Raw genomic sequence first — 113,021 nt, 5'->3', positions numbered from 1 at the left:
CACGGACGGGCGGGGGGCGGGGCCTGGGCCCTGGCAGCGGCGGCCGCTGCCGCCTCTGCCGCCGCCGCGGCCTCGGCTTCCCGGGCGGCCTGTTCGGCGGCGGCGCGGGCGGCGGCCTCGGCCTCGCGGGCGGCGATCGCCTCCAGGGCCTCGCGGCGCCGGCGTTCCAGCTCGACGGTGGTGTTCCGGGCGGCGGCCAGTTCGACGAGCAGCTGCTCGCGGCGCTGCCCGGCGGCGGCCACCTCGCTCTGCTGGGCGGCCAGCCGCTGTTCGGCCCGGGCCTTGGCCGCGCCGACCTCGGCGGCGGCCTTCCCGGCGGCCCCGGTGGCGGCCCGGGCCTCGGCGGAGGCGCGGCGGGCGGCGGCGGCCGTGGAGGTGGCGGCGTCCAGGATCTGCCGGGTGCGCTCGCTGACCTGGCCGACCGCGGCGGCGCGCTCGCCCGCCTCGCGCGGGCCGTGGGCGCCGAGCAGGGCGTTGAGGGCGGACAGTTCGGCGCCCGCGCCCTGCCGGTAGGTCTCGGCCGCGAGCCGGGCCGCGTCCTCTGCGGCGGCCACCCGCTCGGTCTCGGCGGCCGCGGCGCGCTGTGCGGCGGCGGCCTCCTCGGCGCGGGCCCGGGCGAGGGCGAGCTGGGCGCCGTTGTAGGCCTCGACGGCCTGTTCGGCGGTGCGCCCGGCCCGGTCCAGCTCGGCCCGGGCGGCGGTGAGGGCGGCCTCCAGGGCGGCGGCCGAGGAGGCCTTGCGCTCGGCCTCGGCCCGGGCCCGGTCGATCTCCTCGGTGGTCGGGTACGGCTCCTCGTCCGCGGGCCGGCCGACCGCCGGTACACCGGTGACGGGTTCGCCGAGCGCGGGGGCGGCCTGGGCGGCGGGAAGCAGTCCGAGCAGTGCGGTGAGGGACAACAGGAGGGTCGGCAGGAGCCTGCGAGCCACGCGACATCATCCCTTCTGACGGGTCCGGAGGGGACGGCGTCGGACGGTGCGCGGCATCGGGGCGGGCGGGCGACGGCCCGGCGGCCCGGTGGTGGCGGGGAGTCCGATGAATCATCCCATCACGTGACAGAACGGTCACATGACGCTCATGTTCTCAATTCCGGCAGGCTTCACACCTGGAAAAGTGCTCCGCCGGTCGGGTGACGATCAGATGATCTGACCAAATGTCGGCTCCGAGCAGGCGCCCGAGGCGGGCCGCGAAGGGCGGACGAGAGCGGGCGGCGGCCGGACGGACTACCGGCCGATCCGGCGGGTGTGCGTCCGCAGCCTGGGGTGCCGCGCGGGCCGGCTCTCCAGCCCGGTCGGACCGACGGCGAAGGCCCGGCTGCGCCCCGCCCGGACGGTACGGCGACGCTGCTGCGCCAGGCGGGAGCGGTCCGGACCGGGCCCGACCGCCGGGTCCGCCGCACCCGGGGCCCGCCCCGCCGTCCCGGCGGCTGCCGCCGAGCGGCGGTCGGCCAGTCGGGCCTGACGGCGGGCCAGCGCCCGGGCGGCGTGCGCGTCGAGGTGGGCGCTGGCCCGGGCGGCCATCCGCTCGGCCACCCGGTGCGCGGCCGGGTGGTTGGCGGGCACCTTGTCGGGGGCCCCGGCGATCAGGTCGAAGAGCCAGGTGCGGGCCCGGTCCGCGCGCCGGTGCAGCAGGCGCTCACGCCGCAGCGCACGCGCCCGGCGCCGGGGGCGCGTGGCGTACCGCCAGCGGGCCCAGGGGCTGCTCGGGCGGGCCAGCCGGATCGCCCCGATCCAGGACAGGCCGGGGACCATGATCCCGAGCAGGCCGGTCCACACCTTGCCCTTGAGCAGGGTGACCACCGAGGCCAGCGAGTTCACCGAGATGATCGTGATCAGCCCCCACCTGGTCTCCTCGCCGGGCACCACGCCGAGCGGCACGTACCCGACCAGCAGCAGGGAGGTGAACAGGATGCCGAAGATCACCGCGTCCACCGACTTGCGGCCCTGTTCGCTCCAGTACACGTCGTCCAGGTGCAGGATCAGCGCGAACTCGTCCAGCACCAGGCCGCAGCCGATGCCGAAGGCCAGCCCGAACCAGTCGATCCACGGGTGCCCGCCGTAGGTGGCGAACACCCCGATGCCGCCGAGCAGCAGGAAGCCCAGGCCGAACACCATGTGGTGGATGTGCAGGCCGCCCGGGGTCACGTTGCCCGGCCACCAGCGCACCTGGGCGCGGATCATCCGGACGCTGAACCGGATGAAGACGAAGGAGGTGATGAATCCGACCAGCAGCAGGAACAGCGGTTGCTTGTGCGCGGCGACGATGTGCTCGCGGTAGCCGTCCAGCAGTGTCGTCATGGGTCTTACCTTCGTTCCTGGTCCTGCGTCCTGCCTGCCGTGACGTGGCCCGGGGCCCACGTCTCCCCCAACACCGGGTCGCCGTCCGGTCAGAAGCCCCGGGTGCGCTTGGCCGCCCGGCGGGGCATGACCGGGTAGAGCGACGGGCGCTCGGCGCCGACCGGCAGCTTCAGGAACAGCCGGGCGATCTCCCCGCCGAGGTTCACCCCGACCGCCAGCGCCATCGCGATCGCCGCCGCCCGGAAGACCGACACCAGACCGGCGCTGGAGTGCCCCTGGGCGAAGGCGAGCATCCCGAGGTAGAGCGCCGATCCTGGCATCAGCGGGCCGATCGCGGCGGTCACGTACGGCAGCGCCGAACCGTTGCGGTAGCGCGCCATCAGCTGGCCGAACAGGCCGACCAGGCCGGCCGCCACACCGGTCGCCGCGATCGGGTTGACGCCCGCGTTGTACACCAGCGCGCCGTAGCTGGCCCAGCCGATGCCGCTGTTGACGGTGACCAGGGCCAGCGTCCGGCGGTCGGTCTGGAGCAGCGTCGCGAAGGCCAGGGTCAACAGCATCGCGGCGACCATCTGGACCGGCGGGTAGTTGACGCCCACCAGGCTCTCGTCCGGGCGCAGGTTCGCCTCGAAGCCGACCCCCAGGTAGAGGATCACCATCACCCCGATCACGATGCCCGCGACCAGGTAGACCACTTCCAGCAGACGGGCCGCGGCGGTGATGTAGAAGCCGGTCAGGCCGTCCTGCACGGCGGCGACCAGGGCGCGCCCGGGCAGCAGGGCGAACAGGCCGCCGGTGATCACGACCGAGCCGCGCAGGCCCCAGTCGTTGAGCGAGAGGATGATGCCGGAGGCCGCGGCCGGCATCGCGGCCGCCACGAACTGGTAGAACTCCGGCAGCCGGCGCTTGGCCAGGGCGGAGGCCAGCCGGTCGCCGAGGACGGCCGCGACGAAGGCGCTCGCGAAGACCAGCCAGGCCTTGTCGTCGATCTTCCCGCCGACCAGGAAGGTCGCCGCGCCGGCCAGCAGGCCGGTGGTCAGGGCGAGGAACCAGGCCGGGTACGGGTGCCGGTTGCGGCGCATCGCCGCGAGCCGGCGGTAGGCGTCGTTGACCGTCACCTGCTCCGCGGTGATGTCCGCGACCAGCGCGTACACCGCGTCGAGCCGGGTGTAGTCGGAGGTGCGGCGGCGCACCACGCGGTCGGCGGTGACCGGCGGCTCGACCAGCGAGGGCTGGTACGAGATGCCGATCAGGGTGAAGGTGACCTGCGGCTCGCAGCGGTCCAGCCGGTAGGCGTGCGCGATGCCGAGCATCGCCGCCTCGACGTCCTCGGCGGCCTCGCCGCTGGCCAGCAGCAGCTCGCCGATGCGCAGCGTCAGGTCGAGGATGCGCGGGACGTTGCGGGTGACGGCCGCGGAGGGGTGCATCTCGCGGGCGGTGCGCTCGAAGGCGGGGCGCTCGGACATCGGGGTGCGCAGCAGGGTGCGCATCCGGTCCGGCCAGGGCGCCTCGCCGGGGGCGCCGGCGGTCAGGTCCGGGACCGGGATGCCGGTGGGCGGGGTGTAGCCGGCCGCCCGCCACTCCTCGGGGGTGAGGGTGTCCTCGGCGACCGAGCGGCGGCGGACCGGGCGCTCGTCCTCGACCCGCCCGGCCTCGACCCGCCCGGCCACGGACGCGGGCACCGGCTCGGACACCCGCTCGGGCTCCGGGGCCAGCAGGCCCCTGGTCTCCGGGACGGGCGGCACGAGCGGCACGACGGTGGTGGGCTCGACCACCGGGGCGGGGTGGCCGAGCAGGCCCTCGGTGGGCGGGGCGTCGGCGGGGTGCACCGGCTTCGGGGACGCCTGCCGCGGCTGTCGGGCCGCCCGGCCTCCCCTCGCCCGCTTGCCCGCACCCGGTCGGCCCCGCTTAGGCACTTCCACTCCTTGCCGCCCCTGGCGGCCGCCGGCCACCGCTCGATCTCGGGTTACACCTTGCCTGATCGAACAGCCCGACGCACATGTACGCGGCGTCCCGTGGCCGGAGCGGCGGACGCCTACCCGGCGCGGTGCCGATCGGCGGCGGCCGCACCGGAGCGGCGTGCCCGCAGCAGCTCGACCGCCACCGGGATCACCGAGACCAGCACGATGCCGACCAGGATGGCCTCGATGTTGTCCCGGACGAACGGGATCTGCCCCAGGAAGTAGCCGAGCACGGTGACCCCGCCGCCCCACAGCACGCCGCCGACCAGGTTGAACACCACGAAGCCGCGGTAGTTCATCCTGCTCACCCCGGCCACGATCGGGGTGAAGGTGCGCACGATCGGCACGAAGCGGGCCAGCACGATCGCCTTGGGCCCGTGCCGGTCGAAGAAGGCGGCGGCCTTCTCCACGTTCTCCTGCTTGAAGACCCGGGAGTCGGGGCGGCGGAACAGGCTCGGGCCGACCTTGCGGCCGAAGAGGTAGCCGACCTGGTCCCCGGCCACCGCGGCGACCACGATCAGCGCGCAGACCAGCCAGAGCGGCTGGTGCAGGTAGGTGCCGCCGGCCACCAGCAGGCCGGTGGTGAACAGCAGCGAGTCACCCGGCAGGAAGAAGCCGATCAGCAGGCCGGACTCGGCGAAGACGATGGCCAGGATGCCGATCAGGCCGAAGGTGGAGATCAGGGTGGTCGGATCGAGCCAGGACGGGCCGAGGGCGAGGCTGGTCACGGTGCGGGCACTCCGAAGGTCGGGTCTTGGCAATGGAATGGTAAAGCATTGACAAAGACTCGGGGCGGCACCGGATGGTTCCCGTCGGACGGACGGACGCGGCGCGGGCAGGAAGCGGGCAGGGAGCGGGCCGCGCGGTGAGAGCCCGGGAACGCGTACGGCCCCGGCGGGGGCCCGGGAGGGCCGGCCCGCCGGGGCCGTACGGTCGGGGGCGGTCAGAGCCCGTAGCGCTCGACCGTCTCCTCGTGCCGGGCGAGGTCCGCGCCGGCCGCCTTGGCCAGCTCCGGCCAGGCGAGCGGGTGCGCCCAGCCGCCGGTCAGCCGCAGCAGCAGGGCGTCGGCCTCGGCGGCCGAGGCGGTCGGCGGCACGCCGAGGGCCGCGTAGACGCCGGGCAGGGTGTCGCCGCCCTCCGCCGGGTCGGTGATCCGGTACTCGTCGCCGCTGTACACCCAGACCGCGCACCCGGCCTCGTGCAGCTCCTCGCGCAGCGCCGACCACGGCTCGTCGCCGGGCCAGCCGCCGTCGATCCAGTACGTGGTGTACCCGGCCGGGTCGAGCAGGGTGAGCAGCTCGAACACCGGGCGCCAGCGCTGCCGCTCCTCCTCGGGGGCGTCCTCGGCCGGCGGGCGCTCCAGCAGGGCCGGGGCGAAGACCACCACGTCGCCGTGGTTGAGCGTCAGGTCGTCGCCGAGCACCGGCAGGATGCGGGCGGTGGCCGGGCCCGTCCGGAGCGCGGGCAGGTCGGACGTCGCGCCGTTGGTGCGGGTGGCGCGGACGGTGACCAGCTGCCACTCCTCGTCCACCGGGCCCTCGGGCTCGTCGAACTCGATGTCGAGCAGCGCGCCGGTGGAGCGGACCACGGCCCAGTCCCGGTTGGCGGTGGCGGCGGTGATCAGGTGCCAGAGGTCCGGCTCCTGGACCGTCCGGTGGCCGTCCTCCTCCTCGGCGGCGCCGTCGGCCGGCGCCGCGCGCTCCAGCAGCTCCAGGTACATCCGCTGGGCGGTGGCGTGGTCGCCCAGTTCGGTGGCGGCGTGGGCGGCGAGGCGGCGGGTGTTGAGCACCTCGTCGTCCAGCGCCAGGATCTCCTGGCACCGCTCCAGCGCCTCGGCCCAGCGGCCCTCGGCGGCGGCCCAGCGGGCCCGTATCCAGTGCCCGTCGGCCGGGGCGGTGACGGCCACCCGGTCGGCGAGGCGGCGTATGCCCTCGGCGTCCCGGGCGTCGATCAGCATCTCGCCGAGCGCGCCGGTCAGCTCGCGGTCGGCCGGGTCGTCCTCCAGGTGCCGCCACAGCAGGTCGGCCGCGGCGCGGGCGTGGCCGAGGCCGCCCAGAACGGTGGCCAGGAGCACCGCCAGTTCGGTGGCGCCGGCCTGCTCACCCCGGTACCGGTCCAGGGCGACGGAGAGCAGGTCGGCGCCGGTCTCGTAGGGCACCCCGACCTCGGCCAGGTGCGCCGCCAGCTCGCCCGGCGGGACGGGCAGCTCGGGCTCCGGCAGTGCCTCGGCGGCCGCGCGCAGGGCCGCGACCTGCTCCGACACGCCGTCGGTGCGCCGCAGCCGGGTGAGCTTGCGCTCTCCGGTCGCGGCGAGGGTCAGGGCCACCGTGCGGGCGCCGCGGGCGAGCGCGAGCCGGCCCGCCGCCAGCAGCAGGTCCACGCAGGGGCGGTGCGCGCCGACGCCGTCCAGGTAGCCGACCCAGCCGGCCAGGACGGCGCCCAGCTCGGCGTCGTTCTCCCGGGCGCCGGCCGCGACCAGCAGCTCGGCCGTCTCCGCCCAGGTGCCGCGCAGGTCGGCGTGGCGTTCGGCCTCGGCCCGCTCGGGCAGCAGGGCGAGCGACTCCTCGGTGCGGCCGAGCGCGGCGAGCGCGCGGGCCCGCAGCAGGGCGCCCCAGCGCTGGTCCCGCTCGTCCAGGCGGCGCCCCTGCGTCTGCTCGGCCCGCTCGGCCGTCGCCAGCAGCTCCAGCACCTCCTCGTGCCGGCCCAGCAGGTGCAGGGTGCCGGCCCGGGCCTGGTGGAAGCGGAGCGAGACCGGCTGGCCGGCCGCCCGCATCCGGTTGGCCGCGGAGTCCAGGTGGTCCAGCGCCTCGGCCGCCCGGCCGTCGTCCTCCAGGGCGTCGGAGTACTCGCGGGAGAGGCAGTCGTAGCAGGCCCGGTCGGGCTCGATCCGGTCGAGCGTCTCGCCGACCACGGCGAGGCGCTCGGCCACGTACCCCGGCCCGTCGACCCGGGCGTGGCAGATCGCGAAGTCCTGCACCACGCAGACGGACTGCGGGCAGCCCTCGGTGTCCTCCCGGTGGGCGAACTCCAGCAGGTCGACCGCCTCGGGCAGCACCGCCTCGCCCTGCTGGCGCTTGTTCAGCAGGTTCTGCATCCGCCAGTGCCGCAGGTAGACCTCGACCCAGGGCAGGCCGAGCGCCCGGGCGGCGGCCACCGCCTCCGGGTAGAGCGCGTCCAGCTGCTCGTTGCGCCCCTCGGTGGCGTGCTCGGGCAGCTCGACGATGGCGTCGGCCAGCCGGTGGTGGCCGGCCTCGGCCAGCTGCCGGTGGGTGTCCCGCACCCAGGCCCAGATGTCGGTGGTCATGGCTGTTCCCCCTGCGTCGTGCTGATGAGTTGTCTACCGCACCCCACTGACAGTCCGTCCGTCACGGCTCCTCCGTGAGCGCGCCGGGGCTGTCCGGGACCTCCGGCAGCCCGGCCGGGACGGCGGCGGTCAGCGCGGAGACCGCGGTGCCGATGCCGGCCAGCGCGGCGGTGAGGTCGCCCTCGGACGGGCCGGACGAGGCCGCGGCCATGATCACCTTGATCGAGCGGAGCAGCCCGGCCGCGGTCGCGCTGCCGGTGTGCCCGGCGCGGTAGGCGGCGAGCAGGTCCCGGACCGCCGGGCTGGCCAGGTTGAGGTAGAGCCGGGCCCGGACCCCGCCGTCGGTGCGGGCGGTGAAGGCGCGGGCCAGCCGCAGGGCGGCGGACGGTATCCGGGCGTCCGCCTGGTCGTCCTCGATCCGGGCCTTCAGCTCGGCCTCGCGGTCCGGCACCAGCACCAGCGGCAGGCCGGGCGGGTCGAAGCGGGCCGGGACGAGCTGCTCGCCCGGGTCGGCGAGGGCGCCGGCCAGCCAGGCCGCCTCGTGCTCCGGCAGCGGGCGCTCCGGGTCGCGGAACAGCTCGCGGTTGCCGCGTTCGCTGCCCAGCTCGACCACCCGGCAGCCGCGCAGTTCGGCGTAGCGGTGCAGGAACGGCAGGACGGCGTAGCGGTCGCCGCGCGCGATCGGCACCCGCATCGCCCGGTACAGCATCTCCTCGAAGCCGCCGCCGCTGCCGAGCGCGACGTGCACCGCGCCGCCGCCCGCCGCGCGCAGCGCGCCGGCCGTGAGGTCGCCCTGGGAGGTGGGCACCGGGACGTCGTCGGCGAGCAGGGTGAACAGCCGCTCGTCGCAGAGCGCGGCGCCGAGCAGGTCGTTGCCGTGCCGGGTGAGGATGCGGCGCCAGGCGGCGGGCCGCAGCCGGGCGGTCTCGTACAGGCCGTCCACGATGGCGTCGGCGAGGGCCTTCCGGAGCGCGTGGTAGTGCTCGTCGCGCTGGAGGTCCTCGCGGCTGGCGGTGGGGGTGAGCCGGTCGGACTCGACCACGCCGCCGATGAACCCGGCCCAGCGGGGCAGCAGGTCGCGGGCGTCCTCGGCGAGCAGCATGCCGCGCAGGTAGACGGCGAGGTCGCGGTTGTCGCTGCTGCCGTAGCTGCCGCCGTCCTGGACCCAGAGCAGGCCGACCGCGTCGGTGGCGCCCTCGACCGGCTCGACCGGGAAGGCGGTGAGCGGCTCGAAGCGGCGGCCGAAGGCGGCGGCGAAGCGCATCCGGGCGGCGTACGGGTCGCCTTCCGGACGCCCGCGCCAGGGCACCTCGACGGAGTTGACCGGCCGCTCGTCCTCGCCGACGTGCACCGGGACCGACAGCAGCACGCAGTAGCGGCCGAGCACGTCGCGCAGGACGTCCTCGTCGGCGAGGTGGCCGTGCTCGGCCTTGAGCGCCAGCTCGACCACCGTGCCCGGCCGGGGCCGGGCGGGCACCGGCTCGACCTGGTACTGCTCGCCGCCGCGGCTGCGGTAGCGGTGGCCGAGCCCCGGCTCGCGGTGCGAGGTGGTGGTGACGGTGACCTCGTCGGCGACCGAGAAGGCGGAGAGGAAGCCCAGGCCGAAGGCGCCGATCAGCTCCTGGTTGCCGGTCAGTTCGCGCAGCATCCGGGTGTAGCCGGTGCCGACGGTGGCCAGGTAGGAGTGGATCTCGGGTTCGGTGAGGCCGGCGCCGGTGTCCTCGATGGCGACGGTCCGCCGGGCGGCGTCGGCGCGCACCCGGATCAGCGGGCGGTGGTCGCCGTCCGGGTCCTCCAGGAGCCGGCGGGTGTGCGAGTCGTGGGCGTTCTGGACGAGTTCGCGCAGGGCGACCAGCGGGGTGGAGTAGAGGTGGGTGGCGAGGACGTTCACCAGGCCGCCGAGATCGACCTCGGTCGTGCGCAGCTCCTCGGCGGGGGTGAACTCGGGCGGGGCACCATCAGACATGGGTCCTCAGTGTGCCAGTGCGACTATCTGGCGACCATTTCTTTCTTCTTGACGCCTTCCCGATGGAATGACGGAATGCGGTCAACTTCGACAACGTCGAATTGACCACCCCTCCACCATCGGGGGAATTGCCACCCGTTCGGTGGAGTTCGTCCACCCCACTGGTGAATGCTGAAGGCGCGACGCCACGTCCCGGCGCCCCGGGGCGGCCGCTCCGGGCGGCACCACCATTCGCTTCTCGCCAGGGAGACCAGCGTGTCCCGTATTCGCGCAGCCGCCGCCGTCACCGCCCTCGGGGCACTCCTCCTCGTCGGCCTCGGTGCCGCCACCGCGCACGCCGACAGCGGCTCCGGCGCCGGTGCGGGCAACCGTTCCAACGGCAGCGTGGTGAGCGACTCCGGCTCCGGCAACATCATCGGCACCGTCCACGGCAACGTGGTCAACACCCAGCAGACGGCCACCGGTTCGGGTGCGGGCAACCAGAACAACGGCGTCGCGGTGACGGGCAACGGCGGGACGGTCAGCGCCGACCAGGGCAACACCGTCCAGCACAAGTCCCTCCGGAGCGACGCTCCCCGGCGCGACCGCGGCGTCGACGCGCAGGTCTACTACCCGCACGTCCTCTACTAGGCCCCGCCGCCGACTCGCCCCGGGGGAGCCTCGGTCAGGAGAGCCCCAGCACCGCCCGGCCGAGCCGCAGCAGGCAGTCCCCGAGGTCCGGCCGGGCGTTGTGCGGACGGTTCCGCACCCCGTCGTTGACCAGCGCGAACAGCGCGTGCACCCGGATCCGGGCGGCCGCCGCGTCGTACCCGGGACGCACCTGCCGCAGCAGTCCGACCCAGGTGCGCAGGAAGTCCCGCCGGAAGTCCACCGCGGCCCGGCGGTCGGGCGGGGCCAGCCGCTCCGTCTCGCTGAGCATCGCGCCCAGGTAGTCCCCGTTGCGCAGCGCGAAGTCGACGTACGCGCCCAGCCCGGCGTCGAGCGCCGCCCCGGGCCCGGCGGCGGCCGCGATCGCGCCGTCCACCTCGTGCCAGAGCCGCTCGCGGCTGCGCACCAGCGAGGCGGCGAGCAGCTCGGCCTTGCTGTCGAAGTGCCGGTACACACTGGGGCCGGAGATGCCGACGGCGGCGCCGAGCTGGTCGGTGCTGACGTTGTCGAAGCCGCGCTGGTGGAACAGCCGTACGGCCGCCGCGAGCAGTTCCTCCCGGCGCGCCCGCGCCCCGGGCTCCGGCGTCGGCCGCGGCCCGGCCACGGCGGCGGGCCCCGCGGCCGTACCGCCCGGGGAGACCGCGAGGACGGCCGCGACCACCTCGCGCAGCAGCGCCTCGGCCCGTCGGGGCTGCGGCGCCGCCGACTGGTAGGAGAGCCCGGCGCAGGCCGAGAGCGCCGACCAGCAGAGCAACTCGGCGTCGCCGACGGCGAGTTCCGGCCGTTCCGCGCGCAACACGGCGACCATCAGGGCGACGTCCGCGCGCAGCTCGCGGCGCAGCGCCGCCCGCCGGGCCGGCGGCAGCAGCCGGGCGTCGCGCTGCACCAGGGTGCCGAGCGCACGGTGGCCGACCGCGACGGCGGCCAGCGCGGCTCCGAAGTCGGCGGTGGTGCGGGCCGGGCGCAGGCCCTCGGCGAGCGCGTCCAGGCCCAACCGGACGGCGCGGTCGAGCAGTTCGGGCTTGCCGCGGAAGTGTCGGTAGAGCGCGGGCGCGGTGATGCCGACACCGGCGGCGACCTCGGTCATCGAGACCTGGTGGTAGCCGCTGCGGTGGAAGCGGTCGGCGGCCACGGCCAGGATCTGGGCGCGCCGCCCGGGCGGCCGTCGGACCACCATGACACGCCTCCCCGCCGTCTCCCCGGACACTCCCAGCAGGCTAGCAAGGATTCACTTGCCGCCCCCGCCGCCCGTGCTCCAATAGCCTTCGGACGCTGGACAGTCGAAGCTACCCCGGATTAACTTGTGGGGCCATCACCAGGCACGTTCCGCCCCGGCCGGCAGCCCCGGCCGGTGCCGTCGAAGGGAGCGCCGCCGTGCGCCGCACCGTGTTCAACGAGGACCACGAGGCCTTCCGGGAGACCATCCGGGACTTCATCGCCAACGAGGTCGTCCCGGTCTACGAGAGCTGGGAGGCCGAGGGCCACCCGCCGCGCGACTTCTACCGGCAGCTCGGCGCGCTCGGCGTCTACGGCATCGAGGTGCCGGAGGAGTACGGCGGCGCGGGCGAGAGCGGGTTCAAGTACCAGGCGGTGGTCGCCGAGGAGACCGCCCGGGCGGGCGTCAGCTTCGGCTCCTCGGGCGTGCACACCGGCCTGGTGCTGCCGTACCTGCTGGAGTACGCCACCGAGGAGCAGAAGCGGCGCTGGCTGCCCGGCTTCGTCTCCGGCGACATCATGACCGCGATCGCGATGACCGAGCCGGGCGCCGGCTCCGACCTCGCGGGCATCACCACCACCGCGCGGCTCTCCGAGGACGGCACCCACTACGTCCTGAACGGCGCCAAGACCTTCATCACCGGCGGCGTGCTGGCCGACCTCGTCCTGGTGGTCTGCCGCACCGCCCCGTACGACCCGGAGAACCGCCGGGCCGGGCTGTCCATCCTCTGCGTGGACACCTCCTCCGCGGGCTACACCGTCGGCCGCAAGCTCCAGAAGATCGGCCTGCGCACCTCGGACACCGCCGAGCTGGCGTTCAGCGACGTCCGGGTGCCGGTGGAGAACCTGCTCGGCGAGGAGGGCCGGGCGTTCTCCTACCTGACCCACAACCTGGTGCAGGAGCGGCTGGCGATCGCCGTCGGCGCCTACGCGGCGTCCGCGGCGGCGGTGCGGTTCGCGGTGCAGTACGTCAAGGACCGCAAGGTGTTCGGCAAGGCGGTGGCCGAGTTCCAGAACACCAAGTTCACCCTGGCCGACTGCGAGGCCCAGGTGGTGGCGCAGCAGTCGATGGTGGACCGGGCGCTGGAGCTGTACCAGGACGGCGAGCTGACCGTCGCGGACGCGGCCGCGGCGAAGCTGTTCTGCACCGAGTCGGCCTCCACCGTGATCGACAAGTGCCTCCAGCTGCACGGCGGTTACGGCTACATCCTGGAGTACCCGATCGCCCGGCTCTACACCGACAACCGGGTGTTCCGGATCTACGGCGGCACCAGCGAGGTCATGCGCAGCATCATCGCCAAGTCGCTCGGGCTGTAGGGCCGTTCGGGCCGTTCGGGCCGTTCGGGCCGTTCGGGCCGTTCGGGCCGTTCGGGCCGGGTGCGGTGGGCCGCCCGGAGGCGTGACCCGCCGCACCCGGACCGACGACCGCACCGGCTCAGTTGGGCGAGCCGTGCTGGGCGCGCCAGGCGTCCCAGCCGGCCGAGGACGCCACCTTCGCGTCGTGCAGGGCCCGCTGGGCGAGCGCGGTCGGAGCGGTCTCCAGGCTCCGCAGCCAGCCGCGGCCGGCGGTGAACAGCGCGGCGCACACCATCGCCGCGCCGGCCGCGCCGAGCAGCGATCCGACGCCGGTGAGCACCACGCCGCCGGCCAGCAGCGAGCGGTTGACCTGAAGCCCGTTGAAGATCTGGTTGGTCGCCATGCCTCCACGATGCGGGCAGTCGGCGGGGGCTGCACCTCGGGCCGCTCCGGGGCGCGGGGCCCTTCCGGGGTGCGGGGCCCCCGGGCGTCCGCGACCCTGGGCACACGGAGTGCGCCCGGAGCGAGGAGGAGGCGCGATGCCCGATCTCGAACAGCTCGCCGTGGAGCACGCCGCCCGGGCGGCCGAGAGCCCGCACGGGCGCAGCGCCCACCTGGTCCTGCACGACGGGATCCTGCGGCAGACCGTGATCGCGCTGACCGCGGGCACCGCGCTGGACGAGCACAACCCGCCCACCGCGGGCAGCGTCCAGGTGCTGCGCGGCCGGGTCTCGCTGACCATCGCCGGCCGGCGGCTGGAACTGGCGGCCGGCCGCCTGGAGCCCGTCCCGCAGGAGCGGCACGGGCTGCTGGCGCACGTCGACTCGGTGGTGCTGCTGACCGCCGTCACCGCGTAGCGGGCGGCGGAACACCCGCTACGGGCGCGCGGGGCGCACCCCACGGGCGGGACGTTCCCTACGGCCGCACGGGGTTGAACACACTGTCGCTGACCAGCCGCAGCCCGCGCAGGAAGTCCTGCCCGCTGGGCGCGAGTTCGGGCGCGGCCAGCCACTGGGCGCAGTAACCGGCCAGCAGGGTCTGGTAGAAGCTCCCGAGGGCGACCTCCTCCTCGGTGTCCGGCACCTCGGGCAGCCCCCGGAACACCGCGGCGAGGCCGAGCCGGCCCTCCTTCTGCGCCGCCGCGAAGGCCTGCGCCAGCTCGGGGGCGTGCCCGGCCTGGGCGAGCGCCTCGAACTGGGCCGCCCAGAGCCCGCGGTGCTCGACGAAGACGTCCCGCAGCCCGTCCCAGACGGCCGCGAAGCGCACCTCCGGGTCGTCCGACACCTGGTTGGCGGCGATCACCACCGCGCCGAGCGCCTCCCCCATCTCCCCGATCGCCTCGATCATCGCCGCGTTGAGCAGCGTCTCCTTCGAGCCGAAGTGGTAGCCGATCGCGGCCAGGCTGACGCCGGAGGCGGTCGCGATGTCACGGGCGGTGGTGCGCCCGTAGCCCTTCTCGTACAGGCAGCGCTTGGCGCCGGCCATCAGGTCTTCGCGGTTTCCCATGCCCCGATCCTACGGAAGAACTGAACAGATGTCTTGCACATATGTACTAGACAAGCGTCTGACACATCCGTACCGTCTTCCCCATGACCGCAACCACCGGCCGAGCAGGCCGTCGCGAATGGATCGGCCTGGCCGTCCTCCTGCTCCCGACCCTCGTCCTCACCATGGACATGGGCGTGCTCTTCTTCGCCGTCCCGTACATCTCCACCACGCTGGCGCCGAGCGGCACCCAGCAGCTGTGGATCATGGACATGTACTCGTTCCTGCTGGCCGGGCTGCTGATCACGATGGGCGCGCTGGGCGACCGGATCGGCCGCCGTCGGCTGCTGATGATCGGCGCCGCCGGCTTCGCGGGCGCCTCGCTGCTGGCCGCCTGGTCGCACGACGCCGGCCAGCTCATCGCGGCCCGCGCCGTGCTCGGCGCCGCCGGGGCCACCGTGATGCCCTCGACCCTCGCGCTGATCCGCACGATGTTCCACGACCCCAGGCAGCGGCAGGTCGCGCTCGGCGCCTGGGGCGGCATCCTCACCGCCGGGGCCACCCTCGGCCCGGTCGCCGGCGGCCTGCTGCTGGAGCACTTCTGGTGGGGCTCGGCCTTCCTGCTCGCCGTCCCGGTCATGGCCCTGGTGCTGCTGACCGCGCCCGTCCTGCTCCCCGAGTACCGTTCCACCCGCCGCACCGGCCGTTTCGACCTGCTCGGCGCCGCGCTGTCGCTGGCCGCGATCCTGCCGCTGGTCTACGGCGTCAAGACGATCGCCGTCGAGGGCTGGAGCCTCCTGCCCGGGCTCGCCGTCGTCGCCGGACTCCTGCTGGCCGGCGCCTTCGTCCAGCGCCAGCGCACCGCCGCGAACCCGCTGCTCGACCTCGGCCTGTTCCGGATCCGCACCTTCAGCGGCGCGATCAGCGTCAACAGCATCGCGATGTTCGCGATGATGGGCTTCGCCCTCTTCACCTCCCAGTACCTCCAGCTGGTCAAGGGCATGAGCCCGCTGACCGCCTCGCTCTGGTCGCTGGTGCCGAGCCTGGGCGTCGGCGCGGCGGTCGGCGTCAGCTCGGCGCTGGCCGGCCGGGTCCGCCCGGCGGTGCTGATGGGCGGCGGCTTCCTGGTCGGCTCGGCGGGCTTCGCGTTGATGACCCAGGTCGGCCCGCACTCCCCGCTGGCACTCGTCCTCACCGCGGCCGGCGTACTGGCCGCCGGGACGGTCGGCACCATGACGATGACCGCCGAGATGGTCGTCTCCGCCGCCCCGGTCGAGCAGGCCGGCGCCGCCTCCGCCACCTCCGAGACCGCCGTCGAACTCGGCAGCTCCCTCGGCATCGCCCTGCTCGGCGCGGCCGGCGCCGCCGTCTACCACCATCGGCTGGACGGCGCCCTCCCGGCCGGCGTCGACGGCGAGGCCGCCCGGACCGCCCAGGACACCCTCGGCGGCGCGGCCACCGTCGCCGCCCACCTGCCCGACCGGCTCGGCGCCGACCTGCTGGAGACCGCCCGCACCGCCTTCACCGACGGCCTGCACGTCGCCGCCGTGGTCGGCCTGCTCTTCGCCCTGGGCGCCGCGGCCCTGGCCTACCGCCTGATGCGCCACCTCCCGGCCGCCGCCCCCGCCCCCGCCCCGGAGCCCGTCACCGCCTGACCCGGCCGGCCCGATCCACGCGAGTCATCGAGAGCCCCCGCCCACCCGGGCGGGGGCTCTCCGCCGTTCCGCGCCCCGAACCCCGCCCGACCGCCGCGCGACGCCCGCGCCCGGCCTCCACCCGGGGGTGGACCGCGGTGGGTCCACCCCCGGGTGCGTGCCCCGGCCGCCCACCGGGGAGGACCGTGGAAGCACACCTCGGACCCGACCGCCGGGAGCCCCTCATGTCCCTGCCCGCCCTCCTCTCCCTCCTCGGCCTCCTCTGCTGGATCGCCTACGAGCTGCTGCTGCGCCGGCGCGAGGACGCCTCCGCCGGCAGCTGGCACGGCGACCGCGGGTCGACCCGGCTGCTGCTCGGCTGCTACGCCCTCTCCGTCCTGGCCGTGGTGCTGTTCGACCGCGCCGCGGTCGGCGAACTGCCCACCTGGGCCCGCTGGTTCGGGGTGGCCGCGGTGGCCGCCGGGCTGGCGCTGCGGGCCTGGGGCATGCGCACCCTGGGCCGCTACTACACCCGCACCCTGCGCACCGTGGACACCCAGCGCGTGGTCCGCACCGGCCCGTACCGGCTGATCCGGCACCCCGGCTACGCCGGCAGCCTGCTGGTCTGGGTCGGCTACGCGGTCGGCACCGGCAGCTGGGCCGCCGCCCTGGTGGTCGCGGCCCTGCTGCTCGCCGCGTACGGCTGGCGGATCTCCGCCGAGGAGCGCCTGCTGCTGGACGCCCTCGGGAGCGAGTACGCGGAGTACCGCCGGGTGTCGAAGCGTCTGGTGCCGTTCATCTACTGATCGGATACCGATCGGAGCGGAGCGGTCGGCGGGTGTGAGCTTCGGCACCCGCATTCGGCCAGGTGGACGGCGCGGCGCTCGCGATCCGCTCGAACGGCACCTGGTTTTTGGCCAGCGTTTCCCAGCTGGTGTATCCGTTCTCCGTCATGGCCAGGCATACTGGCCAACACGGGCGCTGGCGCCCGCCACGACTCTAGACAAGAAGGGACCGGTGGCCAGGGATGCTGCGGAACGGTCTTGAGCCCTGGCACATTCTCGTGGTGCTGGCGGTCGTCATCCTGCTGTTCGGATCGAAGAAGCTGCCCGAGATGGCCCGCGGTCTGGGCAAGTCCATGCGCATCCTGAAGGCCGAGACGAAGGCCATGCGCGAGGACGACACCCCGGCGGACGCCGCTGCCGCCGGTACCGCGCAGAGCACCGCCGCTCCCCAGCAGAGCGCCGACCGCCCGGCCGTCACGCCGACCAACGTGACCAAAGCCACCGAGACCAAGCGGCCCGAGACGACCGCCTGATCCTCCTTTCTCCTCCGGAAAGCCCCTGGTGACCCCACCAGGGGCTTTCCGCCGTTCCGGGCCGTTCGCGGGGCCGCTCAGCGGCTGGTCGCGGGCCCGCACAGGGGCTGGTCGCGGGCCCGCACAGGGGCTGGTCGCGGGGCCGTTCCCGCCACCGCGCCTCCCGACTGGCCGTCCGATCTGATCCGTTGTCTCCTGGATTGCACCCCGGAGGAACGGAGTCCCGGCATGCCGACCGACCGGCCCGGCGACGAGCTGGCCGAGCTGCGGGCCCGGCTGAGCGCCGTCGAGGCCCAGGAGGCACGGCTCGCCCGACAGTTGGCGACCGGCCCGGCGCGGCAGCCGACGGACCGTCCGCCGCCCCGGCACCGGGTGCGCTCCTTCTTCGCCGCCCTGCTGATCGTGCTGGCCTGCGTGCTCACCCCGCTCAGCGCCCTCGCCTTCTGGGCGAGGTCCCAGATCAGCGACACCGACCGCTACCTCGCGACGATGGCCCCGCTGGCCAGGGACCCCCGGATCAAGACGGCCGTCACCGACCGGGTGACCGCCGAGATCGTGAAGCAGCTCCCGCTCGACTCGCTGCTCGACGGCCTCGCCCCGGCCGACCGGCCCCAGCTCGGCGCCCTGCTGGGCGGCATCGGCCAGGCCCTGACCGACGGACTCAGCGGCCTCGTCCACACCCAGGTCGCCCGGCTCGTGGACAGCGACGCCTTCGTCGCCCTCTGGACGGAGGTCAACCGCAACGCGCACGCCGCCCTGGAGAAGATGGTGACCGGACAGGGCGGCGGCGCCGTCGAGGTCCGCAACGACACCGTGGTGCTGGACCTCGCCCCGGTGATCGCCCGGGTGAAGTCCGCGCTGGTCGACCAGGGCGTCCCGCTGGCCTCCCGGATCCCGGAGATCCACACCTCGTACCCGCTGGTGCAGTCCGACGCCATCCCCAAGGTCCGCACCGCCCTGCGGGTCCTGGACCTGGCCGGCTTCTGGGTCCCGGTGCTGGCCGGCGCCTGCGCGCTCGGCGGGGTGCTGCTCGCGACCCGGCGGCGCCAGGCGGTGGTGACGACGGCCCTCGGCATGGCGGGCGGTGCGCTGCTGCTGGGCATCGGGCTGAGCGTGTTCCGGGCCGTCTACCTGGACCGGCTCCCCGCCGACGTCGACCAGGCCGTCGCCCAGGCGGTGTACGACACCCTGGTGCGGTACCTGCGCTCGGCCGTCCGGGTGGTGGTCACCCTCGGGCTGCTGGTCGCGCTCGGCGCCTGGGTCATCGGCCCCGGGCGCTGGGCACGCGCCGTCCGGGGCGGCTGGCGCGCCGGACTGGGCGCGGTACGGCGGGTGGCCGGACGGTCCGGGCTGCGGCTCGGGCCGGTCGGCCGGTTCGTCCACCGCTGGAAGGCCCCGCTCGGCTGGCTGGCGGTGGCGCTCGCGGCGCTGGCCTTCGTCCTGTGGAGCTACCCGACGGTGCTGGTGACGCTCTGTCTGGCGCTCGGGCTGGTCGCCGTCCTGGCGGTGCTGGAGCTGCTGGACGAGCCGGGGCGGCCCGGGGAAGGAACCCGGGCCCCGGCCTGAGCGGGCCGGCCCGCCCGGGCACCGGGCTTGGCCTGAGCGGAGCAGTCCGACGGGCGCCGGAGGGTGCGGTGGCCGAGGCTGAGCGGGATGTCCGAGAACCCGCTGCCGCCGCCCGCCGACCTGCGGGCCTGGTCCTGGCTGCTCGGCGCGTCCACGCTGCTGATGCTCGGGTACTTCCTGCTGCCGCTGCAGTTGCTGGGCGAGCGCCGGCCGCTGCTGAGCTGGCTGGTGTTCGCGGGGGCGCTGGTCGGGCTGACCTGGCTGATGCTCGCCAAGATCGTCGGGGTGATGCGGGGGACGGCCAGGCAGCCGGTGCTCTGGCTGGCCTTCCTGATCTTCCTGGCGCTGACCATCTTCGCCGCCACGTACTACGTCCTGGGCGCCCACAAGGCGGAGTTCGCCGGACTGGAGACCCGGCTGGACGCCCTCTACTTCACCGTCGTGACGATGGCGACGGTGGGCTACGGCGACATCACCCCGGCCGGGCAGACCGCACGGCTCGTGGTGGTGCTCCAGATCGGGTACAACTTCGTCTTCCTCGCGGCGGCCGCCGGAACGGCCTCCCGGGCGATCCGCGGCAACGTCGAACGCAGGATCCGCGAGCGGGGCTGAACCGGCCCGACGTACGGCCCGGTCACCGCACAGTGTTGTCCACAGGCTGTGGACAACACTGTGGGCTCAGCAGCGGCCGGTGTCGATCACGCGGAAGCGATTGCCCTCGGTGTCGGCCGGGACCACGAAGTCCGGGTCCTCGGGGTAGCGCTTCCAGTCGACGCGCTCGGCGCCGAGGGCGGCGGTACCGAGCGTCGGCACACCGCCATCGTGGCGGCCCGTCAGTCGTCCTGGAAGTCGGCGGTGGTGTGGAGGGTGGCGTACAGGGCGGAGAGGCGGGCGTTCCAGTTGGCGTAGGTGGGGACGTCGACGGCGTGCTTCTTGCCCATGTCCCGGATCACCTTCTGGGCGTCCTTGAGCTCCTGCGCGGCGTCGTCCGGGTTGCCCTCGTTGAGGCGGGCGGCGGTGGTGTCGAGGATCCTGAGCAGCTCCGCCTGCTTGTCCCGCTCCTTGCCGACCTGGGCCTGGGCGACGGCCTGGCGGAAGGCCTGGATCTGCAGCGCGGCGGGCTGGTTGCGCGGGACGGCCTGGGTGGGGGCCGGGGGTGCGGACGGGGGCGCCGAGGGGGTGGTGGGGGCCGCCGAGGTCGCGGTCGGGGAGGCCTTCTGGGTGGGCGTCGCGGCCGAACCGGCGGGGGTGGTGGGGGCGGTGGCCGCGGCCGGTTTGGCGGCGGCCGCGTTGCCGGCCGGCTCGTCGAAGGCGGTCAGGGCCAGCGCCGTGACGCCGGCCAGGCCCGCCACGCCCAACGCCCCGAGCACCAGCGGCTTTCGGCGGCCTCGGGCGGGCGCGGGCCTGGCGGCGGGGGCGGGCGCCGGGGCGCGCATCGGGGCGGGGACCGGGCCGGGAATGGGCGCCATCACCGAGGTGGCGGCCGGGGGTTGGGGCGGCAGCAGGGTGGTGTGCTGCTGGTCCGGCTGGCCCAGCTGGTTCGGCTGGCTCAGCTGGTTCGGCTGGCTCAGCTGGTTCGGCTGGTTCGACGGCGGGGAGAAGGGCACGGGCGGCAGCAGCTGGGTGGCGGCGCCGGCGGTGTTCGCGAGCAGTTCCGCCGTCGGGTCCCCGACCATCAGTCCCGGTACCGTGCCAAGGAGTTCGGCCCGGGCGGCGGCCGCGTCGGCCGGGCGGTCCGCCGGGTTCTTGGCCAGCAGCCGCAGCACCGCCGCGTCCAGCGCGGGCGGCAGGCCGGGGCGCCGGACGGAGGGCGGCAGCGGCTGCTCGCTGACGTGCTTGAAGGCGATCGCCACCGGGGTCTCGGCGGTGAACGGGGTCGCGCCGGTGAGCATCTCGGTGAGCACGCAGCCGACCGCGTACAGGTCGGTCCGGCCGTCCAGCGCCGAGGCGGTGGCCTGCTCGGGCGAGAGGTAGGCGGCCGTGCCGAGCACGCTCGCGGTCTGGGTCAGGTTGCTGGAGGAGCCGGCCCGGGCGATGCCGAAGTCGACGACCTTCACCCCGCCGTCGTCGGTGATCATGATGTTTCCGGGCTTGATGTCCCGGTGCACCAGCCCGGCCGCGTGCGCGACCGACAGCGCCTCGCAGACCGCCGCCGCGATGCCGACCGCGCGCTCCACCGGCAGGACCTGCTGCTCCGCCAGCAGGGCGGCCAGCGAACGGCCGGTGACCAGCTCCATGACGATGAACGGGGTGCCCTGGTCCACGCCCGAGTCGAAGACCATGACGATCCTCGGGTGCACCAGCATGGCCGCGTGCTGGGCCTCGCGGCTGAAGCGCTCGGCGAAGCGGGGGTCGTCGGCGAGGCCGCCGTTGAGGACCTTGACGGCCACCTGACGGCCCAGCACCCGGTCCACCCCGCGCCAGACGGTCGCCATGCCGCCGACGCCGAGTATCCCGACGAGTTCGTAACGCCCGTTCAGCGCCCGTCCGATCACCTGGAGCTCCCCTCACGTGCCCTGGCCCCGGGGTCCCGGGCCGCCTCGTGCACCCGTGCACGATAGCCGCACCGCCGAGCGGGTCCGCCGGGGGCGGAGGGTGGCGGTCGGGGGACCGGGCAGCGGTCCCCCGGCCGCCGGCACGGGGGTGCGGCCCGCCCTGACTGCGGGAGGGCGGGCCGCACGTTTCCGGGCCGGCCGGGCCGGAGGCGCGTCCGGGGTGCGCCTACCGGTCCGGCCGGAGCCGGCCGGGTGGCCGGTTGGCACGGGGGAGCCGACCGGCCACCCGGGGGTCTTCGGGTGGTACTGCTTCCTGCGGGTGGTGCGGTACTTCGGGTGGTGCTGTTCCGGGTGGGCGGCGAGCCCGGGGGGAGTCGCTCGCCGCCCACCCGGAGTCCTGGGGGGGTGCCTCCCGGCCTACTGCTCGTTCCCGGGCCGGGCGGACCTGCTCGGGCGGACGTCCGACGGGGGGACGGCGCCCGGTGGCGGGGGCACGGTCACGCCGGGCTTGCCCGGTCTGGTCCCGTTGCCGCCGCCGTCCTCGCCGTTGCCGCCGCTGGTGGCGTTGCCACGGCCTCCGTTGGCGTTGCCGTTGGCGTTGCCGTCGGCATTGCCTCCGTTGCCACCGCTGTTGGCGTTGCCGTTGCCGCCGCTGTTGGCGCTGCCGTTCCCCTTGCCGGTGCCGCCGCGGCCGGGGTCGCCCGTCGGGGTGCCGGCGCCCTGGTGGTCGCCGTCCTCGTCGTCGAGCGCGGCCTCGCAGTAGTCCGCCACCCGGTCCGCGCCGCCGGCCGCCGTGACCAGCGGGCCGTACAGCGGATCGCCGACCAGCCGGGCCGGGCGGTCGCCCTTGGCCGTACGGTCGGTGAAGCCGGTGCAGAGGCCGAGCAGTGCGGGCGGGACGGCCGAACGGCCGCCGCGCCTCTCGGCGGAGGGGGTGCCGGGCGTCGCGGGGTCGGACGGGACGACCGCCTGCGGTCCGGCGGAGGCACTGCCGGACGGACGGGCGGAGCCGGACGCCACGGCACCGTACGGGGCCGCACCCGCGGACGGTCCGGCAGCGGGCGAGCCCGCCGCGGGACCGGTGGCCGCGTCCTGGCCGGCGAGCGTGTGCTCCGGCGCGGACGGGCCACCGCCCAGGGCGGACGGCAGGTTGCCGGTGCCGGCGGCGACGGCGACACCGCACAGCGCGGTGGCGCCGAGCACGACGGCGGTGGCCTTCGTGCTGAAGGCCCTGGCCAGCGCGGCGGTTGCCATCGATCGTCTCCGGACGGGGGTCACTGTCGGGTCGGGCGTGAGACTCGCCTCCCGGAACGCGGCCAGGGCGGCCTCCTCCCCGGCCAGTTCGCCGGCCGTCGCGGGGGCGGCGGCCGCGGCGAGCACCCGGGCGAGCTGCCCGGGACCGCCGTCCGGTCCGGTGAGCGAGGCGTCCTGCCCGGCCGACGGGCCGCCCACGGCACCACCGAGCAGCTGCTCGGCGGCATCACGGTCGATCCGACGGGATCGGTTGGTGCTCATCTCATGTCCTTCAGCGTCGCGGCCCGGCGTTCTGTCACACCCTGCGGAGAACTTTTTTTCGCGGGTTTCCCCGCGGGTCGCCCGGCGGCCTCGCCCGCGCCCACTCCGGCCGCCGCCGTGTCCGCCGTTCCGTCCACCGTTCCCTCGGCCGTTCCGGCTCCGGCGCCGCCCGTTACCCCGCTGCCCCGGGCCGCCACCTCGCCGCTCCGGGCCGCCGGGATGCCGCCCCCGGACGCGAGCGGCTCGACCAGCTTGGCCAGCCGCCGCAGCCCCCGGTGGGCGGCCATCCGGACGCTGCCGGCCCGCTTGCCGAGCACCCGGGCGGCGCTCTCCGCGTCCAGCTCCATGACCACCCGCAGCAGCACGGCCTCGGCCTGGTCGCGCGGCAGCCGGGAGATCAGGGCCAGCGCGTCGGCGGTGCCGACCGTGGCCAGCGCCGCCCGCGCCGTGTCGTCCCCCGCCGCCAGCTCGACCAGCTGCTCGAAGGGCAGGTCGGCGACCGGACGGCGGCGCCGGGCGCGCAGGTGGTCGAGGGCGCGGTGGCGGGCGATGGTGGCGGCCCAGCCGCGGAAGCCGTCCCCGTCGCCGGAGAAGCCGCGCAGGTCGCGGGCGATCTGCAGCCAGGCCTCGGAGGCGATGTCCTCGGCGTCCTGGGCACCCTCCGGCCGACCGCCGACCAGCACCCGCAGGTAGCGCAGCAGGCCCGGCTGGACGGTCCGGAACAGCAGCCGGAACGCCTCCTCGTCCCCTCCCTGCGCGGCCCGCACCGCCTCCGTCAGATCGGGGGGAGCGGCGGCCGCCGGGCCCGGTGGCAGGCCGGCGGGTGGTACTGGTCCGGACCGGCCGACGGGGCCGTCGGTGCCCGCTCCGGGGCGCTCTGCACTCTGCACCCGCCACATGATGCGCCATTCGGGCGAACACTTCGGCTCCGGCCGAAGGACCGGTCCGGCCGGGGCCAAGGTCCCGAGGACTGCTGCCGTTCGCCCACGGCCCGAACGGGCCCGCCCGGCCTACGTTGTCGGTAGGCGAAGCAGTCCGGGCCGCCGACGCCCCGGACGCCGGGTCCGCCGACGCACCCGGCCCGCCACCCGGCCCCGCCGTGCCCGAGGGCGCACGCACGACCCGTGCGGGCCCCGGTCGCGCGCCCCTCCCCGGCGGTACGAGCCGTCGCGCCGGGGACCGCCACCGGCCGGCCCGGCAGGGGCGGGGAGCCGGCACCGCCGACGCCCTCCACCGGCAGCCCGACCAGCAGGGAAAGACCGCGATGACGACCGCCCACGAGCTCCGCGAGCTCCACGCGAAGGGCCTGCGCGAGCACCTCGCCCCCGCCCTGCGCGCCCTGGGCCTCACCGGGTGGCGCCGGACCTTCAGCCTGCCGGACGAGACCCACTGGCTGCTGCTCGGCCTGGTCGAGCGCCCCACCGCCGACCGGATGCCCTTCACCTTCGACCTCAGCGTGGTCCGCCGCACCGACTGGACCGTCGCGGACCTCCCCGGCCACCGGCCCGACCCGCGCACCCGGTACGGCTTCGAGACCTGGCGGGCCAGGATCGGCGAGGTGCTGCCGGTCGGCGAGGACGTCTGGTGGGAGGTGCTGCCCGGGCCGCGCTGGCAGCTCCCGCTGGACGACGCCGTCGCCGCCGTCCGCCACTACGGCCTGCCCGAACTGCGGCGCCGGGCCGAGGCGGACCGCGCTCCCACCGGCGAGACGTACCTCCTCCCCACCGAGCTGGAGACGGTCAACGCCGCGCTGGAGGCCGCCTCGGTGGCCCGGGTGCGGCGCGCCGAGCTGGCCGACAAGGCCCTGCTGCTGACCGGCGCCTGGACCCGGGGCGACGGCGTCGCCCGGACCGTCCTGGCGGGTGTCGCGCGGGGCTTCCTGTCCGCCGGGGACGAGCGCTTCCGTACCGTCCGCTGCCTGGACACCCTGGGCCGCGAGCTGTGGACCTTCCCCGCCGAGGACTAGGGCCGCCCGGGAGCGGAAAGCCGCAGGTCGGAGGCGGTGTCACGGCGCTCACCATGACAACTGTCACGCGGATGACGCAACGGACGGCACTGCTCTGACGGAGGGTCGGACGGAAAGACTGGAGGCACGACGCGGGCAGTGGCCCGCGGCCACCAGCCGGGGAGGAACCCACCGTGAGCCAGACCGTCAGTGCCGCCGCCGTCACCAGCACCGTCGCCTCCCCGGTCGCCGCCCCGATCGCCGCCGTCACCGGAACCGCCGCCACCGGCGCCGCCCACGCCAAGGCCCCCAACCCGCTGGTCTCCGGGCTCCGCCCGCTCGCCCTCGACGTGGTCGCCCCGCTGGCCGGCTACTACCTGCTGCACTCGGCCCTCGGCCTGAGCGAGTTCGCCGCGCTGGCCTGGAGCACCGCCTTCCCGGCCGCCCGGACCGTCCTCGGCCTGCTGTCCGAGCGCAGGCTCAACCTGTGGGCCTCCCTGATGCTGGCCGTCAACCTGGCGGGCCTGGCGCTGACCTTCGTCACCGGCGACGCCCGGATGATGATCGCCAAGGACGGCGGGCTGAGCGGCACCGTGGCGGTGGCGATCCTGGTCTCCGCGCTGATCGGCCGGCCGGTGATGACCCCGATGCTGATGCCCTTCGTCACCAAGGGCCGGCAGGAGCGCGCCGCCGCCTGGCAGCGCCTGGTCGAGGGCCGGGCGGCCGGGTCGCGGGCCTTCCACCGCCACGAGCGCCTGTTCTCGGCCATCTGGGGCACCGCGCTGCTGGCCGAGTGCGCGGCCCGGGTGGTCGGCGCCTTCACCCTGCCGGTGTCGACCATGGCCTGGCTGTCCACCGTCTTCCTGATCGGCGCGATCGTGGGCGGTTCGATGCTCGGTCAGATCGCGGTCGAGCCGATGGAGCGGCTGGTCGGCACCGAGGCCGAGGCCCCGACCGCCGCCTGAGCGGGCGGCCGCTCCTCCCGCCTCCTTCTCTGAACAGCCGGTTCCGAGGACTCGAACAGCGAGGAACCATCCGGATCTCCCGGGAGTCGTTCATAACGAGGGGGTAACGGGACCCCCGACGAGGAAACGGGGAGCCCCATGAACCGGACGACGCACGCGCCGAGCAGTACCGAGGACCGCACGCTCGTCTGGGACGGCTGCCTGAACGTCCGCGACCTGGGCGGACTGCCCACCGCCTCCGGCCGGCCCACCGCCCGGGGCGCGATAGTCCGGGCGGACAACCTGGACCGCCTCACCGCCGAGGGCTGGGACGCCCTCCTCGACCACGGTGTCCGTACCGTGGTCGACCTGCGCAACGCCGAGGAGTACAAGCCGCTCCTCCCGCTCCCCGACGACGTCGAGCTGATCCGCGTCCCGCTGGACGAGCTGGCCGGCCCCGCCTGGTGGGAGGCCCACGGACAGCTGGACGGCACCCCGCTCGCGCTCCGCCCGTACCTGGACCACTGCCCGCACGCCGCCGCCGCGCTGGTCTCCGCGATCGCCGGCGCCCGCCCCGGCGGCGTGGTCGTGCACTGCGGCGCCGGCCGTGACCGCACCGGCCTGGCCGCCCTGCTGCTGCTCGCCCTGGCTGGGGTCGACCGGGACGCGATCGCCGGGGACTACCTGCTGAGCGGCCCCAACATCCGCCCGCTGTACGGGATGCTGGGCCTGCCGGACCCGTTCCGCCGGATCGACGCGGCGCTCGCCGAGGCCGGGACCACCGCCGAGGCCGCGCTGGCGGCGGCGCTCGACGGGTTCGACCCGGACGGCTACCTGCTCGCGGCGGGTGTCGCGCCCGAGCGGATCGCCGCCGTCCGGGAACGACTGCTGCCGGACGCCTGAGGACGCCGGAACACCGCCCGCGAATAGCGTCAACCGATGGTTGACGATCCCCGGATCGACAACCTACGGTTGACGCATGGAGAATCCCGTTGTTCCCAACAGCACTCCGCTGCGCCTCGACGACCTGATCGCCGCGATCAAGAAGGTCCACCCCGACGCGCTCGACCAGCTCTCCGACGCGGTCATCGCCGCCGACCACCTTGGCGACCTCGCCGACCACCTCATCGGCCACTTCGTCGACCAGGCCCGCCGCTCCGGCGCGTCCTGGACCGACATCGGCCGCAGCATGGGCGTCAGCAAGCAGGCCGCCCAGAAGCGCTTCGTCCCCAAGGACCCGGGCACCCCCAACGACCTCGACCCCAGCCAGGGCTTCAGCCGGTTCACCCCCCGGGCCCGCAAGGTCGTGGTGGCCTCACAGGAGGAGGCCCGCAAGGCGGGCAACCCCGAGATCACCACGGAGCACCTGCTGCTCGGCCTGATCACCGAGCCCGAGGGCATCGGCGCGAAGGCGCTCGCCGCCCAGGGCGTCACCCCGGAGGCCCTGCGGGCGGTGGCCGGCGCCGCCCTGCCGGCCGCCGCCGCCGAACTGCCCGCACTGATCCCGTTCGACGCCGAGAGCAAGAAGGCGCTGGAACTGACCTTCCGCGAGGCGCTCAAGCTCGGGCACAACTACGTCGGCACCGAGCACATCCTGCTCGCGCTGCTGGAGCAGGAGAACGGCCAGGGCGTGCTGGCCGGGCTGAAGGTCGACAAGTCGGAGGCGGAGACCTTCGTCGCGGAGGCGATCGCCGCCGTCATCGCCGCCCGGAACACGGAGTCCGATCCTCAGCAGTGAACCGCCGGAGCCCTGCGCCGGACGGAACTCCCGCCCGACGCAGGGCACTTCCGCCCAGAACCCGGCTCGGACCCCGGCGCAGAACCCGGCGCGGAACCCGGGTCGGCAGTCGGATCAGAAGCCGGAGACGTGGGTGGTGACGATACGGACCCGACCGTCCGCCGCCGCCTCCAGCGCCGCCCGCAGCCGGGCCGAACGGGCCGGGCCGAGCAGGTCCAGCGCCTCCTCGACGGCGGCCCAGCGGTAGTCGTCCAGCTCACCGGCCGGGACGGTCACGGGGGTGCCGTCCGGGACGGTGCCGAAGTCGAACATGAAGTGCTGGGCGGGGTGGTCGAGTTCGGCCGAGGCGTGGGTCCAGGAGATGGCCAGCAGGTCGCCCGCCGCCTGGACGATCCCGGTCTCCTCCTCCAGCTCCCGCACGGCGCACTCGACCGGGCCCTCGCCGAGGTCGATCGTGCCGCCCGGGAACTGCCAGTGCTCGCGGTACCCGGCCTTCACGATCAGGATCCGGCCGGACTCGTCCCGCAGCAGGCAGCCCGCCGCCGCGTAGATCCGGGGCAGGGACGCCAGCCATTCCTCACGGGACTTCAAGGGCTCAGCCGTCACGGTGCTTCTCCTGGGGCAGGGCGGTTCGGTCGTCCCACTCTGCCACCGGACGCCGGACCCGAGCGGCGGATTCGCCCCCGGACCGATGAGTCGGCGGCGCCGCGACGGTCCAACCCGCATGAGGACCACACCGTACGACGCCGTACTGACCTGTGACCTGGGCGCGCTGACCGCCCCTGACCTCGCCCTCGTCGACGCCCTCGCCCGGCTCCGGCTGGCCGCCGCCCGGCACCGGGTGGGCGTGGTGCTGCTGAACGCGAGCGGCCCGCTGCGGGAGCTGCTCGTGTTCAGCGGGCTCGCGGCACTGTTCCCGGGGCCGGACGGTCCACTGGCCGCCGACCCGCTGAACGGCACCCCGCTGAACGGCACCCCGCTGGACGACGACCCGCTGGACGACGACCCGCTGGCCGACGACCCGCTGGGCGACGACCCGCTGGACGACGCGGCCCTGGCGGAGCTACTCGGCCGCCAGCCGGGGCGGGAGGCCGAAGAGCGGGAAGAGCGCCTCGGTGTCCAGGAAGTTGGTGACCCCGGTGATCCGGCCCCCTGACACCTCCAGCGTGATCAGCGACCACGGTTCGTACCCGCCCGCCGGGCTCGGCCGGTACTGGCCGAAGGCCCGGGCGCCGTTGGCCGTCACCGGGAGCAGCCGGGAACCGCGGCAGCCGTGCCCGGGGCCCAGCATCCAGTCGCGGATCTCCTCCTGCCCGCGCAGCCACATCGAGAACGGCGGCATGTTGAGCGTGACGTCCTCGTGCAGCAGCGCGGCGAGGCCGTCCATGTCGTACGCCTCGAAGGCGCGGACGTAGCGGTCCAGCAGCGCGCGGTGGTCCTCGTCCAGCGCGGGGGCCGGCCGGACCGCCGGGGCGTCGGTGGCGAGCACCGCCCGGGCGCGCTGGAGCGCGCTGTTGACCGAGGCCACCGTGACGCCGAGCAGTTCGGCCACCTCGGCGGCCTTCCAGCCGAGCACCTCGCGCAGGATCAGCACCGCCCGCTGCCGGGGCGCGAGCCGCTGGAGCACGGCGACGAAGGCCAGCTTCACCGACTCCCGCTGGGCGGCCACCTCGGCCGGATCCCCCGTCTCGGGCAGCACCCGGCCGTCCGGCGCCGGACCGATCCACGTCACCTCGGGCAGCTGGGTGCCGTGCGCGGCGGCCACCGTGACCGGGCCGGCCAGGTCCATCGGCCGGGCCCGGCCGTTGCGGCCGTTCAGCGCGTCCAGGCAGACGTTGGTGGCTATTCGGTACAGCCAGGAGCGCAGCGCGGCCCGCCCCTCGAAGCCCCGGTGCCCGCGCCAGGCGCGGACCATGGTCTCCTGCACCGCGTCCTCGGCCTCGAAGACCGAGCCGAGCATGCGGTAGCAGTAGCCGGTCAGCTCGGTGCGGTACCGCTCCAGTTGGAGCTCGACCGGCTCCTCCGTGATCACGTCGGCCATCGTGCGCCCGCCCCCGTCGTCCTGCCGTGTGCCCTGGTGAACGCGACGAACGTAGCGCACCCCACTGACATTGATGCTGGTACTCAGATTCCGGTGGTCGTGGCTCGGCCACTGACTGACGTCCTGCTGGACTGTCCTCTGGCTGTTCTGTCCGGCTGCCGGGACCTGTTCTCACGGCACCGGCCGGGCGGAACATGACCTGATAGGAGCTTGGTCCAGAAGCCCCTTCAATGTCCTGTCTGCTCCACCCGGCCGGCGCCGACCTCCGGCAAGGGAAGGCATCACCAGCATGACAGCAGCGGTCGTCGGACACACAGCGGGCCAGGACGTGTTCGGCGGGGTCGACTCCCACACCGACACCCTCCACATCGCCGTCATCAGCGACAACGGCGGCCACCTCGCCGACGCCGAGTTCCCCACCACCGCGGCCGGATACACCGCGGGCCTGGCCTTCCTGAACGCCCACGGCCACGTGACCGCGATCGGCGTCGAAGGCACGTCCTCCTACGGGGCCGGCTTCACCCGCGAAGCCCGCGCGTGCGGGCACCGGGTCGTCGAGGTCAACCGCCCGGACCGGGCCGAACGCCGCCGCATCGGCAAGTCCGACCCCATCGACGCCTACGCCGCCGCCCGCGCCGCCCTGTCCGGCCGCGCCTCCAGCGTGCCCAAGGACGACACCGTCGCCGGCATACGCGCCCTGCACAACGCCGCCCGCTCCGCCGTCAAGGCCCGCACCGCCGCCCTCAACCAGATCGGACAGCTCCTCATCACCGCACCCGAGGCGATCCGCACCCGATACGGGCGACTCAAGACGGCCGAGCGCACCGACGCCCTGGCCCGGCAGCGGCCGGCCGGGGACGCCGTCCACACCGCGGTCCTGACCGCGCTCAAGAGCCTCGCCCGGCGCGTCAAGGAGCTCACCGCCGAACACCAGGCCCTCACCAAAGCCCTCGACGCCGAGGTCACCGCCCACAACCCCGGCCTGCGCGCCGCCTACGGCGTCGGCCCCGACACCGCCGCCCAACTGCTGGTCACCGCCGGAGGCAACCCCGAACGCCTGCGCACCGAGGCCGCGTTCGCCGCCCTGTGCGGAGCCGCCCCCGTCCCCGCCTCCAGCGGCAGGACCAACCGCCACCGCCTCTCACGCGGCGGTGACCGCGCCGCCAACGCGGCCCTCTACCGCATCGCCCTGGTCCGCATGTCCGGTGATACCCGCACCCGTGAGTACGTGGTCCGGCAGACCGCCGCCGGCGGGACTAAGAAGGAGATCATCCGGCTCCTGAAACGTGCCGTCGCCCGGGAGATGTTCCGCTGCCTGACCACCACGGTCACCGTCCCCGGCATCGCCGACCTGCGACCCCTGCGACAGTCCAAGAACATCACCCTCACCGCCGTCGCCAACCACTTCGGCGTCTGGCCCGCCACCATCTCCACCCTCGAACGCGGCCTCCGCCGAGACGACGACCTCGCCAACGCCTACCGCGACTGGCTCACCACCGCTTGACAGCCAATAGGAGCATCAGCGGCGCTCGCGACCGGGTTCGGCCGCTCCGGCCGCCCGGGAGCGGCGGGGCTCAGTGCTGCCCGTACGCCTGGCCGGAGCCGAAACCGGTGGTCACCAGCTTCCACAGGGTGGGGAACTCCTCGCCGGTGATGCCGGTCGGATTGAGCCCGATGACCACGCTGCGGGAGAAGTCGCGGGTGGCGAAGACGCCGGTGGTGTAGCCGGGCCGGGAGCCGTTCTTGCCCCAGACCTCGGTGCCGTTCGGCAGGACGGTGCGCAGCAGGCCGGCCGTGCTGTAGCAGGCGTGCCCGGCGGTCGGGCCGATCTCGCAGTTCTTGTTGTGGTCGTTCAACAGCTCCGGGACGGCGAACACCTCGGCCTGCTGGGCGGGCCGCAGCAGCCGGCCGCGGTAGAGCGCCTCGAAGAACCGCTCCAGGTCGGCGGCGGAGGAGATCATGCCGCCCTCGGCCCACGGGTACGGGCTCTGCTCGGTGACGTCCACCCGGGCGGTGCTGCCGTCGGCGTTCCGGACGTCCACGTAGCCGGTGGCGTGCGGGCCGCGGATGGTCAGGTCGTCGGCGGCCGGGACGTAGGTGGCGTGCAGGCCGAGCGGGCCGGTGATGCGCCGCCGCACCTGGTCGGCGTAGTCGTCTCCGGTGACCTTCTCGATCACCAGCGCGGCGACGAAGTAGTTGTTGCCGTTGTACTGCTGGGCGGCGCCGGGCTCGAAGCTCCTCGGCTGGGTGAGCATGTCCGCCACCACCTGCTGCGGGCTGTAGGAGACCGCCTTGTGCGCGGCGAACCACGCCGTGCTGCCGTCCCCGGAGGTCATCCCGCCACCCCCGGGCAGGCCGCTGGTGTGGTTGAGCAACTGCCGTACGGCGACCGGCGGGTAGCCGGCCGGCAGCAGTCCGGGCAGGTACTGCTGGACGGTGCCGTCCAGGTCCACCCTGCCCTCGCCGGCGAGCTGGAGCAGCACCGTCGCGGTGAACACCTTGGTGACGCTGCCGATCCGGAACCGGGCGTTCGCCGGCACGTCCTCCCCCGAGGTGCCGCGCCACCGGGCGTCCTGGCCGCCGACCCGGACCAGCGCGCCGGTGACGCCAGCGGGCAGCGAGTGGAGGGTCTCGGCGAGCGACTCCCGGTCCAGCGGACCGGGGCGGGCCGTGGCGGAGGCGGTGGTGTCGACGGCACTCGGAGAGGTGGCCGGGGAGGTAGTCGGGGAGGCGGCCGCGGCCAGGGCCGGGGTCGCGGCGCCGATCGTGGCGACGCCGACGGTGGCGGCGGCGAGCAGCGCTCCGGTCGCCACGAGGACGGACCAACGACCGGTACGGGCAGGGCTGTTCATGGGGAGTCTCTCCAACGGCGGCTCGCCCGGCGGGAGTCGGACCGCCCTGGTCGGCGGCCCGCCCGGCCGACGGCGGCTCGGGCACTCGGACAGGAGAGAGTCTTCGGGACGGCCTCGGGCCGCGACATCCGGGAACGGCCCCGAACCTTCCCCGAGCGCATCCCTGACAACGCGTCAGGGATCAAGGGACCGCGGGTCGGGGTCGGGCGTCGGGGTCGGGCGTCGGGGAATCACGCGGCGGGGGCGGGCGGCCGCGATCCGGCCACCCGCCCCCGCACGCGTCGCGACTCAGTGGGCGGAGTGCTTCTCCGCGCCACGGTGCCGGTGCCCCTTGAGCTCGGCGTGCATCGCCGGGGCCGCGTGCGCCGTCGCGCCCGCCGCGTCCCGGCCGCCGTGCCGGAAGGCCTCACCGACGCCGTACCCGGCGGCGGCGTAGGACATCGAGCCGGCGCTGGGCTCCGGCGCGAGCCGGGTGGGCGGGCTCGCCATGCCCCGGCGCTCCAGCAGGTCCTGGGTGCCCTGGCGGAGCTTGGCGGTGCTGCCGGGCGTTCGCTTGGTCATCGTCGGCCTCCCTTCGTCGGCCTCCGGGCCGGACGGATGCCGGCCGGAGGGGCCGCACGGGCGTTATGTCCGGATTTTATCCGGCTTGCGGGCCCGTGCCACTGCGGAGAAGCCGATCTGCCGCTACGGGGGCGGGGGTGGGCGCCGTACGCGCGGGGGCAGGTGGAGGCGCCGCACGGGGCCGGCCGCCTCAGCCCATGACCTCGTGGACGAAGCACCAGCGCCAGTCCTCCCCCGGCTCGTACGAGCGGATCACCGGGTGGGAGGAGTTGTGGAAGTGCGCGGTCGCGTGCCGCTGCGGCGAGAAGTCGCAGCAGCCGATGTGACCGCAGTCCAGGCAGATCCGCAGGTGCACCCAGTCCCGCCGGCCCAGCGCCAGGCAGTCGGCGCAACCGTCGGCGGGCGGCCGGGGCTCGATGTCCTGAGGAGCCAGAGCGAGGTCTTCGCAGGCGCTCATGACTGAAAGGCTATGCCGCCCCGGCGCGGATCGCCCGCTCAGGGCGCTTCCGCCCCCTCGGCGGCCGCCCCGTCCGTTCCCGCACCCTCGGTCACCGCTCCCGCGCCCCCGGCCGCCGCTCCCGGAGCCGTCCAACTCGCCAGCAGGGCCAGCTTCTGGGCGGTGGGCGAGTCCGCCGGGGCGGTGTAGACGACCAGCAGCTGCTCCGGCGAGCCGTTGACGCCCAGGGTCTCGTAGCCGAAGTCGAGTCCGCCGACCAGCGGGTGGTTCACCTGCTTGACCCCGTGGGTCTTCTCCCGCACCAGGTGGTCCGCCCAGAGCCGGACGAACTCCGCGCTGCGCAGCGACAGTTCGCCCACCAGGGCGGCCAGCTCCGGGTCCTCCGGGTGCAGTCCGGCGTCCCGGCGCAGGAAGGCGACGGTCTCGGCGGCGACCGCGTCCCACTGCCCGTAGTACTCCCGGGCGGACGGGTCGAGGAAGGCGTGCCGGGCCTGGTTGGGCAGACCGTCCGGGCCGGCGTCGGAACGCGTGGAGAAACCGTTCACCGCGTCGCCCAGCGCGTTCCAGGCCAGCACGTCCATCCGGCGGCCCAGCACGAAGGCCGGCACCCCGGTCATCAGGTCCAGCAGCAGCCGCGTCCCCGGCCGGACCCGCTGCCGCCCCCGCACCCGGGCGGCGGAGGCCGCCGGCGCCTTGGGCGGACGGACCAGCGAGCGCAGGTGCGCGGCCTCCACCCCGTCCAGCCGCAGCACCCGGGCCACCGCGTCCAGCACGGCGTCCGAGGCGCTGCCGCCCCGGCCCTGCTCCAGCCGGACGTAGTAGTCGACGCTGACGCCCGCGAGCTGTGCCACCTCCTCCCGGCGCAGGCCCCGCACCCGGCGGCGGCCGTGCGAGGGCAGGCCCACCTCCTCCGGCAGGATCCGGGCCCGGCGCGAGCGGAGGAAGTCCCCCAGGGTGTTCTCCATGCCGGGCAGGGTAGCCCCGGAGGGGTGCCCCGAGGGTGGCACCGGTTTTCCCAGGCTCCCCGGTCCCGGGATGGCCCGTCCCAGGACGGCGGTGCCCGGGAGGAACGCACCCCTGGGTAGCCGGTCGCGGCCCGCGCAGAGTGGTCGGCGTCAGCCCGGCCGAACCCTCTGGAGCCCCCGATGAGCCACCCGTCCCTCGCCGCCCGCACCGCCGTCGTCACCGGAGCCGCCAGCGGCATGGGCGCCGCCACCGCCCGGCTGCTCGCCGCCTCCGGCGCCCGGGTCGCCCTGCTCGCCCGCCGCACCGAGCGGCTGGACTCCCTCGCCGAGGAGATCGCCGCCGCGGGCGGGCAGGCCCTCGCCGTCACCGCCGACGTCACCGACCAGGCCTCGGTGGACGCCGCCGCGAAGGCCGTCCACGACGCCTACGGCCCGGTCGACCTGGTCGTCAACAACGCCGGGGTGATGCTGCCCAACCCGCTCGCCGACGGCCGGATCGACGAGTGGACCCGCATGGTGGACACCAACCTCACCGGCGCGCTGCGGATCGTCCGCGCCTTCGGCTCCGACCTCACCGCGGCCGCCGCCGAGGGCCGCACCGCCGACCTGGTCAACGTCTCCTCGATCGCCTCGCACGTGGTCTTCCCCGACTACGCGGTGTACGGGGCCACCAAGGCCGCGCTCACCCAGCTGTCCGCCGCCCTGCGCAGCGAGTTCGGCCCGCGCGACGTCCGGGTCAGCGCGATCGAGCCCGGACTGACCGACACCGAACTCGCCGGGCACATCGACAACCCGGTGCTGCGCGAACAGCTCGGCGGCATGTTCGACGCCATCCCGGCACTCGCGGCCGAGGACGTCGCCGACCTCATCGCGTACACCGTCAGCCGCCCCCGGCACGTCAACCTGCGCCACCTGGTCGTCCTGCCGACCCGCCAGGCCTAAGGCCCCGTCGTACCGGCACTGCGCAATCCCCACTCCTCGCCCACGGGTGGCATGGGAGCATGCCATCCGTGGCGATCGTGACGGGGAGAACGGACGGCGACACCGGCGGGGGCGACCCGGGCGGTGCGCCCGCGCGGCGGAAACGCGGCAGCGGTGACAGCGCCCGCGACGACGAACGGACCGGCGCACCGGCCGACGGCGGCGACGAACGGACCGGGGTACCGGCCGACGGCGGCACCGGAACGGCCACCGCCCGGATACCCGAGCAGACCGGCCCCGGACCCGGCCGGTTCCGGGCCCGCCCGCTGCCCGCCACCGACCGGGTCCGGCAGCCCGTCGCCCTGATCCGGCTGATCGGCGGCCTGTTCGCCATCGCCCTCACCCTGCTGCTCGCCGACTACGCCCGAGCCACCACCGGCGGCATCGCCGCCGACGTCGCCGAGGCGGCCGCGCTGGTGCCGCGCCCGCTGGCGAGCCTGGCCGGCGGGCTCACCACCGCCGCCGTCCTGCTGCTCCCGGTGGGCCTCGCCGTCCGCCGGCTGCTGGGCCCCGACCGGCGGCGCGCCGTCCAGCAGGTCTCCGACGGACTGCTCGCCGCCGTCCTCGCGTACGGCGCCACCCTCGGCCTGGACCTGTGGGCCGACGACCTCGCCCCGCTCTCGCTGCTCACCGCGCTCACCCACGCGCTGCCCGACGGCGGACTCGGGCACACCGAGCCCGTCTACGGCTACCTCGCGCCGGTCCTCGCCTTCATGACCGCCTCCGGCAGCCGGGAACGCCGCCTGCCCTGGACCGTCCTCGCCCTCTCCGGCCTCGCCGGACTGACCGGCGGGTACGCCACCCCCACCGCGCTCCTGCTCGGGCTGCTGATCGGCTGGACCGGCGCCCACGGCACCCTGTACGCGGTCGGCACCCCCGACCCCTGCCCCCGGCCCGGCGAGGTCCTGCGCGCCCTGCGCGACAGCGGCCTGCGCCCGGTCGAGGCCCAGCCGGCCGGCCCCGACCGCTACCTGGTCCGGCAGGCCGACGACCGCCCCGACCTCGACGTCCAGCTCCTCGACCGGCAGGCCGTCACCGCCGCCGCCGTCCAGCGCGCCTGGCGCCGGCTGCGGCTGCGCACCGCCCCCGACCCGCGCGTCCTGCGCTCCCCCCGCACCGGGCTGGAGCACGAGGCCCTGGTCGCGTACGCGGCCCTCGCGGCCGGCGTCCGCACCCGCCGCATCGCCGCCACCGCCGGCATCGGCCAGGACACCGCCCTCATCGCGTACGAGCGGCTGGCCGGGCGCACCCTGGACGAGCTCCCCGACGAGGAGATCACCGACGAGCTGCTCACCGACGCCTGGCGGCAGCTCGCCCTGCTCCAGCGCCGCGAGATCGCCCACCGCGCCCTCGTCCCCTCCTCCCTGCTGATCGACGACTCGGGCGCGGTCCACCTGGTCGACTTCGCCGACGGCGACATCGCCGCCACCGAACTCGTCCTCCACTGCGACCTCGCCCAGCTCCTCACCACCCTCGCCCTGCGCGCCGGCGCCGCCCGCTCCGTCCGCACGGCCACCGCCGTCCTCGGCCCCGACCCCGTCGGCGCCGCGCTCCCCCTGCTCCAGCCCATCGCCCTCACCCACACCACCCGCCGCGCCCTCAAACAGCACGCGAAGCACACCGGCGCCCGGGCCGCCGAGCCGTCGGGCGGTCCGGCCGGTGCGGGCGGTGCCGACGTTGCCGGTGGTGCGGCCGGGGGCGGGGACGCGGTCGCGGCCGAGGCCGGCTCCCCCACCGGCGGCGCCGGGCCCGTCGCCACCACCGCTTCCCCGGCGCCCCCGGAGGCCACCACCACCGAGTCGGCCCCCGAGCACCACACCCCCGCCCCCAGCGGCCTGCTCGACGAGATCCGCGCCGAGGTCCTGCGCACCCGCCCACGGGTGGTGGGCCGACCGGTGCGGCTGGAGCGGCTGCGGCCGCGGACCCTGCTGGTCGTCGTGGGCGGGGTGGTGGCCGGCTGGCTGCTGATCCCGCAGCTGTTCGCGGCGGAGGACAACCCGGTCTCCGCGCTGGCGGACGCCGATCCCTGGTGGCTGCTGCTGGCGCTGGCCGCGGCGGCGGCCAGCCACGTCGCGGCGGCGATGGGCTTCGTGGGCTTCGTCCCGGAGCGGCTGGACTTCCGCAACGCGGTACTGGCGCAGGTGGCCGGGTCGTTCGTGAAGCTGGTGTCGCCCGGCGGCGTCGGCGGGATCGCGCTGAACACCCGCCTGTTGCAGCGGGCCGGGATCCCGACCGCGCAGGCGCTGTCCAGCGTCGGCGTCGGGAACCTGATCGGGCTGGTGCTGCACCTGTTGCAGCTCGGCGCCTTCGTCTACCTCCTGGACTTCGTCCCGGGCAGCTCCGAGCTGGACGCGCTGCCCGCGGTGGTCGGCGGGCTGGCGGGGGCGGCGGCGCTGCTCGCGGTGGTGTCGGCGATCCCGGCGGCCCGGCGGTGGCTGGCGACGCGGCTGCGGCCGCTGACGGCCGAGGTGGTACCGCGCCTGCTGGACCTGCTGCGCAGCCCGTCCAAACTGGCGGTGGGGGTGACCGGGCAGCTGCTGGTGTCGATCTGCCTGATCACCTGCCTGTACTGCTGTGTCCGGGCGATCGGCCGGGAGCCGTCCTTCGCCGCGGTCGCGGTGGTGTTCCTGGTGGGCAACGCGGTGGGCAGCGCGGCGCCGACCCCGGGCGGGGCCGGTGCGGTGGACGGGATGCTGCTCACGCTGCTCCAGCAGACCACGTCGATGGAGCCGGGCGGCGAGCTGGCCGCGGTGGCGCTGTTCCGCCTGCTGACGCTGATCCTGCCGGTGCTGCCGGGCTGGGCGGCCCTGGCCTGGCTGCAACGGCGCCGGGCCCTGTAGCCGCTCCGGGGCCCCTCCGCTCCCGCTCCGCTCCCTGGGACCCCGCTACTCCCGGTACTCCTCCTCGTCGTGCCGGACCGGCTGGGTCTGTTCCACGACGTCCGCGACGTTGGTCGCCGGGTCCGCGCCGACGGCCCGGCGTTCGGCCACCTCGTCGTACGTGTCGCCCTCGGGTGCCGGCTCGTCGGGCTCGACGGTCTCGGCGGTCTCGTCGATCAGGTATTCCTCGTGCTGTTCCTGCGGCATGGCATCCGTCCTCACTGTTCGGAGGCCTTCACGGGCGTTCGGAGGCCTTCACGGGCCCGGCTGGCGTACTCGCAGTATCCGCCGCCCGGCGCCGGGACGCGACGCGCCGACGACGCTCCGGCGTTGCCGGGACTCCGGCGGACCCCCGGCCGACCGGCCAGATTGACCCACGAAACAGCATCGTGAATGACCCAGGGGACGGGTGCATTCCGCTCCTAGGGTCGTAGCCATGACGACGAACGAGAGCTCCCGGACCACCGAAGCCACCCGGACCGCCCGGACCACCGAGGCCGCCCGGACCACCGAGGCCCTCGCGGGCACCGCCCGCCTCGACTACGCCCGCACCGCCCCCAAGGTGTTCCGCGCGATGATCGCCCTGGACGCCGCCGCCCGCGAGGGCCTCGACCCGGCCCTGGTCGAGCTCGTCCAGATGCGCACCTCCCAGCTGAACGGCTGCGCGTACTGCCTGGACATGCACGCCAAGGACGCCCGCAAGGCCGGCGAGACCGACGAGCGGATCTACCTGCTGCCGGTCTGGCCGGACGCCCCCGCCGGGGTGTACACCGAGCGCGAGCGGGCCGCCCTGGCCCTGGCCGAGGAGGTCGCCCGGATCGACGGTGGCGTCTCGGACGCGGTGTACGCCCGGGCCGCCGCACACTTCGCGGAGGCCGAGCTGGCGCAGCTGATCTCGGTCTGCTTCACCATCAACGCCTGGAACCGCATCAACGTGGCCACCCGCAAGACCCCCGGCGCCGCCTGACCGCGCCCACCGTCCGCGCCGCACGGCCGTCCGCACCGCCGTCCGCACCGCCGTTCCCGAGCCGCGTCCCGGGCGACGGCGAGTGCACCGGCGGGAGCACCCGTCCCGGGCAGCGGCCGGAACGCCGTCCGGGCCACCGGGGGTACGATCGGTGCCGTACAAAGGGCTAACCCACACCCACCCGGTGGCCCCGAGGCCCATACGAACGACGGGGAAATCATGTCCGGCTCGCACTACTTCACCGGTGCACCCGAGGTCGCCAGCGACCGCCGGCCGATCACGGTCTCCCTGCCGGACCTCACCCTGGAACTGACCACCGACACCGGGGTGTTCTCCCGCACCCGGCTCGACCCGTGCACCCGGATCCTGCTGGAGCACGCCCCGCAGCCGCGGGTGCGCGGCCCGATCCTGGACATCGGCTGCGGCTACGGTCCGATCGCGCTGACCTGGGCGAGCCGCCGCAAGCGCCTCCCGGTCTGGGCGGTGGACGTCAACGAGCGCGCCCTGGAGCTGGTCCGGCTGAACGCCGAGGCGCTGGGGCTCGGCAACGTCCAGGCCTCCCTGCCCGACGACGTCCCCGAGGACGTCCGCTTCGCCACCATCTACTCCAACCCTCCGATCCGGATCGGCAAGGCCGCGCTGCGCCGCCTGCTCACGCACTGGCTCGACCGGCTGACCCCGGACGGCTCGGCGTTCCTGGTGGTGCAGAAGCACCTGGGCTCGGACTCGCTCCAGAAGTGGCTGAACGAGCAGGGCTACCCGACCAGTCGGGTCACGTCGGTCAACGGGTGCCGGATTCTGGAAGCGCGGCCCCGCCCCGAGGTGGGCGAGGGCTCCGAGAGTGGACGAGGTACGACGACGTGAAGCAGCTGCGCGGGACCGAACTGAAGCGTCTGCACCGCTCGTGGCGGCGCAGCAACGAGTTCCGGCTCGCGATGATCCTGGAGAACCTCCAGTCGCCGTTCAACGTCGGCTCGGTGGTCCGCACCGGCGCGGCGATGGGCGCCGAGAAGCTGTACCTGGTCGGGGACACCCCGTCGGTGCGCTCCTCCGGCGCGCAGAAGGCCGCGATGGGCACCGACAAGTACCTGAAGGTGGAGCACTTCCCGACCATCGCCGAGGCGGTCGCGGCGGCCAAGGCGGACGGCTTCAAGGTCGTCGGCCTGGAGCTGGCGGACGAGGCGGTGCCGATGTTCGCCGCCGAGCTGACCCCGGCGGTGGCCTTCATGCTCGGGCACGAGGACCGCGGGATCACCCCCGAGGCGCTGGCGCTCTGCGACCAGGTCGTGTTCGTGCCGCAGCTGGGCCGGGTCGGCTCGCTGAACGTCTCGGCGGCCGCGACGGTGGCCTGCTACGAGGCGCGCCGGCAGGGCTACGCGATCAGCGGCACCCCGGACGGCGACCTCTCGGGTGACCTCGCGGGCGACCTCGGCGACGACGAGTAGTAGACGGCGAGAAGGAGACGACGGGCAGGCGGGCGACACCCCCTGGGTGTGCCCCGAAGCCCGAGGGCAGCCCGGACCGTCCGCCGACGGCCCGGGCGCCCGTCTCCGGTCAGCCCTTGACGTTCCGTCGGGCTGCGCCGACCAGGAACACCACCGCGAGCATGGCCGCGGACAGCGCCCCGACCAGCAGCGGCCCCGGACCGCCCGGGCTGCCGTTCACGCGCACGGCCCCCATGAAGTCGACGGCGGCGACGTGGTTGACGAGGACCCACCAGAGCGGCAGGTAGACCACCTGGAAGAGCCGGTGGCTCCGGCTCACCACCCCGAGCACCATGGCCAGCGAGGGGACGAACAGCGCGCCTCCGAGCCAACTGGCCGTCCCCGCACCGTCGCCCGCCGCCAGCATGCGTATCAGCGGGGCGGCACCCGTCACCGCGGTGAGCACCAGCCCGGACGCCCATTCGGCGAGCAGCCTGCGCCGGGCCGACGGGTAGGCCCCGAGCAGCACCTCCAGACCGTTCTCGACCTGCTGACTGCCGAGCCGGGACCAGATCAGGACCGGCCACAGCCACGCCAGGGGCAGGAGCAGTCCGGTGACGGCGTCCATCGGCAGCACGAACCCGGCCACCGTCAGCCCGGCGGCGACCAGCCACCACCAGCGGGAGACGCCCTGCACCAGGATCCGGGCCTCCCCCGCCAGCAGCCGCCCGAACGCCCCGGCCCGCCGCGCTTCGGCCTGCGGCAGGGCAGTCCGCTGTGGCTCGGCCCGTAGCCGGGTGTCCGGTACGGTCGCCCAGCGCGCCCCCGCCGTCTCCGTCCTGTCGGGCACGGACGGCTCCCCGGCCATCACCTCCGCGACGGCCCCGGCCCCGGCCCCGACGGCAGCCGCGGCCCCGGACGCACCGCCGGAGGCACGCGCGGGATCGAACCTGCCGAACCACAGGGCCGGCAGCAGCGCCAGGCCGATCGCCAGCAGCACCAGGGCCAGCCGCCCGAGGACGAACCCGGCGGACGGGTCGAACCCGCCCCAGAGGAAGGTGCCCAGCGGCTTGTCGACCTTGGTCAGCCCGAGGCTGAACCCGCCGTCGCCGACCGACTCGTGCCGGGCCTCCAGCGCCGCGCCCATCGACCGCGCGACCTGGTGCACGCCGAGGCCGTCCAGCGGCGCGGAGGCCGACTGCCCGCCGAGCGCGAGCACCATGGCCAGCACGAACCAGACGACGTTACCGAAGCCGCCCCGCAGCGGCGGCACCGTCTCGAACAGCAGCGCCGCCGCCGCGGTGAGCGCCATCAGGGGCAGTGCGAGCAGCAGGAACGGCACCACCAGGGCTATCGGGTCGACCGCGCGGTCCTCACCGCGGGCGAGCTGCATCAGCAGCGCGGTGACGGCCAGCACGCCGACCATGGAGGCGAGCACCAGCAGGTTGCTCAGGAACTTGGCCAGGAGGTAGCGGGAGTTGCGCAGCGGGGTGGCGGCGAGGACCTGGCCGACCCCGCTCGCCTCGTCCCGCGCGATGCCGCTGCGCACCACGTAGAAGCCGCCGAAGGTAAGCCAGAGCGCACCGGCCAGCGCCGTGACCGCGCCGACGTAGGCGCTGTTGTAGATGCCCCGGTGGCCGCCCACGTCCATGACCGTCCAGTGGCCGCCGGCGTCCGGTACGGCCAGGTAGCCGAGCCCGACCGCGGCGAGCAGCGTCACCGCGTACACCGGCCGGCGCACCCGGTCCCGGAAGTCGCCGACCGCCAGCCTGGCCAACGCCGACCCGACCCCCGACCCGGACCCCGACCCCGACCCGAACGCCGGACCCGTCACCGTCACCGTCGCGCTCATCGCCGCACCGCCCGCTGCTCGGTCCGGGCCGAGCCGCCCGGCCGGTGGATGACGCCCAGGTAGGCGTCCTCCAGATCGGGCACGACCCGGACCGCGTCGGGCCGCGGCGGCTCGGCGGCGAGCAGCCGCACCCGCACGCCGTTCCCGGTCCGCACCATCCGGCTGACCACGTGGCGGGCCTGGACCTCCAGGAGGTCCGCCGGGGCGACCACCGCCTCCCAGACCTGCCCGTCGATCTCCCGGAGCAGCTCGTCGGGCGCGCCCCGGCGCAGCAGCCGGCCGTGCGCGACCACGGCGATGTCGGAGGCCACCGACTCGACGTCGGAGACGATGTGGGTCGAGAGCATCACGACCCGCTCCGCCGCGAGTTCGCTGAGCAGGTTGCGGAAGCGCACCCGCTCCTCCGGGTCCAGGCCGGCGGTCGGCTCGTCGACCACGATCACCCTGGGGTCGGCCAGCAGGGCCTGCGCGATGCCGACCCGGCGGAGCATGCCGCCCGAGTAGGTGCCGAGCGGGCGCCTGACCGCCTCGGTCAGGTTGACCAGCTGGATCAGCTCGTCGATCCGGGCCCGGGCGGAACGGGCTCCGATCCCCTTGGCGGCCGCCAGGTAGGACAGGAACTCCCGCGAGGTCAGGTTCGGGTAGACCCCGAAGTCCTGTGGCAGGTAGCCGAGTTCCCGGCGCAAGCGGTCCGGCTCGGCCACCACGTCGGCGCCCTGGTACCGGACCTGCCCGCCCGTGGGCCGGGTGACCGTCGCCACGATGCGCATCAGCGACGACTTCCCGGCGCCGTTCGGCCCCAACAGCCCGACCATTCCCGGCCCGAGGCGCATCGTGACGCCGTCGACGGCCCGCTTGCCGCCCTTGTAGACCTTGGTGACATCAACCAGTTCGAGCATGTTCCCCGTCCCTCCGCCAGGAGTCATCGCCTTCACCCCTTGAGCTCCGTCTCGCGCCCGTCCCGCAGGACCGCCACGCCCTTGGGCACCTCGACCCGGTACTTCGTGTCGCAGTTGGCGATCCCCGAGCACCCCGCCCGGAGGTCGAGGACCCCGTCCTTCAGCTCCCAGGAGGCCTTGGCGCTGCCGACCTTGCCGCTGGTCTCGAACCAGCGGGTGACCTTGACGTCCTTCCGGTCGACCGCGACGAGGTCGGCGGGGGCGCCGTGCGACACGACGTTCAGCCTCTGGGCGGCGAACTCGAAGGTCCTGTCCTCGGGCGCGGCGTCCATCGCGTCGGCGCAGCCGGCGAGCGACAGCAGCGCGGCCACCACGAGAACGACCGGCCCGTATCCGGTTCTCGTACGTCGCTCCACGTCGTCCTCCTTGCGGTCGGGGTCGGATGCGCCGCTCCGGGCGCGTTTCCTGGGGCACATGAGCACGCTCGTAAGCCTGGCCGGTCCGCGGGCTTCTGCCATCTGCCGTTCGGCAGATATCCCGTATGACCAAAGGGGGAGTTTCTCCCACCGACAAGGCCTCCCCGCAGTCGTCAGAATGGCCTCACGGGCCGGCGCGACCGGGCCGCACAACGGCACCACCGGGAGGGGATCGCGTCCGTGAACAGCACGATGCACAACGGGGAGGGCCCGGCGCCGAGCGAGGAGGGCACCACACCGAACAGGGCCACGGGCTTCTCGGTGTCCACCGGACTCACCGCCCTCCGGCGGTCCCTGACCCTCAGTCGGCTCTCCGCCCTCGCCCTCGTCCACTCCCTCGGCGTCACGTGCGCGATCTCCCTCGTCGGGCCGGGCCTCGGCCTGGTCCCCCGCGCCATGGCCGGGGTGCGCGACCTGGCCGACCGTCAGCGCGCCCTGGCCGCCGAGTGGTCCGACGTCCGGTTCCCCGGACCGCCCGGCCCACTGCCGCCGGTGCCCGAGTGGGCCTCCGGCATCCTCGCCCGCTACCGCTGGATCACCCGCGACCCGCAGACCCGTCGGGAGTTCTGCTGGGTCTTCGCCGAGCCGTTCGTCGGCAGCCTGCTCGCCTTCCTGCCGGTCGCCGTCCTGCTCAACGGCCTCTGGGGCGTCTTCCTGGCCTTCTTCGGCGTCCAGCTGTCCACCGAGTGGGACGGCCTCTGGTACCAGTTCATCCCGATCGAGGGCACCGCCACCGCCGTCCTCGCCGGCGTCCTCGGACTGCTCCAATTCCCGCTCGCGCTCTGGCTCGCGCCCCACACGGTCCGCCGGCACGCCCGCCACATCCGCTCGATGCTCGCCCCGGGCGAGCAGGAGCTGCTGGCCGGCCGGATCGCCCACCTGACCGCCACCCGCAGCACCGCCGTCGACACCCGGATGGCCGAGATCCGCCGGATCGAGCGCGACCTGCACGACGGCGCCCAGGCCCGGCTGGTCGCGATGGGCATGACCCTGGACGCCGCCGAACACCTCCTGGAGACCGACCCGAAGGCCGTCCGCGCCCTGCTGGTCGAGGCCCGCCAGTCCTCCGCGAAGGCCCTGGAGGAGCTCCGCGACCTGGTCCGCGGCATCCACCCGCCGGTCCTCGCCGACCGCGGACTCACCGACGCGGTACGGGCGTTGGCCATGGTCTGCCCGGTCCCCACCGAGGTCTCGGCGGACCTCCCCGGCCGCCCCGAGATGCCCGTCGAGTCCGCCGCCTACTTCGCCGTCTCGGAGCTCCTCACCAACGTCGTCAAGCACTCCGACGCCGGCCGCGCCGGAATCGAACTCCGCTACGATCGCGGCGTACTGCGCATCACCGTCTCCGACAACGGGCGGGGCGGCGCGGACGCCCGCCGCGGCACCGGCCTGCGCGGCGTCGAACGGCGGCTCGCCACCTTCGACGGGGTCGTCGCCGTCAGCAGTCCCCCCGACGGTCCGACCACGGTGACCCTGGAGCTTCCGTGCGCATTGTCCTCGCCGAAGACCACTTCCTCCTCCGGGACGGCCTGATCCGCCTCCTCCAGGCCCACGGCCACGAGGTGGCGGCCGCCGTGGACAACGGCCCCGACCTCCTCCGGGCCCTCACCGAGCAGCGGCCGGACGTCTCGATCGTCGACGTCCGGCTGCCGCCGACCTTCACCGACGAGGGCCTGCGCGCCGCCCTCACCGCCCGCCGCACCACCCCCGACCTCCCCGTCCTGCTCCTCTCCCAGTACGTCGAACCCCTCTACGCCCGCGAACTCCTCGCCACCGGCGGCCACGCCGTCGGCTACCTGCTCAAGGACCGCGTCACCAACGGCACCCAGTTCCTCGACGCCATCCACCGCGTCGCCGCCGGCGGCACCGCCATGGACCCCCAGGTCGTCACCCAACTCCTGGTCCGCAAGGACCGCGACACCGCCCTCGCCACCCTCACCCCCCGCGAACGCGAAGTCCTCGAATCCCTCGCCCAGGGCCGTTCCAACACCGGCATCGCCCAATCCCTCTTCATCACCGAGAAGGCCGTCGCCAAGCACATCACCAACATCTTCACCAAGCTCGGCCTCCACCCCACCGACACTGCCAACCGCCGCATCCTGGCCGTCCTCACCTACCTCGACCAGTAACCCCCGCCCCCTGGGGCACGCAAAAAGGCCCAGGTCAGAAATTCCTGACCTGGGCCTTCACTGAGCCGCCTGCGGGATTCGAACCCGCGACCTACGCATTACGAGTGCGTTGCTCTGGCCAACTGAGCTAAGGCGGCACCGCTGCCGTGTGTGGCGGCAACGCGGGCCAGTCTACACAGGTTCGCGGGTGATCCGTACCCGGTATCCGGGGGCGGTGGTCAGGCGGAGGAGACGGCGAGTTTGGCGGCGAAGCCGGCGAAGAGGACGGCGACGCCGCTGGTGAGGGTGGCGGAGAGGCGCTTGCGGCGGGTGAAGGCGGTGGCGAGGGTGGTGCCCGCGAAGATGAGGAGGGAGAGGTAGAGGAAGCTGAAGGTCTGGAGGATGCCGCCGAGGAGGGCGAAGGAGAGGGCGGGCTGTCCGTAGCCGGGGTCGACGAACTGGGTGAAGAAGGAGAGCAGGAAGAGGATGGCCTTCGGGTTGAGGAGGCTGATCACCAGGGCCCGGCGGAAGGGGTTCTCGGTGGATTCGGGGGCCGGTTCGGCGGTGGGGTCGGCCGCGGCGCGGCGGTCGCGCCAGAGTTGGCGGGCGGCGCGGAGCATGCCGTAGCCGATCCAGAGCAGGTAGGCGGCGCCGCCGAACTTGACCACGGCGAAGACGGCCGGGTTGGCCTTGAGCAGGGAGGCCGCGCCCAGCGAGGTGAGGCTGATCAGGGTGAGGTCGCCGATGAAGACGCCGGCCGCGGCTCGGTAGCCGGTGCGGATGCCCTTGCGGGCCGCGACGGACAGCACGTACAGGGAGTTGGGGCCGGGCAGCAGGATGATGACGAGGGCGCCGAGGACGTACGTCGCCAGGTCGTTGACTCCGAGCACGATGAGCTCCGGTGCAGGGGAGGGTGGCAGGGGGCGCTCATCGTAACGTCGTACCGGTAATCGGTTGAAGTGAGAACCACCTGTCGGTCTCCCGGCTCCGGGCACGCCCTACCGGTCGCAGCGCTTGCCCTGTTCCGGGGCCTCCCCGGTCAGCAGGAAGCGGTTCACCGCTCCGTCCACGCAGGTGCTGTGCCGGCCGTACGCGGTGTGGCCGTCGCCGTCGAAGGTGAGCAGGCGGCCGGACTCCAGCTGGTCGGCCAGCGACCGGGCCCAGGCGTACGGGGTGGCCGGGTCGCGGGTGGTGCCGATGACGACGATCGGGGCGGCGCCGGCCGCGCGGATGGTGTGCGCCGTACCGGTGGGCCGGACCGGCCAGTACGCGCAGGTCAGGGCCATCCAGGCCATGTCGCGCCCGAAGTGCGGCGAGACCCGCTCGAACTCCGGCACGGCCCGCTGGACGTCCTCCGGCCCGCGGAACGGGGCGGGCAGGTCGAGGCAGTTCACCGCGGTGTTGGCGAACATCAGGTTGGGGTACGAGCCGTCCGCCTCGCGCCCGTAGTAGTCGTCGGAGAGCTTCAGCAGACCGGTGCCGTCGCCCGCCTTCGCGTCGGCGAGCGCGGCGCGCAGCTTGGGCCAGAGGAAGTCGGCGTACATGGCCTGGATGACGCCGGTGGTCGCCTGGGACCCGGTGAGCTGGCGGCCGCCCTCGGCGGTGGACAGCGCGGCGGCGCGGACGCCCTCCAGCAGGGCGGTGAGCTGCTCGCCGACCTGCTGCTCGGTGCGGCCGAGCGGGCAGTCCTCGCGCGTGGCGCAGTCCCGGGCGAAGGCGGCCCAGGCGGTCTCGAAGCCGCCCGCCTGGGTGCGGTTGCCGGTGGCGGAGTCGAGCGCCGGGTCCATCGCGCCGTCCAGCACCAGCCGTCCGGTCCGGCTCGGGAACAGCCCGGCGTAGGTGGCGCCGAGGAAGGTGCCGTAGGACTTGCCGACGTAGTTCAGCTTCTCGTCGCCGAGCAGGGCGCGCAGCACGTCCATGTCGCGGGCGCCCTCGACGGTGCCGAGGTGGCCGAGCGCCGCCCCGGCCTGCTTCCGGCAGCCCTCGGCGAACTCCTTGTCGGCCGCGATCAGCGCGTCGATCCCGTGCTGGTCGCCGGGGGTCAGGTCGACGGCGGTGTAGGCGTCCATCCGGTCACCGCTCAGGCAGCTGACGGGGCTGCTGCGGCCCACCCCGCGCGGGTCGAGGCCGACCAGGTCGTACCGGGCGCGCACCCCGTGGTCGTACGTCCGGGCGGCGGCCTCCAGGTACTCGATCGCCGAGCCGCCGGGCCCGCCCGGGTTGAGCAGCAGGGAGCCGAGCCGCGCGCCCGGGGAAGCGGGCGGGGAGGCGGAAGGGGCGGTTTCCGCCGCCGCGCGGGCGGCCGCCAGGGTGAGGTCGCCGTCCCCCGGGTGGTCGTAGTCCAGCGGCACCCGGAACGTGGTGCACTCGAACCCGCTGTCGCAGGGCTGCCAGGCCAGGTGTTGCGCGTAGTACGGCGCGAGCGCGGCCGGGACGGCGGCGGGCAGCGGCTCCAACGGGGTCGCCCCGGCGGCCCCGGCAGCCCCGGACGCCGCCGCGGCCGCCTGGGCGGAGGGCCTGCCGGAGCCGGCCGGGTCCGACGGGGACGCCCCCGGCGCCTCGGACGGATCGGCGCCGCACCCGCCCGCCAGCAGCCCGGCGACGACCAGCGCCGCGGCCTGCGCCCGCGTCCGTGCCCACGCCCGTACCGGCGCCCGCCCGAAGGCCCTCATCCGCCACCACTCCGCAATCGACCAGCACGTGGAACAACCCGTGGAACAACCAGTGGAGCACCCCGGAGGAAACGCCGCTGCCCGGCACCCCTCCCCGGGGTACCGGGCAGCGTAGCGCCGCCGGACGGGCGCTCAGGACGGCTTGGCCAGCGCCTCGGCCAGGAACTGCGCCGCCTGCCGGACCAGCCGCAGCCGCTCCCTGTCGGGGGTGAAGTCCTGCACGTTGTCCGAGATCCGCACGTCGGCCTTGGCCGCCGCTCCGGGGCCGGCCTTCAGCGCGGACTGGAGCTTGCGGGCCGCGTCCAACCCGGCGGAGTCGGCCTTGGCGGCGGCCAGCAGCAGCTTGGCGGAGCTGCCGGCCGGGGCCTCGGCGCCGGTCTGGGTGAGCGCGATGGCGTCGTAGCGGCCGGAGACCGCCGCGGCCGCGCCGTACAGGTCGGGCCGGGACAGTCCGGCGGCGGCCGCGCAGGGCGCGCCGCCGTCGACGCCGAGGGCGCCCCAGGAGGCCGGGCCGGGCGGCAGGGTGCGGAAGGAGGCCGCGATGGTGCCGCGCAGCGTCGCGTCGTCGGCGACGGCGGCCGGGGCGGCGGCGACCAGCTCGCAGGGGTGCGCGGTGCCGTTCGGCGCCTCGGGGGCGACCAGGATGAACGGGCGGGTCCTGCCGGTCTGGAGGGCCGAACCGATGCCCTCGAAGACGTCCGGGACCTCGGCGTCGGCAGTCTTCTGGGGCGCGGCCGCGTGCATCACGACGACCGGGAAGTGGGTGTTCGGCTCCTTGGCGTACTGCGGCGGGAGCCAGACCCGGACGTTGCGGGGGTGGCCGTCGGGGCCGAGCACGGCGGACTGGAGCAGCTCGCCGCCGCCGGGGTGGCCGACGCTGTCGAAGCGGCTGGCCACGGCGGGAGCCGCAGCGGGTCCGGCAGCTCCGACAGCTCCGGCCGCTCCGACGGCGGCGGGGGCGACCGGGGCGGCGCCGGCACCGGCGCCGGCAGCAGCGGCCGACTCGGCGGCCACCGGCGGCGCCGCCTGCTGCGGCCGGGCCGCCGCCCCCGCACCGGTCCCGCCGCCCGACCCCGCCCCCGATCCCGCGCCCGCGCTCCCCGCGTCCACCACCGGCTCCGCCCGGTCCGGCGCCTGGACGTCCCGGCCGAGGCCGCCGAAGGCGCCGAGCGTGGTGAGCACCGTCAGGGCGGTGACGCACACCCCGCAGACCATCGCCCCGGCCGCCCGCACCAGCATCGGCAGGCGGTCGCCGGCCAGCTCGTAGGTCTCGGCGGCGCGCAGGTCGCGCCAGCGCTGTTGGGCACCCCGGGCCAGCCAGATCCCGCCGAGGGCGGCGGCCAGCAGGGGAATGACGAGGAGCGAACGAACCACGGGACGCACCACCTCTGGAGGGGGCCGCGCCGAACCGGAACCGGCGCGTACGGGAGGCGACCGCCCCGGCAGCGGGCGCAGTCGGCCCCCAGCGTGCACAACGGGCGGACCGTCACACGACGGTGTGCCCGGCGAGTGTCGCTCGTTCACTCGAAGGTGGGACGGCGTATCGCCCCGGGAGGCGTACGGGTACCGCCCGCCGGAGCAATCCAGGAAGAACGGCCCCGCCCGGCCCTCAGCCCGCGCGCAGCGCCACCGTCATCGCCTCGACCGCGAGCAGCGGGTCCACGTTGCGGTCCAGCGCCTGGCGGCAGGCCAGCACCGCCTCGATCCGGCGCAGCGTGCCCTCCGCGGGCCCGGCCTGGGCCACCCGGTTCAGCGCCTGCCGCTGGTCCTCGTTGGCGAGCGCGCCGGTGGAGCCGAGCTGGATGGCGAGCACGTCCCGGTAGAAGCCGAGCAGGTCGAGCAGGGCGACGCCCAGGGTCTCCCGGCGGGTGCGGGTGGCCCGGCTCTTCTGCCGCTTCTCCAGTTCCTTGACCGCGCCGGCCATGCCGCGCGGTGCCTTGCTGCCCTCGGAGGCGCCGTAGGCGGCCTTGAGGTCGTCGGTCTCCTTGGCGTCCTGGGTCTCGGCGAGCGCCTCGGCGTCGGCCTTGGCGGTGTCGACCAGGCGCTGGGCGGCGGTCAGGCAGCCGCCGATGTCGCCGACCTCCAGCGGGATGCGCAGCACCTCCGACCGGCGCGTCCGGGCCTGCTCGTCGACGGCGAGGCGGCGCGAGCGCTCGATGTCGCCCTGACCGGCGAGCGCGGCGAGCCGGGCCGTCTCCGGGTCGACGCCGTCGCGGCGGACCAGGGTGTCGGCGACCGCCTCGGCCGCGGGGGTGCGCAGCACCAGTAGGCGGCAGCGCGAACGGATGGTCGGCAGCACGTCCTGGACGGAGGGGGCGCAGAGCAGCCAGACGGTGCGCGGGGAGGGCTCCTCCACGCCCTTGAGCAGCGCGTTCGCGGCGGCCTCGGTGAGGCGGTGGGCGGCGTCCACCAGGATCACCGACCAGCGGCCGCCGGTCGGGTAGCTGGAGGCGCGCATGACCAGGTCGCGCATGTCGCCGACGCCGATGGAGAGGCCGTCGGTCCGGACGTACTTGACGTCGGCGTGGCTGCCGGCCAGCACGGTGTGGCAGCCGTCGCAGAACCCGCAGCCGGGCGTGCCGCCGAGCGCGAGGTCCGGACTGGTGCACTGGAGGGCGGCGGCGAAGGCGCGCGCGGCGGTGACCTGCCCGGCGCCGGGCGGGCCGGTGAACAGCCAGGCGTGCGTCATCAGGGAGGCGTTCACGCCCTCGACCGGGGCGGCCCCGCGACCGGCCTCGATCGTCGCCCCGGCCGCCCGGGCTGCGGCGGTCAGCTGCTCGACCACCCGCTCCTGGCCCACCAGGTCGTCCCAGACGGCCACTGCTGCTCCCAAGCTCCGTACGGCAGCGCCGGTGGCGCCTCTTCCCCGCCGTCGAGCATACGTCTCCGCTCCGACACCCACTGCTCCGTCCGGGGGACGGCGGAGGGCACGGCGGACGGGAAGGCGGACGGGAAGGCCGGTCCCGCGGGCGACGGACCGACACCCGACGAACCGACACCCGACGGACCGCGGCCCCACCGGCGGCTGCCCGACGGAACGCGGCGGCGCCGCCGGGGACCCGCCCCGACGGCGCCGCGCACGCGTGTCCGGTCAGCCCCGGCGGCCCCAGCGACGGCCCTTGCCCTTGCCATCACCCTCGCCCTGGGCGTTCCCACGGCCCTCGGGCCGCTCCACACCGCCCTGGGCGCCGCTCTGCGGGCCGCCGTACGAACCGCCCTGGCCCGGGCCGCCGTGCTCCCAGCGCGCCCACTCGTCGTGCGAGCCGAGCAGGGTGTCGGTGAGGCTCGGCAGGTCGTCCATCGGCGTCTCCTCGGCCCACTCCGGCCGCGGCCGCTCGGCGGCCGGCTGCGGCTGCGACGGCGACGGCGACGGCGACGGCGACTGCGGCCCGGAAGCCGGCTCCGCGCCGACCACCGGCAGCTCACGGGTGCTGTCGACCGGCTCCGCGCGCCTCGGCGCCTGCGCCGCCCGGCCCTCGGCCCGCCCCTCGGTACGACCGTCCGTACGGCCGTCCGTACGGCCGTCCGTACGGCCCTCAACGCGCCCGGGCTCGATCTGCGGCAGCACCGCGGTCCGGTCGGCCTCCGCCGGGACCTTCGGCAGCACGGCCGTCTCGTCCACCGCCGAGGCCGGTACCACCGGCAGCCTGGTGGTCTCGTCGACCGCACCGGCGGCCCGACGCGCCTCGGCAGCCTTGCGCGCCTCGGCGGCTTCGGCCGCCCGGACGGCGGCCTGCCGGTCCCGCGGCGACAGCTCGCGCGTCGCCTCGTCCCCGAGCCCGCCCGACGAGGCCTGAGCCGCGTCCCGCGGAGCGTCCTTCGGGATGTCCCGGACCGCCCGCAGCTCCGTGGTCGCCTCCCCCGACGCCGAACCCGAGCCCGAACCCGCCGAGCCCGACCCCGAGCCAGAACCCGACCCCGGCCGCCCCTCGGCCCGGCCCTCCGCCGACTCCGCCGCGGCGGCCGCAGCCGCGAGCGCGGCGGCCTGCGCCAGCCGCGCCTCCTCGGCCCGCTGGAGCGCCTCCTCCGCCCGGCGGCGCTGCTCCTCGCGGGCGAGCTCGCGCTGCCGCTGGAGCTCGGCCTGGGCGGCCGCCTCGTCGGCGATCCGCTTGCGCTCGACGGCCTCCGCGGCCAGCCGGGCCTCCTCGGCCGCGCGGAGCTTGGCCTCCTCCGCGGCGCGGCGCTCGGCCTCCTCCGCGGCCCGTCGGCGCGCCTCCTCCTCGGCCTTGCGCCGGGCCTCGGCGGCGGCCCGCTCCGCCTCCTCCTTGGCCAGCCGCTCCTTCTCCGCCTGCTCGGCCCGCAGCTGCGCCAGCACCTCCTGCCGCTTGCGCTCGGCGGCCTCCTCCTCGGCCTTCTTGCGGGCCTCCTCGGCGGCGCGGCGCTCGGCCTCCTCCTTGGCCAGCCGCTCCTGCTCGGCGCGGGCGGCCTTCTCCTGCTCGGAGAGCGGCAGCTCGCGGTCGAGCCGGTGCCGGATGGCGGTGGTGACGAAGTCGGGGGCCTGGCTGCCGTCCACGACCAGGTAGCGCGCCGGGTCGGCGGCGGCGAGGGAGAGGAAGCCGGCCCGGACCCGCTGGTGGAACTCGGTGGGCTCGGACTCCAGCCGGTCCAGCGCCTCGGTGAAGCGCTCGCGGGCCCTGGTCGGGTCGACGTCCAGGACGACGGTCAGGTCGGGCAGCAGCCCGCCGGTGGCCCAGCGGGAGATCCGGGAGACCTCGGTCGCGGCCAGGTCGCGCCCGGCGCCCTGGTAGGCGATGGAGGAGTCCATGTACCGGTCGGTGATGACCACGGCGCCGCGGGCGAGGGCCGGCCGGATGACGTTCTCGACGTGCTCGGCGCGGTCGGCGGCGTAGATCAGCGCCTCGGCGCGGTGCGACAGGCCGGTGTTGCCGACGTCCAGGACGAGGCCGCGCAGCCGCTGGCCGACGGGGCTGCCGCCGGGCTCGCGGGTGAGCACGACCTCGTGCCCCTTGCCGCGGATCCACTCGGCGAGCGCCTGGGCCTGGGTGGACTTGCCGGCGCCGTCGCCGCCCTCCAAGGCGATGAAGAAGCCGGTGCCCGCACCCTGGTGCGGCACCGGGCCGCCCGCGCCGCGCACCGAGTCCACCAGGTCCCGGACGAACGGCGCGGTGCCGCGCCGGTCGTCGGTGCGCAGCAGCACGACCGCGGCGAGCACCAGGGTGAGCAGCCCGGAGGTGGCGACGGCCAGGGCCGCGCCGCCGTGGATGAAGGTGAAGGAGCCGGGCTCGACGGTGCCGTACTCGACGTCCCCGTAGGCGGCGGCGATCAGCGGGACGACGACCAGCGCGGCGGCGACCACGGCCCGGAGCACCGCGAACAGGTGCTCGGTGACCTTCGGCAGCCGGGCCTCCTCGACCTCCTGGGCGAGCAGGGTGCGCCCGGCCGAGACCACGATCCCGGCGGCCAGGCCGGCCAGCACCGTGAGCAGCAGGACCAGCACGAAGTCGAGCACCAGGCCGGCCAGGATCAGCGCGACGCCCTGGGTGAGCAGCGCCAGCGCGAGCAGTCGGCGGCGGGACAGCGAGGGCAGCGTGGCCCGGGTGAGCCGGGTGCCCAGGGCGGGCGTCCCGGCGGCGGCGAGCACCAGCAGGCCGTAGCCGATCGGCCCGGCGCGGTGCTCGGCGGCGGTCAGCAGCGCGAGCGCGGCGACGCCCGCCATCGAGGCGTAGCCGGCCGCGACGGCGAAGGTGAAGTACGGGGCGCTGCCGGTGCGGCCCTTGCCGAGCGCGGGGCCGGGGGTCGCGTCGGTCGGGGCGCGCAGGCCCTGGAACGGGGAGACCGGGGCCACGGTCACCGGGCCGCCGGGCAGCTGCTGGAGGTAGCCGCGGACCGCCGAGGCGGCGAACAGCCCGGCCGCGCCGAGCGCCGCGAAGGTGAGCTGGTGGGCGCGGAGCCAGTCGGAGCCGACGGCCGCGCCGATGTTGTTGAGCAGGGTGAAGGCGACCAGGCCGACGGCGCCGAGCGGCACGGTCACCCAGCCGGTGAAGCGGTCGATGCTCCGGACGCTGTCCAGGTTGGCCGCGGCCGGGCGCTGCTCGGCGGCCGGCAGGTGCGGGTTGGCCGGCGGCAGCAGGCCCGGGACGGCGGCGGACTTGGCGATCCCCCAGACCCGCTCGGCGGCACCGGTCACGAACACGGTGGCGAGCAGGACGTAGACGGCGGCCCCGGAGGGCTTGGCGGCGGAGCCCAGCCAGACGCTCCACCAGGGCGCGAGGCCGATCAGCAGGGCGCGCAGCACGTCGGCGCCGAACAGCGTCCAGCGCCGGTCCAGCCGGCCGGTGACCAGCCGGTGCACCGGGCCGAGCAGCGCGACGCCGACCAGCCCGGTGGCCAGCACCCGGACGGCGAGGACCGCGGCGAGGGCGAAGGCGAGGCTGCGCGGCAGGCTGCCGAACTGTCCGCCCTGGGCGGCGGCGATCACGGTGAGCGCGAGCAGCACCAGCAGACCGAGCCGGTCGGCGGTGCCGCCGATCAGCTGGGTGGTCCACAGGCGCCGGTAGGCGCGTGTCCGCAGCAGGGCCCTGGCCCGGTCCGCCGGGCTCCCGGCGGGCGCGACCTCGGGCAGGTCGAACGCCCGGGCTCTGGCGGCCGGGACGGCGCTGGGGGTGGGCTGCTCCTCGCTCGTCATACGGTCAGCGTAGCGGGCGGGGCCTGGCCGGAACGCTGCGAACGGGCTTCCGGATCGCGCTCATCACCGGGTTGTGACGTAGCCCGCACGGACCCGACGGACCTCGGGCCCGCACCCCCGAGATCGGGGGCACGGGCCCGGCTGCCGTGACCTGGGATCAGCCCTCGTCGGTGGCGGTGGCCTGGCCGGCCGCCGTCTTGCTCGCGGTGGTCTTCTTTGCCGCCGTCTTCTTCTCCGCCGCCGTCTTGGTGGTGGTGGTCTTCTTCGCCGCGGTCTTCTTCGCGGCGGTCTTGGTCGCCGCGGTCTTGGCGGTGGTCGTCTTCTTGGCCGCGGCCTTCTTCGCCGGGGCCTTCTTCGCCGCCTTCTTCACCGGCCCGCGCGCCCGCTTCTCGGCGAGCAGCTCGTACCCGCGCTCGGGCGTGATGGTCTCGACCTCGTCGTCCTTGCGGAGCGTGGCGTTGGTCTCGCCATCGGTCACGTACGGGCCGAAGCGGCCGTCCTTGACCACCACCGGGCGCTCGCTGACCGGGTCGTTGCCCAGCTCCTTGAGCGGCGGGGCGGCGGCGGCCCGGCCGCGCTGCTTGGGCTGGGCGTAGATCGCCAGCGCCTCGTCGAGGGTGATCGTGAAGAGCTGGTCCTCGTCGGTGAGCGAGCGGGAGTCGGTGCCGCGCTTGAGGTACGGGCCGTAGCGGCCGTTCTGCGCGGTGATCTCCGCGCCCTCGGCGTCGGTGCCGACCACCCGCGGCAGCGAGAGCAGCCGCAGCGCGTCCTCCAGCGTGACGGTGTCCAGCGACATCGTCTTGAACAGCGAGGCGGTGCGCGGCTTGACCGCGTTCTTGCCGGTCTTCGGCGTGCCCTCGGGCAGGATCTCGGTCACGTACGGGCCGTAGCGGCCGTCCTTGGCGACCAGCATGTTGCCGCTGACCGGGTCCGCGCCGAGCTCGAAGTCGCCGCTGGGCTTGGCCAGCAGCTCCTCGGCCAGCTCGACGGTGAGCTCGTCCGGCGGCAGCTCGTCCGGGATGTCGGCACGCTGGCCGGGCTCGCCCTCGACCGTCGAGGCGCGCTCGACGTACGGGCCGTAGCGGCCGACCCGCAGGGTGATGTCGTCGCTGACCCGGAACGAGCTGATCTCCCGGGCGTCGATCGCGCCGAGGTCGGTGACCAGTTCCTTCAGGCCGCCCAGGTGGTCGCCGTCGCCGTTGCCGGCCTCGGCGGCGCCGCCCGCGGCGCTGCCCTCGCCCTCGCCGAAGTAGAAGCGCTTCAGCCACGGCACGGACTTCGCCTCACCGGCGGCGATCCGGTCGAGGTCGTCCTCCATCTTGGCGGTGAAGTCGTAGTCGACCAGCCGGCCGAAGTGCTTCTCCAGCAGGTTGACCACGGCGAAGGAGAGGAACGACGGGACGAGCGCCGTCCCCTTCTTGAAGACGTACCGGCGCTGGATGATCGTGTCGATGATCGACGCGTAGGTGGAGGGGCGGCCGATCTCCCGGTCCTCCAGCTCCTTGACCAGCGAGGCCTCGGTGTAGCGGGCCGGCGGCTTGGTGGCGTGGCCCTCCGGGGTGATCCGGTCGGCGGCCAGCGGGTCGCCCTGGGCGACCTGCGGCAGCCGGCGCTCGCGGTCGTCGAGCTCGGCGTTCGGGTCGTCGGCGCCCTCGACGTAGGCCTTGAGGAAGCCGTGGAAGGTGATGATCTTGCCGGAGGCGGAGAACTCGACGTCCCGGCCGTCGGCGGAGGTGCCGCCGACCCGGACGGTGACGGACTGGCCGACCGCGTCCTTCATCTGGGAGGCGACGGTGCGCATCCAGATCAGCTCGTAGAGCCTGAAGTCGTCACCGGTCAGACCGGTCTCGGCGGGGGTGCGGAAGCGGTCGCCGGACGGGCGGACGGCCTCGTGCGCCTCCTGCGCGTTCTTGACCTTGCTGGCGTAGGTGCGCGGCGCGTCCGGCAGGTAGTCGGCCCCGTACAGCTGGGTGACCTGGGCCCGGGCGGCCGAGACCGCGGTGTCCGACAGCGTGGTGGAGTCGGTACGCATATAGGTGATGAAGCCGTTCTCGTACAGCTTCTGGGCCACCTGCATGGTCCGCTTGGCGCCGAAGCCCAGCTTGCGGCTGGCCTCCTGCTGGAGCGTCGTGGTGCGGAACGGCGCGTACGGCGAGCGGCGGTAGGGCTTGGACTCGACGCTGCGGACGGCGAACGCCGTCTGCTCCAGGGCGGCGGCCAGCTGACGGACCGCCTGCTCGTCCAGGTGCAGGGTGTTCGCGCTGGCGGCCTTCAGCCGGCCGTCCTGGCCGAAGTCGCGGCCGCTGGCGATCCGCTTGCCGTCGACGGCGGCCAGCCGGGCGCCGAAGGTCTCCGGGTTGGCGGCGTCGGCCGGGGTGCGGCCGGTGCCGAAGGTTCCGACCAGGTCCCAGTACGAGGCGGTGTGGAAGGCCATCCGCTCGCGCTCGCGCTCGACCACCAGGCGGGTCGCGACGGACTGCACGCGGCCCGCCGACAGCTTCGGCATGACCTTCTTCCACAGCACCGGCGAGACCTCGAAGCCGTACAGGCGGTCGAGGATGCGGCGGGTCTCCTGGGCGTCGACCAGGCGCTGGTTGAGCTCGCGCGGGTTGGCCACGGCCTCCTGGATCGCCGACTTGGTGATCTCGTGGAACACCATGCGGTGCACCGGCACCTTGGGCTTGAGCACCTGCTGGAGGTGCCACGCGATGGCCTCGCCCTCGCGGTCCTCATCGGTGGCGAGGAAGAGCTCGTCGGACTCCGCGAGCAGCGACTTCAACTTGCTGACCTGGGACTTCTTGTCCGCGTTGACCACGTAGATGGGCGCGAAGTCGTGATCGACGTCCACCCCGAGGCGGCGCACCTCGCCGGTGTACTTGTCCGGCACCTCGGCCGCGGTGCTGGGGAGGTCGCGGATGTGCCCGACGCTCGCCTCGACGATGTAGCCGGGGCCAAGGTAGCCCTTGATCGTCTTCGCCTTGGCCGGCGACTCGACAATGACGAGTCGCTGTCCGTGCGCGGTCTCGCTGCTCGGGGACACCTTCGCTCTTCTCTCCCGGTCCTTATGTGGCTGGTCGGCGCTGGCCGCACGGGCTGCGCTCCGCCCGACCCCTCCACCGTCCCGGGGCTGCCGCGGCACGACACCCCCACCAGCGGAGTGTGACCGTACCCCGGCCACCCTTGTCAAACGGACGGATCCCGCTTTTTCACTTGCCGGCCTCACCGACGCCACTCGAACGGTAACCCGATGACGGAGGTTCGCGCCCCGTGGAGGGGGGCCTTCGGCAGGTTCCGGAGGATGGAATGACGGATTTCAAGATCTGTCAACGGAAAATCGACAGGTTGGCACGGGATGGCGTGAATCCGCCCTGGGCACCCGTCCCCGGATCTGCCTCCGGCCTCTCCGGATCCCTCGCGGAGTGCGGGGCTCAGCCGCCGACCGCGACCAGGAGCCCGGCGCCCGCCGCCAGGCACCCCACGCCCAGGACGCTCCACAGCAGGTCGACGACGGCCGCCCGGCCGACCTCCCCGCGCGCCAGCACCACCCGGCTCGGGCGCTGCGGGTCGTAACAGATCCGCACCGAGGCACCTGGCGCGAAACGGTCCGGACGGCGCAGCGGGGTGTGCCCGCGCGGGCGGGCGATCACGAGCCCCGCGATCCCGCACGCGCCGGAGCCGCCCACCGAGGGCGGCACCGAGAAGGACAGCAGCGGCGCACTGTCCAGCTGGCCGTGCACGTCGTCCTCGGCCACCACGGTGGCCACCGCCGACGCCCCCCGGCGGCGCACCCGCAGGCGCAGGCCCACTTCGGCGGCGCACCAGAGCAGCAGCACGCCACCGAAGAGGGCGAGCACCGACCCGCCCACCATCGCCGTCGTCGTGTCCACCTCTGCCCCCGGCTCCCCAGCTCTGTCCACAGCCTGTGGACAGAGCTTCACAGCGGAGGGCCAACGGGAGACAGCCGCCCAGCGGCGGTCGGACGAACCAGGGGGTACGGACCGGTGAACCGGCCGCGTCGCGGCGGGACCGGTCCCGCCGCGATCAGCGGCGCCGGTCCCGGCGGGGCGGGCCCGGGCGGGGCGGGCCTCGGCGGGGCGGGCCTCGGCGGCTCCGGTCTCAGCGGACCGGTTCTCAGCGGACCGGGTCGATGAACCCCTGCTCGGTCAGCAGGCGCAGCGACTCCGGCACCCGGTCCCGCAGGACCACCCGGTCCTCGCCGAGCAGCCGCGCGATGGCGTCCACGATCTCGCCCGCCGACAGCGTCCCGTCGCAGACCCCGACGAAGCCGGCGCCCACGGTGTCCACCTTGGTGGCCCGCCGCATGCCTCGGTTGTGACGCAGGATCACATGCTCCGGGTCCTCCGCACCGGGCGCGCCGACCTGCTCCTGGACCACCTCGTCGGCCAGCACGTAACGGGCCGCGAGCAGGCCCGCGTCGTCGTGCGAGCGGAGGAAGTCCTGCCGGTCGAACCAGGCCTCGATGTGCGGGCCGAGCGGCTGCTCCACCGGGTGCGGCCACTCCTCCACCCGGACGGTCGGACGCTCGGCGCCGCTCGCCCGCAGGGTGATCCAGCCCATGCCGATGCCCTCGACCCGGCCCGCCTCGAAGGCGTCCAGCCACTCGCCGTACCGGGCCTGGTAGTCGCCGCCGGGGCCGCGGTGGTCGCCGCCGTCGCGCAGCCACAACTCGGCGTACTGGGCCACGTCCTGGACCTCGCGCTGGACGACCCAGGCGTCCAGCCCGGTGCCCGCGACCCAGCCGGCCAGCCGCTCCTGCCAGTCCTCGCCCTTGACGTGCTGCCAGTTGGCGAGCAGCTGGCAGTAGCCGCCGGGCTCCAGGTGGTCGGCGGCCGAGCGGACCAGGCCGCGGCACAGGTCGTCGCCGGCCATGCCGCCGTCGCGGTAGGTGAACCGGCCGCCCGGCGAGATCACGAACGGCGGGTTGGAGACGATCAGGTCGAACTTCCGCTCCCCGACCGGCTCGAAGAGGCTTCCGGCGGACACCTCGGTGCTGTCGAAACCGGACAGCGCCAGGGTCAGCTCGGTGAAGCGCAGCGCGCGCGGGTTGAGGTCGGTGGCGGTCACGGTCCCGGCGTGCCGGGCCGCGTGCAGCGCCTGCACGCCGGAGCCCGAACCGAGGTCCAGCGCGGCCCGGACGGGGCGGCGCACGGTGATGTTGGCCAGCGTGGTGGAGGCGCCGCCGACGCCCAGCACCAGGTCCTTGCGGGCCACCCCGTGCGCGGTCTCACCGGAGCCGATGCCGCCCGCGCCGCCCACCGCGCAGCCCAGGTCGGAGACCACCCAGGCGTCCGAACTGGGCATCCCGGCCACCTCGTTGGCGTACGGCCGGACGTCGACGGTGGCGCGCACCAGATCGCCGTCGGGGCGCAGCCAACCGTCCGCCAGGCAGTCCTCCACCGGCAGTGCGGCGGCGGCCGCCCGGTACGGGACCGGCTGCTGCAGCAGGAACAGCCGCACCAGCGTCTCCAGCGGGCTGCCACCGCGGGTCGCCCGCAGCGCCGGGACCGCCTCGCTGCGGGCCAACGCCGAATAGCCGGTGGGCCCGAGCAGGTCCAGGCAGCCGTCGGCGGTGAACGAGGCGGCGAGCAGCGCCTCGCGGAACTTGGCGAGGCGGGTCGGGTCGAGAACGGGGCTACTGATCACCCCGCCATTGTCCCCCGCCACCCAGCCGGTGGCCGCCGCTGCGCCCCGCGGCCGGCGGACGGAAGCCCGCACCACCCCGCGCGCCCCCTGGAAGCCACCACGCGCCGCCCTGCCGGGGGCACCGAGTCGTTCAGCGGCGGGCCTGTGGCAGGGGCGCCGGATCACGGGACGGCGACTCGCGGGACGGCGACTCCGGGGGCGGTGTCTCGCCGTCCCCGTCACCAGGCCCGTCCCCGGTACCGGGGACGGGCGCGTCGGACCGTCCGGTCCGCCCGGGCTCAGCTCGCGCTGGGGGCCGGGTTCGCCGGGGTGGTGGGCGGGGCGGCCGGAGCGGTGGTCGCACCGGCCGCGGCCGGGCTCGTGCCGTCGGTCGCGCCGGGCGCCGGGGTGGTGGCCGGGGCGCTCGGGGTGTCGGTGGCGCCCGGCGCCGGGGTCGTGCCGCCCGGGGCCGGGGTGCCGCTCGCGCCGGCCCCCGCACCGCCGGTGGCGCCGCCGCTCGGGGCGGTGGTCGGGGACGGCTTGCAGCCCTCCTGCTTGGCCATCGCCGCGCCGAGCTCACCACGCTGGAGCTTGCTCTGCGCCTGGGTGGAGAGCGAGGCCAGCTGCTGCACCTGGTCGGCCACGCTGCGCAGCCCGTCGGCGAACTTGGCCTGGTCGTTGTTGGGCAGCGCGTCCACCTTCTTCTGGACCTCCACGTACCCGTCGGCCGCCTTCTTCAGCTCCTCGACGGTGTCCTTCTGGAGGGCCGCGCCGTCCTGCACCTTGGGCGCCCCGGCCGCGTCGATGGCGGCGGCTATGTCCTGGTTGGTCTTGGCCAGCCGCCCGATGTCCGTGGAGAGCCGCTTCTGGAGGTCGGTCGGGGCCTCGCCGGTCTTCACCTGTCCGGTGTCGGCCAGCGCGGTCTGCGCCTGGGCGATCGGGTCCTTGGCAGCGCCGCAGACGTTCGACGCCCAGGACTCCAGCTGCTTGCTGTTGTTGTCGTCGCCGCCGCAGCCGACGGCGCCGAACGCGAGCAGCACGCCGAGGGCGGGTACGGCCAGCAGTCGCTTGTTCACCGGGAGAAGCCTTTCGGTTCGGTCGTCATCGGTCGTCGAACCTACACGGCCGATGTCCGTCCCCCGATTCGTCCGTCCCCCGATTCCCGGCTCCCCCGTCCCCCAGGGGCCGCCCTCTCGACGCCCCGGCCCGGGTCAGGCCCGCTCGCACTCGTCCCGGCCCGGGTGTTTCGGCGGTGGGGTGCTTCGGCGGTGGAGTGGTCTGCGCGAGCGGCCAGGGCGGCCGCACGGCGCGGATCCGCGTGGACGTCCTCGTCCGCGACGCGGCGAACCGCCGGGATCAGCGGTGTGTCACCGCATGCCCGGGAACAGGACCCCGGCCGCTCTCGGGCGCGAGGAAGCGCCCGCGAGGCGGCGGGGACGCGAGGAGACGTCGAGGCAGCGCCTCAGACCGCGATGGAGGCGACCGAAACCGGCCAGCTCATCCGGATCAGGCCACCGGCCGCGCCGTTGGTGACCTCCAGGTCCTCGACCAGGCCGGTGATCACGGCGAGGCCCAGGGTGTCCTCGTCCGGCTCGCCGCCCTCGGCGTCGCCGGAGGCCGGGACGGCGGCGGGGCCGGCCTCGTCCTCGACCTCGATGAGGAAACGCTTCTCCTGATCGGTCAGCGCGACCCGGACCGCGCCGCCGATGCCGCCGCGCTGGTGCAGTCCGACCGCGCGGGAGCACGCCTCGCCGACCGCGAGCCGTACCTCGTCGAGCACCGACTCGTCGACCCCGGCCCGTCTGGCGACGGCCGCGGCGACCAGCCTGGCCGTCCGCACGTGCTCGGGAAGCGCGCTGAATCGAAGTTCGACGGTTGCCATCTCTCCCCCTCGGGGTGCTCCGACCGGGGCCGGAGACCCGGCCCCTGCGGGCCGGCGGAACCGGCCCTGGGGCGCCCGGGGGACGCACCGGGCCACACGGACCCGGGCACCCGGACGCGAAGAACGAGCGGGGCCGGCCGCACGGGCCGGCCCGGCCGCGTCAGTCGGTCGCGTTGACCGCGTCGTCCACCGAGGTGTGGATCGGGAAGACCTTGGTCAGGCCGGTGATGCGGAAGATCTTCAGGATGCGCTCCTGGTTGCAGACGAGGCGCAGCGAGCCCTCGTGGGCACGCACTCGCTTCAGACCGCCCACCAGCACACCGAGGCCGGTCGAGTCGAGGAAGTCAACGCCTTCCATGTCGACGACGAGGTGGTACTTGCCGTCGTTGACGAGCTCGACCAGCTGCTCCCGCAGCTTCGGGGCGGTGTACACATCGATCTCGCCGCCAACCTCGACGACCGTACGATCGCCGACTGAACGGGTCGACAGGGACAGGTCCACGGAACCTCCAGCACCTTGCCTTGCTACGTCATGTGCGATCCTCGGCCGGACGGCCGCCACCGCATGGTCGCGAGCCCGGGCGCGCCCAGCCACGCGTGGCAAGCCTCGGCGCTGCGACCCACGGCCATACGGCCGTCACGGCCACATTCAACCACCTGCGACCATGCCCGCACGATGGCTTACGACGATTCTCCGTCACGCCGGTGACACACTGGGTCCTCATGCCGCCCCGACACAGCCCGCCCGAGGCACTGCTCACGACCCTGGCCGCCGGCCGGGGGCGGTCCGACCGACTCACCCATACGGAGCACCTTCCCGCCCGACCTGCGCGTTATTCACCATGGCCGGACTCGATCCGTCCGGAGGTCGTGGCCGCGGCTCGTGCCGTCGGGGTCGAACAGCCGTGGGCGCACCAGGCAGAAGCGATGAATCTGGCCAAAAGCGGCCAGACTGTGGTGATCGCCACAGGCACCGCCTCGGGCAAGTCGCTGGGCTACCTGGCCCCGGTGCTCAGCGACCTGCTGGACGGCACCGAGGCCCGCAACGGCCGCGGCGCCACCGCGCTCTACCTGGCCCCGACCAAGGCGCTCGCCGCCGACCAGCGGCGCCGGGCCGCCGAACTCGCCCCGCCGAGGGTGCGCGCCGCCCTCTACGACGGCGACACCCCGCCCGAGGAGCGCGAGTGGGTCCGCCAGTACGCCTCCTACGTGCTCACCAACCCGGACATGCTGCACCGGGGCATCCTGCCCAGCCATGCCCGCTGGTCCTCCTTCCTCAAGGCGCTGCGCTACGTGGTCGTGGACGAGTGCCACAGCTACCGGGGCGTGTTCGGCTCGCACGTCGCCCAGGTGCTGCGGCGGCTGCGCCGCATCTGCGCCCGTTACGGTTCGTCACCCGCCTTCCTGCTAGCCTCCGCCACCACCGCCGACCCGGCCGCGACCGCCCGGCGGCTGACCGGCCTGCCCGCCGTGGCCGTCACCGAGGACGCCTCGCCGCGCGGGCCGATGGTCTTCGGCCTCTGGGAGCCGCCGCTGACCGAGAACGTCGGCGAGCACGGCGCGCCCGTGCGCCGCACCGCGACCGCCGAGGCGGCCCACCTGCTGACCGAGCTGGTCGAACGGGAGACCCGCACCGTCGTCTTCGTGCGCTCCCGGCGCGCCGCCGAGCTCGTCGCGCTCCAGGCCCAGGACCAGCTCGGCCGCCCGCTCGCCGGACGGGTGGCCGCCTACCGCGGCGGTTACCTCGCCGACGAACGCCGGGCCTTGGAACGCGACTTGCACTCCGGACGACTGCTCGGCCTCGCCTCCACCTCCGCTCTCGAACTCGGCGTCGACATCTCCGGCCTCGACGCCGTCCTGATGGCCGGCTACCCCGGCACCCGGGCCTCGCTCTGGCAGCAGGCGGGCCGCGCGGGGCGGGAGGCCCAGGGCGCGCTGGCCGTCCTGATCGCCCGGGACGACCCGCTGGACACCTACCTGGTGCACCACCCCGAGGCGCTGTTCGCGGCCCCCGTCGAGGCCACCGTGCTCGACCCCGACAACCCGCACGTGCTCGCCCCGCACCTGTGCGCGGCCGCCGCCGAACTCCCGCTCACCGACGCCGACCTGGAGCTGTTCGGGCCGTCCACCGCACCACTGCTACCGGTCCTGGAGCGGCGCGGCCTGCTGCGCCGCCGCAGCGACGGCTCCTGGTACTGGACCCGTCGCGAGCGCGCGGCCGACGCGGTGGACCTGCGCGGCAGCGGCGGCAACCCGGTGCAGATCGTCGAGGCCGACACCGGCCGGCTGCTCGGCACGGTGGACGCCGCGGCCGCGCACACCACCGTCCACACCGGCGCCGTCCACCTGCACCAGGGCCGCACCTACCTGGTCCGGGAGTTCGACCTGGAGAACTCCGTCGCCCTGGTCGAACCGGCCGACCCGCCGTACACCACGGCCGCCCGCGACATCACCTCCATCTCCGTCCTCGACACCGACACCACCGTGGACTGGGGCGAGGGCCGGCTCAGCTTCGGCTCGGTGGAGGTGGTCAACCAGGTGGTCGGCTACCTCCGCAAGCGGATCTCCACCGGGGAGATCATGGGCGAGACCAAGCTCGACCTGCCGCCCCGCACACTGCGCACCCGGGCGGTCTGGTGGACCGTCACCGAGGACCAGCTGCTCGACGCGGACATCCCGCCCGACCAGCTGCCCGGCGCCGCCCACGCCGCCGAGCACGCCTCGATCGGGCTGCTGCCGCTGTTCGCCACCTGCGACCGGTGGGACATCGGCGGCGTCTCCGTGCCGCTGCATCCGGACACCGGCCTGCCGACCGTGTTCGTCTACGACGGCCACCCCGGTGGGGCCGGCTTCGCCGAACGCGGCTTCCAGCGGGCGGTCCAGTGGCTGACGGCCACCCGGACGGCGATCGCCTCCTGCGAGTGCGAGCGCGGCTGCCCGTCCTGCGTCCAGTCGCCCAAGTGCGGCAACGGGAACGACCCGCTGGACAAGGCCGCCGCCGTCCGGCTCCTGGACGTCCTGCTGGCCGGGGCACCCGAAGCCACGGAGACACCGGACGACGGGCCGGGGGCCCCGGACGGGCCGGACGGGCCGGAGGCAGACGGACCGGAAGCGGTCCCGGGACCGGACGGTGGCGCACCGGCCGGTTCATGAGGCCGCCCCCGCAGCCGCGCTCGGGGCTCCGCCCGGAGCCCCGCCCGGCCCGCCCTCCGGCGCGTCCTCGGGGCCGGTGACCGGGGCCCGTACCGGCCCGGCCCGAGCCCTCGCCCGCGCCGGGCCGACCGGCAGTCGGGCCGGGAGCCCGCGGACCTCCACCTCGGCCACCACCTCCACGGCGTCCGCCGACCGGTCGACCGCACAGGACACCAGCCCGGCGCCCTGGACGGCGGCGATCCCGGCGGCCCGGGCGCAACCGCCGTCCCGGTCCAGCAGCAGTCGGTCCGCCGCGGCGAGGGCCGCGAGGTCGGCCGCCGACTCGGCCCGGTGCCGAGCGGCCACCACCGAGCCGACCGCGATCGTCCCGGCGAACACCGCCATGCCCAGCATCGCCAGGGCGAGCAGCCAGACCGTCGCCGAGCCGGCGTCCGGCCCCCGGCCGCCCACCGCGACCGCTCGGGCCGCACGGGCGCGTGCCAGCCGCTCCGCCGCCTCCCGCAGCCCGGTCAGGACGGCCACGGGCCACCACCTGCCTCCGCGCCCGCCACCAGGACGTCCTCCCGGGCCGCCACGGCCGCCGCAGTGAGCCGGACGGCGAGCAGCCCGCCGAGCCTGCCCGGCCCAGCGCACGGCGCCTCCACCTCGACCCGGACCGTGTCGGCCGCCAGGGCGACCCGGACCTGTGCGCCCGGCGGGGCCGCCGCGCGGGCGAGCCCGGCGGCGTCCGCCTCCCCGCGAGCGGCCGCCCTGGCGCCGACCCGGGCGGCATCCACACAGCGGATCTGCGCGGCCGCCGCGAGCACGCCCCAGATCAGCATCCCCGCGAGCAGGAGGAGCGCCGGCAACACCACCGCCGTCTCCGCCGTCACGAAGCCCGCGTCGCCGCGTCGCCCCGGGCGCAGCGACCACGCCCGGCCCGGGTCCGTTCTCAGGCCCCTGCCGCCCGCCCGGAGCACGGGCGGAGCGACGCCGGAGCGCGTGCCTCGCGAGATGGGGACAGAACCTCCTCCCGACCGCCCGGCCGGGGGCCACCGACGACCGGAGGCAGCCCCACGGGGTGCGCCCGCCCCCAGGGGTCCACCGGCCGAAGGCGGCCCACCGGCGGGAGTTCGGCAGCCGGCCTCAGGTCGCATGGAGCGCCCGTACCAGCATGTCGGTCAGCGCACCGGTGATGGCGTCGCTGGTCACCACCTTGTACAGCCCGGCCGCGAGGGCGCACGCGCCCAGCGTCCCGACGGCGTACTCGGCCGTGGTCATCCCGGCGTCCGAGCGGCCCCGGAGCCGCGCCACCCGGCGGACCCGGCGGGCTGCCCAGCGCACCCGACGGGCCGACCGGTGGCTCCTCCGCTGCCACTCCTCGGCCAACGGGCGGAGCGGACGCCCGGCACCGGGCCGAATCGCGATCACTGCGGTCATGAAAACTCTCCTGTCACTCGACGTACGACGGCCGCTCGTGCGGCCTACGATCCTTCACATCGCCTCGGCGAAGCGGCTGGTGAGGCCGACGACCACCGGCACCACGCCGATCAGGACGAAGGCCGGGAGGAAGCAGAGCCCCAGCGGCGCGGTGGCGAGCACCGCGGCCCGGCGGACCCGGGTGTGGGCCGCGCGGGCGGCCGCCGTGCGCTGCCCCTGCGCCAGCCCGATCAGCGGGCCGGCGGCGGGGACGCCGCCGAGGCTGCTGCGCTCCAGACAGCGCGCCAGCGGCGCCAGCGACGGGTGCTGCTCGCCCAGGCGGTGCCAGCACAGCTCCGGCGGTGCACCCAGGGCCAGTTCGGCCCCGATCGCCGCCAGCCGGGGCCCCAGCGGCGCCCCCACACTTCGACCCACCGCCGACACGGCCTCCGAGGGGAGCGCCGCCGAGCCGAGGCAGGCCGCCAACAGCTCGGCGCCCAGCGGGAGTTGCCTGGTCAGCAGCTCCTCCTCGCGGGCCGCCCTGCGGTCGGCCGGCGAGCGCACCCGGGCCGACCAGCGATGGACACCCACCGCGAGCAGCACCCCGACGGCCAGCCCGGGGCCGCCACCGAGCAGCACCGCCGCCGTGATCCCGGCGACGCCCGCCACCAACAGCCGTCGGCGACGCTCAACCACCAAGGCAGCAGCCCTGGTTCGCCTTCCGATCCCCTCTCCACCCCAGGCCCGGACGAGTACCCGTCGGCGTCTCACCCGGCCGCGCACCGACGCCCACCCCGCAGCAACCACGCCTGCCGTGAGGGCGAAAGCCGCCCACTCGATGCCCCGCATCACCTCGCCCCCGCTTCCACTCCGAGCGCCCGTGCGCGCACCCGCGACAGCCCGCGGTTCCGCTCGCCCGGCCGAAGAGCGGGCCCCGCACGACCTGAGGCCGCACACCGCCCACCCCGCCCAGCCGGCGCCTCCAGCGCGCCGTGGGCCGCCGCCCGGACGATGCGTGCCGTCCAGAGCACGCCCAGCCCCTCCAGGACCGCCCCCGCCACGAGGCAGCCCAGCCCGGCCGGGGTGTGCAGCAGGACCTCCAGCGGGTGCGCCCCGAGCGCCGCACCGAGGAGCAGCCCGACGCCCGGCAGCGCGGCCAGGACGGCGATCGTCGCGCGCGGTCCTGCCAGTTCCCCGGCGATCTCCTCCGCGAGCGCCCGCTCGCCGCGCAGCGCCTCCGCGACCCGGTCCAGCGCATCGGCCGACCCCGATCCGCTGCCCTCGGCCACCCGCCAGCAGGCCGCGACGGCCGCGGCCCCACTGCCGCCCGGAAGTTCGGCCAGCAGGTGCAGCGCGGCGGGTACGTCCCCGCCGTAACGGCCCGCCGCCAGTCTGGCCACCGGCTCCTCGCCGAGCCTGCGCAGCCCCTCCGGGTCGGCGGCGAGCCGCGCGGTGACCAGGTGCAGCGCCTGTTCAGGTGTCGCACCACCGCGCAACTCCCCTGCCAGGCCCGCGCAGAGCTCCACCACGGCCGCGGCCCGGTGCCGGGCCTCCACCGCCAGGCGTCGCCGCAGCCGCCACCTGCGCAGCGGCAGGACGGCCAGCGCGGCCGCGAGTACCGGCACCGGTGAGGCGGTGGCCTGCCCAGCGGCCAACCCCAGCGGAAGGAGCAGCAGTTCGGGCACCAGGAAGCCCGGCAGCGGCCCCCCGGCCCAGGACCGCACCGCGATCGCCGGGCCGGGCCCCCGCGCCGGAGGCCCGCTGCCCGCCAGCACCAGCCTGGAGCGCTGCCCGCCCGGCAACTGCCCCTGCACCGCACGCCACGCGGCGACGGCCACCAGGAACAACGCCAGCACCCAGCAGAACGCGAGCTGACTCTGCATCACTTCACCCACCTCCGTTGACCTCGGTCTTTCCGGCCCGCGCCGCCGAGCAGCACCAGGGCTCCCACGGCGCACCCGCCCACCAACAGGGCGAAGGCGACTTCCACCACCCGCACGTCCGCGCCCACCGGCCCGGTCACCGTCACCGCGATCACAGGCGCCCCCGCCCGAGCGACACCCCGCGTGCCGCCAGCAGTCCGACCAGCCGCTCCCACCCCGCACCGGGGCTCAGGCCACCGGACGCCGGGAAGGCCACCGCGGGCGTGGTCACGGCTGACCCGTCACCGGCCCCGGCCAGCGTGTGGATCTCCGCCACCCGGCGCCGCCCCGAGCCCGGATCGCGGACCAGGTGCACCACCACGTCGAGCGCGGCCCGCAGTTGGCCGTGCAGCGCCGTCCGGTCGAGGCCCGCGAGCGCGCCCAGGGCCTCCAGTCGGACCGGCACGTCCGCCGCCGTGTTGGCGTGGACCGTGCCGCAGCCGCCTTCGTGCCCCGTGTTCAGCGCGGCCAGCAGGTCCGACACCTCGGGCCCGCGGACCTCGCCGATCACCAGCCGGTCCGGACGCATCCGCAGCGCCTGGCGGACGAGGTCCCGCAGGGTGAACTCGCCCAGCCCCTCCTGGTTGGGAGGCCGGCTCTGCAACCGGACCACGTGCGGGTGGGCCGGTTGCAGCTCGGCGGAGTCCTCGGCGAGCACGATCCGCTCGTCCGGCCCGACCAGACCGAGCAGGGCCGACAGGAGCGTCGTCTTCCCCGAGCCCGTCCCGCCGGAGACGAGCAGCGACAGCCGGGCCCGCACGATGCCCGCGAGCAGTTCCGCACCCTCTGGTGGCAGCGACCCGCCCGCCACCAGCTCGTCGAGCGTGAAGGGCCGGGGGCGGCAGACCCGCAGCGAGATGTGCGTGCAGCCGGCCGCGATCGGCGGCAGTACGGCGTGCAGCCGGGTGCCGTCCGGCAGCCGGGCGTCCACCCACGGGCGGGCGTCGTCCAGCCGCCGGCCGGCCGCCGTGGCCAGCCGGTGGGCCAGCCGCCGCACCGCCTCGGCGTCGGCGAAACGGACTCCGGTGGTTCGCTGCAGGCCGCCGCCACGGTCGACCCACACCTCGTCCGGACCGTTCACCAGGACGTCCGTGACGTCGGGCGCCGCCAGCAGCCGGTCCAGCGGGCCCGCACCCACCAGTTCGGCGCGCAGCGAGCGCACGGTGTCCAGGACCTCGTCCCCGCCGAGCGGCGGGCGGGTGGCCCGCAGCGCGGCCGCGACCGAGCCTGCCGTCGGAGCGGCCCCCGACTCGGCCAGCCGCAGCCGGACCGCGTCCACCAGGGCCGCCGCCCGCTGCTCGCGGGCCGTACGACCGTACGGACAGGGCCCGTGCCCGGGCTCCGGCGGCCCGCCGGGCGGCGGCACGCTCCGCAGCGGCCGGTGCTCCCGCGCACCGCCGCCCGGACCGGGCGATCCGCTCCGAAGGACCGTTCTGCGCAGACGGACCATCAGTACACACCTCCTCCGGCCACCGGCACCGGCGGCAGCACCTCGGTCAGGAAGCTCGCGCAGAAGCGCGCGAGCGGGCCGCCCTCCCGGCTTCCGGGCGGGACGCCCTTCACGACGTCCTGGGCCAGGCCCGGCTCCGGCTCCAGCTCCCCCGCCAGCGGCAAGCGCAGCCCGCGGACGATCTGCCGGGCCGGGAGCCCGCCGGCCCGCACCGGCCGCACCACGGCCCGGACGTCCCCGAGCCGCATCCGGGCCGCCGCCGCGACCCGGTCGGCGGCGGCCACCGCGCGCAGCTCGGCCGACACCACCAGGAGCGCCAGGTCGGACTGCTCCAGCACCTGCCCGGCGGCCGCGTCGAGGTGCCGGGGCACGTCGACCACCACCAGCCCGCCGCGCCGTCTGGAGGCGGCCAGCACGCTGCGCATGGCCTCCGGCGGCACCGTCAGGGTGTCGCCGCGGTCCCAGGACAGGCAGGACAGCGCGGAGAGCCGTTTGAGCGCGGGCAGCGCCCGGGCCAGCTCGGCCCCGCTGACCCGCCCGCGGGAGCCGGCCAGATCGGGCCAGCGCAGCCCGCTGACCCGCTCGCCGCCGAGCAGGATGTCGAGGCCCCCGCCCAGCGGATCGCCGTCCAGGAGCATCGTCCGCCGGCCCGCCCGCGCGGCCGTGACCGCCAGCGCGCAGGCCAGGGTCGAGGCCCCGGCCCCGCCGGACCCGCCGAGCACCGCGACGGTGACCGCCGGGCAGCCGACGCCCTCGGCCGCGTCGGCGATCCGGTCGAGCAGCCAGGCCTCGGCGTCGGGCAGGAACAGCACGTGCTCGGCCCCGAGTTGGACGGCTCTGACCCACACCCCGGGGTCGTCCAGGTCCAGCCCGAGCAGCAGCACTCCGCCGCGCCGCCCCAGCCCGGAGCAGCGGACGGCCTGGTCGTCCCCGACCAGGACCAGCGAGGCCCCTTCCCAGAGGTCCCGCGTCGGCGGCGCGCCCCGGACCAGCCTCGGCTCGGTGCCCGCCGCCGCGCAGATCCGCAGCAGGTGCTCGGCCAGGCCCTCGTCCTCGGTGACGACGAGCGGCCCGGCGACCGCGGGGCCCTCGGCGGTGATGTGGTCGGCGATCGGCGTCGACATGGTTGCTCCCCTCCGCGCCGCCGACCACCGGGGTGGCCGACGGCGCACGTCGGACGGTTCCGGCGGACGGCCGCCCGACAGGCCTCTGAGGGAGGAAGGGGGTGAGGCCCTGCCCGGCGACCGCCGCCGGTCATCACGGTGGGGGGAGATCCGGATTTCGTCATCCGGGTTCCGATTGCCTGTGGATAACTCGTGTGCTGTGGAGGAAAACGTTCACCCGGGCGGGGGGCTATTCGGCGAAGAATTGACGAAAGGGGGTCACCGAGATGAACCGGCGACCCGCCCCGTCCCGTTCAGCCGTTCTCCCGACCTCCGCCCGCCGCCTTCCGGACACCGCTTCCGAACGGCTTCCGAACGGGCTCGCACCACCGATCGGAACCAGCCGTTCGATCCTCGACGGGCATGAGCAAATGGCGACACAGAGTGACGAAAGTCGATCGACGGGCCGGAGCGGCGACACCCCCTGTAAGCCGTCGACACGACGGCGGCGCACCCACGGCGAGGGGCGTTCAAGCCCTGAAAATGGCCCCGGACGTGCGACGACCCCCGCCGGGGGGGAGAGCGGGGGTCGTCTATCCACAGCCCGGCTCGGGGGGGAGGAGCCGGACCGGGTTAGCACGGTCGCGAACGATCCGTGACTTCCATGGTGTACCCGAGCGGCCAGAAACACAAACCCGCACGCCCGCGAGTACGCCGAATGGCGGGGTCTTTTGCGGCTCCCTCTATCCTCGGTTCCCGTGGACACCACCGAGAACGCCGACGACTACGCCGACGAGTCCCAGGGCGACGCCACCGGGCCCGAAGAGCTCCGCCCGCCCGTTCGCCCCCGACCCGGCGGGCTGCGCACCGCGGCCTTCTTCGACCTCGACAAGACCATCATCGCCAAGTCGAGCGCACTGGCCTTCAGCCGCCCCTTCTACCAGGGCGGACTGATCAACCGTCGGGCCGTACTGCGCAGCGCGTACGCCCAGTTCGTCTTCCTGGTCGGCGGCGCGGACCACGACCAGATGGAGAAGATGCGCCAGTACCTCTCCGCGCTCACCCGGGGCTGGAACGTCCAGCAGGTCCGCGAGATCGTCGCCGAGACCCTGCACAACCTGATCGACCCGATCATCTACGACGAGGCGGCCTCGCTGATCGAGCAGCACCACGCGGCCGGCCGGGACGTGGTGATCGTCAGCAGCTCCGGCTCCGAGGTGGTCGAGCCGATCGGTCGGCTGCTCGGCGCGGACCACGTGATCGCCACCCGGCTCCAGGTCGAGGACGGCTGCTACACCGGCGAGATCGAGTACTACGCCTACGCCGAGAACAAGGCCGCGGCCATTCGGGAGTTGGCCGCGACCGAGGGCTACGACCTGGCCGCCTCCTTCGCCTACAGCGACTCCTCCACCGACCTGCCGCTACTGGAGGCGGTCGGCCATCCGTCGGCGGTCAACCCGGACCGCGCGCTGCGGAAGGAGGCGCAGGCCCGGGAGTGGCCGGTGCTGGTCTTCGACAAGCCGGTGGAACTGCGGCGCCGACTGCCCGAGTTCTCGGCCCCGAGCGGCTCGGTGCTGACCGCGGTGGCGGTCGGGACGGCCGTGGTGACCGCCGGGGTGATCTGGTACCTGGCCCGCCGGAGGCGCCCCCTCGCCTGAGGCGGGCGGCCCGGCAGCCCTTGGACAAAACGGTCAATCGGGACAGACTTCTCTTTTCGGGTTCCCCTTTCCCCCGAAACGCGATACAAATGAAGCACGGCCCGCGAGACCCGGTCAGGACCTTAAGAGGTCAAACCGACAACGCAGTTCAGGCCCCACGGACCGCACGTACAGATATCCGGGCACCCACATGCAGCCGACCCGCTGTCGGGCCGCCGGACCAGACGAACGGGCAGGATCCCCGTCTGATCGGCACTTCCGGTGCATGCATGGTCACCCGGTATCTGCACCAGCGGCGGCACCCGGCAGGAGCAGGTGCCGCCGCATCCTCGTCTCCGCGCGCCCCCTCGGGGCCGCGCGCGCCGTCCCGAGCGGGGCGCTCAGACCATCCCGCGCTGCATCGCCTCGCAGACCGCCGTGCTCTCCCGCACCCCGAGCCGCAGCGCCCGACCGCTGTACGCGATCCAGGCCGCCATCCCCTCGGGGGTTCCCGCCAGGTAGCCGGCCAGGGCTCGGCGGTGGGCGGCGGTGCCCAGCTCGGCCAGGCCGACCTCGGCCGGGCAGATCGACTTCGGGTCGAGCCCCTCGGCGATCAGCACGATCCGCTGGGCGGCCCGCGCGATCACGCCGTTGTGGGCGCCGAACGGCCGCAGCGCGAGCAGTTCGCCGTGCACCACCGAGGCCACGACGAGGGCCGGCGTGCCCACGCCCTGGCCCTCCGCACGCGCCACCAGCAGCCGGGAGAGCTGGTCGAGCCGGGCCGCGACCTCCTCCGCGCCCGGAGCGGGCGGCAGCACGGGCGGCGGCCCGTCGACGGCCTCGACCTCGACGCTCTCCACCGGCTCCAGCTCCTGCGGGAACAGCACCTCCGCGCCCTCCCCGGCCCGCCGCGGGCGACCGGCGGCCGGATCGCCGTCGCCGACCGCGAGCAGGTGCAGCCGGGCCAGCACCTGGAGCGGCGAGTGCCGCCAGATGCTGAGCAGCTGGCCGGCCTCGGCGGCGATCCGCAGGGCCGCGCCGACCGTCCGGGCCTCGGGGTCCGCGCCGAAGTCGCTGCGGCGGCGGACCTCCTCCAGCGGCCAGTCGGCCCCGGCCAGGGCCGCCGACGCGCGGGCGCCGCGCAGCGCGGACTCGGAGGTGACCTCGGCCGCGCGGCGGCGCATCACCCGGTGGCCGTAGAGCCGGTCGACGGCCTTGCGCACCTCGGCGACCGCGTCGGGCACCCCGGGGAGCTGGGCCAGCGGGGCGAGGGGATCAGTTCCAGTGCTCACCTACCCGAGAGTAATGAACGGGCCGCCCCTCCCGGAACAGCAACCCCGCATCACCCGTTAGAGGCAATCCTCACTTCCCGCCCCCGGCGACGCCCAAACCCCGGCTAGCATGGCCGCTATCGGAGACGATAACGATTTCCAACTAGGGGCGGCGTCGCGCGGCCCCTGGGCGGACGGCCCGCAGCGAGGGCCCTGAGCGAGAGCCGGAGTCCCCAGATGAAGATCGCCTTCGTCGGCAAGGGCGGCAGCGGGAAGACCACGCTGTCCGCGCTGTTCATCCGCCACCTGGCAGCCCTGGGCCGGCCGGTCGTCGCCGTGGACGCCGACATCAACCAGCACCTGGGCCCCGCGCTGGGCCTGACGGACGATCAGGCCGCCGCCCTGCCCTCACTGGGCGGGCACCTGCCGGAGATCAAGGAGTACCTGCGCGGCAGCAACCCGCTCATCCGCTCCTCCGACGAGATGATCAAAACCACGCCGCCCGGCCGCGGTTCGCGGCTGCTGCGGATCGTCGAGGAGAACCCGGTCTACGCCGCCTGCGCCCGCCCGATCGCGCTGGACGAGGGCTCGGTCCGGCTGCTGGCGACCGGCGCGTTCACCGAGGAGGACCTCGGGGTGGCCTGCTACCACTCCAAGGTCGGCGCGGTGGAACTGCTGCTCAACCACCTGTTGGACGGCCCGGGCGAGTACCTGGTGACCGACATGACCGCGGGCTCGGACTCCTTCGCCTCCGGCCTGTTCACCCGCTTCGACCTGACCTTCCTGGTCGCCGAACCGACCCGCAAGGGCGTCTCCGTCTACCGCCAGTACAAGGACTACGCCCGCGACTTCGGCGTGCGGCTGCGGGTGGTCGGCAACAAGGTGCAGGGGCCGGACGACCTGGCCTTCCTGCGCCGCGAGGTCGGCGACGACCTGCTCACCACCTTCCGGCAGTCGGACTGGGTGCGCCGCCTGGAGCAGGGCGCCGAACCGCCGCTGAAGTCCCTGGAGACGGCCGACCGGGCCGTGCTGGAGGAGCTGCGGATCGAGGCCGACGCGGCGTACGGGCGGCGGGACGCGCGCCGCTACACCGAGCAGGCGGTGCTCTTCCACCGCCGCAACGCGGAGAGTTGGGCCAACTCCAAGGTCGGCATCGACCTCGCGACCCAGGTGGACGAGGACTTCGTCCTGGGCGGGTTCGCGGACGGCGACACGCGCACCTCCCCGGCGGGCGCCCGCGCCTGACCCCCACCACCGCCGCCGAACGGGCCGCGACCTCCCCGTTCCGGGAGGTCGCGGCCCGTTCGCCGCGCCCGGCCCCGGAGCCGACCCCGGCGGACGGGAGCCACGACCGCTGCGACCAGCAGATTCCCGACCGTTAGGCCACCACCCATTGGGGTGAATCAGGGGGTTTTCCGCTTCCCTCCCGGAACCACGCTGTGCAAAGCTTTCATTACCCTCGGTTTACCGAGTCTTGATGGTTCGCCCGGTGGCCCCCGGTGAGACGTCCCGCACCTCGCCCGAAGCCCTGGCGGGCCTGATGGTCAACGCCGGCCGGTGACACCCGCACTCCCCCGCCGCGCCCACGCCATCCCGCCACACCGTCGCGCCCACGACAGCCGATCCGCCCCGGAGCCCCACCCCGGATTCACCGCCGGACCTGACTGCGTTCGCTCCCCCGGACAGACGGGAAGACAATGACCCTCGACATCTCCAGTGCCCCCATCGCCTCCGACACCACCGACCACGCGCCGCCGGGCGCGGGCTCCCGCATCCGGTGGGCCCAGGACCTCTCCGCGTCCCTCGTGGTCTTCCTGATCGCCGTGCCGTTCTCCCTCGGCATCGCGCTCGCCACCGGCGCCCCGCTCACCGCCGGTCTGGCCGCCGCGGCCGTGGGCGGCATCGTGGTCGGGCTGTTCGGCGGCACACCGCTCCAGGTCAGCGGCCCCTCGGCGGCGCTGACGGTGATCACCGCCGGACTGATCGCCCAGTACGGCTGGCGGGCCACCTGCGCCATCACCGTCGCCGCCGGACTGCTCCAACTCCTGCTCGGCGCACGCCGGGTGGCCCGGACCGCGCTCGCCGTCTCGCCCGCGATCGTGCACGGCATGCTGGCGGGGGTCGGGATCACCATCGCCATCGCGCAGTTGCACGTCGTCCTCGGCGGCTCGCCGCAGAGCTCCGCGATCGCCGACATCCTGGCCCTTCCCGGCCAGTTGGCCGGCCCGCACCCACCCGCGCTGCTGGCCGGCGCGGTGACCGTGGCCGTCCTGGTCGGCTGGCCCCGGCTCGGCCGACTGCCCGGCCGAGCGGGCGAGTTCGGCGCCCGGCTGGCCAGGGTCCCCGGCCCGCTGGCCGGGGTCGCACTGGCCACCGCCCTCGTGTTCGCCCTGGACCTGCGGCTCGCCCACATCGAGCTGCCCGCCTGGCGGCCGCAGGCGCTCCTGCCCGCGCTGCCGCACGGCCCGGTCCTCGGGCTGCTCGCCGCCGTCCTCACCGTCACCGCCGTGGCCAGCGTGGAGTCGCTGCTGTCCGCCGTCGCGACCGACCGGATGTCCCGCCGCACCGGCGACCTCGACCGCGAACTTCGCGGGCAGGGCCTCGCCAACCTGGTGAGCGGACTGGTCGGCGGACTGCCGGTCGCCGGAGGCGCGGTGCGCAGCACCGCCAATGTGCGGGCCGGTGGCCAGACCAGGTGGGCCTCGGTGCTGCACGGCGTCTGGGTGCTGGCCGCCGCACTGGCGCTGACCGGCGGACTGCGCCGGATCCCCCTGGCCGCGCTCGCCGCGCTGGTGCTGGTGGTCGGGCTGCAGATGGTGAGCTTCGCGCACATCCGCAAGGTGCACCGGCACCGCGAGTTCCCGGTCTACCTGATCACCGTGCTCGGTGTGGTGGCCGCCGGCGTGCTGTGGGGCGTCGCGATCGGCGCCGGCACCGCCGTCCTGCTCGCCCTCTACCGGCTGACCCGCGCCCATGTGGACGTGGAGACCGGCCCCGGGGGCGCCGTCACCGTCCGGACGCACGGCCCGCTCACCTTCACCACCGTGCCCCGGCTCGGTCGGGCACTGGCCGGCATCCCGGCCGGGGCCGAGGTCACCGTGGTCCACGACGGGTCCTTCCTGGACCACGCCGCGTACGAGACGCTGCACACCTGGCGGGCCGGGCACCAGGAGGCGGGCGGCCTGGTCTCGATGGTGACGCGCCGCCAGGACGACGAGGTGCTCGACCCGGACGGCACCGTGCGTGCGGGCAGTTCACCGGGCCCGCACCGCTGCCGGGCCTGGACGCCCTGGGTCGGCCACCACTGCATCGAGCAGCAGGAGGACCCGCACGGCCGACTGCTGGACGGCGTCCGGGTGTTCCAGCTGCACACCGCCCCGCTGGTCCGGCCGGAACTCGCCCGGCTGGCGCGCGAGGGGCAGACGCCCTCCCAGCTCTTCCTGACCTGCGCGGACTCCCGGATGGTCACCAGCATGATCACCAACAGCGGTCCGGGGGACCTGTTCACCGTGCGGAACGTGGGCAACCTGGTGCCGGCCCCGCACGAACCCGGCGCGGCGGACGACTCGGTGGCCGCCGCGGTGCAGTACGCGGTCGAGGTGCTGGAGGTGCGCTCGATCACGGTCTGCGGCCACTCCGGCTGCGGCGCGATGCAGGCCCTGCTGGACGGCGTGCACGAGCGCCCCGGGCCGCCCACCCCGCTGACCCGCTGGCTGCGCAACGGCCGCGGCTCGCTGGACCGGCTCCGACGGGTCCCGGCGGAGTTCGCCGCCCGGCCCGCGGTGGACGTCGTGGAGCAGCTCTGCATCACCAACGTGGTCCAGCAGCTGGACCAGTTGCTGGCCAACCCGGCGGTGGAGCGCCGGGTCGAGGAGGGCACCCTGCGGCTGGTCGGGATGTACTTCGACCTCGCGACGGCCCAGGCCTACGTCCTCGACCGGGCAGCCGGGACGTTCAGCCCGGTCGAGGCCCGCACCGGGAAGGACGCGAACGGAATCGAACACCACACCGAGGCCCCCATCGGAACCGGCCCCGATGTCCGGCCGAACACAGCATCGGCCGAACGGGTGAGGGAGGATGATCGGGTTCCGGTCGAGGGCGGCGAGGAGGGCCCCCGGCTGGCCGCCTGAGAGCCGGGTCCGTGTCCCCGCCGGGCGGGCCGGGGCACGGGCCCACCCACCCCCGAACGGCCGTCCGGTCCTCTGCGGCGGACCGGACGCGAGGCCGGCCGGTCGCCGGTCGGCCGCCGCCCGGCCGTCGGTCAAAGGTCTACACCAATTCACAGGAGCCTCTTGTCAACTGCCCCGTTCGCCTGGTGAGCTGTGCGCTGGGACACACGGGACAATCCCCACGCACGGGATCGCCCCCGATCATGACTCGATGAGGAGTGCGCGTTGAGCAACGAGAGCCTGGCCAACCTGCTCAAGGAGGAGCGGCGCTTCGCCCCTCCGGCAGAGCTCGCCGCCGCCGCCAACGTCACCGTGGCCGCGTACGCGCAGGCCTCCGAGGACCGTCTGGGCTTCTGGGCCGAGCAGGCCCGTCGCCTCACCTGGGCCGTCGAGCCGACCGAGACCCTCGACTGGTCCAACCCTCCCTTCGCCAAGTGGTTCGCCGACGGCAAGCTCAATGTCGCGTACAACTGCGTCGACCGCCACGTGGAGAACGGCCTGGGCGACCGGGTCGCCATCCACTTCGAGGGCGAGCCCGGCGACGGCCGTTCGATCACGTACGCCCAGCTCAAGGACGAGGTCTCGCAGGCCGCGAACGCGCTGCTGGAGCTCGGCGTCCGCAAGGGCGACCGGGTCGCCGTCTACCTGCCGATGATCGCCGAGGCGGTCGTCGCGATGCTCGCCTGCGCCCGGATCGGCGCCACCCACTCGGTGGTCTTCGGCGGCTTCTCCTCCGACGCCGTCGCCTCCCGCATCCAGGACGCCGAGGCCAAGCTCGTCATCACCGCCGACGGCGGCTACCGGCGCGGCAAGCCCTCCGCCCTCAAGCCGGCCATCGACGAGGCGCTCACCAAGGTCGACGGCGTCGAGCACGTCCTGGTGGTCCGCCGCACCGGGCAGGACATCCCGTGGACCGAGGGCCGCGACGTCTGGTGGCACGAGATCACCGCGCGCCAGTCCACCGAGCACACCCCCGAGGCGCACGACGCCGAGCACCCGCTGTTCATCCTCTACACCTCGGGCACCACCGGTAAGCCCAAGGGCATCCTGCACACCTCGGGCGGCTACCTCACCCAGGCCAGCTACACCCACCACGCGGTCTTCGACCTCAAGCCGGAGACCGACGTCTACTGGTGCACCGCCGACATCGGCTGGGTCACCGGCCACTCGTACATCGTCTACGGGCCGCTCTCCAACGGCGCCACCCAGGTCATCTACGAGGGCACCCCGGACACCCCGCACCAGGGCCGGTTCTGGGAGATCGTCCAGAAGTACGGCGTGACGATCCTCTACACCGCGCCGACCGCGATCCGCACCTTCATGAAGTGGGGCGACGACATCCCCGCGAAGTTCGACCTGTCCTCGCTGCGGGTGCTGGGCAGCGTCGGCGAGCCGATCAACCCCGAGGCCTGGATCTGGTACCGGGAGCACATCGGCGGCGGCACGTGTCCGATCGTGGACACCTGGTGGCAGACCGAGACGGGCGCCATCATGATCAGCCCGCTGCCGGGCGTCACCGAGACCAAGCCGGGCTCGGCCCAGCGCGCCCTGCCGGGCATCGCGGCCACCGTGGTGGACGACAACGCCGCCGAGGTGCCGAACGGCTCCGGCGGCTACCTGGTGCTCACCGAGCCGTGGCCGTCCATGCTGCGCACCATCTGGGGCGACGACCAGCGCTACATCGACACCTACTGGTCGCGCTTCGAGGGCCGCTACTTCGCCGGTGACGGCGCCAAGAAGGACGAGGACGGGGACATCTGGCTGCTCGGCCGGGTGGACGACGTCATGCTCGTCTCGGGCCACAACATCTCGACCACCGAGGTCGAGTCGGCCCTGGTCGGCCACCCGTCCGTGGCCGAGTCCGCCGTGGTCGGCGCGACCGACGCCACCACCGGCCAGGCCATCGTCGCCTTCGTGATCCTGCGCGGCGGTGCCACCGAGAGCCCCGAGCTGGTCGAGGAGCTGCGGGCCCACGTCGGCCGCACGCTCGGCCCGATCGCCAAGCCGAAGCAGATCAAGGTGGTCGGCGAGCTGCCGAAGACCCGCTCCGGCAAGATCATGCGCCGCCTGCTGCGCGACATCGCCGAGGGCCGCGAGGTCGGTGACACCACCACCCTGGCGGACAGCACGGTGATGAGCCAGATCCAGGCCCAGCTGCCGTCCTCGGACAACGGCAACGGCTGAGCCCACCGGGCCGGCGGCCGCTGACCCTCCGGGTCCGCGACGGCTGACCCACTGAGACAACGGCTGTGCCCCGGACGGTGATCACCGTCCGGGGCACAGCCGTTTCGCCATCCGTTTCGTCAGCCGTACGACAACCGTCTCGTCGGCCGTCTCGCCGGTCGTTCCGCCGGTCGTTCCGTCAACCGCCGCTTCCGCACCCGTTCGGGTACAGAGCGGCCGTTCGGGTGCCGGGTCGCTGCTCCTCCGGAGTGCAGAACCGGCCCGTAGGGCTTAAGTCCTTGGATAGGACAATCCGGATGTCACCCAAACGTCCCGCTAGACTATTAAGGACGCATCAAGATCCCTGACGGGAGTCGCGGGCGTCACAGGGCGCGCCGGGAAGTCTGGTCGGCAACTGCACCACCCGTGCATCCGTTGCCGCTCCCAGCCCCAGGAGGTCCCCGTGACCGACCAGCCGCCCGTCCACGAGCCGACGAACCGCCGCCGGCAGTTCCTCGGCCGGCTGTCACTGCCCGAGCGCACCTTCATCACCGACGCCCTGCGCACCGAGACGGTCGGCGGCATGCTGCTGCTGGGCGCCGCCGTCATCGCGCTGATCTGGGCCAACGTCTGGCCGCAGGCCTACCAGAGCGTGCTCGACTACACCGTCGGCCCCTCCGCCCCGCTCCACCTCGACCTCTCCCTGGCCACCTGGGCCAAGGACGGCCTGCTGACGATCTTCTTCTTCGTCGCCGGGATCGAGCTCAAGCGCGAGTTCGTCGCGGGTGAGCTGCGCACGCCCAGTGCCGCGCTGCTGCCCGTGGTCGCCGCCGTCTGCGGGGTGGCGCTGCCCGCGATCCTCTTCGCCCTGGTGAACTCCGGCCCCGGCGGGCACCCCGGCGGCTGGGCGATCCCGACCGCCACCGACATCGCCTTCGCGCTCGGCGTGCTGGCCGTGGTCGGCAGCCACCTGCCGTCCGCGCTGCGCGCCTTCCTGCTCACCCTGGCGGTCGTCGACGACCTGATCGCGATCCTGATCATCGCGATCTTCTACAGCCACGGCATCAAGTTCTGGGCGCTCGGCCTCGCCTTCGCCGGGCTGGTGCTGTTCTGGTTCCTGCACCGGCGCGGTGTCCACGGCTGGTACCTCTTCGTGCCACTGGCCGTCGTGAACTGGGCGCTGATGCACGAGAGCGGCATCCACGCCACGGTGGCGGGCGTCGCGATGGGCCTGATGCTCCGCTGCCACCGGGAGGGCGACGAGCAGCACTCCCCCGGCGAGCACATCGAGCACCTGGTCCGCCCGTTCTCGGCCGGCCTGGCCGTCCCGGTGTTCGCCCTGTTCTCGGCCGGCGTGGCCGTCTCCGGTCCGAAGCTGCGCGAGGTGTTCACCCAGGCCGCACCGCTCGGCATCGTGATCGGTCTGCTGGTCGGCAAGTCGGTGGGCGTGCTGGGCGGCGCCTGGCTGACCGCCCGGTTCACCAGGGCCGAGCTGAACCCGCGGCTCAAGTGGGCCGACATGGTCGCGGTCTCGGTGCTCGCGGGCATAGGTTTCACCGTCTCGCTGCTGATCAGCGAACTGGCCTTCCCGGACGACCCGGCGCTCGCCGCCCGGGCCAAGACGGCCGTGCTGGTCGGCTCGGTGCTCGCCGCGGCGGTCGCCACGGTCCTGCTGAAGCTGCGCAACCGGCACTACCGCGAGCTGTGCGAGGAGGAGGACCGGGACCTGGACGGGGACGGTGTCCCGGACGTCTACCAGGAGGACGACCCGGCCTGGCGGGCACGGGTCGGCGAGGCGGCCCGCCCGACGACCGACGAGGGGCAGGACCCCGCCCCCGACCCCCGGGACCGGCCCGGCCAGCCCGGCTGAGGCACCTGGGACCCTCTGGAGAACCCCTCCGGAAAAGCGCCCCGCAAACCCCTCCGGGAGGCCTCCGGAGCGCCCCGGCCGCCGGGACACGTCCCTCCGGCGGGGCCCCGGAGTGGTGTCCGACTGACCGGTAGGGGCATGATTCTGAGCTGTCGACAACCCACAGACGCCTCCGGACCCCCCACCGGCCCCCGGAACCGCACACCCGCGGCGGCGTCACGCCGTACAGCCGCAGAGGAGAACCGCTGATGCCCGCAGGAGCCGCAGACCCGTCCAGCAACGGCCGGGCGCCCTACGAGGGCGAGCGTTCGGTGGGGCAGCTGTTCGCGGCGGCCACCGCCGACCTGTCCGCGCTGGTCCACGACGAGATCGCGCTCGCCAAGTCCGAGATCCGGGCGGACGTCAAGCGCGGCGTCTCGGGCGGCGTCTCGCTGATCGTCGCCGGCGTGGTGGCGCTGTTCTCCATCCCGATGCTGAGCGCCGCGGCGGCCTTCGGCATCCACGCGCTGGGCCTGTCGCTGGGCTGGTCCTTCCTGATCGTGGCGGGCGCCTACCTGCTGCTCGCGGTGCTGCTCGGGATGCTGGCCTGGCGCTCGTTCAAGAAGATCGAGAAGCCGGTGCGCACCATCGAGGGCGCCCAGAAGACCGCCGACGTGCTGAAGAACGCCCGGCCGCGCCCGGCCACCCAGGAGGAGATCGACCGGGCCTTCGGCCGCATCCCGTAAACCGGCGTCCCACAACCGGCGCCCGGCAACCGGCGCCCCATAACCGGCGTACCGTCACCGACCCGGCGCCGCCGGGGCTGCGGCAGGAGGACGCCAGGGCAGCAGCAGGGCAACGGCAGGGGGCGGACGGCGCCGCGTCGACGGGCGCCGGACCGGCCGACAACGAGTGCCGGGCACGTGTCCGACGCGCGGATGTGACACGCTCTCGGTATGCCGCTTGACCAGACGCCCGTGCCCGCGCAGCCGTCCGCCGACTCCGGCCCCGACTCCGGTCCTGACTCCGGCGCCGGGCTCACTCCCGAAGGCCCCGAAGGCCCCGGCGGCCCCGGCGCCGCCTCCGAGGACACCGCCTCCGAGGACACCGGCCCCGAGGACAACAGTCCGCTCTCCGCCGGGACCTCGGCGGAGAGCGGCGAGGCCTGGAACGTCCGGCAGCCCGGCCCGTGGACGCACCGCGACCTCGCGGCCAACGGCGCCCGCTTCCACATCGCCGAGCTGGGCTCCGGCCCGCTGGTGCTGCTGGTGCACGGCTGGCCCGAGTACTGGTGGGCCTGGCGCCACCAGCTGACCGCGCTCGCCGAGGCCGGCTACCGGGCGGTGGCGCTCGACCTGCGCGGCATAGGCGGCAGCGACCGCACCCCGCGGGGGTACGACCCCGGCAACCTCGCCCTGGACATCACCGGGGTGATCCGCTCGCTCGGCGAGCGCCGGGCGCACCTGGTCGGGCACGCCTCCGGCGGCACCCTGGCCTGGGTGGCGGCGGTGATGCGGCCGTCCGTCATCCAGAGCCTCACCGTGGTCTCCGCCGCGCACCCGCGGGACCTGCGCCGCGCGCTGCTGACCGACCGCCGGCAGTTCGCCGCCTTCGACCACGTGCTGGGCTTCCAGCGGCCGTGGATACCGGAACGCCGCCTGGTGGCCGACGACGCCGAGCTGGTCGGCCGCTACCTGACCTCCTGGACCGGTCCGAACGGCCTGGACGAGGCCGCGCTGCACGCGTACCGGCAGGCGATCCAGATCCCCAGCACCGCCCACTGCTCGATCGAGCCGTACCGCTGGCTGCTGCGCTCGATGGCCCGGCCGGACGGCATCCAGTTCGCCCGGCGGATGAAGAAGCCGATCACCGCGCCGACCCTGCACGTCCAGGGCGCCGCGGACCCGGTGCTGCTGTCGCACACCGCGCTCGGCGGCGGCGAGTACGTCGCGGCGCCGTACCGCTGGCGGCTGCTGCCGGGGGTCGGGCACTTCCCGCACGAGGAGGCGCCGGAGGAGTTCACCGCCGAGCTGCTGGACTGGATCGGCCGCCACAAGGAGTGACCCGGCACGGTCCCGCCCGGTGCGGCCGCACGAACCGGGGGCACGGCCGTACGGAACGGGGGGCACGGTCGCACCGGGCGGGGACGCGGCCGTACGTGCGGTCCACGGGGCGGGCCCTCGGCCCCAACTCCCCTATCTTTACGCTCATATGACAACCGCATAGGCCAATTTCGGCGAGGCCCAGGCGGTTACCTCCACTGGCCCAGGGGCATCCCTTCCGGTATGAGTTGGATGCCCGAAAGCGGCGGCGCCCCGCGCGGCCGACGTCACAACAGCCCCCAGCGCGCCGCCCACCGGCCCGACCGGGCGGACGACCTCGGTTTCGACGGCCCCGACGGCCGTCAGCGCACGGAGCGGCGGCAGCTCGGCATCCCCCGCATCCTCGGCCGGCGCGCCCGCTGGGTGGGCGCACGACTGCGGCGCGAGACCTGAGGCCTCGCGCCGCGTCCACCATCGGCCGGTGCGCCGGAAGCGCCCGGCGGGCCCGACAGGCCCGTTCAGTTCACCGTCGTCACAGACACCGTCGCCTCAGTTCACGATCGTCGGCGACAGCGCGGTGAACCAGAGCAGGACGAAGGTCGCCACCGACATGATCGGCACCAGCACCTTGGTCTCGACGCTGTTCCCGCTGCGCTTGATCAGCACGACCTCGTAGCGCTCCTTGTGCGGCCAGAGCAGCGGCGCGCCCTTCTTGGTCAGGCAGTCGCCGAGCAGGTGCGCCAGCGTGCCCAGGGCCACCGCGTACGGCAGCCAGCCGGGCGAGTTGGGCATCCAGGTGTTCATCCCGAAGGTGCCGAGCGCGGCCAGGCCGATGACGGTGATCCACGCCTCCGGGCCGTCGCCCGGCGGGCAGAGCCGCAGTGCCCGGATCGCGAGCGCCAGCAGGAAGAAGGTCAGCCCGAGGGTGAAGTAGCGCCCCAGGTAGGTGACCCCGGCCCAGGTGCCGGCGCCCATCAACGCGACGAACAGCAGCGAGTGGGTGGCGTGCCGGTGGCCGCCGGAGATCCAGGCCACGAAGCGGCAGAGCATCTTGGAGACCGGACCGAGGAAGTTGGCGATCGAGCCGTCGTGGTGGTCGAGGTCCGGCAGCAGGGCCGCGCCCGCGCACAGCACCGTGCCCATCAGTATGTCCGCGGGCTGCAGGGTGGTGTGCAGCAGCAGCGGGGGCAGGAAGGGGGCCGAGGCCGCGTACAGCATCGCCCCGCTCACCGCGTGCGAGTGACCCATCATCGGACTGCCACGACCTCCTGTCGGGCCCACCCCGGGACGGCGCCCGGTTGAGCCGAACGGGTGAGCGCGGCCGAGGCTACCAGTGCCGTCTGACGGAGCGACGGATATCGGCCGCTCCGGCCCGGCGCGACCACCCCCGGGCTCCGGCCCGCCCCCCGGTCAGAGCGCGCAGCCCTGGGTGTCCACCCGGGCGGTCGCGGCGCCGCCCTGCACGGCGTCCTCGCGCACCTCGGCCGCGGTCAGCACGTAGCCGGTGTCCGCGCTGTCCAGGGACTTGGCGAAGACCACGCCGTACACCTCGCCGTCCGGGGTGAGCAGCGGTCCGCCGCTGTTGCCCTGCCGGACCAGCGAACGCACCGAGTAGACGTCGCGGACCACCTGGCCGCGGTGGTAGATGTCCGGGCCGTTGGCCTGGATCCGGCCGCGGATGCGGGCCGGCTGGACGTTGAAGGCGCCGTTCTCCGGGAAGCCGGCCACGATCGCGCTGTCGTTGGTCCTGGCCTCGCCCGCGAAGGCCAGCGGGGGCGCGTTCAGCTTGGGCACGTCCAGGACGGCGATGTCGCGCTGCCAGTCGTAGCGGACCACCGTCGCGTCGTACAGCTGGCCGACGCCGCCGATCTGCACGGTCGGCTCGTTGACCCCGCCGACCACGTGGGCGTTGGTCATCACCCGGTGCGGGGCGAAGACGAAGCCGCTGCCCTCCAGGGTCTTGCCGCAGGAGGTCGCCGTGCCGACCACCTTGACCAGGCTCTGCCGGGCCCGCGCCACCGCCGGGCTGCCGGCCAGCGCGGGGTCGGGGCTGTCGACCTGGGTGATCGGCTCGTGCTCGAAGGGGTTGAAGACCTGCGGGAAGCCGTTGCGGGCGAGCACCTTGGAGAAGTCCGAGAACCAGTTCGGCGCGTCGTCGGGCAGGGCGTTCTGCACCCCGCCGAGGACCGCCGAGGACCGGACCTGCTTGGAGACCGTCGGGAGCGACGCCCCGGCCAGCGCCGAACCGATCAGCCAGGCCACCAGCAGCATCGAGACGACGTTCACCACCGCGCCGCCGCTCGCGTCCAGCACCCGGGCCGGACGGCGCCCGATGTGCCCGCGCAGCTTCCAGCCGAAGTGCGCGGTGACCGCCTGGCCGATCGCGGCGAGGACGATCACCACCACCACGGCCACCACCGAGGCCGTCGTGCCGGGGCCGATGTGGTCGAGCAGCAGCAGCGGCAGCAGCTCGACGGCGAGCAGGCCGCCGCCGAGGAAGCCGACCAGTGAGAGCACGCCGACCACGAAGCCCTGCCGGTAGCCCGACACGGCGAATGCCACGGCCGCGGCGATCAGCAGCACATCCAGGACGTTCACTCGGACACCCTCCCACGGCCCGCGCGCCGGACGCGCCGGCGGCCCGTCACGAAGCGTCGGCGTCGCCGCCCGGCAGCACCCGGGAGTGTTCGAGGTCGCCCTGGACCAGGGCCAGCGCCTCGTCCGACAGGTCGACGACCTTGGACGGGTCCCAGGGCAGCTCCAGGCCGCTGTGGTGCAGCACCCGGTCGATCACCCCGGCGGTGAAGCCCCAGACCAGCCGCCCGGCGACCGCGAAGGCGGGCCCGACGTGCCCGGACGGATGGCGCAGCCGCACCCGGTTCTCCGGGTCCGCCAGCTCCGCGACGGTGACCCGGAACACCGCGCCGGTCTCCGCCGCGTCCACCGGGCGCACCGGCGACTCCTCGCGCCACCAGCCGAGCACCGGGGTCACCACGAAGCTGCTCACCGGGATGTACAGCCGGGGCAGCTCCGCGAACACCTGCACCCCGGCCGGGTCCAGGCCGGTCTCCTCCCAGGCCTCGCGCAGCGCCGCCGCGATCGGGCCCGGGCCGTTCGGGTCGCCGTCCTCCGGATCCAGCGCACCGCCCGGGAAGGACGGCTGCCCGGCGTGCGAGCGCAGCGAGCGGGCCCGCTCGATCAGCAGCAGGTCCGGCCCCTGCGGGCCCTCGCCGAACAGCATCAGCACGGCCGCCGGACGGCCGCCCTCGGCCGGCGGCAGGAACCGGCTCAGCTGCTCCGGCATCACCCGCTCGGCCGCCTCCCGGACCGGCTCCAGCCAGGCCGGCAGCCCGTCCAGCTCGATGCCCCGCGCGACTCCCCCGGCCTCCGGCCCGGGGTGCCCGCACCGCCCGCTCACGCGTCCACCGCCAGGTCCGCGACCTGTCCGTGGTGGACGGCGGCGTCCGCACGGGCGGCCGCCTCCCCGGGGAAGTCGGCCGGCGGCCGCAGCCGCTGCCCGGGCTGGCCGCCCATCTCGTACTTCAACAGCTTGCGTGCCTTCTCCGGGTCGGTCTCCCCCTCGCCGTACGAGGGGCAGAGCGGCGCGATCGGGCAGGCGCCGCAGGCGGGCTTCTGGGAGTGGCAGATCCGGCGGCCGTGGAAGACCACCCGGTGCGAGAGCATCGTCCACTCCGACTTCGGGAAGATCTCGGCGACGGCCGCCTCGACCTTCACCGGGTCGTCCTCGGTGGTCCAGGCGAACCGGCGGGCCAGCCGCCCGAAGTGGGTGTCCACGGTGATGCCGGGGACCCCGAAGGCGTTGCCGAGGACGACGTTGGCGGTCTTGCGGCCGACGCCGGGCAGGGTCACCAGGTCGGCCAGCCGACCGGGGACCTCGCCGCCGAACTCGTCGCGCAGCGCTATCGACAGGCCGATGAGCGACTTCGCCTTGTTCCGGAAGAATCCGGTCGGGCGGATGACCTCCTCCAGCTCCTCCGGGTTCGCCGCCGCCATGTCCTCCGGCGTCGGGTACTTCGCGAACAGCGCCGGGGTGGTCTGGTTCACCCGGAGGTCGGTGGTCTGCGCCGACAGCACGGTGGCCACCAGCAGTTGGAAGGGGTTCTCGAAGTCCAGCTCCGGGTGCGCGTACGGGTACAGCTCCGCCAGCTCGCGGTTGATCCGCCGGGCCCGCCGCACCATCGCCAGGTGCGATTCCGGCTTCCTCGGCTTCACCGCCGCCGTCTTCACCGCCGCCGTCCTCGCCACCGGCTTCTTCGCCGTGGCCTTCCGGACCTTGCTCTCTGCCATGCACGAAGGCTACGCCGACCGGAGGACCGCTCGGGGCCGATCAAGCACGGAAACCCGCCCTGGCAAGGCCTGTTGTCTAATGAACTCCGCCCGTGGCCGTCACCTGACAGGGGGAGTGTGCGGATGATCAGGGTCCTGCTGGCAGAGGACATGAGCATGGTGCGCGGCGCGCTGATGGCCCTCCTCGCGTACGAGGAGGACCTGGAGGTCGTCGCCGACGTGGAGCGCGGGGACCAGGTGGTGCCGACCGCCCTGGAGGTGCGCCCGGACGTCGCGGTGCTCGACATCGACCTGCCCGGACTGGACGGGCTGCGGGCGGCCGCCGAACTGTACGAGAAGCTCCCCGGCTGCCGGACGCTGGTCCTCACCGGACTGGTGCGACCCGCCCACCTGCGCGCCGCGCTCTCCGCCCGTGCGCTCGGGTTCCTCGGGAAGGACGCCCCGGCCCGGGAGCTGGCCGCGGCGATCCGCAAGGTGGCCGCCGGTGAGCGCGTCGTCGACCCGGAGCTGGCGCTGGCCGCCCTGGACACCCGGGAGAACCCGCTGACGCCCCGGGAGTCGGAGGTCCTGCGGCTCGCGGCGCGGGGGGACTCCGTCAGCGAGATCGCCGCCCGGCTGTTCGTCTCGACGGGCACCGCGCGCAACCACCTGGCCGCCGCGGTGGCCAAGACCGGGGGCCGCGGCCGGGTCGACGCGATCCGGATCGCCGAGGAGATGGGCTGGCTGCCGACGGTGGGTCCGGATCGTTCCCGGTGATCCGCCGACCCGGAGGCGTCGGATCACCGGATCCACGGATCCACGGGTCCACGGGTCCACGGGGCGACGGGGCGACGGGGCGACGGGGCGTGCGTTTCCCATGGATCCGGCCGTGGACGGCCCACGGAGCGGCTCACCGAGGCCTTCCTTCGTCAACGAAGGGAATTCCGTCCGAAGCGCCCGGAGCTAGGCTCGCGATGTCATCGAGGGCGTACCGGCGGGGGGGGCTGAGCCACGTGTTGAAGCTGGCCTGGCGGACGGTACGGGCCCGGAAGGCGGGCTTCGCCGGAGCCTTCACCGCGCTCCTCTGCGCCCTGGTCCTGACCACCGCCTGCGGGGTCCTGCTGGAGTCCGGCCTGCGCGCGGGCACGCCGACCGAACGGTACGCCGCGGCCCCGCTCGTGATCGGCCACGGCCATCGCCTCCCGGACGCCGGACCGCTGACCGGCGCACTCGCCGAACTGCCCGGCGTCTCGGCCGCCCTCCCCGAGCTCTCCTTCCCGGCGGCCGTGGCCACCGCCGACGGGCAGGTCCTGTCCGGACCGCAGGGCGGCCCCTCGCTCGGGCACTCCTGGACGAGCGCCGCCCTCGCCCCGTTCCGGCTGGCCTCCGGCCGCGCCCCGGCCGGACCGGACGAGGTGGTCCTCGACACCGCGACGGCCGCCCGCGCCGGGGTCGCGCCCGGCGGCACCGTACGGCTGGCCACCACCGGGGCGCCGCGCGACTACACCGTGTCCGGACTGGCCGCGCCGCCAAGGGAGTTGTCCCGCCAGAGCGCGCTCTTCTTCAGCCCCGGGCAGGCCGCCCGGCTCGCCGGGACGACGACCGGCGCGGACGCGATCGGCATCACCGTCACGGAGGGGACCGACCTGCGGGCGCTGGCCGGGCAGGCCCGGCGGGCGCTCGCCGAGGCACGGGCCCGCGACGGCGAGGCGGACTGGTCCGGGCCCCGGGTGCACACCGGCGACGAGCGCGGCGAACTGGAGCTCACCGGCACGTCCGGGCCCGGGGACGGCCTCTCCTCGCTCGCCGGGACGATGGGCGTCCTGTCGCTGCTCGTCTCGACCTTCGTGGTGGCCGGGGCGCTCGCACTCTCCGTCCAGCAGCGGCTGCGCGAGATGGCCCTGCTGCGGGCGGTCGGCGCCACCACCGGGCAGGTGCGGCGGATGATCGCGCTGGAGACGCTGCTGCTGACCCTCGCGGCCGCGGTCGTCGGCCTCCCGGCCGGGACCGGCCTCGCCGCACTGCTGCGGGGCGTACTGGTCGACCGCGGGGTGGTCGGCCCGGACGTGCCGCTGCACATCGGGCCGACCGCCCCACTGGCCGTCCTCGGCGGCACCGTCGTCACCGCCCAGCTGGCCGTCCGGGCCGCCGCGCGCCGGGCCTCCCGGGTCGAACCCACCCGGGCGCTGCGCGACGCCTCGGCGCCGCCGCCGCGGATCGGCCGGCTCCGTGCCTGCCTCGGGCTGGCGACGCTCGCCGTCTGCGGCGTGGTGCTGGCCCACTCGACGGGCGGCCGCGACGGGGCCGGTACGGCCGAGGGCATGGTGGTGCCGCTGCTGCTCGGGGTGGCCCTGCTCGGGCCGCTGATCGGCCGGGTCGCCGGTGTGGTGATCGGCGGGCCGGTGGGCCTGCTCTTCCCGGTCGCCGGGTTCCTCGCCTCCGCCTCCCTGCGGGCCCAGCCCCGCCGCTTCGCGGCCGCCGTCACCCCGCTGGTGCTGGCGGTGGCCTTCAACGGCAGCATGCTGCTCGTCCCGGTCGTCAAGGCGCAGGCCGGCGCCGCCGAGGAGGGCCGGCGGCTGCTGGCCGACCACGTGGCCCAGGCGAGGGGCATCGGACTGCCGACGGAATTCACGGAAGCCGTCCGCGGGTTGCCCGGCGTCGCGGCGGCCGGCGGCCTGGTCCCCGGCTTCGTCATGGTGTCCTCGGGCTCCGCGGCGGACGGCGGCGGCGTCGCCGGGGCGGACGCCCGGATCGTGGACCCGCAGGGACTGGAACAGCTGCTCGACCCCGGGGTGACGGCCGGCTCGCTGGACCGGCTGCGCGGCGAGAGCATCGCCCTGGGGCAGCGGACGGCCTCCCGCCTCAAGGTCGGCGTCGGGGCCCCGGTCCGGATCCGCTGGGATGACGGCAGCGACAGCACCGCCACGGTGGCGGCCGTCTACGAGCGCGAGGACCGCTTCGCCGACGCGTTGCTGCCCACCGGATTCGCCGCCGCCCACCTGCCGGACCTGCTCGCGGCGACCGTACTGGTCCGCACGGCCCCCGGCGCCGACCCCGGGCAGGTGACCCGGGAACTCCAGGGGCTCACCCCGGCCTACCCGATGGCCCGGATCAGCGACCGGGCCGACTACGACGCGGCACGCCGGCACCAGCAGGAGGCGGCCACCGCGGTGGCCCGGCTGCTGCTCGGCGTCATCAGCCTGTTCACCGCCATCTCCGTCGTCAACACCATGGTGATGGCCACGTCCGAACGGCTGCGCGAGTTCGCGCTGCTGCGGATGGTGGGGACCACGCGCCGCCAGGTGCTGCGGATGATGGCCTGGGAGGGCGGGATCACGGTCGCCGTGGCACTCCTCCTCGGCGCGGCGGTCACCGCCGCCGTCCTGGTCCCGGTCGGCCTGGCACTCGGCGGCCCGGCCTGGCCCGCGCCGCCCGGGAGTTGGGTGGCCGCGGTGCTGGGCGGGGCGGCGCTGCTGGGGGCGGGCACCGTCCTGCTGACCACCTGGCTGGCGCTGCGGCGGGAGCCGACCGAGGCGATGGGGATGCGCGAATAACCGGGCCGCGTGGACCTGTCCGCCGTACCGGGCAGGCGGACCGCGGTCAGGCGGCGCGGGCGGCCGACCGGGCGGGCGCGGCCTCGACGACGGCCGCGAGGTGGAACCAGCCCGCTCCGTCCCGCTCGGCGGTCAGCCGGCCGTCGACCGACCGCAGCCGCTCGGTGAGGTTCCCGATGCCGCGCCCGTCGCCCGGTTCGCGCGCTACGCCGCCGGGTTCGCCCGGACCATCGCCCAACTCGCCTTGCACGTCGCCGGTTTCGTCCGGAACGCCGTCGTTGGAGACCACCAGGCGCACCGTGCCGAGGTCGTCCCGGCCGGCCCGGATCCCGCAGCGCCGGGCCGCGCTGTGCCGGAGCAGGTTGGTGACCGCCTCGCGCAGCACGGTGGCCAGCACCGCGTCGAGTTCGGGCCGCAGCCCCTCGCAGTCCAGGTCGGCCTCGACCTCGATCCCGGCCGCCCGCAGCGTCGCGACCGCCGAACGCGCCTCCCGCGCCAGGGACATCCGGACGTCGCCGCTGGAGAGCCGGCGGGTGTCCGCCATCGCCTGCCGCACCAGCGCCAGCACCTCGGCGAGCTCCGCGCGGGCCCGCTCCGGGTGCTCCGCGGCCAGCCGCTCGACGAGCTGGCACTTCAGCGCCGCCACCGAGAGGCTGGAGCCGAGCAGGTCGTGCAGGTCGCGCGCGAAGCGCAGCCGCTCCCGGTCCACCGCGAGCTCGGCCAGCTCGGTCCGGGCCGCCCGCAACTCGGTGATCAGGTCGGCGAGTCGGGCCATCCCGTACACCACGATGCCACCCACGACGATGGACACCGACGCGTTGACGCACTGGCCGGCGTTCCCGCCCAGCGCCGCGCAGAGCGGGTACTGGGCGACCACCAGCGCGGCGGCCAGCGCCCAGGAGCGCGGCGCCGCGACGGTCAGCAGCACCGATCCGGCGAACGAACCCGGGATGCCGACCCACGTCCCGTCGAGGAGCAGGAAGGGCAGGTAGGTGAGCACCCCGTGGGCGACCAGGCTCCACGGCCACCAGCGCCGCGCCAGGCGCCACGGGCCGGCGTGCCCGATCTGGAAGCCGAGCAGGACCAACAGGAGGGCGACGGCGGGCAGTTGGTAGGCCAGACCGTCGTGGTTGCGGACCGTGGCCACCGCCGAGGCGGCGCAGAAGCCGATAGCGGTCATGACCACGATGCCCCGGGTGAGCCGCGTGAGGGGGTCGGCCGAGCCGCCCGGGCGCTTCGGCCGGAGACGATCGCCGCCGGTTCGGTCCGCGCTGTGGCCCAAGGGGAGCTCCCGGTAGACGACTCGACACGCCGCACGCGACGTACGGAGCCCGCTTCGTACCCGACGCGCCCCCGTACACCGCACCGCGAGCATACGTTCCCACCGGAGCAGCGCCGTTGACGCCTCGTCGGAGTCCGTCGAGCCGGCAGCCGGGGCCCGTCGGCTCAGCCCGGGGTGCGGCCGATCGTCCCCTCCAGGCTGTTCAGCAGGCCGCTGAGGGCCTCGGCGAGCCGGTCCTGCTCGGCGGGGGTGAGGCCGGCCAGCAGGGCGCGGTCGTGGGCGACCAGCTCCTGGATCAGCCCGTCCACCAGGGTGCGGCCCTGCTCGGTGAGCGCGAGGTGGGCGACCCGGCGGTCCCGGTCGTCGGTGCGGCGGCTGACCAGGCCGCGCTCCTCCAGCAGCCGCAGCCGCTTGGTGACGGCCGCGCCGGAGGCGAAGCTCTCCCGGGCGAGCTGGGTGGGGGTCAGCTCGCGGTCGAGGCGGAGCAGCGCGCCGAGGATGTCGAACTCGGCGCGGGTGAGGCCGGCCCGGGTGAGCGGGTCGGGGGTCTGCTGGAGCAGGGCGGCGCAGCGGTTGATCCGGCCGAGGACGGCGATCGGACCGGTGTCCAGCCCCGGGTAGGCCCGCTCCCACTGGCGCAGCACACCTGCGACGACGTCCTCCACGCGTGCTGCTCCCGTTCTGCGGCCTGCCGGTCGGCTTCGACCCTGTCGATCCTAGGCCGTGTCCGGCTGGTCCTCTCGGCCCCGGCGTTGCAGCAGGGCGGCCAGCAGGTGGTGGGCCCGCTGCTCGGTGGCGGCGGCGCGCTGGTGCGGGAGGGCGGGGCGGCGCCACTCGCCGGCGGCGGTGTCGGTGGCCTCGCGCAGTTCCAGCAGGGCGGCGGCGAGGCCGGTGCGGGCGGCGCGCGCTTCCGGGGCGCTCGCGGCGGAGACGGTGGAGACGGCGGCCAGGGCCCGGTGGCCGGCGGCCTCGGCTCCGGCCAGGGCGTGGGTCAGCCGGGTGGCGGTGCGGCGGTTGGTGACCAGCAGGCAGGCCGCGAGGCCGGTGAGTGCGCCGACGCAGGTGTCCAGCCAGCGGTCGGCGACCAGCGTCCCGGCCGGCTGCGGGCCCGCGAACTCCGTCATCAGCAGCGCCATCGGGGTCACGAAGACCGTCGCCAGCCAGTAGCTGCGGGCGATCGTCGCCTCGGCGCCGAACTGGCAGAGCAGCCCGAGCCCGATCAGCGCCACCGGGCCCGAGTGGGCGACGGGCAGCGCGGCGGTGAACAGCAGCAGGCCGAGCAGGTTGCCCAGCACCCGCTGCAGCGCGCGCTGCCAGGACAGCGTGCTGTTGGCCTGGAACACCGAGGCGGCGGTGACCACCGCCCAGTACGGCCGGCCGACGCCGAGCGCCAGCGAGAGCCACCCGGCGGCGGCGCAGCCGACCGCGACCCGCAGCGCGATCGGCAGCAGCGCCGAACCCGGTCGCAGCGCCCGCCGCAGCGGTGGCCGGGGGCCGGGCCGGCGGGCGGCCGCGGCCTCCGTCTCCGCCGCCTCCGCCTCGGTGAGGTCGGGCGACGGCAGCGGGCGGCCGCGCCGGAGCTCGCGGGCCCGGTCGAGGTACCACCCGGCGTCCTCGGGCCGGGCCGGGCCGGCGAGCGCGGCCTCCGCGCGGACCAGCAGCCGCTCGGGCGCGTCGCCGAGGGCACGCCGCCGGGCCGGGGCGGAGAGCGCGAGGCTCTGCCGGGCCGCCTCGACCGCGCCGACCAGGGCGGTACGGGCGGCGGCGTCCGGCCGGCCGGGAGCGGTCCGCAGCAGCCGGGCCGCGGCCTCCAGGGCGCGGGCGGTGGCGATCCGCTCGGGCCCGTACGGGCGCACCAGGGCCGGGGCCATGCAGACCAGCCAGGCCAGTGCGGCGCCGAGCGCGGTGAGCGCCAGGTGCGGCGGGACCTCGCCGAGCCGCTGCGGGACGAAGGCGCAGCTGGAGGAGGTGAAGGTGATGATCAGACTGCCGGGCGGGCCGACCCGGGCGGCGTCGCAGAGCAGCTTGTGCAGGGCGGCGAGCACCGCCGCGACCGCGACCAGGACGGCGGCGTCGCGGGTCAGCGCGGCGGCGGTGAGGGCGGCACCGGTGCTGAGCACGGTCCCGAGCAACACGCCGACCAGCATCCGGGCCCGCGCCCGGTACGGCAGGCCGTGCCCGTACAGCGCGCCCAGGCCGCCGGCCGAGGTGTAGAGGGCGAGGTCGAGCCGGCCGAGGCCGAGCAGGGTGAGGTTGAGCGCGCCGAGGGTGACCACGGCGCTGAGCGCGGGCTTGTGCCAGCCGTCCCCGGCCGGACCGACCCGAAGTGCCTGGCGGAACTGGGCGGTGGTGACCATGCAAAAAGATTAACAGGTAATTTACCCGTGAAACATATGTCCACGGTGCCGCGCACCGGACACCCGCACGGCGAGGGCGATTCCCTGTTCGAGTCGGACGGACAAGAGTTCGACCGACAACCGCCGGAGGCCTCCCGTTCCCGGGCCCGACCCGTGGTCCGCCGGTACGAATGGCCCCGCACGGCACACCCCGACACACCCCCTCCTCATATGATCGGAGCGACATGCGCCATGCTTGGTGATGCAGAACACTGAACGGAACTTGCGCCGGACGGCCCACCCGCCGTACGGCCGAGAAGGAGGAAGCACGTGGACGACGTTCTGCGGCGCGCCGCACTCTTCGCGGCACTCGACGACGAACAGGCCGGCGAGCTGCGCGCTTCCATGACCGAGGTCACCCTCGCCCGTGGGGAGTCGCTGTTCCACGAGGGCGACCCGGGCGACCGGCTGTACGTCGTGGCGGAGGGCAAGGTCAAGCTGCACCGCGCCTCCCCGGACGGCCGCGAGAACATGCTCGCCGTGCTCGGCCCCAGCGAGATGATCGGCGAGCTGTCGCTGTTCGACCCGGGCCCGCGCACCGCGACCGCCAGCGCGCTGACCGAGGTCAAGCTGCTGGGCCTCGGCCACGGCGACCTCCAGCCCTGGCTGCACGCCCGCCCCGAGGTCTCCATCGCACTGCTGCGGGCCATCGCCCGCCGCCTGCGCCGCACCAACGACGTGATGTCCGACCTGGTCTTCTCCGACGTGCCCGGCCGCGTCGCCAAGGCCCTGCTGGACCTCTCCCGCCGGTTCGGCGTGCAGTCCGAGGGGGGCATCCACGTCGCCCACGACCTCACCCAGGAGGAGCTGGCCCAGCTGGTCGGCGCCTCCCGCGAGACGGTCAACAAGGCGCTCGCCGACTTCGCCGGCCGCGGCTGGCTGAAGCTGGAGGCCCGCGCGGTGGTCCTGCTGGACGTCGAGCGGCTGTCGCGCCGCTCGCGCTGACACCCGCGAACCCGCGAACGCGGAAGGGCCCGTCCGATCCGGACGGGCCCTTCCGCGTCCACCGGGCCCTACGCGTTCACCGGGCCCTACGCGTCCACCGGGTCAGTCGGCGCCCTGGATCAGCCCGTGCTCCTCCAGGTAGTCCAGCTGGGCCCGCACCGACAGCTCGGCGGCCGGCCAGAGCGCCCGGTCCACGTCGGCGTAGACCCGGGCGACCACCTCGGAGGCGCTCCGGCAGCCCGCCTCGACCGCGGTCTCCACCTGGGCGAGCCGCGACGCCCGGTGGGCCAGGTAGTAGTCGACGGCGCCGAGCGCGTCCGCGAGCACCGGGCCGTGGCCCGGCAGCACGGTCCGCACGCCGTGCTGGGAGGCCATGGTGTGCAGGTGGCGCAGCGAGTCCAGGTAGTCGCCGAGCCGGCCGTCGGGGTGCGCGACCATCGTGGTGCCGCGGCCGAGCACGGTGTCGCCGGTGAGCACCGCGCCGTCGTCCGGCAGGTGGAAGGTCAGCGAGTCCGAGGTGTGCCCCGGGGTGGCCACCACCCGCAGGTCCAGGCCGCCGACGTCCAGGCGCTGGCCGCCGACCAGGCCCTCCGAGCCCAGCCGGTGCGCCGGGTCCAGGGCCCGTACCTCGCTCCCGGTCAGCTCGGCGAAGCGGGCCGCGCCCTCGGAATGGTCGGCGTGGCCGTGGGTGAGCAGGGTCAGCGCGATCCGCTTGCCCCGTTCCTCCGCGAGGTCGACCACCCGGCGCAGGTGCCCCTCGTGCAGCGGGCCCGGGTCGATCACCACCGCGAGGTCCGAGCCCGGCTCGGAGAGCAGCCAGGTGTTGGTGCCGTCCAGCGTCATCGGCGACGGGTTCGGTGCCAGCACGCACAGCGCCCGAGGGGTGGCCTCGCCGCCGACGGCGGCGGCGGGGTCGCCCGGCAGGAGTCCGCTCACCGACCGCCTCCGACGTGCCGGTGCAGGGCCCGCAACGGCAGCGCCCGGACGAGGGCGCGCTGCGCCACCTCGACGAACGGGACCTGGCTGTCGCAGGCGAGGTCACGGGGGTTCAGGCGGCGGGCGGGCAGCTCGGGTGCCGTCCGGCGAGCCACGTCGTCGTGGGTCATCGGGCGTCGGTCCTTTCTCTGCGTCGGTACGGCAAGGTCGGGTCGTGCGGGTCGTGCGGGTCGTGCGGGTGGTGCAGGTCGTGCAGGTCGTGCAGGTCGTGCGGGTCGCGCCGGCCGTACGGCTCGTACGACCGGTCCCCGTCGGTGGAACGCTCAGGACCCCTCGGGGAACTCCCCGTCGATGGTCAGTTCCTCGTAGCCGGGCCAGCGGACCGTCAGCCGGTCGCCGCGGACCTCGGCCCGGCCCAGGACCGGCGCCAGCGGGCGGTCGGCGGCCGCGGCCAGGGCCTCGGCGGCGGTCCGTACCGACGACAGCTCGCGCAGCACCGTCACGGTCGGCGGCAGCATGCCGAAGCGGCCCTCCCGGTGGCCCCGCACCGCCTCGGCCGGGGTCAGCCAGGCGACCCGGTCGGCCTCGCCGACCTCCAGGGCCGCGCGCTGGCCGGCCGGCAGCGCGGCGACGAAGAACCAGGTGTCGTAGCGCCGTTCCTCGAACTCCGGCGTGATCCAGCGGGCCCAGCCGCCCAGCAGGTCGCTGCGCAGCACCAGCCCGTGGTCGCGGAGGAACTCGGCGAAGGACAGCTCGTGGGCCTCCAGCGCGGCCCGCTCGGCGGACCAGTCGCGCGGCGCGGCGACGCTGTCGGCGTCCGGGCCGGCCAGCAGCACGCCGGCCTCCTCGAAGGTCTCGCGGACGGCCGCGCAGACCACCGCCCGCGCCGTCCGGGCGTCCACCCCGAGCCGCCGGGCCCACTCCTCGGGCGACGGACCGGCCCAGCCCGGCTCGACCTCGGCGTCCCGCGGGTCCACCCCGCCGCCCGGGTAGGCGTACATCCCGGCCGCGAAGGCCATCGAGGTGCGCCTGCGCAGCAGGTAGGCCTCCGGCCCCTCGGCGGCGTCGCGCAGCAGCACGACGGTCGCGGCGGCCCTGGGCACCGGCGGGGTCACCGCGCCGGATTCGACCGCCCGGATCCGGGCGGGCCAGCCGGGCGGCATCGGCAGCGTCGTCGCTCGATGGTCCATGCCCGGATGCTAGGGCGTGCCCGACGATTCCCGCCAGGCTCACGAGTGGATCGGGCCCACCCGGACACCGCGGAGGCGGGGCCGGACGAGCCCGGCCCCGCCTCCGTGATCACGCTCAGGCGCTCTTGACCCGCACCAGGATCTCGACCTCGACCGGGGAGTCCAGCGGCAGCACCGCGACGCCGACGGCGCTGCGGGCGTGCACGCCCGCCTCGCCGAGCACCGCGCCGAGCAGCTCGCTGGCGCCGTTGACGACGGCCGGGACGCCGATGAAGTCGGGGGCGGCGGCGACGAAGCCGACGACCTTGACGACCTGCTCGACCTGGTCGAGGTCGCCGATCACCGACTTCACGGCGGCCAGGGCGTTCAGCGCGCAGATCCGCGCGAGGTCCTTGGCCTCCTCCGGGGACACCTCGGCACCGACCTTGCCGGTGCTCGGCAGCTTGCCGCCGACGACCGGGAGCTGGCCGGAGGTGAACACGAGGTCGCCGGTCCGCAGGGCCGGGACGTAGGCGGCGACCGGGGCGGCCACCTCCGGCAGGGTCAGGCCCAGCTCGGCGAGCTTCGACTCGACCTTGCTCATGCGTTCTTCTCCCGCTTGAAGTAGGCCACCAGCTGCTCCGGGTTCGGGCCGGGCACGACCTGGACGAGCTCCCAGCCGTCCTCGCCGAAGTTGTCCAGGATCTGCTTGGTCGCGTGCACCAGCAGGGGCGCCGTCATGTATTCCCACTTGGTCATGGCCAGACTCTAGACGAGCCGTCGCGGCGATCCGCGCCGCCCGCCGCGAGGCGTGTGAGGTGGGGCACAAACAGGGCATGATCCGGCCTGACGGCCCAGGTGCTCCGGGCATCCGGTGCGCTCCCTGGTTACCCTCGCGGGAGGGCACCCTGGCGAGGGGCACCCTCGTCAGGAGGGGACGCCCGTAGGACGGAGACGGACGGAGACGGAGCGTGGCACGCACCCCCGGCCAGGCGGCCCGGCGCGACCCCGACTGGGAGGGCGTCCGGCTGCACGTGGTCAGCGGCAAGGGCGGCACCGGGAAGACCACGCTGGCCGCGGCACTGGCCCTGGCCCTCGCCGCCGACGGCGGACGGGTGCTGCTGATCGAGGTCGAGGGCCGGCAGGGCGTCGCCGAGCTCTTCGGGATCGCCGCGCTCCCGTACGAGGAGCGCCGGATCGCCTCGGTCTCCCGCGCCCAGCTCGGGCTGCCGGCCGCGGAGGGCGGGCCCGGCGAGGTCTTCGCGCTGGCGATCGACACCGAGCTGGCGCTGCTGGAGTACCTGGAGATGTTCTACAAGCTCGGCCGGGCCGGGAAGGCGCTCCAGAAGGTCGGCTTCGTCGACTTCGCCACCACCATCGCGCCCGGCGTACGGGACGTCCTGCTCACCGGCAAGGCCTGCGAGGCGACCAGGCGCAAGGACCCGGACGGCCGGCGGCGCTACGACGCGGTGGTGATGGACGCCCCGCCGACCGGGCGGCTGACCCGGTTCCTGAACGTCAACGCCGAGGTCGCCGGGCTGGCCCGGATCGGCCCGATACACACCCAGGCGCAGGCCGTGATGCGGGTGCTGAAGTCGCCGGAGACCGCGGTGCACCTGGTCACCCTGCTGGAGGAGATGCCGGTGCAGGAGACGGTCGACGGCATCGAGGAGCTGCGCGAGGCGCGGCTCCCGGTGGGCGGGGTGATGGTCAACATGGTCCGGCCGCCGGTGCTGGACGCGGCGGCGGTGGCCGCGGTGGACGGGGACCACCGCGAGGAGGTCGCCCTGGCGCTCGGCGAGGCCGGACTCGGCGGCCGCACCCGCACCGGGGAGAAGGTCCGGGCGGCGGTGGAGCCGCTGCTCGACCCGCTGCTGGAGCAGGCCAGGGAGCACGCCGAGCGGGTCGAGCTGGAGCGCGCGCAGCGCGCCGACATCCAGCAGCTGCGGCTCCCGACGTACGAACTGCCGCTGCTGGGCGAGGGCGTGGACCTCGGCGGGCTGTACCGGCTGGCGGGCGAACTGAAGCGGCAGGGGGCGGCATGACCTCGAACGGGGTGCGGAGCACCGGACGGCGGCTCGCGGTGGACGAGCTGATCGACGACCCGAAGACCAGGATCATCGTCTGCTGCGGCTCCGGCGGCGTCGGCAAGACCACCACCGCCGCGGCCCTCGGCCTGCGGGCGGCCGAGCGCGGCCGCAAGGTCGTGGTGCTGACCATCGACCCGGCCCGCCGGCTCGCCCAGTCGATGGGCCTGACCGAGCTCGACAACACCCCCCGGGTGGTCAAGGGGGTGAACGGCACCGGCGAGCTCCAGGCCATGATGCTGGACATGAAGCGGACCTTCGACGAGGTCGTGCTGGCCCACGCCGAGCCCGAACGGGCCCGGGCGATCATGGAGAACCCCTTCTACCAGTCCCTGTCGGCCGGCTTCGCCGGCACCCAGGAGTACATGGCGATGGAGAAGCTCGGGCAGCTGCGCGCCGCCGAGGAGTGGGACCTGATCGTCGTGGACACCCCGCCGTCCCGCTCGGCGCTGGACTTCCTGGACGCGCCCAACCGGCTCGGGTCCTTCCTGGACGGCCGGGTGATCCGGATCCTCACCGCCCCGGCCAAGGTCGGCGGCCGCAGCGCGATGCGCTTCCTGAACGCCGGGATGGGCCTGCTCACCGGCACCCTGGGCAAGATCTTCGGCGCCCAGCTGCTCACCGACGTGCAGACCTTCGTCAGCGCGATGGACTCGATGTTCGGCGGCTTCCGGGAGCGCGCGGACCGCACGTACCAGCTGCTCAAGGCGCCGGGTACGGCGTTCCTGGTGGTGGCGGCGCCGGAGCGGGACGCGCTGCGCGAGGCGGCGTACTTCGTGGACCGGCTGGCCGCGGACCGGATGCCGCTGGCCGGGCTGGTGCTCAACCGGGTGCACGGCACGGGCGCACCGCAGCTCACCGCGGAACGGGCGCTGGCGGCCGCCGAGGCCCTGGAGGAGAACGGCTCGGAGCACGCCTCGCCCGAGGCCGAGCTGCTCGCGGCCGGGCTGCTGCGGCTGCACGCCGAGCGGATGCAGATCATGGGGCGCGAACGCCGTACCCGCGACCGCTTCGTCTCGGTGTACCCGGACGTGCCGATCGTGGAGGTGCCGGCGCTGCCGGGCGACGTGCACGACCTGGACGGGCTGCGGGCCATCGGGGACCGGCTCAACGGCGCGGTCTAGCCCGCGCGGTACCACCCGGTGCGGTCACCGACCCCGCGCGGTACAACCCGGCGCGGTCACCGGCCCTGCGCGGCACGGCCCCCCGTCCGCGGGGCCGACCGGCCCGGGCCGCGTGGTGCGGCCGGGCTCAGCCCGCCTGGGCGTAGTCCGTCAGTATCACCCCGGTCGCGAGGGACTCCTCGTACTCGGTGCGCGCCGTCTCCAGCAGCCTCCGCCACGAGATGACGGTCGGGCGGCGGCGCAGCAGCGCCCGGCGCTCGCGCTCCGTCATCCCGCCCCACACCCCGAACTCCACCCGGTTGTCCAGGGCGTCCGCGAGGCACTCGGTCCGGACGGGGCAGCCGCTGCACACCGCCTTCGCGCGGTTCTGTGCCGCCCCCTGGACGAACAGTTCGTCCGGATCACTCGTGCGGCAGGCGGCCTGCGCACTCCAGTCGTCAACCCAGCCCATGCCGGCGCCGTCCTCTCCCGTATCGAGGCTCCCCCACGGCGGCAACGGCATATTCACCGTTGCCAGTTGAGGACGTTACGGAAGAACGACAGCTTGCAACAGCCCCTTCGGGCTCAATCTCGAATGACCCAATTGGACTATGGGTGGCGATCAGCTCACTCGTTGGAGTGATCGCAGGTCGCACACCTTGCCAAGAGCGGAACCCCCACTCTCGCCACAGGAGTCGTCACTGAGTGCGACCGACCACACCGGCACAGCAGGCCACAGCTGCCTCAAAACCCGGACATCGGCGGGTAATTCGGGCAAGTCTTCTCGCCCACAAGAGTGAACGATGTTGACGCACCGAAGCTGTCGCAAGCTTGTGACAAGCCTAGGCGAACACCTGCCCCGGTGTGCGGGAATCCGCGACGTAGGGTTCTCCCCATGGCACCGAAGCGCCCCCAGGCATCCCAGCCCCCAGGCAACACCGGAGCTCCGCGCGGCCGGACCGGCGGATCCCCGATGGAGCACGCCGGCAACGGCGTGAAGTTCCTGGGCGTCAGCGTGCTCTCCGGAGTCCTGCTGGCAGGCCTCGCCCTGCCCGCCGTCGGCGCCATCGGGCTGACCGCCAAGGACACGGCGGAGAGCTTCGCCAACATCCCCGACGACTTCAAGACCCCGCCGCTCACCCAGGCGACGCAGATCTTCGACGCCAAGGGCGGCCTGATCGCCAAGGTCTACGAGCGCGACCGCACCGTCATCACCGCGGACCAGATGTCGCCGTTCATGCGGCACGCCCAGGTCGACATCGAGGACGCCCGCTTCTACGAGCACGGCGCCGTCGACCTCAAGGGCGTCCTCCGGGCGATCAGCAAGAACGCGGAGAGCGGCACCGCCTCCCAGGGCGCCTCCACGCTGACCCAGCAGTACGTGAAGAACGTCAACGTGGAGAAGGCCGGCGACGACCAGGCGGCCGTCCTGGAGGCCCAGCGCAAGACCCTGGGCCGCAAGATCCAGGAGCTCAAGGTCGCCATCAAGCTGGAGGAGGACCTGAGCAAGGATCAGATCCTCACCAACTACCTCAACATCACCTTCTACGGCCACCAGGCCTACGGGGTCGAGGCCGCCTCCCAGCGCTACTTCAGCAAGAGCAACAAGGACCTCACCGTCGCCGAGGCCGCCACCCTGGCCGGCGTGGTCCAGAACCCGTCGCAGTACGACCCGGTGCGCTACCCCGAGAACACGCTCAAGCGCCGCAACGTCGTGATCGACAAGATGCTGGAGAACAAGCACATCACCGCCGACCAGGCGAAGGAGGCGAAGGCCGCCCCGCTGGGTCTGAAGTACAAGGACCCGCAGAACGGCTGCATCACCGCCCAGGCCGGCATGGGCTTCTTCTGCGACTACGTGCGCCACGTGGTCAAGCAGGACCCGGCCTTCGGCAAGAGCGCCGACGAGCGCAAGAAGCTGTGGAACACCGGCGGCCTGAACATCTACACCACGCTGGACCCGGACAAGCAGGCCGCCGCCCAGAACGCCGTCACCAAGAAGGTCAACGTGACCGACCCGGTGTCGGCCGCCGCGACCATGATGGAGCCGGGCAGCGGCAAGATCCTGGCGATGGCCCAGACCCGCCCGTACGGCCTGGACCCGAACAAGAACCAGACCGTCGTCAACCTCAACGTGGACGCGGCCATGGGCGGCGGCAACGGCTTCCAGACCGGCTCCACCTTCAAGCCGATCCTGGCCGCGGCGGCGCTGGAGTCGGGCATGTCGAACACCCAGGCGTTCCCGTCCGAGAACAAGATCGAGTACCCCCAGATGTCCACCTGCTCGGGCACCTGGAAGAACACCGTCAAGCCCAAGGAGACGGTGAAGAACGAGCAGGACAGCGAGGTCGGGCCGTACCAGCTGAAGGAGGCGATGGCCCGCTCGGTCAACACCTACTTCGTGCAGATGGAGCAGCAGGTCGGCCTCTGCGCGATGAAGCAGATGGCGAACAAGCTGGGCATCACCCAGTCCGCCAAGGGCGACGCCTTCCAGGAGGTGCCCTCGATGGTCCTCGGCACCCTGGAGCTCTCCCCGCTGACCATGGCGAACGTCTACGCGACCTTCGCCGCCCGCGGCAAGTACTGCACCCCGATCGCGATCAACAAGATCACCACGGTCGACGGCAAGGACGTCCCCGTCCCGCAGTCCCAGTGCAGCCAGGCCTTCTCCGAGCAGACCGCCGACTCGCTCAACGCCGTCCTGCTCAACGTCACCGAGAAGGGCACCGCGGCCTCCCTCGGCCTCGACGACGGCCGCAAGATCGCGGGCAAGACCGGTACCACCGACGAGAAGAAGGCCGCCTGGTTCAGCGGCTACACCCCGTCGCTGGCCACCTCGGTCTGGCTCGGCGGCCCGGCCGGCGGCGTCAAGATGAAGAACATCACCATCGGCGGCAAGTACTTCCCCGAGGTCTTCGGCGCCGACGGCCCCGGCCCGATCTGGCAGCTGGCGATGAACCAGGCACTCAAGGGCACGCCCGTGGAGCCGATCCAGACCGCCAACATCCCGGACCCGCAGCCGGCCACGCCCCCGCCGGGCACCACCCCGCCGGCCACCGACCCGAACGCCCAGCAGCCGCCGGCCGGCAACCCCCCGCCGCCGCAGCAGGGCGGCAACCCGGGCCAGCCCGGCGGGCTGCCCGGCAACCAGGCCGGCGGTCTGCCCGGCGGGCTGCCCGGCGGCTTCCCCGGCGGCTTCACCTTCCCGCCCGGCCCCGGGAACGGGAACGGGAACGGCGGCCGCCACGGCGGCGGCAACGGGAACGGCTGACCCGCCCTCCCGGCGGGGTGACCCGCGCCGCGGAACATGCCGAAGGGGCGCCCTCCAGTGCGGAGGGCGCCCCTTCGGCGTGCTGCCGGGGCACCAGGGGGCGGGGCCGGGGCCGACCAGGGTTCGACCCTGGACGGCCCGGGGCGGGCCCTGGTCTGAGCCGCGGCTCAGACCAGGGCGGCCTTCACGGCGGCGGCGACCCGGCTGCCCTCGGCCAGACCGTCGACCTTGGGCTTCACCAGCTTCATGACAGCGCCCATCGCCTGGGGGCCGGTCGCGCCGCTCTCGGCCACGGCGGCCGCCACGATCGCGGCCAGCTCCTCGTCGGAGAGCTGCTTGGGCAGGTAGCCCGCCAGCACCTCGCCCTCGGCCAGCTCCCGGGCCGCCTGCTCCGTCCGGCCGGCGTTCCCGAAGGCCTCGGCCGCCTCCCGGCGCTTCTTCGCCTCGCGGCCGATCACCTTCAGCACGTCGGCGTCGGACAGCTCGCGCTTCTGCTTGCCCGCCACCTCCTCGCTGGTGACGGCGGACAGCGTGAGCCGGATGGTGGACGAGCGCAGTTCGTCCCGTTCCCTGATGGCAGCCGTGAGGTCCTCGTGCAGCTGCTCCTTGAGCGTTGTCATTTCCTCTTCTTATCCTTCGGCTGTGGGTGGGCTCAACCGGTTTCCCGTGGGCATCCACCGGGGTTTCCGCAGTTGAACGAGTATCCCCGACAAGTACGGCCGACCGTCGCCCGTCGGCGCGCCGCTGCCGCCCCGCTGACGGGGTTGTGGGCACGGCGGGGCGGGCGGTAGCCGTCCGACCCGGGAAGCAGCCCGGGAAACGGTCAGGGAAACGGTCCGGCCCGGGAACGGGCGGCGGTCGAGTCCGTGAACAATCGATGCCCCCGGCCGGGAACGGACGACGGGATTCGGCCAAGGTGGCCGATAATGCCCGCACATTCTCGGCCGAAATGCCGAGAACTGCCTGTTCCGGAGCGAAGTTGCCGGTTCCGCAGGGGTACATCGAACACTGCGACCGCTTCGCCGAAAATAGTCCGCGTAGTACACTCGTTCGCGCGTCGCCCGAGCAGCCCGAAGGCGGCGGTCACCTCACCGTCGAATCATCCCCGAATCATCGCCGAAGGCCGCCACGATCAGCCGCGACAAACCGTCACCATGTCCCCGATTCATTATTCCACGGCACTGACACACTGCCGGCCAGGCGCCCTGCAACCCTGACACCTTGCGGCCCGGGCGCCCTGCGGTCCCGGTCGGCGCGGGCGCTCACGCCTGCGCTCCACCGGACGGCCGACGGCGATCGTTTTTCGGAGTGATTGGCGCCGCAGCACGGCGCACTGATTTCTGACTTTTATTCTGCTCACGACAGCAGGAAGCGCGGGGGAATGGACAACAATCAGCTTCGCTCGATGTTGGTAACCCAACGGAAGATGGTCGGATGGAGCCAGGAGCAATTAGCCGAACACTCCACCGTCAGCGTCCGCACCATTCGTAATCTGGAAACCGGCGCCATCAGGAATCCGCGGCGCAGTTCCGTGGAACTCCTGGTGGGCGCACTGTTCTCCGCGGCGACCAACCGGGACGACCCCCTGCTCTCCCACGCCGTCCAGGCGGGCGCCCCGGCCGGGCTGCTGCCCGCCCGGCCGGAGCCCGGACCGCCGGTCCGCGTCGCCGAACTCCCGGACAACGCGCGGTGGCAGGGGCTGCGGCCCAAGACGGACGTCACCGTCGGCCGCCAGGCCGACCTGCTGCACGTCGTGACCGCCCTGCGGCCGGGCCGCCCGCTGGTGCTCACCGGACCGGCCGGGGTCGGCAAGACCCGGCTGGCGCTGGACTCCGCCGCCCACCTGCTGGACCGCTTCCGGGACGGCGTCGCGGTCCTGGAGCTCGGCTCGGTCACCCCCGAGGCCGTCGACCCCGCCGCCGCCTCGGCCCAGGCCCAGCGCGCGCTCGACACCCTCCTGCGGGGCGTCGGCCGCGACCCGCGGACCGACCCCGAGCCGCAGCTGCTGCTGGTCGTCGACAACGCCGAGCACGTCATCGACACGGTGGCCCGGCAGGTCAGGGCACTGCTGGCGCGGCACCCGGCGCTCCACATCATGATCACCTCGCTGCGGGCGCCCGCCGGGGTCCCGGCCGACCTGTGGGAGGTGGCGCCGCTGTCGGTCGACCACCCGGACGGCCCTTACGGCTGCCCGCCCGCCGCCGAACTGTTCTGCCGCCGGGTGCACTCGGTCGTCCCGACGCTCGACCTCGGCGACCAGATGCCGCAGGTGGTCGAGCTCTGCCGACGCCTCGGCGGCCTGGCGCTCGCGATCGAGAACGCCGCCGTCCGGATGCGCTCGGTGCCCCTGCACGTCCTGGTGGACGAGTGCCGGGTGCTCCCGATCCTCGGCCAGGAGGAGGTCGGCGGGCTCTCCCACCACCGCTCGCTGCACCGCAGCCTCGCCTGGGCGTACGGGCTCCTCGACGAACGGCAGCGCCGGGCGCTCAGACGGTTCTCCCGGTTCCCCGAGGAGTTCTCCATCGACGACGTCCGGCAGCAGCCGGTCGACGGCGGCCGGGAGCCCTCCCGCAACCTCGACGTGCTGGCCGAGCTGGTCGACTTCTCCGTCGTCCAGGTGAAGCGCGGCCACCAGTACGCGTACCGGGTGCCCCGGATGATGCGCGAGTACGTCAACGCCATCCCGGCCTGAGGGCCGGCCCCGTGCCGCCCGCGCCTGGAGCACTGCTCCTGGCACGGGCGGCACGGGCTTTCTGAGCGCGGGTCAGTTCGCCGCGGTCGACCGCCGCCCCCGCCTGGTAGTCCGCCCTCCCGGCCCGTAACCCTTCATCCCGGTTACACCTATCCTGGGCCGCATGACCGACGCAGCCGACCGCAGCGCCGCCGACGGACCGCCCGCCACCCCGCCCGGGCTGCTCCTCACCACCCCCGGGGGCGGCCGCTTCCACTTCGACCCCGGCGCCCTCTGCCTGGAACTGCTCACCACCGGCGGCCCCGGCCCGTACGCCCGGTACGAGGTGCTGCACCGGCCAGCCGACCTCGCCGCCTGGCTCCCGCCGTCCCGGCTGCGACTGCCCGCCGACGCCGTACGGATCTCCCCCGCCCAGCTCGCCGCCGCCCGCACCCTGCGCGACGCCCTGTGGCGCCTGGCCGCCGCCCGCGCCCACGGCGGCCGGGGCACGCCCGCGGACCACGCCGTCCTCAACCGGGCCGCCGAGCACCCGCCGCTGGTCCCCCGGATCGCCCCCGACGGCACCGCGGCCGCCCCACTGCCCGCCGACGGGGCCCAGCTGGTCGCCACCCTCGCCCGGGACGCCATCGCCCTGCTCACCGGCCCGTACGCGGACCGGGTCCGGGAATGCGGCGCCGACAACTGCCAACTGATCTTCGTCGACACCTCGCGGCCGGGCCGGCGCCGCTGGTGCTCCATGGAGCGCTGCGGCAACCGCCACAAGGTCCGCGCGCTACGCGCCCGCCGGGACTCCGAGGAGGCCCCGCCGACCACCGCCCCCGCCCCCGACTCCGGGCGTACACAGGCTGATCGACCGTCTGAGAGCATGGGCTGATGCGACCGCTGTACTCCGTTCCCCTCGGCATCGCCGCCACCGGCGCCGCCTGTCTCGCCTACTCCGTCGGGTACGAGGTCCGGGCCTTCCGCCTCCGCCGGATCGAGGTCCCCGTCCTCCCGCGCGGCGCCCGCCCGATCCGGGTCCTCCAGGTGTCCGACATCCACATGGTGAGCGGGCAGGGCAAGAAGCAGCGCTGGCTGAAGAGCCTGGCCGGCCTGCGCCCCGACCTGGTGGTCAACACCGGCGACAACCTCTCCGACCCGCTCGGCGTCCCGGCCACCCTCGACGCGCTCGGACCGCTCATGGAGTTCCCCGGCGTCTACGTCTTCGGCTCCAACGACTACTACGGCCCGGCCCGCAAGAACCCGGCCCGCTACCTCCAGGCCATGCGCAGCGGCGCCCACGGCATGAACAACCCCGACGGCACCGCCCGCCGCGGCATCACCGGCGCCGTCCACAACCCCTGGGAGAAGCTCCGCGACGGCTTCGACGCGGCCGGCTGGCTCGACCTCACCAACACCCGCGGCCGGCTCACCGTGAACGGGCTCGACCTGGAGTTCACCGGCCTCGACGACCCGCACATCCGGCGCGACCGCTACAGCGAGGTCGCCGGCGGCCCGTCCCCCGACGCCGACCTCTCCCTCGCCGTCGTCCACGCGCCCTACCTGCGCGTCCTCGACGCCTTCACCGCCGACCGCTACCCGCTGATCCTGGCCGGCCACACCCACGGCGGCCAGCTCTGCATCCCCTTCTACGGCGCCCTGGTCACCAACTGCGACATCGACACCCGCCGGGTCAAGGGCCTCTCCACCCACACCGCCGGCGGCCACCGCTCCCACCTCCACGTCTCGGCCGGCTGCGGCACCAACCGCTACACCCCCGTCCGCTTCGCCTGCCCCCCCGAGGCCACCCTCCTCACCCTCGTCCCGGCAGCCCGCTGACCCCCACCGGACGCCCGCTCGAAACCGGATTTCGTGTCTCGGCGAGCGTCCGGTAGAGTTCTACTCGTCGCGAAGGAGACGGAGCGACAAACCGCAAGACCGGGGTGTGGCGCAGCTTGGTAGCGCGCTTCGTTCGGGACGAAGAGGCCGTGGGTTCAAATCCCGCCACCCCGACCCACTGCAGAGGGCCTGCCGGAGAAATCCGGCAGGCCCTCTGTCGTTGTGCGCGACCGGCTGGGTGACCACTCCTCAGCCGGGTCCGACGCCCGGGTGCCGTCCGCGACCTCCACCGGCCGACCGCAGGCAGGCCCCACCGCGCGCACGACGCCCCGCCCCGGCCGCCGGGCGAGCCGCGCTGCGGGCAAGGCCAACTCCCCGTACGGACAGCGCCGGTGCGTCCGGGGCTCCGCGGCCGCGCCGCCGTCGCCGGGGCCGGGCCGTCAGAGGGTGGTGGCGAGTTCGGTGCGGGAGGTGATGTTGAGCTTGGGGTAGGCCTTGTAGAGGTGGTGGGCGACGGTGCGGGGGCTGAGGAAGAGCTGGGCGGCGATGTCGCGGTTGGTGAGGCCCTGGGCGGCGAGGCGGGCGATCTGGAGTTCCTGGGGGGTGAGGGGGGACCGGGGGGTGCCGGTGGGGGCGGCCGGGGTGGGGGCCGGGGTGCCGGTGGCGGAGAGTTCGGTGCGGGCGCGGGCGGCCCAGGGGTGGGCGGCGAGGCGGTCGAAGGTCTCCAGGGCGGCGCGCAGGTGGGGGCGGGCGTCGGTCCGGCGGCGGGTGCGGCGGAGCCATTCGCCGTAGAGGAGGGCGGTGCGGGCCTGTTCGAAGGGGCGGTGGGCCGTTTCGTGCCGGGAGAGGGCGGCGCGGTAGGTGGTCTCGGCGAGTTCGTCGGGGCCGAGCAGGGCCTGGCAGCGCAGCCGGAGGGCGTCGGCCCAGGGGCGGTCGGCGGCGGCCGTCCAGCGGGCGAAGCGTTCGTAGGCTTCGGCGGCGCGTTCGGGGGTGCCGAGGCGGACGGCGGCCTCGACGAGGTCGGGGACGGCCCGGGTGGCGCTGACGTGGTGGCGGTGCGGGCCGGTGGTGAGGGTGTGCAGCCGGTCGGCGGCGTCGCCGGCGCGGCCCTGGCCGAGGTCGCGCAGGGCGAGCGCCCACTGGGCCCAGGCCTGGCCGGCGGCGGGGGCGGCGGTCTGCGGGCCGGTGGTGGCGAGGGCGGCGGCCGCGAGTTCGGCGCAGTGGTCGGTGCGGCCGTCGAGCGCGGCCAGGTGGGCGAGCAGCGCGGTGAGTTGGCTGACCCACTGGTGCTGGCCGGTGTCCCGGGCGAGGCCGAGGCCTTCGGTGGCGGTGAGTTCGGCGTCGCGGTGGCGGCCGTGGAAGAGTTCGGCCTCGGCGAGGAAGAACTGCAGGGTGGGCATCACGCCGACGGTGCCCTTGGCGCGGGCCTCGGCGACCAGTTCGGCGGCGAGTTCGGCGGTCTCCTCGTCGCGTCCGAGGACCAGGGTGGCGCCGCACAGCTGGACGAGGTCGACCGGGCTCTCGGCCCCGGCCCGGCGGGCGGCCTCGGCGGCCTCCCGGACGGGCGGCAGCGGGCCGGCGGGGCGGCCGAGCGCGGGCAGGACCGCCGCGGGCAGGTGGCGGGCGAGCGGGGCGAGGGGGTCGTCGGCGGCGAGCGGCAGGACCGCCAGGCGGTCCAGGACGGCGGCCACCGGCTCCTCCCCCGCGTACCAGGCGGCATGGAAGGCCTGGAGCAGCATCCGGGCGGCGTACGGCGGGTCGATGTCGGTGCCGGCGGCGTCGAGCAGCAGCCGGTGGGCGGTCGGGTAGGAGCCGCGCCAGAAGTGGGCGGTGGCCCGGACCTGGTCGAGCAGGGCGTGCGCCAGGATGTTGTCGGTACGGCCGGAGGCCTCGTCGGCGAGCGCCTCGGCCCGTACCAACTCGCCTTCCTCGGTGGCGGCTTCGGCGGCCAGGACGAGCCGGCGGGTGGCGCCGTCGCGGTCCGGGGTGAGGCGGGCGGCGCGCTCGTACGCGGCGGCGCCGCCGTGGCCGCCGCGGCGCCCGGCGCGGACGGCGGTGCGCTCCAGCGCGTCGGCGAGGCCGGCGTCAGGGGCGGTGGCGGCGAGGGCGAGGTGCCAGGTGCGGCGGTCGCCGTCCGGCAGCGCGCCGGCGACGGCCCGGTGGACCGCCGTCTTCTGGTGGTGCGGCGCCCGTTGGAGGATCGCGGAGCGCAGCAGCGGGTGCCGGAAGGCGATCCAGCGGTCGGCCGTGACCGTCACCAGGCCGGACGCCTCGGCGGGCGCGAGGTGTTCGGCGGTGACGCCGAGGGCGGCCGCGGCGGGCAGGACGACGTCCAGTGCCCCGCCCTCCTCGGTGGCGGCGACCAGCAGCAGTGTCTGGGTGGCCGCGGGCAGGCCGGTGACCTGGCCATGGAAGGCGATCAGCAGCCGGCTGGTGAGCGGCAGGCCGCCCGGTGCCGGTGGCTGCGGCCCGGCGGCGACCGGGAGTTCGGTGAGCGCGAGCGGGTTGCCGGCCGCCTCGGCGAGCAGCCGGTCGCGGACGGTGGACGGCAGGTCGGGGCCGACCCGCCGGGCCAGCAGCCGGGTGGCGTCGGCCTCGGACAGGCCGGTCACCTGCCGTTCGGGCAGGCCCAGCGGGCGCTCCGCCGGGCTGCCGCCGGCCCCGGACGGGCCGCCGGTGCGGGCGGCGAGCAGCA

The 113,021-nt window shown here is 74.7% G+C and carries 96 protein-coding genes, 2 tRNA genes and 1 pseudogene (2 of these 99 only partly in view); 41 read left to right on the top strand and 58 right to left on the bottom strand.

What is annotated here, in order from left to right:
* From ACFVXH_RS11985 to ACFVXH_RS11960, 6 genes are all read right to left on the bottom strand, one after another.
* A protein-coding gene (locus tag ACFVXH_RS11985; protein WP_387822589.1) for a C40 family peptidase crosses the window boundary here: on the bottom strand, positions 1 to 926 show its 5' portion. It extends 370 nt beyond the left edge of the window; the window shows 926 of its 1,296 coding nt (coding positions 1–926); the start codon lies at positions 924 to 926; the stop codon falls past the left edge of the window.
* 294 nt (positions 927 to 1,220) lie between these two features.
* Positions 1,221 to 2,294, bottom strand: coding sequence for a hypothetical protein (locus ACFVXH_RS11980; protein WP_181970613.1), 1,074 nt, complete (start codon positions 2,292 to 2,294; stop codon positions 1,221 to 1,223).
* Between the two features lie 89 nt (positions 2,295 to 2,383).
* A complete protein-coding gene (locus ACFVXH_RS11975; protein ID WP_259316639.1) occupies positions 2,384 to 4,210 on the bottom strand; it encodes a threonine/serine exporter ThrE family protein in 1,827 nt (608 codons plus the stop codon).
* 119 nt (positions 4,211 to 4,329) lie between these two features.
* A complete protein-coding gene (locus ACFVXH_RS11970; RefSeq protein ID WP_049659017.1) occupies positions 4,330 to 4,983 on the bottom strand; it encodes a DedA family protein in 654 nt (217 codons plus the stop codon).
* Between the two features lie 215 nt (positions 4,984 to 5,198).
* Positions 5,199 to 7,559, bottom strand: coding sequence for a hypothetical protein (locus ACFVXH_RS11965; RefSeq protein ID WP_387822584.1), 2,361 nt, complete (start codon positions 7,557 to 7,559; stop codon positions 5,199 to 5,201).
* Between the two features lie 61 nt (positions 7,560 to 7,620).
* Positions 7,621 to 9,525 carry an ATP-binding protein gene (locus tag ACFVXH_RS11960; RefSeq protein WP_049659465.1) on the bottom strand — a complete coding sequence of 635 codons (1,905 nt, stop codon included), beginning with the start codon at positions 9,523 to 9,525 and terminating at the stop codon, positions 7,621 to 7,623.
* Between the two features lie 255 nt (positions 9,526 to 9,780).
* Between ACFVXH_RS11960 and ACFVXH_RS11955 the strand changes: the two genes are divergently transcribed.
* Positions 9,781 to 10,155 carry a hypothetical protein gene (locus tag ACFVXH_RS11955; RefSeq protein WP_380744315.1) on the top strand — a complete coding sequence of 125 codons (375 nt, stop codon included), beginning with the start codon at positions 9,781 to 9,783 and terminating at the stop codon, positions 10,153 to 10,155.
* Positions 10,156 to 10,189: 34 nt separating this feature from the next.
* Here ACFVXH_RS11955 and ACFVXH_RS11950 read toward each other — a convergent pair whose 3' ends face one another.
* Complete coding sequence (locus tag ACFVXH_RS11950) at positions 10,190 to 11,350, bottom strand: TetR/AcrR family transcriptional regulator (RefSeq protein ID WP_380744317.1); 1,161 nt, start codon at positions 11,348 to 11,350, stop codon at positions 10,190 to 10,192.
* Between the two features lie 197 nt (positions 11,351 to 11,547).
* On the opposite strand from ACFVXH_RS11950, the gene ACFVXH_RS11945 reads away from it, so the two are divergent.
* Entirely contained in the window at positions 11,548 to 12,705 is a 1,158-nt protein-coding gene (locus tag ACFVXH_RS11945) for an acyl-CoA dehydrogenase family protein (RefSeq protein ID WP_049659211.1), read from the top strand.
* Positions 12,706 to 12,823: 118 nt separating this feature from the next.
* Here the strand turns inward: ACFVXH_RS11945 and ACFVXH_RS11940 are convergent, their stop codons facing one another.
* Positions 12,824 to 13,087 (bottom strand): hypothetical protein, encoded by a 264-nt coding sequence (locus ACFVXH_RS11940; protein ID WP_074001753.1) that lies wholly within the window; start codon positions 13,085 to 13,087, stop codon positions 12,824 to 12,826.
* A gap of 136 nt (positions 13,088 to 13,223) precedes the next feature.
* Between ACFVXH_RS11940 and ACFVXH_RS11935 the strand changes: the two genes are divergently transcribed.
* A complete protein-coding gene (locus ACFVXH_RS11935) occupies positions 13,224 to 13,541 on the top strand; it encodes a hypothetical protein (protein WP_049659213.1) in 318 nt (105 codons plus the stop codon).
* Positions 13,542 to 13,599: 58 nt separating this feature from the next.
* Here the strand turns inward: ACFVXH_RS11935 and ACFVXH_RS11930 are convergent, their stop codons facing one another.
* Positions 13,600 to 14,190: a TetR/AcrR family transcriptional regulator gene (locus tag ACFVXH_RS11930; RefSeq protein ID WP_074001754.1), complete on the bottom strand. Its 591-nt coding sequence runs from the start codon at positions 14,188 to 14,190 to the stop codon at positions 13,600 to 13,602.
* A gap of 83 nt (positions 14,191 to 14,273) precedes the next feature.
* On the opposite strand from ACFVXH_RS11930, the gene ACFVXH_RS11925 reads away from it, so the two are divergent.
* The 5 genes from ACFVXH_RS11925 to ACFVXH_RS11905 all read left to right on the top strand — a co-directional run bounded on the left by ACFVXH_RS11925 (position 14,274) and on the right by ACFVXH_RS11905 (position 19,299).
* Positions 14,274 to 15,824, top strand: coding sequence for an MFS transporter (locus ACFVXH_RS11925; protein ID WP_387822577.1), 1,551 nt, complete (start codon positions 14,274 to 14,276; stop codon positions 15,822 to 15,824).
* Positions 15,825 to 16,048: 224 nt separating this feature from the next.
* Positions 16,049 to 16,609 (top strand): methyltransferase family protein, encoded by a 561-nt coding sequence (locus ACFVXH_RS11920; RefSeq protein ID WP_387822574.1) that lies wholly within the window; start codon positions 16,049 to 16,051, stop codon positions 16,607 to 16,609.
* A gap of 221 nt (positions 16,610 to 16,830) precedes the next feature.
* The gene (gene tatA, locus ACFVXH_RS11915) at positions 16,831 to 17,121 is read left to right on the top strand and encodes a Sec-independent protein translocase subunit TatA (RefSeq protein ID WP_049659292.1); all 291 of its coding nucleotides are present in this window, start codon (positions 16,831 to 16,833) and stop codon (positions 17,119 to 17,121) included.
* Positions 17,122 to 17,349: 228 nt separating this feature from the next.
* Positions 17,350 to 18,687: a hypothetical protein gene (locus tag ACFVXH_RS11910; protein WP_387822569.1), complete on the top strand. Its 1,338-nt coding sequence runs from the start codon at positions 17,350 to 17,352 to the stop codon at positions 18,685 to 18,687.
* 87 nt (positions 18,688 to 18,774) lie between these two features.
* Positions 18,775 to 19,299, top strand: a complete 525-nt coding sequence (locus ACFVXH_RS11905) for an ion channel (RefSeq protein ID WP_053112473.1) — start codon at positions 18,775 to 18,777, stop codon at positions 19,297 to 19,299.
* Positions 19,300 to 19,365: 66 nt separating this feature from the next.
* Here the strand turns inward: ACFVXH_RS11905 and ACFVXH_RS11900 are convergent, their stop codons facing one another.
* From ACFVXH_RS11900 to ACFVXH_RS11885, 4 genes are all read right to left on the bottom strand, one after another.
* Positions 19,366 to 19,500: a hypothetical protein gene (locus ACFVXH_RS11900; protein WP_387822566.1), complete on the bottom strand. Its 135-nt coding sequence runs from the start codon at positions 19,498 to 19,500 to the stop codon at positions 19,366 to 19,368.
* Positions 19,501 to 19,520: 20 nt separating this feature from the next.
* Positions 19,521 to 21,182 (bottom strand): protein kinase, encoded by a 1,662-nt coding sequence (locus ACFVXH_RS11895; RefSeq protein WP_387822563.1) that lies wholly within the window; start codon positions 21,180 to 21,182, stop codon positions 19,521 to 19,523.
* A 417-nt stretch (positions 21,183 to 21,599) separates the two neighbouring features.
* On the bottom strand, positions 21,600 to 22,697 hold the full coding sequence (locus ACFVXH_RS11890; RefSeq protein WP_380738405.1) for a hypothetical protein: 1,098 nt from the start codon (positions 22,695 to 22,697) through the stop codon (positions 21,600 to 21,602).
* Positions 22,694 to 23,596, bottom strand: coding sequence for an RNA polymerase sigma factor (locus tag ACFVXH_RS11885; RefSeq protein WP_380738403.1), 903 nt, complete (start codon positions 23,594 to 23,596; stop codon positions 22,694 to 22,696). Before ACFVXH_RS11885 ends, ACFVXH_RS11890 begins: the two co-directional genes overlap by 4 nt.
* Before the next feature lie 365 nt (positions 23,597 to 23,961).
* Here ACFVXH_RS11885 and ACFVXH_RS11880 point away from each other — a divergent pair, with 365 nt between their 5' ends.
* The 4 genes from ACFVXH_RS11880 (at position 23,962) to ACFVXH_RS11865 (ending at position 27,324) form a co-directional block, all read left to right on the top strand.
* A complete protein-coding gene (locus tag ACFVXH_RS11880; RefSeq protein ID WP_387822559.1) occupies positions 23,962 to 24,663 on the top strand; it encodes a hypothetical protein in 702 nt (233 codons plus the stop codon).
* A gap of 173 nt (positions 24,664 to 24,836) precedes the next feature.
* Complete coding sequence (locus tag ACFVXH_RS11875) at positions 24,837 to 25,607, top strand: VC0807 family protein (protein WP_387822556.1); 771 nt, start codon at positions 24,837 to 24,839, stop codon at positions 25,605 to 25,607.
* A gap of 138 nt (positions 25,608 to 25,745) precedes the next feature.
* On the top strand, positions 25,746 to 26,489 hold the full coding sequence (locus ACFVXH_RS11870; protein WP_387822553.1) for a tyrosine-protein phosphatase: 744 nt from the start codon (positions 25,746 to 25,748) through the stop codon (positions 26,487 to 26,489).
* Positions 26,490 to 26,565: 76 nt separating this feature from the next.
* Positions 26,566 to 27,324: a Clp protease N-terminal domain-containing protein gene (locus ACFVXH_RS11865; protein ID WP_049657457.1), complete on the top strand. Its 759-nt coding sequence runs from the start codon at positions 26,566 to 26,568 to the stop codon at positions 27,322 to 27,324.
* 114 nt (positions 27,325 to 27,438) lie between these two features.
* On the opposite strand, the gene ACFVXH_RS11860 is transcribed toward ACFVXH_RS11865, so the two are convergent.
* Positions 27,439 to 27,930 (bottom strand): NUDIX hydrolase, encoded by a 492-nt coding sequence (locus tag ACFVXH_RS11860; RefSeq protein WP_063780323.1) that lies wholly within the window; start codon positions 27,928 to 27,930, stop codon positions 27,439 to 27,441.
* 118 nt (positions 27,931 to 28,048) lie between these two features.
* Here ACFVXH_RS11860 and ACFVXH_RS11855 point away from each other — a divergent pair, with 118 nt between their 5' ends.
* Positions 28,049 to 28,480: a hypothetical protein gene (locus ACFVXH_RS11855; protein ID WP_387822549.1), complete on the top strand. Its 432-nt coding sequence runs from the start codon at positions 28,049 to 28,051 to the stop codon at positions 28,478 to 28,480.
* Here the strand turns inward: ACFVXH_RS11855 and ACFVXH_RS11850 are convergent.
* Positions 28,388 to 29,365 (bottom strand): sigma-70 family RNA polymerase sigma factor, encoded by a 978-nt coding sequence (locus tag ACFVXH_RS11850; RefSeq protein ID WP_117488480.1) that lies wholly within the window; start codon positions 29,363 to 29,365, stop codon positions 28,388 to 28,390. The two genes, ACFVXH_RS11855 and ACFVXH_RS11850, sit on opposite strands and share 93 nt — an antisense overlap.
* 289 nt (positions 29,366 to 29,654) lie before the next feature.
* Here ACFVXH_RS11850 and ACFVXH_RS11845 point away from each other — a divergent pair, with 289 nt between their 5' ends.
* Entirely contained in the window at positions 29,655 to 30,869 is a 1,215-nt protein-coding gene (locus ACFVXH_RS11845; protein ID WP_387822546.1) for an IS110 family transposase, read from the top strand.
* Between the two features lie 70 nt (positions 30,870 to 30,939).
* Here the strand turns inward: ACFVXH_RS11845 and ACFVXH_RS11840 are convergent, their stop codons facing one another.
* The 4 genes from ACFVXH_RS11840 to ACFVXH_RS11825 all read right to left on the bottom strand — a co-directional run bounded on the left by ACFVXH_RS11840 (position 30,940) and on the right by ACFVXH_RS11825 (position 34,200).
* Positions 30,940 to 32,217 carry a serine hydrolase domain-containing protein gene (locus ACFVXH_RS11840; protein ID WP_380780587.1) on the bottom strand — a complete coding sequence of 426 codons (1,278 nt, stop codon included), beginning with the start codon at positions 32,215 to 32,217 and terminating at the stop codon, positions 30,940 to 30,942.
* A 288-nt stretch (positions 32,218 to 32,505) separates the two neighbouring features.
* Positions 32,506 to 32,778, bottom strand: a complete 273-nt coding sequence (locus tag ACFVXH_RS11835; protein WP_049660170.1) for a hypothetical protein — start codon at positions 32,776 to 32,778, stop codon at positions 32,506 to 32,508.
* A 190-nt stretch (positions 32,779 to 32,968) separates the two neighbouring features.
* Positions 32,969 to 33,235, bottom strand: a complete 267-nt coding sequence (locus ACFVXH_RS11830; protein WP_387822542.1) for a UBP-type zinc finger domain-containing protein — start codon at positions 33,233 to 33,235, stop codon at positions 32,969 to 32,971.
* 38 nt (positions 33,236 to 33,273) lie between these two features.
* The gene (locus tag ACFVXH_RS11825; protein ID WP_380775679.1) at positions 33,274 to 34,200 is read right to left on the bottom strand and encodes a helix-turn-helix transcriptional regulator; all 927 of its coding nucleotides are present in this window, start codon (positions 34,198 to 34,200) and stop codon (positions 33,274 to 33,276) included.
* 180 nt (positions 34,201 to 34,380) lie between these two features.
* Between ACFVXH_RS11825 and ACFVXH_RS11820 the strand changes: the two genes are divergently transcribed.
* Complete coding sequence (locus tag ACFVXH_RS11820) at positions 34,381 to 35,142, top strand: SDR family oxidoreductase (protein ID WP_049660175.1); 762 nt, start codon at positions 34,381 to 34,383, stop codon at positions 35,140 to 35,142.
* Positions 35,143 to 35,210: 68 nt separating this feature from the next.
* On the top strand, positions 35,211 to 38,021 hold the full coding sequence (locus ACFVXH_RS11815) for a lysylphosphatidylglycerol synthase domain-containing protein (protein WP_387822538.1): 2,811 nt from the start codon (positions 35,211 to 35,213) through the stop codon (positions 38,019 to 38,021).
* 45 nt (positions 38,022 to 38,066) lie between these two features.
* On the opposite strand, the gene ACFVXH_RS11810 is transcribed toward ACFVXH_RS11815, so the two are convergent.
* Positions 38,067 to 38,267, bottom strand: coding sequence for a hypothetical protein (locus ACFVXH_RS11810; RefSeq protein ID WP_380775683.1), 201 nt, complete (start codon positions 38,265 to 38,267; stop codon positions 38,067 to 38,069).
* A 229-nt stretch (positions 38,268 to 38,496) separates the two neighbouring features.
* Here ACFVXH_RS11810 and ACFVXH_RS11805 point away from each other — a divergent pair, with 229 nt between their 5' ends.
* The 3 genes from ACFVXH_RS11805 (at position 38,497) to ACFVXH_RS11795 (ending at position 40,472) form a co-directional block, all read left to right on the top strand.
* Positions 38,497 to 39,027: a carboxymuconolactone decarboxylase family protein gene (locus ACFVXH_RS11805; RefSeq protein ID WP_387822535.1), complete on the top strand. Its 531-nt coding sequence runs from the start codon at positions 38,497 to 38,499 to the stop codon at positions 39,025 to 39,027.
* 219 nt (positions 39,028 to 39,246) lie between these two features.
* Positions 39,247 to 39,891, top strand: coding sequence for a class I SAM-dependent methyltransferase (locus ACFVXH_RS11800; RefSeq protein WP_049654410.1), 645 nt, complete (start codon positions 39,247 to 39,249; stop codon positions 39,889 to 39,891).
* Positions 39,888 to 40,472, top strand: coding sequence for a TrmH family RNA methyltransferase (locus ACFVXH_RS11795; RefSeq protein ID WP_049654411.1), 585 nt, complete (start codon positions 39,888 to 39,890; stop codon positions 40,470 to 40,472). Before ACFVXH_RS11800 ends, ACFVXH_RS11795 begins: the two co-directional genes overlap by 4 nt.
* Before the next feature lie 109 nt (positions 40,473 to 40,581).
* On the opposite strand, the gene ACFVXH_RS11790 is transcribed toward ACFVXH_RS11795, so the two are convergent.
* The 3 genes from ACFVXH_RS11790 to ACFVXH_RS11780 form a co-directional block, all read right to left on the bottom strand.
* Complete coding sequence (locus tag ACFVXH_RS11790; RefSeq protein WP_387822531.1) at positions 40,582 to 42,228, bottom strand: hypothetical protein; 1,647 nt, start codon at positions 42,226 to 42,228, stop codon at positions 40,582 to 40,584.
* Between the two features lie 71 nt (positions 42,229 to 42,299).
* On the bottom strand, positions 42,300 to 43,202 hold the full coding sequence (locus ACFVXH_RS11785; protein ID WP_117488493.1) for an ABC transporter ATP-binding protein: 903 nt from the start codon (positions 43,200 to 43,202) through the stop codon (positions 42,300 to 42,302).
* 32 nt (positions 43,203 to 43,234) lie between these two features.
* A complete protein-coding gene (locus tag ACFVXH_RS11780) occupies positions 43,235 to 43,618 on the bottom strand; it encodes a hypothetical protein (protein ID WP_387822528.1) in 384 nt (127 codons plus the stop codon).
* A 240-nt stretch (positions 43,619 to 43,858) separates the two neighbouring features.
* On the opposite strand from ACFVXH_RS11780, the gene ACFVXH_RS11775 reads away from it, so the two are divergent.
* Together ACFVXH_RS11775 and ACFVXH_RS11770 are read left to right on the top strand one after the other, a co-directional pair.
* Positions 43,859 to 45,211 carry a sensor histidine kinase gene (locus ACFVXH_RS11775; protein WP_387822525.1) on the top strand — a complete coding sequence of 451 codons (1,353 nt, stop codon included), beginning with the start codon at positions 43,859 to 43,861 and terminating at the stop codon, positions 45,209 to 45,211.
* A complete protein-coding gene (locus ACFVXH_RS11770) occupies positions 45,163 to 45,807 on the top strand; it encodes a response regulator transcription factor (RefSeq protein ID WP_049654418.1) in 645 nt (214 codons plus the stop codon). The genes ACFVXH_RS11775 and ACFVXH_RS11770 overlap by 49 nt, the downstream gene beginning before the upstream one ends.
* Positions 45,808 to 45,870: 63 nt before the next feature.
* Here ACFVXH_RS11770 and ACFVXH_RS11765 read toward each other — a convergent pair.
* The 12 genes from ACFVXH_RS11765 to bldG all read right to left on the bottom strand — a co-directional run bounded on the left by ACFVXH_RS11765 (position 45,871) and on the right by bldG (position 63,131).
* Positions 45,871 to 45,944 (bottom strand) — tRNA-Thr (locus ACFVXH_RS11765).
* Between the two features lie 81 nt (positions 45,945 to 46,025).
* Positions 46,026 to 46,676 (bottom strand): leucine efflux protein LeuE, encoded by a 651-nt coding sequence (gene leuE / locus ACFVXH_RS11760; RefSeq protein WP_380775693.1) that lies wholly within the window; start codon positions 46,674 to 46,676, stop codon positions 46,026 to 46,028.
* A gap of 108 nt (positions 46,677 to 46,784) precedes the next feature.
* Entirely contained in the window at positions 46,785 to 48,458 is a 1,674-nt protein-coding gene (locus tag ACFVXH_RS11755) for an alpha/beta hydrolase (protein WP_387822521.1), read from the bottom strand.
* Between the two features lie 132 nt (positions 48,459 to 48,590).
* On the bottom strand, positions 48,591 to 49,832 hold the full coding sequence (locus ACFVXH_RS11750) for a hypothetical protein (protein WP_074001772.1): 1,242 nt from the start codon (positions 49,830 to 49,832) through the stop codon (positions 48,591 to 48,593).
* A 235-nt stretch (positions 49,833 to 50,067) separates the two neighbouring features.
* Positions 50,068 to 51,279 (bottom strand): DNA polymerase III subunit delta', encoded by a 1,212-nt coding sequence (locus ACFVXH_RS11745; protein WP_387822887.1) that lies wholly within the window; start codon positions 51,277 to 51,279, stop codon positions 50,068 to 50,070.
* 270 nt (positions 51,280 to 51,549) lie between these two features.
* Positions 51,550 to 55,104 carry a dTMP kinase gene (gene tmk, locus ACFVXH_RS11740; RefSeq protein ID WP_387822518.1) on the bottom strand — a complete coding sequence of 1,185 codons (3,555 nt, stop codon included), beginning with the start codon at positions 55,102 to 55,104 and terminating at the stop codon, positions 51,550 to 51,552.
* A gap of 157 nt (positions 55,105 to 55,261) precedes the next feature.
* Complete coding sequence (topA, locus tag ACFVXH_RS11735) at positions 55,262 to 58,144, bottom strand: type I DNA topoisomerase (RefSeq protein ID WP_387822515.1); 2,883 nt, start codon at positions 58,142 to 58,144, stop codon at positions 55,262 to 55,264.
* A 388-nt stretch (positions 58,145 to 58,532) separates the two neighbouring features.
* Entirely contained in the window at positions 58,533 to 58,991 is a 459-nt protein-coding gene (locus ACFVXH_RS11730) for a DUF3592 domain-containing protein (RefSeq protein ID WP_387822512.1), read from the bottom strand.
* A gap of 244 nt (positions 58,992 to 59,235) precedes the next feature.
* Positions 59,236 to 60,768, bottom strand: a complete 1,533-nt coding sequence (locus tag ACFVXH_RS11725) for a methyltransferase (protein ID WP_387822510.1) — start codon at positions 60,766 to 60,768, stop codon at positions 59,236 to 59,238.
* A gap of 278 nt (positions 60,769 to 61,046) precedes the next feature.
* Positions 61,047 to 61,823 (bottom strand): hypothetical protein, encoded by a 777-nt coding sequence (locus tag ACFVXH_RS11720; RefSeq protein ID WP_074001776.1) that lies wholly within the window; start codon positions 61,821 to 61,823, stop codon positions 61,047 to 61,049.
* Between the two features lie 386 nt (positions 61,824 to 62,209).
* Complete coding sequence (locus ACFVXH_RS11715; RefSeq protein WP_049659131.1) at positions 62,210 to 62,629, bottom strand: ATP-binding protein; 420 nt, start codon at positions 62,627 to 62,629, stop codon at positions 62,210 to 62,212.
* Between the two features lie 160 nt (positions 62,630 to 62,789).
* Positions 62,790 to 63,131 carry an anti-sigma factor antagonist BldG gene (bldG, locus tag ACFVXH_RS11710; protein ID WP_049659132.1) on the bottom strand — a complete coding sequence of 114 codons (342 nt, stop codon included), beginning with the start codon at positions 63,129 to 63,131 and terminating at the stop codon, positions 62,790 to 62,792.
* 221 nt (positions 63,132 to 63,352) lie between these two features.
* On the opposite strand from bldG, the gene ACFVXH_RS11705 reads away from it, so the two are divergent.
* Complete coding sequence (locus tag ACFVXH_RS11705; RefSeq protein ID WP_387822506.1) at positions 63,353 to 65,782, top strand: DEAD/DEAH box helicase; 2,430 nt, start codon at positions 63,353 to 63,355, stop codon at positions 65,780 to 65,782.
* Here the strand turns inward: ACFVXH_RS11705 and ACFVXH_RS11700 are convergent.
* The 7 genes from ACFVXH_RS11700 to ssd all read right to left on the bottom strand — a co-directional run bounded on the left by ACFVXH_RS11700 (position 65,777) and on the right by ssd (position 71,676).
* Positions 65,777 to 66,304, bottom strand: coding sequence for an Rv3654c family TadE-like protein (locus ACFVXH_RS11700; protein WP_387822503.1), 528 nt, complete (start codon positions 66,302 to 66,304; stop codon positions 65,777 to 65,779). The two genes, ACFVXH_RS11705 and ACFVXH_RS11700, sit on opposite strands and share 6 nt — an antisense overlap.
* On the bottom strand, positions 66,292 to 66,654 hold the full coding sequence (locus ACFVXH_RS11695; protein WP_387822500.1) for a TadE family type IV pilus minor pilin: 363 nt from the start codon (positions 66,652 to 66,654) through the stop codon (positions 66,292 to 66,294). Before ACFVXH_RS11695 ends, ACFVXH_RS11700 begins: the two co-directional genes overlap by 13 nt.
* 253 nt (positions 66,655 to 66,907) lie before the next feature.
* Positions 66,908 to 67,201: a DUF4244 domain-containing protein gene (locus ACFVXH_RS11690; RefSeq protein ID WP_079271963.1), complete on the bottom strand. Its 294-nt coding sequence runs from the start codon at positions 67,199 to 67,201 to the stop codon at positions 66,908 to 66,910.
* A gap of 54 nt (positions 67,202 to 67,255) precedes the next feature.
* Entirely contained in the window at positions 67,256 to 67,876 is a 621-nt protein-coding gene (locus ACFVXH_RS11685; protein ID WP_380775707.1) for a type II secretion system F family protein, read from the bottom strand.
* Between the two features lie 152 nt (positions 67,877 to 68,028).
* Entirely contained in the window at positions 68,029 to 69,063 is a 1,035-nt protein-coding gene (locus tag ACFVXH_RS11680) for a type II secretion system F family protein (RefSeq protein WP_387822885.1), read from the bottom strand.
* Between the two features lie 151 nt (positions 69,064 to 69,214).
* Positions 69,215 to 70,552 (bottom strand): TadA family conjugal transfer-associated ATPase, encoded by a 1,338-nt coding sequence (locus ACFVXH_RS11675; protein ID WP_380738349.1) that lies wholly within the window; start codon positions 70,550 to 70,552, stop codon positions 69,215 to 69,217.
* Positions 70,552 to 71,676 (bottom strand): septum site-determining protein Ssd, encoded by a 1,125-nt coding sequence (gene ssd, locus ACFVXH_RS11670; RefSeq protein WP_387822495.1) that lies wholly within the window; start codon positions 71,674 to 71,676, stop codon positions 70,552 to 70,554. Before ssd ends, ACFVXH_RS11675 begins: the two co-directional genes overlap by 1 nt.
* Positions 71,677 to 72,515: 839 nt before the next feature.
* On the opposite strand from ssd, the gene ACFVXH_RS11665 reads away from it, so the two are divergent.
* Positions 72,516 to 73,313, top strand: a complete 798-nt coding sequence (locus ACFVXH_RS11665; RefSeq protein ID WP_049660070.1) for an HAD family phosphatase — start codon at positions 72,516 to 72,518, stop codon at positions 73,311 to 73,313.
* 380 nt (positions 73,314 to 73,693) lie between these two features.
* Here the strand turns inward: ACFVXH_RS11665 and ACFVXH_RS11660 are convergent, their stop codons facing one another.
* Positions 73,694 to 74,584 (bottom strand): oxidoreductase, encoded by an 891-nt coding sequence (locus ACFVXH_RS11660; RefSeq protein WP_074001781.1) that lies wholly within the window; start codon positions 74,582 to 74,584, stop codon positions 73,694 to 73,696.
* Positions 74,585 to 74,800: 216 nt separating this feature from the next.
* On the opposite strand from ACFVXH_RS11660, the gene ACFVXH_RS11655 reads away from it, so the two are divergent.
* From ACFVXH_RS11655 to ACFVXH_RS11625, 7 genes are all read left to right on the top strand, one after another.
* Positions 74,801 to 75,808, top strand: a complete 1,008-nt coding sequence (locus ACFVXH_RS11655; RefSeq protein ID WP_387822492.1) for an ATP-binding protein — start codon at positions 74,801 to 74,803, stop codon at positions 75,806 to 75,808.
* Positions 75,809 to 76,260: 452 nt separating this feature from the next.
* Positions 76,261 to 78,693 carry a SulP family inorganic anion transporter gene (locus tag ACFVXH_RS11650; RefSeq protein ID WP_387822489.1) on the top strand — a complete coding sequence of 811 codons (2,433 nt, stop codon included), beginning with the start codon at positions 76,261 to 76,263 and terminating at the stop codon, positions 78,691 to 78,693.
* Between the two features lie 264 nt (positions 78,694 to 78,957).
* Positions 78,958 to 80,916, top strand: a complete 1,959-nt coding sequence (gene acs, locus ACFVXH_RS11645) for an acetate--CoA ligase (protein WP_387822486.1) — start codon at positions 78,958 to 78,960, stop codon at positions 80,914 to 80,916.
* Positions 80,917 to 81,358: 442 nt separating this feature from the next.
* Positions 81,359 to 82,765 (top strand): Na+/H+ antiporter NhaA, encoded by a 1,407-nt coding sequence (gene nhaA, locus ACFVXH_RS11640; protein WP_082345767.1) that lies wholly within the window; start codon positions 81,359 to 81,361, stop codon positions 82,763 to 82,765.
* Positions 82,766 to 83,013: 248 nt separating this feature from the next.
* A complete protein-coding gene (locus ACFVXH_RS11635; protein WP_049652144.1) occupies positions 83,014 to 83,490 on the top strand; it encodes a phage holin family protein in 477 nt (158 codons plus the stop codon).
* Between the two features lie 210 nt (positions 83,491 to 83,700).
* Entirely contained in the window at positions 83,701 to 84,807 is a 1,107-nt protein-coding gene (locus tag ACFVXH_RS11630) for an alpha/beta fold hydrolase (RefSeq protein WP_387822482.1), read from the top strand.
* A 231-nt stretch (positions 84,808 to 85,038) separates the two neighbouring features.
* The gene (locus ACFVXH_RS11625; protein ID WP_387822480.1) at positions 85,039 to 85,239 is read left to right on the top strand and encodes a hypothetical protein; all 201 of its coding nucleotides are present in this window, start codon (positions 85,039 to 85,041) and stop codon (positions 85,237 to 85,239) included.
* Between the two features lie 96 nt (positions 85,240 to 85,335).
* Here the strand turns inward: ACFVXH_RS11625 and ACFVXH_RS11620 are convergent, their stop codons facing one another.
* From ACFVXH_RS11620 to nth, 4 genes are all read right to left on the bottom strand, one after another.
* A complete protein-coding gene (locus ACFVXH_RS11620) occupies positions 85,336 to 86,037 on the bottom strand; it encodes a metal-dependent hydrolase (protein ID WP_049652147.1) in 702 nt (233 codons plus the stop codon).
* Between the two features lie 159 nt (positions 86,038 to 86,196).
* The gene (locus tag ACFVXH_RS11615) at positions 86,197 to 87,384 is read right to left on the bottom strand and encodes a MarP family serine protease (protein WP_049652148.1); all 1,188 of its coding nucleotides are present in this window, start codon (positions 87,382 to 87,384) and stop codon (positions 86,197 to 86,199) included.
* A gap of 46 nt (positions 87,385 to 87,430) precedes the next feature.
* On the bottom strand, positions 87,431 to 88,204 hold the full coding sequence (locus ACFVXH_RS11610) for a CoA pyrophosphatase (RefSeq protein ID WP_049652149.1): 774 nt from the start codon (positions 88,202 to 88,204) through the stop codon (positions 87,431 to 87,433).
* The gene (gene nth, locus ACFVXH_RS11605) at positions 88,201 to 89,094 is read right to left on the bottom strand and encodes an endonuclease III (protein ID WP_387822475.1); all 894 of its coding nucleotides are present in this window, start codon (positions 89,092 to 89,094) and stop codon (positions 88,201 to 88,203) included. Before nth ends, ACFVXH_RS11610 begins: the two co-directional genes overlap by 4 nt.
* 123 nt (positions 89,095 to 89,217) lie before the next feature.
* Here nth and ACFVXH_RS11600 point away from each other — a divergent pair, with 123 nt between their 5' ends.
* The gene (locus ACFVXH_RS11600) at positions 89,218 to 89,850 is read left to right on the top strand and encodes a DNA-binding response regulator (RefSeq protein ID WP_380778627.1); all 633 of its coding nucleotides are present in this window, start codon (positions 89,218 to 89,220) and stop codon (positions 89,848 to 89,850) included.
* Positions 89,851 to 90,086: 236 nt separating this feature from the next.
* The gene (locus ACFVXH_RS11595) at positions 90,087 to 92,627 is read left to right on the top strand and encodes an ABC transporter permease (protein WP_387822471.1); all 2,541 of its coding nucleotides are present in this window, start codon (positions 90,087 to 90,089) and stop codon (positions 92,625 to 92,627) included.
* Between the two features lie 46 nt (positions 92,628 to 92,673).
* Here the strand turns inward: ACFVXH_RS11595 and ACFVXH_RS11590 are convergent, their stop codons facing one another.
* From ACFVXH_RS11590 to ACFVXH_RS11580, 3 genes are all read right to left on the bottom strand, one after another.
* Complete coding sequence (locus ACFVXH_RS11590) at positions 92,674 to 93,807, bottom strand: sensor histidine kinase (protein WP_387822468.1); 1,134 nt, start codon at positions 93,805 to 93,807, stop codon at positions 92,674 to 92,676.
* Positions 93,808 to 94,073: 266 nt separating this feature from the next.
* Complete coding sequence (locus tag ACFVXH_RS11585; protein ID WP_049659810.1) at positions 94,074 to 94,574, bottom strand: MarR family winged helix-turn-helix transcriptional regulator; 501 nt, start codon at positions 94,572 to 94,574, stop codon at positions 94,074 to 94,076.
* A gap of 51 nt (positions 94,575 to 94,625) precedes the next feature.
* Entirely contained in the window at positions 94,626 to 96,266 is a 1,641-nt protein-coding gene (locus ACFVXH_RS11580) for an FUSC family protein (RefSeq protein ID WP_387822465.1), read from the bottom strand.
* A gap of 309 nt (positions 96,267 to 96,575) precedes the next feature.
* Here ACFVXH_RS11580 and ACFVXH_RS11575 point away from each other — a divergent pair, with 309 nt between their 5' ends.
* Complete coding sequence (locus ACFVXH_RS11575; RefSeq protein ID WP_387822462.1) at positions 96,576 to 97,250, top strand: Crp/Fnr family transcriptional regulator; 675 nt, start codon at positions 96,576 to 96,578, stop codon at positions 97,248 to 97,250.
* A gap of 102 nt (positions 97,251 to 97,352) precedes the next feature.
* Here the strand turns inward: ACFVXH_RS11575 and ACFVXH_RS11570 are convergent, their stop codons facing one another.
* The 5 genes from ACFVXH_RS11570 to ACFVXH_RS11550 form a co-directional block, all read right to left on the bottom strand.
* The gene (locus ACFVXH_RS11570; RefSeq protein WP_049656840.1) at positions 97,353 to 98,186 is read right to left on the bottom strand and encodes an MBL fold metallo-hydrolase; all 834 of its coding nucleotides are present in this window, start codon (positions 98,184 to 98,186) and stop codon (positions 97,353 to 97,355) included.
* Positions 98,183 to 98,356 (bottom strand): hypothetical protein, encoded by a 174-nt coding sequence (locus ACFVXH_RS11565; RefSeq protein WP_158077682.1) that lies wholly within the window; start codon positions 98,354 to 98,356, stop codon positions 98,183 to 98,185. Before ACFVXH_RS11565 ends, ACFVXH_RS11570 begins: the two co-directional genes overlap by 4 nt.
* A gap of 153 nt (positions 98,357 to 98,509) precedes the next feature.
* Positions 98,510 to 99,376: an NUDIX hydrolase gene (locus tag ACFVXH_RS11560; protein WP_074001790.1), complete on the bottom strand. Its 867-nt coding sequence runs from the start codon at positions 99,374 to 99,376 to the stop codon at positions 98,510 to 98,512.
* A gap of 115 nt (positions 99,377 to 99,491) precedes the next feature.
* Positions 99,492 to 99,959: a RidA family protein gene (locus ACFVXH_RS11555; RefSeq protein ID WP_049656835.1), complete on the bottom strand. Its 468-nt coding sequence runs from the start codon at positions 99,957 to 99,959 to the stop codon at positions 99,492 to 99,494.
* The gene (locus tag ACFVXH_RS11550) at positions 99,956 to 100,114 is read right to left on the bottom strand and encodes a DUF4177 domain-containing protein (protein ID WP_094743074.1); all 159 of its coding nucleotides are present in this window, start codon (positions 100,112 to 100,114) and stop codon (positions 99,956 to 99,958) included. The genes ACFVXH_RS11555 and ACFVXH_RS11550 overlap by 4 nt, the downstream gene beginning before the upstream one ends.
* Before the next feature lie 212 nt (positions 100,115 to 100,326).
* On the opposite strand from ACFVXH_RS11550, the gene ACFVXH_RS11545 reads away from it, so the two are divergent.
* On the top strand, positions 100,327 to 101,400 hold the full coding sequence (locus tag ACFVXH_RS11545) for an ArsA-related P-loop ATPase (RefSeq protein WP_074001791.1): 1,074 nt from the start codon (positions 100,327 to 100,329) through the stop codon (positions 101,398 to 101,400).
* Complete coding sequence (locus ACFVXH_RS11540; RefSeq protein ID WP_049656832.1) at positions 101,397 to 102,566, top strand: ArsA family ATPase; 1,170 nt, start codon at positions 101,397 to 101,399, stop codon at positions 102,564 to 102,566. The genes ACFVXH_RS11545 and ACFVXH_RS11540 overlap by 4 nt, the downstream gene beginning before the upstream one ends.
* Before the next feature lie 127 nt (positions 102,567 to 102,693).
* Here the strand turns inward: ACFVXH_RS11540 and ACFVXH_RS11535 are convergent, their stop codons facing one another.
* Positions 102,694 to 103,017: a WhiB family transcriptional regulator gene (locus ACFVXH_RS11535; protein ID WP_030240986.1), complete on the bottom strand. Its 324-nt coding sequence runs from the start codon at positions 103,015 to 103,017 to the stop codon at positions 102,694 to 102,696.
* A gap of 423 nt (positions 103,018 to 103,440) precedes the next feature.
* Here ACFVXH_RS11535 and ACFVXH_RS11530 point away from each other — a divergent pair, with 423 nt between their 5' ends.
* Positions 103,441 to 105,816, top strand: coding sequence for a transglycosylase domain-containing protein (locus ACFVXH_RS11530; protein WP_387822456.1), 2,376 nt, complete (start codon positions 103,441 to 103,443; stop codon positions 105,814 to 105,816).
* A 167-nt stretch (positions 105,817 to 105,983) separates the two neighbouring features.
* Here ACFVXH_RS11530 and ACFVXH_RS11525 read toward each other — a convergent pair whose 3' ends face one another.
* On the bottom strand, positions 105,984 to 106,436 hold the full coding sequence (locus tag ACFVXH_RS11525; protein ID WP_049658244.1) for a GatB/YqeY domain-containing protein: 453 nt from the start codon (positions 106,434 to 106,436) through the stop codon (positions 105,984 to 105,986).
* 761 nt (positions 106,437 to 107,197) lie between these two features.
* Between ACFVXH_RS11525 and ACFVXH_RS11520 the strand changes: the two are divergent.
* The 5 genes and pseudogenes from ACFVXH_RS11520 to ACFVXH_RS11500 all read left to right on the top strand — a co-directional run.
* A pseudogene (locus ACFVXH_RS11520) lies at positions 107,198 to 107,359 on the top strand (helix-turn-helix domain-containing protein); the annotation flags it as partial.
* The gene (locus ACFVXH_RS11515; RefSeq protein ID WP_387822904.1) at positions 107,360 to 108,508 is read left to right on the top strand and encodes an ATP-binding protein; all 1,149 of its coding nucleotides are present in this window, start codon (positions 107,360 to 107,362) and stop codon (positions 108,506 to 108,508) included.
* A 163-nt stretch (positions 108,509 to 108,671) separates the two neighbouring features.
* The gene (locus ACFVXH_RS11510; protein WP_387822451.1) at positions 108,672 to 109,382 is read left to right on the top strand and encodes a CGNR zinc finger domain-containing protein; all 711 of its coding nucleotides are present in this window, start codon (positions 108,672 to 108,674) and stop codon (positions 109,380 to 109,382) included.
* On the top strand, positions 109,382 to 110,326 hold the full coding sequence (locus tag ACFVXH_RS11505; RefSeq protein ID WP_049658238.1) for a metallophosphoesterase: 945 nt from the start codon (positions 109,382 to 109,384) through the stop codon (positions 110,324 to 110,326). Before ACFVXH_RS11510 ends, ACFVXH_RS11505 begins: the two co-directional genes overlap by 1 nt.
* 100 nt (positions 110,327 to 110,426) lie before the next feature.
* Positions 110,427 to 110,500 (top strand) — tRNA-Pro (locus ACFVXH_RS11500).
* Between the two features lie 266 nt (positions 110,501 to 110,766).
* Here ACFVXH_RS11500 and ACFVXH_RS11495 read toward each other — a convergent pair.
* A protein-coding gene (locus ACFVXH_RS11495) for an AAA family ATPase (RefSeq protein WP_387822447.1) crosses the window boundary here: on the bottom strand, positions 110,767 to 113,021 show its 3' portion. 541 nt of this gene lie beyond the right edge of the window; only the last 2,255 of its 2,796 coding nucleotides appear in the window; its start codon lies beyond the right edge, outside the window — the gene reads right to left on this strand; its stop codon occupies positions 110,767 to 110,769.

Source organism: Kitasatospora sp. NPDC058184, from assembly GCF_042883725.1.
Lineage (GTDB): Bacteria > Actinomycetota > Actinomycetes > Streptomycetales > Streptomycetaceae > Kitasatospora.
Note: the sequence above shows the minus strand (reverse complement) of the source record. Positions and strands in the feature narration are given on the sequence as shown.

What these genes read in the sequence shown, in the direction of transcription:
- ACFVXH_RS11980 (WP_181970613.1), bottom strand. Translation starts at nt 2,294, where the DNA reads ATGACGACACTGCTGGACGGCTACCGCGAGCACATCGTCGCCGCGCAC.
- ACFVXH_RS11965 (WP_387822584.1), bottom strand. Translation starts at nt 7,559, where the DNA reads ATGACCACCGACATCTGGGCCTGGGTGCGGGACACCCACCGGCAGCTG.
- ACFVXH_RS11960 (WP_049659465.1), bottom strand. Translation starts at nt 9,525, where the DNA reads ATGTCTGATGGTGCCCCGCCCGAGTTCACCCCCGCCGAGGAGCTGCGC.
- ACFVXH_RS11950 (WP_380744317.1), bottom strand. Translation starts at nt 11,350, where the DNA reads ATGGTGGTCCGACGGCCGCCCGGGCGGCGCGCCCAGATCCTGGCCGTG.
- ACFVXH_RS11940 (WP_074001753.1), bottom strand. Translation starts at nt 13,087, where the DNA reads ATGGCGACCAACCAGATCTTCAACGGGCTTCAGGTCAACCGCTCGCTG.
- ACFVXH_RS11935 (WP_049659213.1), top strand. Translation starts at nt 13,224, where the DNA reads ATGCCCGATCTCGAACAGCTCGCCGTGGAGCACGCCGCCCGGGCGGCC.
- ACFVXH_RS11930 (WP_074001754.1), bottom strand. Translation starts at nt 14,190, where the DNA reads ATGGGAAACCGCGAAGACCTGATGGCCGGCGCCAAGCGCTGCCTGTAC.
- ACFVXH_RS11925 (WP_387822577.1), top strand. Translation starts at nt 14,274, where the DNA reads ATGACCGCAACCACCGGCCGAGCAGGCCGTCGCGAATGGATCGGCCTG.
- ACFVXH_RS11920 (WP_387822574.1), top strand. Translation starts at nt 16,049, where the DNA reads ATGTCCCTGCCCGCCCTCCTCTCCCTCCTCGGCCTCCTCTGCTGGATC.
- tatA (WP_049659292.1), top strand. Translation starts at nt 16,831, where the DNA reads ATGCTGCGGAACGGTCTTGAGCCCTGGCACATTCTCGTGGTGCTGGCG.
- ACFVXH_RS11910 (WP_387822569.1), top strand. Translation starts at nt 17,350, where the DNA reads ATGCCGACCGACCGGCCCGGCGACGAGCTGGCCGAGCTGCGGGCCCGG.
- ACFVXH_RS11905 (WP_053112473.1), top strand. Translation starts at nt 18,775, where the DNA reads ATGTCCGAGAACCCGCTGCCGCCGCCCGCCGACCTGCGGGCCTGGTCC.
- ACFVXH_RS11890 (WP_380738405.1), bottom strand. Translation starts at nt 22,697, where the DNA reads ATGAGCACCAACCGATCCCGTCGGATCGACCGTGATGCCGCCGAGCAG.
- ACFVXH_RS11885 (WP_380738403.1), bottom strand. Translation starts at nt 23,596, where the DNA reads ATGTGGCGGGTGCAGAGTGCAGAGCGCCCCGGAGCGGGCACCGACGGC.
- ACFVXH_RS11880 (WP_387822559.1), top strand. Translation starts at nt 23,962, where the DNA reads ATGACGACCGCCCACGAGCTCCGCGAGCTCCACGCGAAGGGCCTGCGC.
- ACFVXH_RS11870 (WP_387822553.1), top strand. Translation starts at nt 25,746, where the DNA reads ATGAACCGGACGACGCACGCGCCGAGCAGTACCGAGGACCGCACGCTC.
- ACFVXH_RS11865 (WP_049657457.1), top strand. Translation starts at nt 26,566, where the DNA reads ATGGAGAATCCCGTTGTTCCCAACAGCACTCCGCTGCGCCTCGACGAC.
- ACFVXH_RS11855 (WP_387822549.1), top strand. Translation starts at nt 28,049, where the DNA reads ATGAGGACCACACCGTACGACGCCGTACTGACCTGTGACCTGGGCGCG.
- ACFVXH_RS11850 (WP_117488480.1), bottom strand. Translation starts at nt 29,365, where the DNA reads ATGGCCGACGTGATCACGGAGGAGCCGGTCGAGCTCCAACTGGAGCGG.
- ACFVXH_RS11845 (WP_387822546.1), top strand. Translation starts at nt 29,655, where the DNA reads ATGACAGCAGCGGTCGTCGGACACACAGCGGGCCAGGACGTGTTCGGC.
- ACFVXH_RS11840 (WP_380780587.1), bottom strand. Translation starts at nt 32,217, where the DNA reads ATGAACAGCCCTGCCCGTACCGGTCGTTGGTCCGTCCTCGTGGCGACC.
- ACFVXH_RS11835 (WP_049660170.1), bottom strand. Translation starts at nt 32,778, where the DNA reads ATGACCAAGCGAACGCCCGGCAGCACCGCCAAGCTCCGCCAGGGCACC.
- ACFVXH_RS11830 (WP_387822542.1), bottom strand. Translation starts at nt 33,235, where the DNA reads ATGAGCGCCTGCGAAGACCTCGCTCTGGCTCCTCAGGACATCGAGCCC.
- ACFVXH_RS11825 (WP_380775679.1), bottom strand. Translation starts at nt 34,200, where the DNA reads ATGGAGAACACCCTGGGGGACTTCCTCCGCTCGCGCCGGGCCCGGATC.
- ACFVXH_RS11820 (WP_049660175.1), top strand. Translation starts at nt 34,381, where the DNA reads ATGAGCCACCCGTCCCTCGCCGCCCGCACCGCCGTCGTCACCGGAGCC.
- ACFVXH_RS11810 (WP_380775683.1), bottom strand. Translation starts at nt 38,267, where the DNA reads ATGCCGCAGGAACAGCACGAGGAATACCTGATCGACGAGACCGCCGAG.
- ACFVXH_RS11805 (WP_387822535.1), top strand. Translation starts at nt 38,497, where the DNA reads ATGACGACGAACGAGAGCTCCCGGACCACCGAAGCCACCCGGACCGCC.
- ACFVXH_RS11800 (WP_049654410.1), top strand. Translation starts at nt 39,247, where the DNA reads ATGTCCGGCTCGCACTACTTCACCGGTGCACCCGAGGTCGCCAGCGAC.
- ACFVXH_RS11785 (WP_117488493.1), bottom strand. Translation starts at nt 43,202, where the DNA reads ATGCTCGAACTGGTTGATGTCACCAAGGTCTACAAGGGCGGCAAGCGG.
- ACFVXH_RS11755 (WP_387822521.1), bottom strand. Translation starts at nt 48,458, where the DNA reads ATGAGGGCCTTCGGGCGGGCGCCGGTACGGGCGTGGGCACGGACGCGG.
- tmk (WP_387822518.1), bottom strand. Translation starts at nt 55,104, where the DNA reads ATGACGAGCGAGGAGCAGCCCACCCCCAGCGCCGTCCCGGCCGCCAGA.
- ACFVXH_RS11715 (WP_049659131.1), bottom strand. Translation starts at nt 62,629, where the DNA reads ATGGCAACCGTCGAACTTCGATTCAGCGCGCTTCCCGAGCACGTGCGG.
- ACFVXH_RS11705 (WP_387822506.1), top strand. Translation starts at nt 63,353, where the DNA reads ATGCCGCCCCGACACAGCCCGCCCGAGGCACTGCTCACGACCCTGGCC.
- ACFVXH_RS11690 (WP_079271963.1), bottom strand. Translation starts at nt 67,201, where the DNA reads ATGACCGCAGTGATCGCGATTCGGCCCGGTGCCGGGCGTCCGCTCCGC.
- ACFVXH_RS11680 (WP_387822885.1), bottom strand. Translation starts at nt 69,063, where the DNA reads ATGCAGAGTCAGCTCGCGTTCTGCTGGGTGCTGGCGTTGTTCCTGGTG.
- ACFVXH_RS11675 (WP_380738349.1), bottom strand. Translation starts at nt 70,552, where the DNA reads ATGGTCCGTCTGCGCAGAACGGTCCTTCGGAGCGGATCGCCCGGTCCG.
- ssd (WP_387822495.1), bottom strand. Translation starts at nt 71,676, where the DNA reads ATGTCGACGCCGATCGCCGACCACATCACCGCCGAGGGCCCCGCGGTC.
- ACFVXH_RS11655 (WP_387822492.1), top strand. Translation starts at nt 74,801, where the DNA reads ATGAAGATCGCCTTCGTCGGCAAGGGCGGCAGCGGGAAGACCACGCTG.
- ACFVXH_RS11650 (WP_387822489.1), top strand. Translation starts at nt 76,261, where the DNA reads ATGACCCTCGACATCTCCAGTGCCCCCATCGCCTCCGACACCACCGAC.
- ACFVXH_RS11635 (WP_049652144.1), top strand. Translation starts at nt 83,014, where the DNA reads ATGCCCGCAGGAGCCGCAGACCCGTCCAGCAACGGCCGGGCGCCCTAC.
- ACFVXH_RS11630 (WP_387822482.1), top strand. Translation starts at nt 83,701, where the DNA reads ATGCCGCTTGACCAGACGCCCGTGCCCGCGCAGCCGTCCGCCGACTCC.
- ACFVXH_RS11625 (WP_387822480.1), top strand. Translation starts at nt 85,039, where the DNA reads ATGCCCGAAAGCGGCGGCGCCCCGCGCGGCCGACGTCACAACAGCCCC.
- ACFVXH_RS11620 (WP_049652147.1), bottom strand. Translation starts at nt 86,037, where the DNA reads ATGATGGGTCACTCGCACGCGGTGAGCGGGGCGATGCTGTACGCGGCC.
- nth (WP_387822475.1), bottom strand. Translation starts at nt 89,094, where the DNA reads ATGGCAGAGAGCAAGGTCCGGAAGGCCACGGCGAAGAAGCCGGTGGCG.
- ACFVXH_RS11600 (WP_380778627.1), top strand. Translation starts at nt 89,218, where the DNA reads ATGATCAGGGTCCTGCTGGCAGAGGACATGAGCATGGTGCGCGGCGCG.
- ACFVXH_RS11590 (WP_387822468.1), bottom strand. Translation starts at nt 93,807, where the DNA reads ATGACCGCTATCGGCTTCTGCGCCGCCTCGGCGGTGGCCACGGTCCGC.
- ACFVXH_RS11580 (WP_387822465.1), bottom strand. Translation starts at nt 96,266, where the DNA reads ATGGTCACCACCGCCCAGTTCCGCCAGGCACTTCGGGTCGGTCCGGCC.
- ACFVXH_RS11565 (WP_158077682.1), bottom strand. Translation starts at nt 98,356, where the DNA reads ATGACCCACGACGACGTGGCTCGCCGGACGGCACCCGAGCTGCCCGCC.
- ACFVXH_RS11560 (WP_074001790.1), bottom strand. Translation starts at nt 99,376, where the DNA reads ATGGACCATCGAGCGACGACGCTGCCGATGCCGCCCGGCTGGCCCGCC.
- ACFVXH_RS11555 (WP_049656835.1), bottom strand. Translation starts at nt 99,959, where the DNA reads ATGAGCAAGGTCGAGTCGAAGCTCGCCGAGCTGGGCCTGACCCTGCCG.
- ACFVXH_RS11550 (WP_094743074.1), bottom strand. Translation starts at nt 100,114, where the DNA reads ATGACCAAGTGGGAATACATGACGGCGCCCCTGCTGGTGCACGCGACC.
- ACFVXH_RS11540 (WP_049656832.1), top strand. Translation starts at nt 101,397, where the DNA reads ATGACCTCGAACGGGGTGCGGAGCACCGGACGGCGGCTCGCGGTGGAC.
- ACFVXH_RS11535 (WP_030240986.1), bottom strand. Translation starts at nt 103,017, where the DNA reads ATGGGCTGGGTTGACGACTGGAGTGCGCAGGCCGCCTGCCGCACGAGT.
- ACFVXH_RS11530 (WP_387822456.1), top strand. Translation starts at nt 103,441, where the DNA reads ATGGCACCGAAGCGCCCCCAGGCATCCCAGCCCCCAGGCAACACCGGA.
- ACFVXH_RS11525 (WP_049658244.1), bottom strand. Translation starts at nt 106,436, where the DNA reads ATGACAACGCTCAAGGAGCAGCTGCACGAGGACCTCACGGCTGCCATC.
- ACFVXH_RS11510 (WP_387822451.1), top strand. Translation starts at nt 108,672, where the DNA reads ATGACCGACGCAGCCGACCGCAGCGCCGCCGACGGACCGCCCGCCACC.
- ACFVXH_RS11505 (WP_049658238.1), top strand. Translation starts at nt 109,382, where the DNA reads ATGCGACCGCTGTACTCCGTTCCCCTCGGCATCGCCGCCACCGGCGCC.